107 protein-coding genes, 3 tRNA genes and 1 pseudogene (2 of these 111 cut by a window edge) are annotated in these 114,680 nt (G+C 53.4%); 53 read left to right on the top strand and 58 right to left on the bottom strand.

Annotated elements, in window-relative coordinates:
- Positions 1–553: the end of a histidine--tRNA ligase gene (gene hisS / locus TURPA_RS01590; protein ID WP_014801529.1), read on the top strand. It extends 719 nt beyond the left edge of the window; 553 of the gene's 1,272 nt are visible here — the last part of the coding sequence; the start codon falls outside the window, past its left edge; the stop codon is at positions 551–553.
- A 99-nt stretch (positions 554–652) separates the two neighbouring features.
- Here the strand turns inward: hisS and TURPA_RS22420 are convergent, their stop codons facing one another.
- Entirely contained in the window at positions 653–1,564 is a 912-nt protein-coding gene (locus TURPA_RS22420) for an outer membrane beta-barrel protein (protein ID WP_169314389.1), read from the bottom strand.
- Positions 1,467–1,745, bottom strand: a complete 279-nt coding sequence (locus tag TURPA_RS23265) for a hypothetical protein (RefSeq protein WP_053332091.1) — start codon at positions 1,743–1,745, stop codon at positions 1,467–1,469. The genes TURPA_RS22420 and TURPA_RS23265 overlap by 98 nt, the downstream gene beginning before the upstream one ends.
- Positions 1,746–2,122: 377 nt before the next feature.
- Here TURPA_RS23265 and kdpA point away from each other — a divergent pair.
- From kdpA to TURPA_RS24200, 7 genes and pseudogenes are all read left to right on the top strand, one after another.
- Positions 2,123–3,901 (top strand): annotated as a pseudogene (kdpA, locus tag TURPA_RS01580) (potassium-transporting ATPase subunit KdpA).
- A 23-nt stretch (positions 3,902–3,924) separates the two neighbouring features.
- Positions 3,925–6,111, top strand: a complete 2,187-nt coding sequence (kdpB, locus tag TURPA_RS01575; protein ID WP_425358593.1) for a potassium-transporting ATPase subunit KdpB — start codon at positions 3,925–3,927, stop codon at positions 6,109–6,111.
- A gap of 19 nt (positions 6,112–6,130) precedes the next feature.
- Positions 6,131–6,562, top strand: coding sequence for a potassium-transporting ATPase subunit C (locus TURPA_RS23930; protein ID WP_053332090.1), 432 nt, complete (start codon positions 6,131–6,133; stop codon positions 6,560–6,562).
- Complete coding sequence (locus TURPA_RS24470; protein WP_483756777.1) at positions 6,523–6,705, top strand: potassium-transporting ATPase subunit C; 183 nt, start codon at positions 6,523–6,525, stop codon at positions 6,703–6,705. Before TURPA_RS23930 ends, TURPA_RS24470 begins: the two co-directional genes overlap by 40 nt.
- A gap of 5 nt (positions 6,706–6,710) precedes the next feature.
- A complete protein-coding gene (locus TURPA_RS01565; protein ID WP_014801527.1) occupies positions 6,711–9,392 on the top strand; it encodes a sensor histidine kinase in 2,682 nt (893 codons plus the stop codon).
- Position 9,393: 1 nt separating this feature from the next.
- Positions 9,394–9,903, top strand: coding sequence for a response regulator transcription factor (locus TURPA_RS01560; RefSeq protein WP_342612442.1), 510 nt, complete (start codon positions 9,394–9,396; stop codon positions 9,901–9,903).
- A 4-nt stretch (positions 9,904–9,907) separates the two neighbouring features.
- Entirely contained in the window at positions 9,908–10,090 is a 183-nt protein-coding gene (locus tag TURPA_RS24200) for a winged helix-turn-helix domain-containing protein (protein ID WP_342612441.1), read from the top strand.
- Here TURPA_RS24200 and TURPA_RS01555 read toward each other — a convergent pair.
- The 5 genes from TURPA_RS01555 to bufA2 are packed head-to-tail and all read right to left on the bottom strand — an operon-like array spanning position 10,068 to position 13,686.
- Entirely contained in the window at positions 10,068–11,066 is a 999-nt protein-coding gene (locus TURPA_RS01555; RefSeq protein ID WP_014801526.1) for a hypothetical protein, read from the bottom strand. The two genes, TURPA_RS24200 and TURPA_RS01555, sit on opposite strands and share 23 nt — an antisense overlap.
- Positions 11,063–11,293: a hypothetical protein gene (locus TURPA_RS01550; RefSeq protein ID WP_014801525.1), complete on the bottom strand. Its 231-nt coding sequence runs from the start codon at positions 11,291–11,293 to the stop codon at positions 11,063–11,065. Before TURPA_RS01550 ends, TURPA_RS01555 begins: the two co-directional genes overlap by 4 nt.
- A gap of 2 nt (positions 11,294–11,295) precedes the next feature.
- Positions 11,296–11,853, bottom strand: a complete 558-nt coding sequence (locus TURPA_RS01545; protein ID WP_014801524.1) for a sigma-70 family RNA polymerase sigma factor — start codon at positions 11,851–11,853, stop codon at positions 11,296–11,298.
- Positions 11,832–13,403: an MbnB/TglH/ChrH family RiPP precursor modification enzyme gene (locus TURPA_RS21230; RefSeq protein ID WP_281054991.1), complete on the bottom strand. Its 1,572-nt coding sequence runs from the start codon at positions 13,401–13,403 to the stop codon at positions 11,832–11,834. The genes TURPA_RS01545 and TURPA_RS21230 overlap by 22 nt, the downstream gene beginning before the upstream one ends.
- Before the next feature lie 19 nt (positions 13,404–13,422).
- Positions 13,423–13,686, bottom strand: coding sequence for a BufA2 family periplasmic bufferin-type metallophore (gene bufA2, locus TURPA_RS01535; protein WP_014801522.1), 264 nt, complete (start codon positions 13,684–13,686; stop codon positions 13,423–13,425).
- A gap of 142 nt (positions 13,687–13,828) precedes the next feature.
- Between bufA2 and TURPA_RS01530 the strand changes: the two genes are divergently transcribed.
- The 3 genes from TURPA_RS01530 to TURPA_RS01520 are packed head-to-tail and all read left to right on the top strand — an operon-like array spanning position 13,829 to position 17,454.
- Positions 13,829–15,127: a hypothetical protein gene (locus TURPA_RS01530; protein ID WP_157210356.1), complete on the top strand. Its 1,299-nt coding sequence runs from the start codon at positions 13,829–13,831 to the stop codon at positions 15,125–15,127.
- Between the two features lie 12 nt (positions 15,128–15,139).
- Positions 15,140–16,312, top strand: coding sequence for a hypothetical protein (locus TURPA_RS01525; protein ID WP_014801520.1), 1,173 nt, complete (start codon positions 15,140–15,142; stop codon positions 16,310–16,312).
- Positions 16,309–17,454, top strand: a complete 1,146-nt coding sequence (locus TURPA_RS01520; RefSeq protein ID WP_014801519.1) for a hypothetical protein — start codon at positions 16,309–16,311, stop codon at positions 17,452–17,454. The genes TURPA_RS01525 and TURPA_RS01520 overlap by 4 nt, the downstream gene beginning before the upstream one ends.
- Positions 17,455–17,611: 157 nt before the next feature.
- Here the strand turns inward: TURPA_RS01520 and TURPA_RS01515 are convergent, their stop codons facing one another.
- On the bottom strand, positions 17,612–18,394 hold the full coding sequence (locus TURPA_RS01515; RefSeq protein ID WP_014801518.1) for an MBL fold metallo-hydrolase: 783 nt from the start codon (positions 18,392–18,394) through the stop codon (positions 17,612–17,614).
- Positions 18,395–18,399: 5 nt separating this feature from the next.
- Positions 18,400–20,145: an LIC_10091 family protein gene (locus TURPA_RS01510; protein ID WP_014801517.1), complete on the bottom strand. Its 1,746-nt coding sequence runs from the start codon at positions 20,143–20,145 to the stop codon at positions 18,400–18,402.
- 175 nt (positions 20,146–20,320) lie between these two features.
- Here TURPA_RS01510 and TURPA_RS01505 point away from each other — a divergent pair, with 175 nt between their 5' ends.
- Genes TURPA_RS01505 through TURPA_RS01495 form a run of 3 tightly spaced genes read left to right on the top strand, consistent with a single transcriptional unit; the run spans position 20,321 to position 23,493 of the window.
- Entirely contained in the window at positions 20,321–20,647 is a 327-nt protein-coding gene (locus TURPA_RS01505; RefSeq protein ID WP_014801516.1) for a hypothetical protein, read from the top strand.
- A 1-nt stretch (position 20,648) separates the two neighbouring features.
- Entirely contained in the window at positions 20,649–22,166 is a 1,518-nt protein-coding gene (locus TURPA_RS01500) for a hypothetical protein (RefSeq protein ID WP_014801515.1), read from the top strand.
- 55 nt (positions 22,167–22,221) lie between these two features.
- Positions 22,222–23,493, top strand: coding sequence for an MFS transporter (locus tag TURPA_RS01495; protein ID WP_014801514.1), 1,272 nt, complete (start codon positions 22,222–22,224; stop codon positions 23,491–23,493).
- Here the strand turns inward: TURPA_RS01495 and TURPA_RS01490 are convergent.
- Positions 23,468–24,109 (bottom strand): class I SAM-dependent methyltransferase, encoded by a 642-nt coding sequence (locus TURPA_RS01490; RefSeq protein ID WP_041948227.1) that lies wholly within the window; start codon positions 24,107–24,109, stop codon positions 23,468–23,470. The genes TURPA_RS01495 and TURPA_RS01490 overlap by 26 nt on opposite strands.
- A 54-nt stretch (positions 24,110–24,163) precedes the next feature.
- Positions 24,164–24,799, bottom strand: a complete 636-nt coding sequence (locus TURPA_RS01485) for a HAMP domain-containing protein (protein WP_014801512.1) — start codon at positions 24,797–24,799, stop codon at positions 24,164–24,166.
- 196 nt (positions 24,800–24,995) lie between these two features.
- Here TURPA_RS01485 and TURPA_RS01480 point away from each other — a divergent pair, with 196 nt between their 5' ends.
- A complete protein-coding gene (locus TURPA_RS01480) occupies positions 24,996–25,961 on the top strand; it encodes an IS30 family transposase (protein WP_014801511.1) in 966 nt (321 codons plus the stop codon).
- Here the strand turns inward: TURPA_RS01480 and TURPA_RS01475 are convergent.
- The 26 genes from TURPA_RS01475 to TURPA_RS01350 form a co-directional block, all read right to left on the bottom strand.
- Positions 25,922–26,323 (bottom strand): type II toxin-antitoxin system VapC family toxin, encoded by a 402-nt coding sequence (locus TURPA_RS01475; RefSeq protein ID WP_014801510.1) that lies wholly within the window; start codon positions 26,321–26,323, stop codon positions 25,922–25,924. The genes TURPA_RS01480 and TURPA_RS01475 overlap by 40 nt on opposite strands.
- Positions 26,305–26,571 (bottom strand): hypothetical protein, encoded by a 267-nt coding sequence (locus TURPA_RS01470; RefSeq protein WP_014801509.1) that lies wholly within the window; start codon positions 26,569–26,571, stop codon positions 26,305–26,307. The genes TURPA_RS01475 and TURPA_RS01470 overlap by 19 nt, the downstream gene beginning before the upstream one ends.
- Before the next feature lie 203 nt (positions 26,572–26,774).
- Positions 26,775–26,846: transfer RNA gene (locus TURPA_RS01465), tRNA-Gln, on the bottom strand.
- A 10-nt stretch (positions 26,847–26,856) separates the two neighbouring features.
- The gene (locus TURPA_RS01460; protein WP_157210355.1) at positions 26,857–27,882 is read right to left on the bottom strand and encodes a 4-(cytidine 5'-diphospho)-2-C-methyl-D-erythritol kinase; all 1,026 of its coding nucleotides are present in this window, start codon (positions 27,880–27,882) and stop codon (positions 26,857–26,859) included.
- A gap of 22 nt (positions 27,883–27,904) precedes the next feature.
- On the bottom strand, positions 27,905–28,216 hold the full coding sequence (locus tag TURPA_RS01455) for an AtpZ/AtpI family protein (RefSeq protein WP_014801507.1): 312 nt from the start codon (positions 28,214–28,216) through the stop codon (positions 27,905–27,907).
- 64 nt (positions 28,217–28,280) lie between these two features.
- Positions 28,281–29,042: a hypothetical protein gene (locus TURPA_RS01450; protein ID WP_014801506.1), complete on the bottom strand. Its 762-nt coding sequence runs from the start codon at positions 29,040–29,042 to the stop codon at positions 28,281–28,283.
- Positions 29,043–29,058: 16 nt separating this feature from the next.
- The gene (locus tag TURPA_RS01445; RefSeq protein WP_014801505.1) at positions 29,059–30,363 is read right to left on the bottom strand and encodes a glycosyltransferase; all 1,305 of its coding nucleotides are present in this window, start codon (positions 30,361–30,363) and stop codon (positions 29,059–29,061) included.
- A gap of 103 nt (positions 30,364–30,466) precedes the next feature.
- Positions 30,467–32,503, bottom strand: coding sequence for an asparagine synthase (glutamine-hydrolyzing) (asnB, locus tag TURPA_RS01440; RefSeq protein ID WP_014801504.1), 2,037 nt, complete (start codon positions 32,501–32,503; stop codon positions 30,467–30,469).
- A gap of 30 nt (positions 32,504–32,533) precedes the next feature.
- Positions 32,534–33,163 carry an acyltransferase gene (locus TURPA_RS01435; protein WP_014801503.1) on the bottom strand — a complete coding sequence of 210 codons (630 nt, stop codon included), beginning with the start codon at positions 33,161–33,163 and terminating at the stop codon, positions 32,534–32,536.
- Positions 33,160–34,536, bottom strand: coding sequence for a glycosyltransferase family protein (locus TURPA_RS01430; protein WP_014801502.1), 1,377 nt, complete (start codon positions 34,534–34,536; stop codon positions 33,160–33,162). Before TURPA_RS01430 ends, TURPA_RS01435 begins: the two co-directional genes overlap by 4 nt.
- Positions 34,523–35,848 carry a hypothetical protein gene (locus TURPA_RS01425; RefSeq protein ID WP_157210354.1) on the bottom strand — a complete coding sequence of 442 codons (1,326 nt, stop codon included), beginning with the start codon at positions 35,846–35,848 and terminating at the stop codon, positions 34,523–34,525. Before TURPA_RS01425 ends, TURPA_RS01430 begins: the two co-directional genes overlap by 14 nt.
- 30 nt (positions 35,849–35,878) lie before the next feature.
- Positions 35,879–36,988 carry a hypothetical protein gene (locus tag TURPA_RS01420; protein ID WP_157210353.1) on the bottom strand — a complete coding sequence of 370 codons (1,110 nt, stop codon included), beginning with the start codon at positions 36,986–36,988 and terminating at the stop codon, positions 35,879–35,881.
- A gap of 184 nt (positions 36,989–37,172) precedes the next feature.
- The gene (locus TURPA_RS01415; RefSeq protein ID WP_014801499.1) at positions 37,173–38,225 is read right to left on the bottom strand and encodes an NAD-dependent epimerase/dehydratase family protein; all 1,053 of its coding nucleotides are present in this window, start codon (positions 38,223–38,225) and stop codon (positions 37,173–37,175) included.
- A gap of 6 nt (positions 38,226–38,231) precedes the next feature.
- Positions 38,232–39,188 carry an NAD-dependent epimerase/dehydratase family protein gene (locus TURPA_RS01410; protein WP_014801498.1) on the bottom strand — a complete coding sequence of 319 codons (957 nt, stop codon included), beginning with the start codon at positions 39,186–39,188 and terminating at the stop codon, positions 38,232–38,234.
- A gap of 45 nt (positions 39,189–39,233) precedes the next feature.
- On the bottom strand, positions 39,234–41,159 hold the full coding sequence (asnB, locus tag TURPA_RS01405; protein WP_014801497.1) for an asparagine synthase (glutamine-hydrolyzing): 1,926 nt from the start codon (positions 41,157–41,159) through the stop codon (positions 39,234–39,236).
- A 7-nt stretch (positions 41,160–41,166) separates the two neighbouring features.
- A complete protein-coding gene (locus TURPA_RS01400) occupies positions 41,167–42,468 on the bottom strand; it encodes a hypothetical protein (protein ID WP_014801496.1) in 1,302 nt (433 codons plus the stop codon).
- Between the two features lie 18 nt (positions 42,469–42,486).
- Positions 42,487–43,725 (bottom strand): glycosyltransferase, encoded by a 1,239-nt coding sequence (locus tag TURPA_RS01395; RefSeq protein ID WP_014801495.1) that lies wholly within the window; start codon positions 43,723–43,725, stop codon positions 42,487–42,489.
- 19 nt (positions 43,726–43,744) lie between these two features.
- Positions 43,745–45,049 carry an ABC transporter ATP-binding protein gene (locus TURPA_RS01390; protein ID WP_014801494.1) on the bottom strand — a complete coding sequence of 435 codons (1,305 nt, stop codon included), beginning with the start codon at positions 45,047–45,049 and terminating at the stop codon, positions 43,745–43,747.
- A gap of 7 nt (positions 45,050–45,056) precedes the next feature.
- The gene (locus TURPA_RS01385; protein ID WP_014801493.1) at positions 45,057–45,929 is read right to left on the bottom strand and encodes an ABC transporter permease; all 873 of its coding nucleotides are present in this window, start codon (positions 45,927–45,929) and stop codon (positions 45,057–45,059) included.
- Between the two features lie 35 nt (positions 45,930–45,964).
- Positions 45,965–47,059 (bottom strand): DegT/DnrJ/EryC1/StrS family aminotransferase, encoded by a 1,095-nt coding sequence (locus TURPA_RS01380; protein ID WP_014801492.1) that lies wholly within the window; start codon positions 47,057–47,059, stop codon positions 45,965–45,967.
- A gap of 29 nt (positions 47,060–47,088) precedes the next feature.
- A complete protein-coding gene (locus tag TURPA_RS01375; RefSeq protein WP_014801491.1) occupies positions 47,089–47,673 on the bottom strand; it encodes an acyltransferase in 585 nt (194 codons plus the stop codon).
- Positions 47,674–47,680: 7 nt separating this feature from the next.
- Positions 47,681–48,745, bottom strand: coding sequence for a Gfo/Idh/MocA family protein (locus TURPA_RS01370; protein ID WP_014801490.1), 1,065 nt, complete (start codon positions 48,743–48,745; stop codon positions 47,681–47,683).
- A 109-nt stretch (positions 48,746–48,854) separates the two neighbouring features.
- Entirely contained in the window at positions 48,855–50,159 is a 1,305-nt protein-coding gene (locus TURPA_RS01365) for a nucleotide sugar dehydrogenase (RefSeq protein WP_014801489.1), read from the bottom strand.
- A gap of 85 nt (positions 50,160–50,244) precedes the next feature.
- A complete protein-coding gene (wecB, locus tag TURPA_RS01360) occupies positions 50,245–51,348 on the bottom strand; it encodes a non-hydrolyzing UDP-N-acetylglucosamine 2-epimerase (protein ID WP_014801488.1) in 1,104 nt (367 codons plus the stop codon).
- Positions 51,349–51,370: 22 nt separating this feature from the next.
- Entirely contained in the window at positions 51,371–51,700 is a 330-nt protein-coding gene (locus TURPA_RS01355; RefSeq protein WP_041948822.1) for a MarR family EPS-associated transcriptional regulator, read from the bottom strand.
- A 175-nt stretch (positions 51,701–51,875) separates the two neighbouring features.
- Positions 51,876–52,397 (bottom strand): UpxY family transcription antiterminator, encoded by a 522-nt coding sequence (locus TURPA_RS01350; protein ID WP_157210351.1) that lies wholly within the window; start codon positions 52,395–52,397, stop codon positions 51,876–51,878.
- A 71-nt stretch (positions 52,398–52,468) separates the two neighbouring features.
- Here TURPA_RS01350 and TURPA_RS01345 point away from each other — a divergent pair, with 71 nt between their 5' ends.
- The 6 genes from TURPA_RS01345 (at position 52,469) to TURPA_RS01320 (ending at position 59,538) form a co-directional block, all read left to right on the top strand.
- Positions 52,469–53,545 (top strand): glycosyltransferase family 2 protein, encoded by a 1,077-nt coding sequence (locus TURPA_RS01345; RefSeq protein ID WP_157210350.1) that lies wholly within the window; start codon positions 52,469–52,471, stop codon positions 53,543–53,545.
- A gap of 48 nt (positions 53,546–53,593) precedes the next feature.
- Complete coding sequence (locus tag TURPA_RS01340) at positions 53,594–54,973, top strand: nucleotide sugar dehydrogenase (protein ID WP_014801484.1); 1,380 nt, start codon at positions 53,594–53,596, stop codon at positions 54,971–54,973.
- Positions 54,970–56,304, top strand: coding sequence for a hypothetical protein (locus TURPA_RS01335; protein WP_014801483.1), 1,335 nt, complete (start codon positions 54,970–54,972; stop codon positions 56,302–56,304). Before TURPA_RS01340 ends, TURPA_RS01335 begins: the two co-directional genes overlap by 4 nt.
- Positions 56,301–57,362: an NAD-dependent epimerase/dehydratase family protein gene (locus TURPA_RS01330; RefSeq protein ID WP_014801482.1), complete on the top strand. Its 1,062-nt coding sequence runs from the start codon at positions 56,301–56,303 to the stop codon at positions 57,360–57,362. The genes TURPA_RS01335 and TURPA_RS01330 overlap by 4 nt, the downstream gene beginning before the upstream one ends.
- A complete protein-coding gene (locus tag TURPA_RS01325; RefSeq protein ID WP_014801481.1) occupies positions 57,359–58,144 on the top strand; it encodes a glycosyltransferase family 2 protein in 786 nt (261 codons plus the stop codon). The genes TURPA_RS01330 and TURPA_RS01325 overlap by 4 nt, the downstream gene beginning before the upstream one ends.
- 320 nt (positions 58,145–58,464) lie before the next feature.
- Positions 58,465–59,538, top strand: coding sequence for an NAD-dependent epimerase/dehydratase family protein (locus tag TURPA_RS01320; RefSeq protein WP_014801480.1), 1,074 nt, complete (start codon positions 58,465–58,467; stop codon positions 59,536–59,538).
- Between the two features lie 35 nt (positions 59,539–59,573).
- Here TURPA_RS01320 and TURPA_RS01315 read toward each other — a convergent pair whose 3' ends face one another.
- The 3 genes from TURPA_RS01315 to TURPA_RS01305 all read right to left on the bottom strand — a co-directional run bounded on the left by TURPA_RS01315 (position 59,574) and on the right by TURPA_RS01305 (position 63,711).
- Positions 59,574–61,532 (bottom strand): hypothetical protein, encoded by a 1,959-nt coding sequence (locus tag TURPA_RS01315; RefSeq protein WP_014801479.1) that lies wholly within the window; start codon positions 61,530–61,532, stop codon positions 59,574–59,576.
- A 354-nt stretch (positions 61,533–61,886) separates the two neighbouring features.
- A complete protein-coding gene (locus TURPA_RS01310) occupies positions 61,887–62,429 on the bottom strand; it encodes a hypothetical protein (RefSeq protein WP_014801478.1) in 543 nt (180 codons plus the stop codon).
- A gap of 100 nt (positions 62,430–62,529) precedes the next feature.
- Positions 62,530–63,711 carry an acyl-CoA dehydrogenase family protein gene (locus TURPA_RS01305; RefSeq protein WP_014801477.1) on the bottom strand — a complete coding sequence of 394 codons (1,182 nt, stop codon included), beginning with the start codon at positions 63,709–63,711 and terminating at the stop codon, positions 62,530–62,532.
- Positions 63,712–63,971: 260 nt separating this feature from the next.
- Here TURPA_RS01305 and TURPA_RS01300 point away from each other — a divergent pair, with 260 nt between their 5' ends.
- The 9 genes from TURPA_RS01300 (at position 63,972) to TURPA_RS01265 (ending at position 70,787) form a co-directional block, all read left to right on the top strand.
- Positions 63,972–64,838: a metal-dependent hydrolase gene (locus tag TURPA_RS01300; protein WP_014801476.1), complete on the top strand. Its 867-nt coding sequence runs from the start codon at positions 63,972–63,974 to the stop codon at positions 64,836–64,838.
- A 40-nt stretch (positions 64,839–64,878) separates the two neighbouring features.
- A complete protein-coding gene (locus TURPA_RS01295; RefSeq protein ID WP_014801475.1) occupies positions 64,879–65,982 on the top strand; it encodes a fatty acid desaturase in 1,104 nt (367 codons plus the stop codon).
- Positions 65,979–66,563 carry an SRPBCC family protein gene (locus TURPA_RS01290; protein WP_014801474.1) on the top strand — a complete coding sequence of 195 codons (585 nt, stop codon included), beginning with the start codon at positions 65,979–65,981 and terminating at the stop codon, positions 66,561–66,563. The genes TURPA_RS01295 and TURPA_RS01290 overlap by 4 nt, the downstream gene beginning before the upstream one ends.
- 38 nt (positions 66,564–66,601) lie before the next feature.
- Positions 66,602–66,760: a hypothetical protein gene (locus TURPA_RS23260; protein WP_157210349.1), complete on the top strand. Its 159-nt coding sequence runs from the start codon at positions 66,602–66,604 to the stop codon at positions 66,758–66,760.
- Between the two features lie 47 nt (positions 66,761–66,807).
- Complete coding sequence (locus tag TURPA_RS01285; RefSeq protein WP_014801472.1) at positions 66,808–67,614, top strand: hypothetical protein; 807 nt, start codon at positions 66,808–66,810, stop codon at positions 67,612–67,614.
- 68 nt (positions 67,615–67,682) lie between these two features.
- Positions 67,683–68,138, top strand: coding sequence for a DUF3299 domain-containing protein (locus tag TURPA_RS01280; RefSeq protein ID WP_014801471.1), 456 nt, complete (start codon positions 67,683–67,685; stop codon positions 68,136–68,138).
- The gene (locus tag TURPA_RS01275; RefSeq protein WP_014801470.1) at positions 68,135–68,845 is read left to right on the top strand and encodes an ATP-binding cassette domain-containing protein; all 711 of its coding nucleotides are present in this window, start codon (positions 68,135–68,137) and stop codon (positions 68,843–68,845) included. The genes TURPA_RS01280 and TURPA_RS01275 overlap by 4 nt, the downstream gene beginning before the upstream one ends.
- Complete coding sequence (locus tag TURPA_RS01270; RefSeq protein ID WP_014801469.1) at positions 68,842–70,110, top strand: ABC transporter permease; 1,269 nt, start codon at positions 68,842–68,844, stop codon at positions 70,108–70,110. Before TURPA_RS01275 ends, TURPA_RS01270 begins: the two co-directional genes overlap by 4 nt.
- On the top strand, positions 70,110–70,787 hold the full coding sequence (locus TURPA_RS01265; protein WP_014801468.1) for a TetR/AcrR family transcriptional regulator: 678 nt from the start codon (positions 70,110–70,112) through the stop codon (positions 70,785–70,787). Before TURPA_RS01270 ends, TURPA_RS01265 begins: the two co-directional genes overlap by 1 nt.
- A gap of 48 nt (positions 70,788–70,835) precedes the next feature.
- Here the strand turns inward: TURPA_RS01265 and rplT are convergent, their stop codons facing one another.
- Both rplT and rpmI read right to left on the bottom strand, forming a co-directional pair.
- A complete protein-coding gene (gene rplT / locus TURPA_RS01260) occupies positions 70,836–71,183 on the bottom strand; it encodes a 50S ribosomal protein L20 (protein ID WP_014801467.1) in 348 nt (115 codons plus the stop codon).
- A 10-nt stretch (positions 71,184–71,193) separates the two neighbouring features.
- Positions 71,194–71,391, bottom strand: a complete 198-nt coding sequence (rpmI, locus tag TURPA_RS01255) for a 50S ribosomal protein L35 (RefSeq protein ID WP_014801466.1) — start codon at positions 71,389–71,391, stop codon at positions 71,194–71,196.
- Between the two features lie 161 nt (positions 71,392–71,552).
- On the opposite strand from rpmI, the gene TURPA_RS01250 reads away from it, so the two are divergent.
- The 7 genes from TURPA_RS01250 to TURPA_RS21220 all read left to right on the top strand — a co-directional run bounded on the left by TURPA_RS01250 (position 71,553) and on the right by TURPA_RS21220 (position 80,216).
- The gene (locus TURPA_RS01250) at positions 71,553–72,518 is read left to right on the top strand and encodes an IS30 family transposase (RefSeq protein WP_014801244.1); all 966 of its coding nucleotides are present in this window, start codon (positions 71,553–71,555) and stop codon (positions 72,516–72,518) included.
- 159 nt (positions 72,519–72,677) lie between these two features.
- Positions 72,678–73,310 carry a polyhydroxyalkanoate synthesis regulator DNA-binding domain-containing protein gene (locus TURPA_RS21225; RefSeq protein WP_014801465.1) on the top strand — a complete coding sequence of 211 codons (633 nt, stop codon included), beginning with the start codon at positions 72,678–72,680 and terminating at the stop codon, positions 73,308–73,310.
- Between the two features lie 34 nt (positions 73,311–73,344).
- A complete protein-coding gene (locus tag TURPA_RS01240) occupies positions 73,345–74,082 on the top strand; it encodes an SH3 domain-containing protein (RefSeq protein WP_014801464.1) in 738 nt (245 codons plus the stop codon).
- 82 nt (positions 74,083–74,164) lie between these two features.
- Complete coding sequence (gene trpA / locus TURPA_RS01235; protein WP_014801463.1) at positions 74,165–74,968, top strand: tryptophan synthase subunit alpha; 804 nt, start codon at positions 74,165–74,167, stop codon at positions 74,966–74,968.
- Positions 74,969–75,007: 39 nt separating this feature from the next.
- A complete protein-coding gene (locus TURPA_RS01230; RefSeq protein ID WP_014801462.1) occupies positions 75,008–75,691 on the top strand; it encodes a dienelactone hydrolase family protein in 684 nt (227 codons plus the stop codon).
- A 202-nt stretch (positions 75,692–75,893) separates the two neighbouring features.
- Positions 75,894–77,903, top strand: coding sequence for a protein meaA (locus TURPA_RS01225; protein ID WP_014801461.1), 2,010 nt, complete (start codon positions 75,894–75,896; stop codon positions 77,901–77,903).
- A 9-nt stretch (positions 77,904–77,912) separates the two neighbouring features.
- Positions 77,913–80,216 carry a PP2C family protein-serine/threonine phosphatase gene (locus TURPA_RS21220; protein WP_014801460.1) on the top strand — a complete coding sequence of 768 codons (2,304 nt, stop codon included), beginning with the start codon at positions 77,913–77,915 and terminating at the stop codon, positions 80,214–80,216.
- Here TURPA_RS21220 and TURPA_RS01215 read toward each other — a convergent pair.
- The 3 genes from TURPA_RS01215 to TURPA_RS01205 all read right to left on the bottom strand — a co-directional run bounded on the left by TURPA_RS01215 (position 80,213) and on the right by TURPA_RS01205 (position 82,113).
- Positions 80,213–81,160 (bottom strand): amino acid--tRNA ligase-related protein, encoded by a 948-nt coding sequence (locus TURPA_RS01215; protein ID WP_014801459.1) that lies wholly within the window; start codon positions 81,158–81,160, stop codon positions 80,213–80,215. The two genes, TURPA_RS21220 and TURPA_RS01215, sit on opposite strands and share 4 nt — an antisense overlap.
- Entirely contained in the window at positions 81,157–81,810 is a 654-nt protein-coding gene (locus TURPA_RS21215) for a DsbA family protein (protein ID WP_014801458.1), read from the bottom strand. The genes TURPA_RS01215 and TURPA_RS21215 overlap by 4 nt, the downstream gene beginning before the upstream one ends.
- A gap of 229 nt (positions 81,811–82,039) precedes the next feature.
- Positions 82,040–82,113 (bottom strand) — tRNA-Ile (locus TURPA_RS01205).
- Between the two features lie 173 nt (positions 82,114–82,286).
- Between TURPA_RS01205 and TURPA_RS01200 the strand changes: the two genes are divergently transcribed.
- The gene (locus tag TURPA_RS01200) at positions 82,287–84,410 is read left to right on the top strand and encodes a neutral/alkaline ceramidase (RefSeq protein ID WP_014801457.1); all 2,124 of its coding nucleotides are present in this window, start codon (positions 82,287–82,289) and stop codon (positions 84,408–84,410) included.
- Positions 84,411–84,540: 130 nt separating this feature from the next.
- The gene (locus TURPA_RS01195) at positions 84,541–85,083 is read left to right on the top strand and encodes a DUF2845 domain-containing protein (RefSeq protein ID WP_014801456.1); all 543 of its coding nucleotides are present in this window, start codon (positions 84,541–84,543) and stop codon (positions 85,081–85,083) included.
- A 40-nt stretch (positions 85,084–85,123) separates the two neighbouring features.
- Here the strand turns inward: TURPA_RS01195 and TURPA_RS01190 are convergent, their stop codons facing one another.
- The 3 genes from TURPA_RS01190 to TURPA_RS01180 all read right to left on the bottom strand — a co-directional run bounded on the left by TURPA_RS01190 (position 85,124) and on the right by TURPA_RS01180 (position 88,185).
- Positions 85,124–87,058 (bottom strand): fumarate reductase/succinate dehydrogenase flavoprotein subunit, encoded by a 1,935-nt coding sequence (locus TURPA_RS01190; RefSeq protein WP_014801455.1) that lies wholly within the window; start codon positions 87,056–87,058, stop codon positions 85,124–85,126.
- Positions 87,059–87,160: 102 nt separating this feature from the next.
- Positions 87,161–87,847, bottom strand: a complete 687-nt coding sequence (locus TURPA_RS01185) for a succinate dehydrogenase cytochrome b subunit (protein ID WP_041948812.1) — start codon at positions 87,845–87,847, stop codon at positions 87,161–87,163.
- Between the two features lie 95 nt (positions 87,848–87,942).
- A complete protein-coding gene (locus TURPA_RS01180) occupies positions 87,943–88,185 on the bottom strand; it encodes an HP1242/YdcH family protein (protein WP_014801453.1) in 243 nt (80 codons plus the stop codon).
- Positions 88,186–88,296: 111 nt separating this feature from the next.
- Between TURPA_RS01180 and TURPA_RS01175 the strand changes: the two genes are divergently transcribed.
- The 3 genes from TURPA_RS01175 (at position 88,297) to TURPA_RS01165 (ending at position 90,761) form a co-directional block, all read left to right on the top strand.
- Positions 88,297–89,361, top strand: coding sequence for an esterase/lipase family protein (locus TURPA_RS01175; RefSeq protein WP_014801452.1), 1,065 nt, complete (start codon positions 88,297–88,299; stop codon positions 89,359–89,361).
- A complete protein-coding gene (locus tag TURPA_RS01170) occupies positions 89,358–90,638 on the top strand; it encodes a class I SAM-dependent RNA methyltransferase (protein ID WP_014801451.1) in 1,281 nt (426 codons plus the stop codon). The genes TURPA_RS01175 and TURPA_RS01170 overlap by 4 nt, the downstream gene beginning before the upstream one ends.
- Before the next feature lie 49 nt (positions 90,639–90,687).
- Positions 90,688–90,761: transfer RNA gene (locus TURPA_RS01165), tRNA-Arg, on the top strand.
- A gap of 290 nt (positions 90,762–91,051) precedes the next feature.
- On the opposite strand, the gene TURPA_RS01160 is transcribed toward TURPA_RS01165, so the two are convergent.
- The 3 genes from TURPA_RS01160 to TURPA_RS23835 are packed head-to-tail and all read right to left on the bottom strand — an operon-like array spanning position 91,052 to position 95,200.
- Positions 91,052–91,450 (bottom strand): hypothetical protein, encoded by a 399-nt coding sequence (locus TURPA_RS01160; RefSeq protein ID WP_014801450.1) that lies wholly within the window; start codon positions 91,448–91,450, stop codon positions 91,052–91,054.
- A gap of 37 nt (positions 91,451–91,487) precedes the next feature.
- Positions 91,488–92,924, bottom strand: a complete 1,437-nt coding sequence (locus TURPA_RS01155) for a TolC family protein (protein WP_014801449.1) — start codon at positions 92,922–92,924, stop codon at positions 91,488–91,490.
- 2 nt (positions 92,925–92,926) lie between these two features.
- A complete protein-coding gene (locus tag TURPA_RS23835) occupies positions 92,927–95,200 on the bottom strand; it encodes a biotin/lipoyl-binding protein (RefSeq protein ID WP_014801448.1) in 2,274 nt (757 codons plus the stop codon).
- Positions 95,201–95,874: 674 nt separating this feature from the next.
- Between TURPA_RS23835 and TURPA_RS01145 the strand changes: the two genes are divergently transcribed.
- A complete protein-coding gene (locus TURPA_RS01145; protein WP_014801446.1) occupies positions 95,875–96,723 on the top strand; it encodes a flagellin N-terminal helical domain-containing protein in 849 nt (282 codons plus the stop codon).
- 252 nt (positions 96,724–96,975) lie between these two features.
- A complete protein-coding gene (locus TURPA_RS01140; RefSeq protein ID WP_014801445.1) occupies positions 96,976–97,833 on the top strand; it encodes a hypothetical protein in 858 nt (285 codons plus the stop codon).
- A 14-nt stretch (positions 97,834–97,847) separates the two neighbouring features.
- On the opposite strand, the gene murI is transcribed toward TURPA_RS01140, so the two are convergent.
- The 3 genes from murI to purT are packed head-to-tail and all read right to left on the bottom strand — an operon-like array spanning position 97,848 to position 101,273.
- On the bottom strand, positions 97,848–98,759 hold the full coding sequence (murI, locus tag TURPA_RS01135; protein WP_053332086.1) for a glutamate racemase: 912 nt from the start codon (positions 98,757–98,759) through the stop codon (positions 97,848–97,850).
- Between the two features lie 18 nt (positions 98,760–98,777).
- A complete protein-coding gene (locus TURPA_RS01130) occupies positions 98,778–100,001 on the bottom strand; it encodes an aspartate kinase (protein ID WP_014801443.1) in 1,224 nt (407 codons plus the stop codon).
- A 45-nt stretch (positions 100,002–100,046) separates the two neighbouring features.
- Positions 100,047–101,273, bottom strand: a complete 1,227-nt coding sequence (gene purT, locus TURPA_RS01125) for a formate-dependent phosphoribosylglycinamide formyltransferase (RefSeq protein WP_014801442.1) — start codon at positions 101,271–101,273, stop codon at positions 100,047–100,049.
- Positions 101,274–101,353: 80 nt separating this feature from the next.
- On the opposite strand from purT, the gene TURPA_RS01120 reads away from it, so the two are divergent.
- Genes TURPA_RS01120 through TURPA_RS01105 form a run of 4 tightly spaced genes read left to right on the top strand, consistent with a single transcriptional unit; the run spans position 101,354 to position 107,608 of the window.
- Positions 101,354–102,682 (top strand): hypothetical protein, encoded by a 1,329-nt coding sequence (locus TURPA_RS01120; protein ID WP_014801441.1) that lies wholly within the window; start codon positions 101,354–101,356, stop codon positions 102,680–102,682.
- A 3-nt stretch (positions 102,683–102,685) separates the two neighbouring features.
- On the top strand, positions 102,686–104,224 hold the full coding sequence (locus TURPA_RS01115) for a polyamine aminopropyltransferase (protein ID WP_014801440.1): 1,539 nt from the start codon (positions 102,686–102,688) through the stop codon (positions 104,222–104,224).
- Entirely contained in the window at positions 104,193–105,527 is a 1,335-nt protein-coding gene (locus TURPA_RS01110; RefSeq protein ID WP_014801439.1) for a cryptochrome/photolyase family protein, read from the top strand. The genes TURPA_RS01115 and TURPA_RS01110 overlap by 32 nt, the downstream gene beginning before the upstream one ends.
- 32 nt (positions 105,528–105,559) lie before the next feature.
- Positions 105,560–107,608, top strand: a complete 2,049-nt coding sequence (locus TURPA_RS01105) for an OmpA family protein (protein ID WP_169314388.1) — start codon at positions 105,560–105,562, stop codon at positions 107,606–107,608.
- A gap of 19 nt (positions 107,609–107,627) precedes the next feature.
- Here the strand turns inward: TURPA_RS01105 and TURPA_RS01100 are convergent, their stop codons facing one another.
- Genes TURPA_RS01100 through TURPA_RS01090 form a run of 3 tightly spaced genes read right to left on the bottom strand, consistent with a single transcriptional unit; the run spans position 107,628 to position 109,861 of the window.
- Positions 107,628–108,500 carry a UbiA-like polyprenyltransferase gene (locus TURPA_RS01100; protein WP_014801437.1) on the bottom strand — a complete coding sequence of 291 codons (873 nt, stop codon included), beginning with the start codon at positions 108,498–108,500 and terminating at the stop codon, positions 107,628–107,630.
- Positions 108,500–109,612, bottom strand: coding sequence for a 3,4-dihydroxy-2-butanone-4-phosphate synthase (gene ribB, locus TURPA_RS01095; protein WP_014801436.1), 1,113 nt, complete (start codon positions 109,610–109,612; stop codon positions 108,500–108,502). Before ribB ends, TURPA_RS01100 begins: the two co-directional genes overlap by 1 nt.
- 33 nt (positions 109,613–109,645) lie before the next feature.
- Positions 109,646–109,861: a hypothetical protein gene (locus tag TURPA_RS01090; RefSeq protein ID WP_041948223.1), complete on the bottom strand. Its 216-nt coding sequence runs from the start codon at positions 109,859–109,861 to the stop codon at positions 109,646–109,648.
- 79 nt (positions 109,862–109,940) lie between these two features.
- Here TURPA_RS01090 and TURPA_RS01085 point away from each other — a divergent pair, with 79 nt between their 5' ends.
- Genes TURPA_RS01085 through TURPA_RS01065 form a run of 5 tightly spaced genes read left to right on the top strand, consistent with a single transcriptional unit; the run spans position 109,941 to position 113,918 of the window.
- A complete protein-coding gene (locus TURPA_RS01085) occupies positions 109,941–110,309 on the top strand; it encodes an STAS domain-containing protein (protein WP_014801434.1) in 369 nt (122 codons plus the stop codon).
- Positions 110,306–110,815 (top strand): rRNA maturation RNase YbeY, encoded by a 510-nt coding sequence (ybeY, locus tag TURPA_RS21210; protein ID WP_014801433.1) that lies wholly within the window; start codon positions 110,306–110,308, stop codon positions 110,813–110,815. The genes TURPA_RS01085 and ybeY overlap by 4 nt, the downstream gene beginning before the upstream one ends.
- Positions 110,815–111,639 carry a transporter associated domain-containing protein gene (locus tag TURPA_RS01075; RefSeq protein ID WP_014801432.1) on the top strand — a complete coding sequence of 275 codons (825 nt, stop codon included), beginning with the start codon at positions 110,815–110,817 and terminating at the stop codon, positions 111,637–111,639. Before ybeY ends, TURPA_RS01075 begins: the two co-directional genes overlap by 1 nt.
- Positions 111,636–112,292: a hypothetical protein gene (locus TURPA_RS01070; protein WP_014801431.1), complete on the top strand. Its 657-nt coding sequence runs from the start codon at positions 111,636–111,638 to the stop codon at positions 112,290–112,292. Before TURPA_RS01075 ends, TURPA_RS01070 begins: the two co-directional genes overlap by 4 nt.
- A gap of 21 nt (positions 112,293–112,313) precedes the next feature.
- Entirely contained in the window at positions 112,314–113,918 is a 1,605-nt protein-coding gene (locus TURPA_RS01065) for a hypothetical protein (RefSeq protein ID WP_014801430.1), read from the top strand.
- A 44-nt stretch (positions 113,919–113,962) separates the two neighbouring features.
- On the opposite strand, the gene sthA is transcribed toward TURPA_RS01065, so the two are convergent.
- Positions 113,963–114,680: the 3' portion of a Si-specific NAD(P)(+) transhydrogenase gene (sthA, locus tag TURPA_RS01060; RefSeq protein ID WP_014801429.1), read on the bottom strand. The gene runs 674 nt beyond the window's last position; 718 of the gene's 1,392 nt are visible here — the last part of the coding sequence; its start codon lies off the right edge, out of view — the gene reads right to left on this strand; it ends in the stop codon at positions 113,963–113,965.

Raw genomic sequence — 114,680 nt, 5'->3', positions numbered from 1 at the left:
TGGCGCGTCTTACATCGTTGAACTCATGCAGGCGTTGGAGAATCTTGGTCTCGGCAATTACATTGAATACGACCCTGCGGTTGTGCGCGGCTTTGACTATTATACCGGTATGGTTTTCGAGGTGTTCGATACGCACCCTGAAAACCGCAGGTCGCTTTTCGGTGGCGGTCGCTACAACAATCTTGTCGGCGCATTCGGCAAAGAGACGCTGAACGCGGTCGGCTTCGGAATGGGCGATGTCACGCTTGAAGATTTTCTGCGCACCCACCGATTGCTAAACGACCAGCCGCGCCAGGTAGAACTTTATATCGCGCTGCTCGACGAAAAACTCGCTGCTCACGCGCTTAAACTGGCGTCGCAGCTGAGGCAACGGGGCAAAACCTGCGAAGTTTCGCTCGGCGCAGCAAAACTAGGCAAGCAGATTCAAGAGGCCGAAAAAAAGCAGATTGCGCGGGTGATAATTTTGGGTGAAGATGAAGTCGCGAGCTCGGTATATTCGGTCAAGACCCTCGCGACGGGCGAACAGCAGAAGCTAACGCTCGAGCAAATCTGATAAAGCGCGTAGTCGCTGGCTACGCAAGCGACTTTGCTGCTTTTCGCTTTTGCGGTTTCGGAGGCCTGCTCACCGGCTGCTTTTTCAGAGAACTGCGAGTCAGATTTTCAGATTCATTGCCGCCGTGAAGAGGTGTTCTTGTGCCCGTGCGCCGTCGCTGTGCTGGAAGATGCTGTCTTTACTGAAAAAATTTCGGTACTCTAACCTCAGCAGATAATACTCCACAGGTTGATAGTTCAGGTTCGTGGTGAATCCGGCTACCTGAAAGCCGTTTTGTGTTGCGGTGTTGAGCAGAACCTGGTCTCTATCGAGCAAGTATTCGACGCGCGACGCTGCGTTCATATGATCGGTAATGAGATACCGTGCGTGCAAAGCGCCGGTATACCAGTGGCGATAGCCGTTATTTGCGGCATTCTTCTGCGCGCCGGCATCTGCTGAGAGCGCGAATTGCAGAATTCGAAATGGTGAGTATTGCAGTATCAGATTACTGTAGAACCGGTACTGGGTGGTCGCGTCATCGGGTGCGACATTGCCCGCAAAAGTGTTATGCACAACTTTCAGGTCTTTAAAAATTTCATAGCTGATTTGTGTGCCGAGACTCTTGTCCCGATTAGTCGGGGTAATGACCTGCCAGCCATTGAGAAGATGAAGCTGCAGATTGAGCTTCGCGGTCACTTCGTAAGACAGTCTTGCACCGGTGGAGTAATAGGGGGTATTGTCGGCCATCAGCGCACGGCTATAGTTCATATTGTTGTGCGACAGCCAGCTTTCAACGCCAATGTGACCGAAAAAAATACCGGCGTCAAGCCAGATTTTTCGAATAACCGGTAACCCACATAGGCCTCTTGCAGATTTCGGTGCGAAAGTTGATTCGAGTATTTGCCCGAAGTTGTTTCGAACTGATAATTCGCGTTTACCGAGGTGCCAAACTGCACCGCAACGCGGCCTCGTCCCGTTTGTCTTCGACCGAAGCTTCGAGGTGTGCAAGATTGATGTTGAACTCGCGGTCACGCGCAAGCTGCGTGAGGTATTGCCGGTCGCTCGTCGCAGGCCTGAATGCGCTCGCCGCAAAATACGTGTCAACGTAAAACCCGGCCTTGAGCGCCGGTGCGGCAGAGGGCTGAACAACCGAATCCGTTTGTTTAAGCTCAGTCGTCGCTGCCGGTTGGGCTGCGAGAGCCGCGCATCCCATTATTGCAACCACACAAGGTACTCGAAGTCTATGCAGCATATTGGCCTCCCGTTTGTTGCGGGCACTGACTTCACACAAGCGGCAGGTACTGTCAATAACATCGTGAACCGTGTTTCGGGTACATTTCGCCAGTACCTTAGCAGATTTTATACACGTTGTTGGGTTTTGTTAACGGCTTTTATGCGTGCGAACTGAACCCGTCGCGGCATATTCATAGGCAGAGAACGGAGCCTCACGGCCTGCAACGGCCTGCGGCAGTTCTCAGGGAGTAAATTTGGAAACCGAACTCGTGTTCGCAGCAATTACGGCAGTCGCGTTGCTTCTGTATCTCTCGTTCACCGTCGTGTGGCCCGAAATGTTCTGAGGAATATCTGAATATGAACCCAATAGACATTTTGCAGATATTGGTCTACTTCGCGGTGCTGCTCATATCGGCACCGTTCATTGGCCGGTATATGTCGCGCGTGTTTCAGGGCGACCGTACCTGGCTTACACCCGCATTGGCGCCGTGTGAAAGGTTGATCTGGCAGATTTCGGGTATCCATGCAGAATCTGGCATGAACGCGAAACAGTACTCCTCTGCACTGTTGGTTTTCAACATGGTCGGGTTCTTGGTCGTCTTTGCCCTGCAGCTGTGGCAGTCGCACCTGCCGCTCAACCCGCAGAAACTGCCCGATGTGCCTCTGCTGTTGGCACTTAACACGGCAGTCAGCTTCATGACCAATACGAATTGGCAGGCATATTCTGGTGAAAGCACCCTAAGTTATCTCGTGCAGTTGCTGGGGCTAAACGTGCAGAACTTTGTCTCGGCCGCAACTGGATTTACAGTATTGCTCGCACTTACCAGAGGTCTCGCCGGCAAGGGTTCTGAGTTACTGGGAAATTTTTGGGTCGACCTGACTCGTGCGATACTCTATGTATTGCTGCCGTTTTCTGTTATCTTCGCCGTAGCCCTCACGTCTCAGGGAGTTGTGCAGAGTTTTGGTGCGTACCAAGAGGTGGCGACGGTCGAATACCACCAAAAAGCATTATCTGAAGTCGCCAGGCATACCGCTACCGGCAAGCAGACACCTGTCGACGCGTCGCCTTTGGCGGCAGACGCCAGAACACAGTTGATTCCATTGGGGCCTGCGGCGTCGCAGATTGCGATTAAGCAGCTGGGCACGAATGGCGGCGGTTTCTTTGGCGTTAACAGCGCGCATCCGTTTGAAAACCCTACACCGCTCAGTAATTTTCTGCAGATGCTCGCAATTCTATTGCTTCCGGTGGCCTGCGTTGCGATGTTTGGCGAGATGATTCGCGCGAAAAAGCATGCTTACGCTGTGCTGACAGCCATGTTCGTAATATTTCTGGCCGGGTTTGCAGTGATGCTCTACTTCGAATACAGGGGAAATCCGTCTTTTGCTGGTTTAGCAAACTTCGAAGGCAAAGAACTCCGTTTTGGACTGACTAACAGCGTGCTTTGGGGCGCGGCGACGAGCGCGGCGTCAAATGGTTCGGTTAACGCAATGCACGACAGTTTTCAGGCTCTGCCCGGAATGATAGCAATGATCAATATCATGTTGGGCGAAATCATCTTCGGTGGAGTGGGGGCAGGCCTTTATGGTATGCTGACGCACGTGATCATCACGGTATTTCTTGCAGGGCTGATGGTAGGGCGCACCCCCGAATATCTCGGAAAGAAAATTGAGGCGCGTGAAGTTAAGCTGGCAATGCTCGCGATCGTTGCGCCATCGGCGGTGATTCTCATCGGGTCAGCCATCGCCTGAATCTCGCCGGCGGCGCTCACGAGTCTCAACAACAAAGGCCCGCATGGTTTGTCAGAAATTCTGTACGCTTTCTCTTCGGCGGCCGGCAACAATGGCAGTGCCTTTGCCGGACTCAATGCCAACACCAACTCTTTTAATACTGTGCTGGCGATTGCGATGCTTGTCGGGCGGTTCGCGGTGATTCTGCCGGTTCTGGCTATTGCAGGCAGCATGGCCGTCAAAAAAATTGCGCCGCAGTCTGCGGGCACTTTTCGCACCGACACTTCTGTATTTATCACGCTTCTTGTCGGTGAAATTGTCTTAGTCGGAGGTCTCACGTTCTTTCCGGCGCTTTCGCTCGGGCCGATTATCGAACATCTTCTGGCGCCGGCCGGGCGTCTGGTTTGAGGAGGACTCTCATGGTTGCACGAATTCAAAAAAATAAAAAGGGCATTTTTACGGGCCAGGTAATCCAATCTGCCCTCTGGTCTGCGTTGAGAAAATTTCATCCTGCCGTGCAGATGAAGAACCCTGTCATCTTTATGGTTACCGTTGGTGCGCTGTTCTGTACGGGCCTTTTGCTGCGCGACATGCTTCAGGGCAGAAGCTCGGGCTTCACCGCACAGATTACCCTTTGGCTTTATTTCACGACATTTTTTGCCAACTTCGCCGAGGCGATCGCCGAAGGGCGCGGTAAGGCGCGTGCCGACGCCCTGAGGCAGGCAAAGACGCACACCATGGCGCGTGTTTTGGTAAACGGCGCAGAACAGAAAATTCCGGCAGGTGAACTCACGCGAGGTATGGTTGTCGTCTGTGAGGCGGGCGACCAGGTTCCAGGCGACGGTGAAGTTATCAGTGGTATCGCTTCAGTCGATGAGAGTGCGATTACCGGCGAGTCAGCTCCCGTCATTCGTGAGTCAGGTGGCGACCGATCGGCTGTAACGGGCGGCACCAGAGTGATCAGCGACCGCATTGAGATACGCATCACTGCCGAACCCGGGCACTCGTTTCTCGACAAAATGATATCGCTCATTGAGGGTGCAATAAGGGCGAAAACTCCCAACGAAATTGCTCTGACGATTCTGCTCTCGATTCTTTCGATCGTCTTTTTGCTTGCGGTCGTGGCGATCTTGCCTTACGCGCGCTTTAGCGAGGCTCAAGGCGGCATTGCGGGTGCCAGCGAGGCAACGTCGATACCCTTGCTGATAGCGCTGCTCGTGTGCCTCATACCAACGACGATTGGAGGTCTGCTTTCGGCGATCGGTATCAGTGGCATGGGCAGGCTCATGCGAGCCAATGTGCTTGCGACATCGGGCAGGGCGATTGAGGCTGCCGGTGACATCGACGTTCTGTTGCTCGACAAGACCGGCACGATCACCCTTGGCAATCGCATGGCGTCAGAGTTCATACCGGCCACGGGAGTCGATGTCTGGCGGTTGGCAGATGCGGCACAGCTTGCATCGCTCGCAGACGAAACCCCCGAGGGACGCTCGGTGGTTGTGCTCGCCAAAGAAAAATTTAACTTACGGGGACGCGAACTGCTCGCGCAGCACGGCAACTTTGTACCTTTTAGCGCCGTGACCCGTCTTAGCGGCATCGACATACCGATGACCGAGGCTAACCCTGAGCGCATAATACGCAAAGGGGCAGCCGAAGCCGTGCGCGCCCTTGTGTTGTCGCGCGGCGGAGTATACCCTGTCGAAATCGGGCGTACTGTCGAAGACATCTCGCGTCGGGGAGGCACTCCGCTGGTTGTTGCTGAAAACAAACAGGTTCTGGGTGTCATTCATCTCAAAGATACAGTTAAACGCGGGCTGCAAGAGCGTTTTGCCGATCTGCGTAAGATGGGCATACGCACCATAATGATCACCGGTGACAATGCGCTGACGGCCGCCGCCATTGCTGCTGAGGCCGGCGTCGACGACTTTATTGCCCAGGCGACACCCGAAGCAAAGCTTAGGCGTATTCGTGATGAGCAGGCAAAAGGCCATCTTGTTGCGATGATCGGTGACGGCACCAACGATGCTCCCGCTCTGGCGCAGGCAGACGTGGGTGTAGCGATGAACAGCGGCACGCAAGTGGCGCGTGAGGCCGGTAACATGCTCGATCTCGATAGTAATCCCACTAAGCTCATCGAAATTGTCGAAATCGGCAAACAGCTTTTGATAACTCGCGGTGCGCTGACGACGTTCAGCATTGCGAATGACGTTTCGAAATACTTCGCAATTTTGCCAGCGCTATTCGGTGGACTCTATGCTTCGACGAAGTTTATCCCGAGCGGAGTCGAGGGGCTCAGCACGGGTGCTGCGACTTCGCTCTGGAAGCCAGAAACCGCAGACGGTCTCATCACCAGTACTTCGGCGGCAGGTCCGCTTGCGGCGCTCAACATCATGGGGCTGCAATCGCCAGAAAGCGCAATCTTGAGCGCAGTTATTTTTAATGCGCTGATCATCATCGCGCTTGTGCCGCTTGCGCTCAAAGGCGTGAAATACCGCGCCGAGGGTGCCGATCGCGTGGTGCTCAAGAACCTTCTGGTTTATGGGCTCGGCGGCCTTATTACTCCGTTTCTCGGCATCAAGCTGATCGATATGGCGATCACGGCGATGCATTGGGTTTGAAAGCGCAAAAGGAGGATTAATGAAACCCACAGAATTTTTGATTGCAACAAAATTGCTGCTCGTCATGACACTCGTCTGTGGCGGGCTTTACCCGCTGCTTGTCACCGGCATTGCGCAGCTCGCATTTGCTGAATCGGCCAATGGCAGTCTCGTGCGCAACGACAAAGGCGAACCGATTGGTTCTTCGCTTATCGCTCAGCGCTTTCGCGGTGAAGATTATTTTTGGCCGCGGCCGTCAGCCGGCGATTTCAGCACAGTGCCCTCGGGCGCGTCGAACAAGGGCCCGACCAGTGCCGACTTGAAGGCGTCGGTCGACGCGCAGCGAATCGCGCTGCAAAAGACGGCTTCTTTAGCGGGCGAGGCGCCGCCGGCAGAGCTGCTTTTGGCTTCGGCGAGCGGGCTCGACCGCATATCAGCCCGCGCGCGGCGCGCTTTCAGGTTGAGCGCATAGCTCGGGAGCGAAAATTCGACTTTGCACGAAAGGCATCGCTTTACGCGCTGATTGCAAGCATGACAGAGGGGCCTCAATGGCAGTTTCTGGGTGATGAGCGGATCAATGTTCTATTGCTGAACCTGGCCCTCGATAAACTTTGATCGGCATGTCTTATCAGCGCAAAGGCCATTTTCGACCCGATGCCGATTTGCTTCTTTCGGCAGTCAACAAGACCGAGACCGAACGGCGGGGTAGACTGCGCATTTTCTTTGGCATGGCCGCCGGAGTCGGCAAGACGTGTGCAATGCTGCGTGCGGCACACCGCCTCAAAGATGAGGGGGTTGATGTCGTGCTCGGTTTCGTCGAAACGCACGGCAGAAAAGACACCGCGGTGCTTATGGAAGACCTTGAACTTATACCGCGGGTTTCGCTGCCATACCAGAATGTTTTGCTTGAAGAGTTTGACCTCGAGGGCGCTCTGCGCAGAAAGCCGCACACGATCGTTGTCGACGAATTGCCACACACAAACGCTCCCGGTTCACGGCACCCAAAACGCTATCAGGATATTCTGGAACTGCTCGACGCCGGAATCAATGTGATGACTGCCTTCAACGTGCAGCACCTCGAAAGCGTCGCCGATTCTGTCGAAGCAATTACCAGCGTGCACGTACAAGAACGAGTGCCCGACAGTTTCGTCGACATGGCCTCTGATATTGAACTGGTCGATCTGGTACCCGAAGAGCTGATCAGGCGTCTTGAAGAAGGTAAAATTTATGCGGCCGATAAGGCTGTTCTGGCAGCCAATAACTTTTTTCGCAAGGGAAACCTGACTGCACTGCGAGAGATGGCGTTGCACTTTACGGCGAGCTTTGTCGACAACGAACTGCAGCATTACCGTACGCTGAAAAATATCGGTGAAACCTGGAAAACTGCCGAGCGCATACTCGTAGCTGTCAGCCCCAGCGCGAACGGCGAGAACCTGATTCGCCTCGCCAGGCAGCGCGCGTTCGAGCTTAAAGCAAGGTGGATAGCCGTCTACATTGACTCAGGGGCGAGCCTAAAATCTGAAGCGCAAAAATCTCTGGCTCAAAATATGAGCCTCGCGCGCGAGCTGGGCGCCGAAGTCATTTCGGTACGAGACACTGATGTTGTCACCGGCATTCTGCGGCTGGCAAGGCAGAAAAACATTACACAGGTGATCGTGGGCAAGCCACCCGATACGTTGTGGCAGCGGCTGACAGGCCGCTCGATTCTCGATCGGCTCGTCAGATCGAGCGGAAACCTCGAAATACACGCTGCTGGTGTGGCGGTGCGCAGCAAGTCTGCAGCAGATTTTTTGTCTCTGCAGAATCTGACTTCTTCGCGCAGGCAGTATCTAGCTGCGATAGCCACAACCTGCGCCACCACGCTCATCTGTATGCCGTTTCTCGAGACCATCGGCTATTCAGCGGTTTCGCTCATCTACCTCACCGTCGTCATCGTGCTCGGCCTTTTCGTCGGGCGTGGGCCACTGGTTCTTGCGGCGGCGATCAGTGCCTTGGGCTGGGATTACTTTTTTATTCCCCCCAAATATACCCTGCACGTCGCTCAGCTCGAAGATTATCTGACTCTCATCATCTACTTTGCTGTCGCCCTCGCCATGGGTACGCTGATGGCGCGGCTGCGCCAGCGCGAGCGTGCGCTCATGGCACGTGAAGAGCGGGTCGCTGCGGTCTATAGCTTCTCGCGTCTGCTGAGTCGTTCAACCAGTCTCGACGAAACCTTGCAGAATTGCATCGAATTTATCGCACAGTTCTTCGGCGCCCGCGTTTCGATAAATTTGCGCGAAAAGAGCGGCAAGCTGGCGCTTGAACCAGCCGCCGCCAGTACCCGGCGCATCAGCGCGAAAGAGGCGAGTGTTGCCTTCTGGGTGTTTGAGCACAAGAAACCGGCCGGCCGCTACACCGATACGCTGCCGCTCGCCGCTGCAACGTATTATCCGCTCATTTCGACTGGTGGCATTGTGGGCGTTCTGGGGCTACGCTTGCCGGCAAAGGCTCGGCTGACACCCGATAAAGAAGAGATTTTATTCGCGTTTGTCAACCATGCAGCAATAACGATTGAAAGAGATTTTCTTGCTTCGGAGCGCCGCCGTCTGCGGGTGGCCGAAGAATCGGAAAAACTGCACGAGGCGATTTTGAATTCGATCTCGCATGAACTGAGAACTCCCATTGCTGTAATTTTGGGGGCAGTCTCGGCGATGCAGCTTAAATCGACGGAAAACAATTTCGCTGTGCAGAGCGAATTGCTCAGCGAAGTGGATATTGCAGCGCGAAAGTTAAATGTGCTGGTCAGCAACCTGCTCGACATGAGTCGAATAGAAGCCAACAAGATGCGTCTCAATCGCCAGAGCTACGATCTTCGCAATACCATTACTGAAGCGACTGAACGGCTGCGTTCTGAAATCAGAAACGCGAGCCTGAGTGTTGACTTTCAGGGTGACGATTTTACCTGCGAGTGCGACAATACACTGTTGCAGCAGGCAATCATGAATATTGTCGTGAATTCTGTATTGCATAATGAGAACGGTGTTGCTATTCAACTGACCTGCAGTGCTACTGAACCCGGGAATCTCACGGTTGTCATATCAGATGATGGTGTCGGCCTGCCACCCGAACTCATCGACAGCGTTTTTGATAAATTCGTGCGTTCTGCTCAGGCGAATTCGGGAGGTACAGGCTTGGGGTTACCCATTGCGAAGGCAATCGTTGAGTTGCATGGCGGATCTATCACCGCATCGAACCTGCCGACCGGAGGGGCCTGCTTTAGACTCACTTTGCCCCGATGCATACCCACGGGAGAGAAATAAATTGGCCGCGATACGTGTACTATGCATTGATGACGAAAAACAAATACGCAGGCTGCTGAAGCTCGGGCTCGAGGCAGAGGGTTTTGTCGTCACCGATGCGACAAACATCTCAGAGGGGCTCGACGCGGTCGTCAGGCAGAAGCCCGATCTGGTGCTGCTTGATCTTAACCTTCCCGACGGTTATGGCCTCGATCTATTGAAGCGCATTCGCGAATTTTCAGAGGTGCCTGTCATTGTCTTATCGGTCAAAGATCTCGAGGCAGACAAGATTGCGCTGTTAGAAGCCGGTGCAGATGACTACGTAACCAAGCCCTTCGGCATGGGCGAACTGCTCGCCCGCATGCGGGCAATTTTGAGGCGCAACACAGTAGTGTCAACATTGCCGAAATACAGCGCGTTGGGCCTCGAGATTGATTTTGAGATGCGCGAAGTGACTGTGCATGGCCAAAAAATTCACCTCACCCCCCACCGAGTACAATTTGCTGTGTCTGCTCGCAAAGAACGCCGGTAAAGTTGTGACCACGCAACAGATCATGCGCGAAATCTGGGGGCCAGGCCTTGCAAATGAAACGGACTATCTCAGGGTCTACGTCACGACGCTGAGAAAAAAAATCGAATCGATACCCAATGCGCCCCAGCTCTTGATCAACGAGCCTGCCGTTGGCTATCGGCTGGCTACCGGCCCGGCAGTCGAATAATCTTCGTGTCTTTGCCCAGCTTCTTGCGCGCGTCGAAAATTAAGCGCGCACGCGAAAACGGCTCTTCTTCTTTCTCGGGGCTGGTCTCAAAAGCGGCGACGAGACAAAGCGACTCTGCCTCTGTCCAGAATGGGCGCTGTGCTTCGGCGTAAAAAGACTCCGATTTGCCAAAAAGTCGCGCAGATTCAGAAAATATGAAATCCCCCTTTTCATTCTTAAGATTCAAGAGTTTGTAGTTTCGCTCGACAATTTTGAGGTCGACGAGGCGCAATTCTGAGAAATTTCTCAGCGTACTCGCTGCCAGTATTTCGACCGCGTTTATTCCGTGCAGATCATCAGGATTCAGAAGTGCAACGCAGGTGGCGTCGATCGCCAGATTGGCACGACCCGTGTAAGCGTTCAGACGATCGCTGACTGCCTTGCCGGCCAGAACCCGGTAACGGTGAATTGCATGCACGGGGTTTGCGAGCGCAGCAATGAGCAGGGCAAGAAAAATGAGGCTCATGATACATGCTGCGGATTGCAGCTTTGTTGCGATACCTGCACCTTCGGATAGCCGCAGCTGGCGCAGCAGCGACAGCGCTTGCGCGGCGAGAGCAAGACCGAGTGACCACAGCAGAAAAGCCTCGCCCAGAAAGACTGCTGCGGCAAGTGGCAGCAGCATAAAGACTCTGAATGCCAAAGATCTGCTGCCAGCCAATGCGCCCGTCATGAGCATGAGCGTTACCCACAACCAACGGCTGCCGGTGAATTTAATCGCCGCCAGCAAAGCCGTTACCGCAGGCGCAGCAAAACCAAAGCCTTCAATGAAGTGCGCATCACGAAAGCGGTAAAAAAAAGCGACTTTCAGATCTAAGCGCCCCTGAGCCGCGAGGTCGAAGGTATTTTCCCATGGCGTGCCGAGAAATGCCACATACGCGGCAGCGCAGGCATAGGGCAGGTAGAGCCAGGCTGAGCGAAGCGATGCAGTTGTCATTGCACCGGCTTTTCAAATCTGCTGGCGATTTCTTGCCGCAGCCCGGCTGGCATTTTGGCGTCTGCTTCTTGCCGCCGTAGCTGCCGGCTGATCGCCCCGAGTTGGCGCGTGAATCGGCGGCAATAGATGCAGAGCACCCAATGGATTGCCATGCCGACACGCGCTTTAAAAGAAGGCTTTTCATCGCGGGCAGTTGAGGCATGTCTGGTATATTCTGAGCAGTTCATATTTAATTCTCTGTACCTTGAAAGCCCGCTTCTTCGAGGCAGCGGCGCAGGTGCAGCCTCGCCCGGTAGAGCATCACGTTAAGATTAGTCGCCGTCACACCGATCGTCTTACAGATTTCTGGCGTGGAAAATCCCTCTAGTTCGCGCAGCGTCAGCGCGATGCGCATAGGTCCCGGCAGGTGGCCGATGCAGCGCTTCAGATGCTCTGCGAGCTCGGCGCCCTCGAGTTCTTCAAGCGGGGTTTTGGCCCAAGAACGCGGCGCCCGCTGCTTTTGCCAATGGCCGTGGCTATCAAAACTTTCGCTTTCATCGTTCATCTCAGGTGCCTCGTACGGTATTTCGCGCGAGCGGCGCCTGAAGACATCGATAATTTTGAACTTGAGAATACCGATCAGCCAGGTTCGTTCGGCAGACCGACCTTCAAAGCCGGCGCTGCCCTTGATCGCCGCCAGCAATGTCTCTTGAATGCAGTCGGCAATGTCGTCGTCGTTGTCGAGACGCTGTCTGGCAAACGCATACAATGCGTCACCGTGTTTAGTCAAGAGGTCGTCTGCCTGCATGCGAGCACCCCGGCGACGCCGAGCACCTGAAAGAGCTTCTTCACCTCTTGCGGCGGCAACCAGTTTTCACGCTCTGCGCGCGCGAGCACGGCGCCGAGACGAACGGGCTTCATCAGATGACGTACAAATCGGTGCTGGCCGGCGCTGAGCGGCACGGCTTTGACGGCGAATGCGTCGCGGTAGCAAAGCAGGCGCTGCATGCCCGGCTGCGCGGCCGGCAACAGCACAACGCGACCCGCACGCACCGCGACGTAGCTCGGGCTCGCAGACCAGATTCGCGTGGTCGGCGCCAGAAAAACTTTTTTCTGCAGAAGACCTGATACGCCTTCGCGAAGCATCGCGTGAAAAATCTCAAATTGTATCATGTCGAGTTCTGCCAGCTTTTGCCACTCTCTCTTGCTTTCGTAACGCGTTTTCAACCAGCGTGGCAGATTATTGCCATAGAGCGCCAAATCTTCGTGTGTCGAAATGTTTTCGTCAATGAACTCTTTCTGAATTCTCTTCGCTTTGCGCTCACCCAGGGTTTTAAAAAGTAGAGGAAACTTGTCGGCGAGCGCACTCGTCAGACGAATCTGGTAGGCGTCGCGGTAAACCTTTTGCGCCGCGCGGGGCGAGAGCGTGCCGCAGTGCGTCTCTGCAACCGAAGCGGGGAGCGTATAAAATGTCCGTTGCCATTCGGCAATCGGCTGCGGTTCGGTGGCGATTACATTTCGCTGAGATTTGCTGGGCATCGCCAGAGGCGAATTAAACCGCGACGGCATGCTGACCGGTGTCGCGCTCGCGAGTCGCTGGGTTTCGCGCAGCAGACTTTCAAAGCCAGGTATACGGTCGTCGCGCTCGAGACTAAACCGCTTCTCGCCCAGGTGGTACCTTGCTTCGCGAAACAGGCGCACCACCGGGGCGTGTACCTTTTCTGCATGCGTGTCAAAAAGATGCGTGTGCATGTCGGTGAACCCGGCGAGGTGGTACTGCACGACATAAGCCGGATTAATCTCTCTCACAAACCGGCGCGCGTTAAAGCGAAAATTGGCCGCGTTCACATAAATATTGTTGATGTCGAGCAGCAGCCTGCAGCCACTTTTTTCTGCGAGTGTGTTCAGAAATTCGGGTTCGGGTATCTCGTTGGCCGGGTGCTCACGGTAGGCAGAGATGTTTTCGAGTACGAGCTGCCGTTTCAGATAAGTCTGCGCGTGGTCGATATTGGCGATCACCCGGCGCAGCATCGCCTCAGTTCGCGGCAGCGGTAGCAGTTCATGGTATTGCCGCCGGCGAAAGCGCGAGAAACACAGGTGATCTGAAATCTGAAAGGGTGCGATGCGCAGAGCCAGCTCACGAATGCGCTGCAGGTGCTTTGGGTTCAGACCCTCATAGCTGCCTATCGACAGCGCCACGCCGTGCAATGCAACGGGATAACGGGCGCGTATTTGTTCGAGCACGTAAAGCGGCGCGCCCTGCGTGCTGATGAAGTTTTCGGTAATGGCTTCGAACCAGCCGACGTTGGCCGTCGGCTGGCGAAGCAGATAGTCAAAATGCCGGGTTCTGAGTCCCAGCCCGGTCAGTTCGTTCGTCTCACATCTCCATCGACATCGGCTTAAATTTGCCCTTCTTGGCCTTGCATTGTGCTTCAGTCATCTTTTTCCAGCCCTGGCCTTTGCAAGCGTTCTGGCCACCGCAGCCGTGGTCTTTGTTTCCGCAGTCACCCTGGCCTTTGCAGCCATTGATACCGTGGCATTCGCCTTCGACAGCTTTCGCTTTGCCTTCTTTCGCTCCGACGCCGCCTGCAAGTGCAAGACCCGCCAGCGCCGCGCCCATTAATAAGTTTGTTTTTTTCATGAGTTCTCCCGTGCTGGCCGCTGTGCAGCCGGCACCGAGTGTGCATGCCGTGAACGTGGGTGGTGCGAAAAGAAAAAAGTACAAAAGTGCAGCTTCAATTTGGTGGCCGCTGCATGTGCCTGCAGAAATAATAGCCGAGACAATGAAATTGATTCGTTTGATTGGGATATCCCCCTTACTCGCGCTGCTGCTAATTCTGGCGGGCATTTCGCAGAACTGTACTGCAGGCGGTAAACGTGCGGCAGCGGCTTCTGACCCAAACGCGGGCAGGGTCGCGGTGCCCGATGCTGCCGAACTTGCGAAAATGCCCGGCATTGAGACAGTGCTCGCGCACCCTATTTTGCCACAGCACCGCGAGCTCTATTTTGACTGCATTGAAAACAGCGCTGGCATCACGGGGCTCAGGGCCCAGTTTGCTGAATTTGATCTTTTCCCGAAAGCACCGCACAATGACCGGGAGTTCTACCTCGCAGAAGAGGCGGGCTGGCCGTTTGTTGTCGGCTACCATGGGCGTTCGCGCATGCAGCCAGGCCGAACTGTGCTCGTCGGTCTGCGCGGTGAAGCCTCGGGCTTTCATAAGTCAGCCGCGACCGCTTCGTTCTTGCGCCTTTACCAAGATCTGCCAGCCGCCACGCTCGTGACCGTCGATGAATATCGCTACGTCGACAAGGCGACCGGCGGCAAAAAACCGCTTGCGCCGATCTGCCATCGCGGCAGATATCCCGATCGCTATATCAATACCGAATCGCCCGGATTCGAGAACGACGGTGGCAAACGCCTGCTCTGGCGCCTGACTGCGCACCGAAATCCGGTAATCATCGTTTCTTACAGCAACGCGACCACTCCACGCAACCAACTGCTCGATCGCAGAATAAGAAAAGGGCAGCAGTGGGATTTCAAACACATTAAAGACTATAAGAGCTTTCTCGGCGAATATCTGTTAAACACGAGTTTTCCCGAGGGCGTTTATCCCTTTATCAAGGGCTTTATCGACATGGAAGGCAATTACGAAGTGAATAAACCCTTCTGGGATATGCTTGCATACATCAAGCTCGAGGTAGAGCGCGACCCCGAAAAATTTTTTTATAGCGCGGCGCGCATTGACAAATACGATGCGTACGCAGGTCACCTGGCGATGATCGCGGCGCTCGACCTTACCGGCGTCGAAGATGCCGATGGCGTAATTCGCTTCACGAATGACCGGCAGAATGTGGTGCTCGATCTCGTCACAAACCCTTACGAACCTTTCTACCGCGGTACGTCAGGTGATATTCGCAAACTCACCCGCATGCAGGTTTATACGGGCAAACAAATCAAGCGGCCGCGCGCGACACACTTTAAAATGGGTGACTGGACAGTCGAGCGTGTGCTCACTACGACGAATTTTCTCGAATCGCTCAAACAGGCGCCTCTTGAAATCAGTCTGGCACGCATTCAATAGCCGAGGTTTATCATGAGTGTCTCTCACGCGATAAAGACTCTGGTCTGGTTTTTAGCCACGTTCGCCGTTCACGCAGCGCCGCAGCTGACGAAGTTAAAATTTTCACAGCATATCAGCTCGCGCTATAGACCGATCGGTGATGCACATGTGGGTAAAATTTACGACTGCATCGATGAATCGCAGTCGGCAGCACCTGTTAAACTCAAGATCAGAAACAAATCATTCGACTACTTCGAACCTGCCGATAGTTTTTCACACTACCTCGGCGAATTTCAGGGGTGGCCGCTCATGGTCTCCTTTGGGGCAGATGCCGATGAAGCAACTAAGCGCACACTCGTTATACCCTTTCGCGGCGATACGTTCGGGTACCACAAATCTTTTCTGACCCCTGCCATCGTTGACTATGCAGCCAAAGACCCACAGAAGCTGCTCGTCTTTCCCGGTGAATTCATCTATGTGAAAAAACCACCCGCTGAGCGCGAAGAAGGCGTGATATTGCCCGTTATGTCTCTTTGCCATAACCGCTCTTATTGGTTTGGCAGAGTGGGGCCCGAGTGGCCCCTCATCGAAGAGAACGCCTGGCCGCTCTTTGCTGATTTGTTTCCGTTCGATGTCGACTATGAGTTTATCGCCTACAGCAATGGTACTGTAAGCCGCAATGCATTTCTGCGGCGCGAGGCGACGCACGAGATCGAATCTTACAAAACGGCGGATTTGAGCCCCAAAGAATATCTCGATTACTATGTCAAATATCACTCCCCGCCCCCGGCAGGGGCCAAGCGCATCAAGAGTCTGATCGACATTGAAGGCAATTTTCGTATCAGCGACGATCTGTTTGACCTGATCGCATTTATTCGCGACGAGATCATGCCCGAGAAGAGCCGCTCGTACTATTCCATTGTTCGGGTCGACAAACCCGATGCATTTCCCGTAAACGCCATCATGATTCGCGCACTCGAGCTCGAAGCGAGAGAGACAGCCGAAGGGGTATTGCGCTATTCGAACGCGCAGGGCAATGTGGTCATGGAGGTGCTCGGCCGCAACGGGCGTGAGCCCTATGGCAGCGGCGGCAATAATCTGTTAAAAACTACAAAAGTTGAACGCTACAATGGTTTGGTGAAGCGCAAGACCATTTCGCATTTTGGCATCATTGATTTTGCGCTGAAGCCGGGAGAAAGCCGTTGAAACATCTGGCGTTGCTGTTCTTCTTGGTTGTATTTCTTATACGCTGCAGCACAACCGCGAAACTGCAGGTTACACCTGAACACAGAAATTTCATCGCCCCCGTGAGCGATAGCAGCTACCGTAACACCAGCATCAAAAAGCTCTTTCACCGGCTTGAGGAAAAGGGCGATGTCATCTGCGAAATGATGTTCCAGATGCGGCCTTACGACGAGGCTGTCGCGCAAGAATTTTCGAAGACCCTCGACTTTCGCAAAGACCCTGAAGAGAAGTGGTATAACAACGTGTTACCGACGATGCTCGCGGGCTGTTTCAATTTTTTCAAAATGAACGACCGGGGCGTGCACAAAAGTTTCGCGCTCATCGAAGAGCTGTACCCAGAGGCGAAAGACTGTTACACGGTTGGCTTTACGCAGTTTTATATGATGTTTCAGCACATGCGGTGTAAGCGGTTTGCAGCAATTGATATCGATTGGCGAATTCTGAAGGCACATTACGATTTTCAAGAGCTCGTGCGGGCAAACGAACGGCAGGCCGATGCGATGGCACTGCTGCAACGCTTAGAACTGGGCTGGGTGGCGCATTTTGACATGCGCCCACCCAAGCGGGAACAGGTGAAAAACGAAGTCTCGCTCTGCATGGAGACTGAAAAGGTGCATTGCCGCAGCGCATTCGATCACTATGTGAGCCAGCAGCAATTGCCGAAAACCGAATTGGTTCTGGGGTTTATACACGACGCGAACCTGGCGCCGCGCGCAGGCGATGTCAGCGTCGTCTTCGCGAGTAACGCCCTCGACTGGGAATACACCAGCCGTGAGCAGTTCAATAAACTGCTCGAATCGGCGCGCGATAGTCTCGGCAAGCGTGAAAAGATCGCCATTGTTTACCAGGCGGGAGATTCTGAAGATATCGCGGTCTATGAACTCGCCACGAACGCAGAGGGGGTCTTTACGGCTACGGTGCGCTGCCGCGACAACCTGCGCTGGTCAGATCGGTACAAGAAGTACCTGCGCGGTAAGCCCATTTATACCTGGTTCGATGAGATCTACCAGCGTGACCAGTTGAAGCAGGCGCCTCGGTGCCATGCGGGTGGCACCAAAAGGTATAAGACAGATTTTTCGGCTGCGCCGAAAAAGACACCTTAACAGGCTCCGGAAAAACTCCCGCAAACGCGAAAAGCCTCGTCATTTGCGTCCGCAAATGACTGCTAAAGCGCGCCGTCGCTTGCAAGCAAGCGACTTTGCTGCTTTTCGCCTTTGCGGTTCCGGATGCCTGCTAACAGGTTCCTTTTTCAGGAACCTTTTAATCAAATAAAAAGATTTCAGGCGAAATCCACCTGCCGCCCGTCTTGTGGGGCTCGTGGCCTGTTAAAAGTCTTGTGTCAGGTCTAATTGACTGAATAAAGGCCCGGTTCTTATTTCTATCGAATGCCGCCGCCGCCGGCAGTCCAATGCCCTGATGACAGGCCTCGGCGAAATAGCATTCATCGCCGGTGAAGATTGTCGGCACGGGTTGCGCCCCGAGCCGCACGACGAGCGAGCCGCGCGTATGGCCCGCGATATGGATAGCCTCGAGCGCTGGGCCAATCTGCATGCCGTCTTGAATTTGTCGCAGCCGATTTTGGTCGCCGAGCGTCGCGAATACCTTTGTCAGCTGCGAAGATTCGGGTTTGGCCGCCTCGCTTGCGTGAACATAGACGTTGGCAGACGTGAAAAGCCCCACGTCGAGTGCGTGGTCGAAATGCGTGTGCGTCAAAATGACGGTCTGAATCTGCTGCGGCATAATCTGAAGCTGGCCAAGAATTTCACTCACAGGCTTGAAGCCACGCAGCGCAAACTTCTTCACCAGCGCCGGGTCGCTGAAGCCGCAGTCGATGAGCGTAAGACCGCCATCCGGTGACCTGACCAGGTATGCAAGCCAATGCATATAGACCTTGCCGTTCGTTTGCCGTGAATTGACAAGACGCGCGGGGTAGTCGCTTTCAGCATATTTGAGAGCGTAGACCTGGGGCTTCTCGCCGGGTTTTGTACCCGCGAGCTGGCAGCCGGCGAAGAGCAAACTGATCGCCAGCGCCGTGCGTTTCATCGGCGTCAGCGGTCTTGTTCGAGAATGCCCTTCGGTATCGCGCTGGGAATCTCAATCGTACTGAAATCAGCGCGTGTTTTTGAGACTACCCGGTGCATCTTGAAATAATCCATGTAATCGTAGTGGGGCAGCAGCAGCCGCTTCTGGTAGTTGTATGCCCCGTGCACAACGTAGTGCCAAAAGCCTTTGAAGCCCTTGCGATAGGTCGGGTGCCACGGGTATTCGTGCACCGAGCGAAAGGTAATCGAGGCTTCGTCGAAAGGCAGCGAAAGTATGTTCTTCTTGTAGTTTGAATCGTTGTAGGTATAGTTCCAGAATTCTTCTGCGTTGCTCGGGTAATACACACGAATCGGCACGCCGAGCGCGCGCGCAGATTTGCCGATCGAACGCATCGACTTGTCTTTCAGCATGTCGCCGGGTACAATCGTGATACGGTCTTGCGTGTAGAGCAGCCGAATATACCGGTAGTTGTCGGCAAAGCGTAACCATCCGAACTCCCCCTGTTTTTTGTCTGGCGCTGCGCTGGCCTTGTAGTGCTTCGACAGGCTCGCAAAGTTATTGCGGTAGACCTGCTGGATAAAATCGAGATCGTCGCGGTCTTTGTAATATTTCTCCAGAATTTCCAACGCTGATTTATTGTTCTTCTTTTCGAATTTCTGCAAAAATTCTGGCACAGTCGGTGATTCGAGCACCATTGCGCGAATAATGCGGTGCAGCGCATTGATGTTCACATCAAAGTCAAACAGCCACACGAAGCGGCTGCGCGCTGCGGCGATGTACGAATAGTTTGCATCGGCGGCGACGCCTGCATACCCACCCCCGAGGTTACGAATGTACGGCGCGAACTGGTAGTTTTGCGATTCGTTAGGAGTGAAATACGTCACGGGGTCTTTGCAGTGCGCGGGAGACGTAAACTTTTCTTTGCAGATCGGCTTGTTGAGCGTGTCGGTCGCCTCGAGGTTGTGCAGTAGCGCTCGCTCAGACGCGCTGAGCGGCGCCGGGTCGGCGAGCGGCGCCGGGGGCGACTTCAACATCCACGGAGGCGCAGCGGTTGACGGAGCAAAGTCTGATGCGCAGCGAAACGCGAGCTTGTCTTTGGTCGTGTGCGCCAGCGGCGTCACTTCAGCCGATTGCGGCGCAACAGTCTGCTTAAGCTTCAGACTCGCATTGCACGGGAAAACCCCGCTGCAGATGCCCATTGGGTTGGCCGGTTCACAGAGGTTGCGGTCTTTTTGTGTGCAGCTCGCACCCGGTGAAAGCGCCCAGTCGTTCGACCATTCTCGGTAGTCGGTGCGCGCGAATGCGGGGTCGGTCAACCCCGCTTTGAGTTCTGCGACCGTGGGCATGCGGCGACCCGCCCAGGCGCAGTACCGCATCGCAGCCTCGAAGTTTAGCCCCAGCGCGGGGGCGCTATCTGCCGCGAGGGCCTTGGGTAATTTCGCCGAATACGCATTCTTTTCGCAGTGCAGATCAGCGACGCACTTTTGGTAGTCGGCATTGGTGACGACGTTCTGGTCAATCGAAACCTTGCCCGAAACGGCGCCCGCAGGCAAATGGCGGGTGACCGCATCTGAAGACAGGCAAATGCCCTGTGAACCGGCACAATTGTCGGTGTCGTTAGCGGTATAGCGAAAGGTGGATTCGACAAGTTCTGCCGGCAGGCTCGCCTTTTTCTGCGAGGTGCTGCAATGTACCAGAAACAGTATCGGCAGCGCCATCTGCGCGGCATTCGCCAAACGAATAAAATGCATTCGTGCAGGCAGGGTAACGAACACACTCCGTCAAGGAACGTGCGATTGAGTAGCCCTTACAGCAACTCGCTGAATCGAGTTGCTGTAAGGGAAGCCGCGCAAAAACAGTAAACAGGGCAATCCGCATTTTTCTGTTTTGGCTTGACGTTTTGTGCGGCGCGCAATCAGGGTCGCTATGGTCGCTGAATTCGATCACGCGCAAGGTCAGCAGACCACGGTCGCCGTCGGGTATACACCCGCTCTTGCAGGCGAGCTCACGCCCGATACCCCGCCCGATTACGTCTTCGACCTGATACAGATTTCTATTCTCGCCGCCGCGGGCGACGTGAAGCAGCTGATAGGCGCCGTTGAGACCGCCCGGGCGCGCGGGGCTGAGAATCGCGAGATTCTGCGGGCGATGTTTCGCAGCGACGACGCATTCGGCGTGGGTGTCGAAAGCGAAGAGTTTAGGCTTATCGCCGAGTCTCTGCAAGCGGGCATCATTCCTGTTCCTTCTTTTTAAGATGCGTCGCCAGTGGCCGGTTTTGCTGCTGGCGTTGTCGCCGCTCTGCCGCGAGCCGTCGCTGCAGCTGTCGACCGATCACATTCGGCAAGGCAAACCTGTCGAGCTTGCCCATGACCAGGTACTGACGGGAATTTTTCCCAAAGGCGAGTCACGCATTGTGGTGCGCCTGACGCTTGGCGAACCACAGATGCTGCGTGCAGAACTTGCGGCCGCTGAAGGCAGCGACACCCGCATCGCCGTTTTTCAAAACAGCGACAGGCCGCTCGTGGTGGTCGACGACCGACCCGAAGGCGTCGGCGAAGAGGTGTCGCCGATCTTGCTGACGGCCGGTGAGGCCCGCATCGAAATTTCTGCGACGACGAGCACACCCGGTATGCTCAAGTTCTTTTACCGTCGCTTTCGGGCACCCGCAGATGTCGAACGCGAACCGAACCAGACACCGGCCACAGCGACGCCAATGCCGGGTCTGCATGCTTCGGGTTTTTACGGGCCAGACAAAAATTTGGCCGATGGTGAATCCAGTCCCGAACGAGATTGTTATGTGCACACGCCGCCAACCAGCGCGGGGTTTTTAGACGTAAGGCTCACCGCAGTCGATGGTATTCAGCCATCGTTATTCGTCTATGGCGGCAAACCTGCCGCGCCGCTGGCAGTCAGAACCGGCGTTTACGGCAAAGTGCTGCAAATAGCGGGCGTCAAAATTTCACAGCAAGAGAAAATCTACCTGTGCGTTACAGGCACCCGCCAGAGCGAAACCGTTAGCCGTGACTATTACGACCTGATTCTCGAATTTTCTGCACACCAGAACCGCAATGAGATAGAACCCAATGATTCAGCCAAAGCAGCTACCGAAATAACCCAGGGTGTGATCACCGGCGCCTTAAGCAGCCGCAATGATATCGACTATTTCGCCTATCTGAACCAGCGTGAATATTCCGTTTTGGTTCGCATTTCGCTCGAAAGCGCAGCAGCGGCACAACTGCGTCTTGCGTTGCAGCAGCGCAACGGCCTGACGAGAAACTACGAATACTCGGCGCCGAATTCAGAAGTCATCGAGAATGCCCGGCTCGAAGCGGGCGAAAGTCTCATCTTCTCGGTGCAGCCGCGGCGCGCAGCGAAAAAAACTTTGAAAGCTGCCGCCTATGAAATCAAGGTCAGCGAATCTCAGTTCAGCGATGAAAACGAAGCTGAGCCGAATGGCCAGGTTGAAACGGCCGATACCCTCATCGACGCGACGTATAAATGGGGATTTATCAATCCCCCGCAAGATGTCGACTATTACAGGCTGCAGCTGACAGAGAAGGTGCGCCGGCAACTTCGCCTCGAAAGCAAGCTCGGGTGTAAACTCAGCCTCGAGCACCTGCGCGCGGGTAAGATTGTGAAAGTTACCCGCGGTAAGGCGCCGCTGGTTTACGAGGCCGATTTTGCCTCAGATGACCTATTGAGAATTACCTGCGTCGACCTTTTCACACAGCCGGCAGAGCGCGCCTACCGCATTGCGCTGAGTGAGCCTTAGCGCGAGCTACCGGATTTTCTGGTTTGCGCGCGCTGCGGCAAAATAAGCCTGCGCAGTGAAGACCTCAACCACTGTTATTCTGGCACTGCCGATGCTGCTCGGGGGCTTTGTGCAGTTCGTCGTCTCACAGTTCTACCAGAAATTTGCAACCGATACCCTGCTGCTCGACAGCGCGATCATCGGCGCCATTTTTTTTGCGAGCAGGGCCACCGACGCGGTGCTCGACCCGGTTTGCGGTTATTGGTCTGACCGCCTGCGCAGACGCCGCGTTTTTATAGGTCTCGGTCTCTTCGCGCTGGCGGGCGGCCTGATTTTGGCGTTCTTGCCTGCTCTCGAAGTCTTTGCCGGCGCGACCACGGCGAAATATGCAATGGCAGCCGTCGGCATTTTTACCCTGTACCTGGGCGTCACGCTCGTTTATATTCCCCATTATGCCTGGCTTGCGGCGCTGCAGCGCGTACTGCCTAAATTGCCATTTTTTGCCTCGCGCGTCGTTACCGAAAATTTCGGTACTATTCTCGGGGGCGTTGCGCTGGGGCTGCTCGTGCCGCTGCAAGAAAAATCAGCGCCGATGCTCGTTTATGCCGTAGTGGCGATGCTGTTGCCGCTTGTGCTGGTCGGGTCTATACCTGTCATGTTATACAATGACCCGGTAACCCCGGTCGATGCGGCAGGGCATTCATTCAGCCGAGCACTCGCGAAGCTCGCCGAAAACCGACGCTTTGCGCTGGTGGCGGCGATGAGCTTCTTCAATCAATTCGCAGCGACGACGCTGCTGGCAGTCTCGCTTTACTACACCGACTATGTGCTCGGCAACAAAGAGCTGGGTGTAACCCTCGCTGTTGTGTTCTTGCTCAGCGCAACGCTTTTTGTGCCGCTGTGGTCATTGCTCGCGCGGCGCACGAGCCGTCTCAAACTTTGGATGCTGGCCCTCGCAGCGATTGTGTGCATTTTTCCCACGGTGCTGCTGACGCAGGCGGGTCACACCTGGTATCTGACTGTGTTCGCGGTACTGGTCGGTGGCTTTGCCGGTGCGGTGATTCTTTTCGTGCCGCAAGAGGTGGCGTTCACAACCGGCGGCAAAGATACAGAAGAAGGGCTTTATTTTGCAGCGTTCACCTTCGTGAACAAATCGGCCATGGCATGCGCGCCGCTTGTGATCGGTGTGGCACTCAGCCTTGCGGGTTACAACCCTGCACAGAGGGTGGCTTCTGTCGGGCAGACAATTACTCTTCTTTTTGTCGGCGTGCCCGCGCTGGCGTTTCTTATCTCAGCGATTTTGCTGAAAGCCTACACCAAGGCTACGCGCGCCGCAGCACCCAGGTGACAATCGGCTCGACGCCCGTGCCAACTGGCAGGCCATAGTTTGCTACCGTCTGTTCGGCCTTTAGGCCCACTGCCTTAGCCGCGTGCCTGATTTCGGGTTCAGTAAAAATACGCTGGTTGTGCTCTTCGCTGCCCCGACCGCTGACAGTCACAAGCGTTTGCAGAATACCTTTCACCCGGTCATATTGGTGAGAGAATTCAACTTCACCTGTGGCTGACCGCATCGATCGCAAGTGCAGAGTTTCTGCGCGCCCCGGCGTGCAGCAGTCGAAGACATAGACCGCGCCCGGTTTCAGTACGCGACCGATTTCAGATAAGTGGTGCGCAAGCGCGGCATTCTCTGGCAAATAGTTGATCGAAGCATTGGTCGCGAGCGCCAGGTCGAATATGCCGTCTGCGAGTGGCAAAAAGAGCGCGTTGGCTGCTGCACGCGCACCAGTCGCGTGTTCAAGCATCTTGGGTTCGATATCCAGCGCAAGATTCACGTGCCCATAGGCCATTGCTATCGGAGCCATCGGAGCATGGCCGGCAAAGAGTTCCAGAATATGATGTTTACCGGGTCGCCCGATCGAGTTCAGAGCGAACCTAAACCACGCGGCGTAGTCGATGTCGGCCATCACGGCCGCATATAATTCGGGCCAGAGCGTGTAGGGTCTTATAGCCGTGCCGGTCTATTGCAGTTTAAAATCCGCAATGGCTTCTTTAACCCCGCGGGCGAGGTCGTCGAGCTTCAAAAGCTGCTCTTTCTTTTCAGGCGGGGCTTCGAGCAGCATGGATTCGAGTGTATCGTGCATGAAGCGCGACATCTGGTCGATGCGGCGAATGCGCGACTGCAGTGAATCGAGCATATGGTTCAGCTGGTCGGCGGTCGCCCTCAGCTCGTCTTTTTCACGCAAGCGAATACGCTGTGTCAGGTCGCCGTGCAGCGCGTCTTCGAAAGTGCGCTGAATACGCATCACCGGCCCCGCGATGCGGTGAGAGAACAAGACAAACAGTATGCTGAGAGAGAGTGCCATCACCAGAGCGAGAGCGCAGAGAGCGAGCACGCCGTAGAGCTTTACCTTCTGAAAGACAAGACCCGAGGTGGCGTCGTTCCCGAGCGTGGTCGATAGTTTCTGAATCAGCTCGGCGGTATTCTCGAACTGGTACTCGCGCGCGATGCTGTTCACGGCGTACATGAAACCGAACGCCAGCACCAGCACAAAGATCATCAGAGGCACAACGGCCGTGACGATAAACTTGCCCTGAAATTTCAGATCGATGACATACTTACGTTTAAGGGGCGATGGACGCTTGGCTTCGGTCATATCGCAGCACTGAGCGTGCGCTTGCCGATGTCAACAGAGTTATAGATTGTTGTCCATCAAGTCGTCACCTGCGATGTGCGTAGAGCTGCAAGCGCTCAAGGCAGATTCCAAAACGAAGTGCGAAAGGGATAAAGTAATGTAAGGCCGCTCCCGGGTTTCGAGGTTGATTTGCGAAAAACGACCACGGAGCCCCCGGATGCGACCCTACGTTCAACTATCAAATGATGAAAGACTGCGTATAGAAGAAAGCCTTGCTGAGGGCCTCAAGGCCAGCCAAATCGCCAGAAATCTTAAGCGACACCCGAGCACTATTTTTCGAGAGATTCGGCGTAATTCAATGCCACGACATTACAGCGCGCGGTGCGCCAGAGACGAGGCGCGAAAGCGCCAGACTAATACCAACGCCGCGAAGGTTACACCAGAGCTTTGGTCAGAGATCGGAGCATCGCTCAAGTCGACGCTGTCACCAGAACAGATCGCAGGCCGCATGCGCCTAGAACGTTTCGACGGTGTCTGCATGCAGACGATTTACAATCATGTGCGCAAGAAATCCGGCACATCGAATTTTTATCGCCTGTGCCTGCGCCGCAAAGGCAAACCATACAAGCGCAAAGTGAGGATTGAGGCTGAAAACAAAGGGTTTTTTCGCATTCACGACCTGCCAGCCGAAGCTTTGACGCGACGCAAACCCGGCTACTGGGAGGGCGATTTGGTCGAGGGTAAAATGGGCACCGGGCAGATTGCAACTTTCGTCGAAAGGCATTCGCGTTACTTGCTCGCGGCGAAACTGGAGCGCAAATTGGTGACACAGTTTAACGCTGCAGCGCGCGACCTATTCGCCGACATCGATAACGAACGGCTGCGGGGTATCATTTACGATCGGGGCACCGAGATGAGTGGCTACCGCGACCTGCAGCAAGTGCTGAACTGCGGCATCTACTTTTGTGACCCCGGCTCGCCATGGCAGAGAGGTACGAACGAAAACACGAACGGCCTGCTGCGCGAGTCTTTTCCCAAAGGCACAGATTTTCGGCGCATCGACCAGGAACAGGTTGACGCAGCGCTTAAATTACTAAATAACCGACCACGCAAGCGGCTGAATTACCGAACCCCGGCCGAGGTCTACTTTCGCAGCCCTATCGCACTTCGTTTTGGAATGTAAGCAATGGCTTCAAAATGGCGTAAATTAAGCGTTGCAACCGGCAGGTCGTGTTCGAGAGCCGTCGCTGCGATCCAAATATCTTCGTGATCAAGTGTCTTGCCCCGCTCTCTGAGTGCAGAGTAGATTTCAGCAGCCCGGTCTGCGATGGCGGGTGTCAAATCGATCATCTGGCATGCTTCAAAAAATCGCAACCTTTGCTCTCGGTGTTTCGCAGATTTTACGCCGCACAGCAGCTCGTAGCGTACTATAGAAGGGATACAAATATTTCCTTCTTCGAAGGACTCTGCAATGAAACTGACTTCTGGCGCGCCTCGAAAGAATTCGATCAGTATTGATGTGTCGGCTACGAATTTGTGTGCCATTGTTTTCGACGTTCGCGCAAATTGCTGAGTTCGTCTACAGCTTCTGCTGAGCTCAGGGACCCAAAAAGTTCACCCGCAATTTGCCTGCGTTTTCGCCGCTCGTTCAAATGACGTGCCCGATCTTTTCGCTTCAGGTAGCTTTCAACTGCCTCTGCGACTATGCCCGAAAAACCCTTCTGGTGATTTTCGGCCGCCTCAATATTCAGCTTTCGCCAGATATCATCGGGAATCTGGATCGTCGTCTTCATAGGGCCATATTACCATCTATATGGCTATAAGGCCAGAAAAAAGCCCACAAAAAAACCGCCGAAGGCGGTTTTCAGGTCATATGGTTTGCCCCGTCGCATGCCGTGCGTCGCAGGCCTCGGCGCTTGGCTATGCCAAACGCCTGCTAAAGCGCTTCGCTGCCTGCGTCGCACTAGGAAGGCATGCTTTGGAGGCAAACCTATTGCTGGGCCGGAAGGGGTCGAACCTTCGCATGGCGGAATCAAAATCCGCTGCCTTACCACTTGGCTACGGCCCAATAGCTTTTTCTACGGCGGGCGTAAGCCCGCCGTAGAAAAAGTAAATACACGCCAGTCGCGGCCGAGGCGTGCGCGAAGCACACCCGAATACGCTGCCAGCATCGTTTGCGAAACCGGTGTTTCTGTGGCGGCAAATAGCGCTGCCCCTGAACCTGACATTCCGACTACAAAACCCGAACCGAAGAACTGGTTCACCGTTCGGGCAATCGCCACCTTTGCCTGCGCCAGCAACCGGCTTTCATTCGGGAAAACCGCTGCCGCAGCCCGGTCAAAATCGTTTTGCACGAATTTCACACCAAAGACGACCTCGTCCGAATAGGGAATTTCGCTGAGGCGTAAAGCCAATTTAGATGCGGCAGATTCGCCGCCTGTCGCCTCGGCGGTGGGCAATGGCAGGCTTCGCACGTGCGCGAACATGCGTTCTGTCGAAAAGCCGAATGGCGGTACGCAGAGAAATCCCCCTATGTTATTGATTTCGAGTGCCGCAAGTTCGTGGCCAATGCCGTTGAGCATCGCTGCCCGAGCCTCAAGGCCGTAGCGCCAAAAATAGGGTACGTCGGCCCCGAGCTGTGTGGTTTCTTTGAGAAATAAGTCGGATTGCAAAGCCTCATTAATCTGCGCGCTTTTGTCGGGCGCCGCGGCTTTTGCCACGAGGCATAGCGCCTGAATCAGCGCAGCCGCATCTGACGAAGCGCCGCCCAGCCCTGAAGGCGAGGGAATACGTTTATCGACCGTGACCGCAACGCGCGGCAATTCTAAATCCGCATGGTCGCGCAGCCTCTCTCGCACCAGAGCTATGGTTTTCCATAGCAAGGGGTTCTTGAGCGCCCCCAGAGACAGCAGCCGGCGTTTGGGCGTAGGTTCGCCAATCGGCCAGATATGTTGAACGCGGTCGGCCGCTGAGAGCCTCACTTCGATGCGGTCGAACAGCGACACGGGCACAAACAACGATTCGAGGCGGTGGTAGCCGTTGGCAAACCGGCCGGTGATGCGAAGGCCGAGATTAATCTTCGCCGGGGCAAAAACAGTATGCATCAGGTGCTGCTGCGCCATGCATCTATTCGTCGTCAGCTTCGCCGAGTTTCTTCGCGACAAAAATCAGCCGGTAGAGCGCAATGCTGAAACCGACGCAGATGCCCACGAGTACGAGCCAAGGTTTGGTGCCGAACCTTGCGTCGAGCCATTGCCCACCCCAGACAAAACCAAAAAAGATTGCGGCAAATTCGGCGCCGAGCCAGGTGTAGCGCATCGCATTCGAGCGATTTTGCGACTCGTCGGTCGACTCGGTTTGTTTCTTATTCGAAGAGCGTAACTTTTTTTCGCGCTCTTTGAGCTCGGCAATTTCGCGGCGAAAGCGCTCTTCGTCCATTAGAACAGTATAGATGCTCGGATCAAGCGGACAAGGCGAAAGAGGCTGAGCGGTATGGTGTCTGCTATTTTTTTAGCCAGCTATACGCGCAGTTCAAAATCCGGCTGTTGTCAGGAAAGATCTTATGGATAACAGCACCTGCGTGACCGTATTTTCTGCGAATATCCGCGTAGCTATGACGGTAGGCGAGGTGACGAATGCTGGTATTGGAATTTAGCAACGTTGTGAACAAGCGTTCGATGATGAAGGCGATGAAAGAGAAGTCATTACCGTGGTCTGCAATCGAGTGCAACTTTTGTTTTTCCGCTTCGCCCAACCCGCTCCTGAGTATATTCACCAAGGGTTGAACGAAATCCATATAGGTATCCCAGAATCTGCGGTTGCCTACCCAGTAATTGCAGTAGAGTGCTGTCGAGCTGTCATGGATCTCTTTCGCCAGTTGGTTGGGGTAGCCCGCTGCCCTGAAAATGCCCTGTGCCAGCTCAAGAATTCCTGGATGATAAAATTCACCCTGCAGCCAAAGGTTGCAGAAGAATTTCACCTGCAAAGGAAAAGGATTGATGAAATAAACGTCATAGCCAGGATTTGCCTCAATGAAATTCAAAAACTTATCGCCCGACAGGCGGGTTTTGGCGCCAAACTTCCAGGAAACGTAACCTACGTGCGCGTCGGGCAGGATCTTGCCCGATGCATATTCCTTTTCAAAAATGTAATATTCGGCAAACTCGCGATTGGGGTTTTCAGTATTGTCAAAGGGGACAAATGCCTTTTCCAGCGTGGGCAGTTGAGCCGGGTCATAGTAAATTTGCGAAATTCTGATATCCATGCGCAGACTACTGTTTTCAGGGCTTGCTTAGTCTCTCATAGATTAAGCGGTGCGATCGTGCTATACTAGCTGCCTCAAAATGATTCAGGGCATACTTGCGGGAGCGCTGCGAATATGCAGACCATTGCTTCACCAGGCCGCCTAACTGCCGATGCAATGATTTCACGTCGCCTATATTATAGGCTATTCCCAATCTATGGTCTCTAACTATTGCAGCAGCAGCTTTGGCTGTATGGTTGACCAAAATCGGCAGGCCGGCTGCCAGGTATTCGCCCGTTTTTGAACCGAGTACAATTTCCTGCAAGTGCCGCGGGCCGCGGTTAGCAGAATCGTGGTAGCTGAATACTCCAAAGTCTGCCTGTGAAAGGGCCGCAGCGGTTTCCCTGGCGTTGTAGGTCCGCATAAACCGGCAATTAGCCATGAGCTCATTTCTTCTGTCAGGAAAATGCGTCAGCACTTCTCGATCAATACTCTCTCTGCTTGCCGGAGAGATAACCAGCAGGCTGGCTTTCCTGAACTTGCGGCGCACTTGCCCAAATAAGGCAAACAATGACGCAGTACTATGCCAGCTACTGCCACCCAGATCTCCGCAATACGCGAGTACCGGCGCGGCAATCTTAAGTCTCCTCATTCGCGCATTGGCGATCTTTACTGAAGGTGTGAATACGTCCGAATCAACACTGGTGAAAATCGTCTGAACTTTGTCGACAGGTAGTGAGAAATGTTCGCGTACGTATTCAGAAAACGGCTCGCTGACGGTGATGATACTGGCTGAGCAGGCATACGTGGTGCGCTCCGCCCTTTTCCATTGCCGGTGCCACCAGCTGCCCTCTCTGAGGAAACCCAGCTGCAGCAGTTCATCGACGTAGAGTCCGCGTGTATCGAACACGAGCGGGACCTTCAAACGAAGCAATTTTTTCGCGGCCGCCGCCACAATGGCGCCAGTATATGCCCTGGCATGGATGAGATGGATTTCTTGACGCCTGCAGATATTGGTGATCTGTTTCAGCCAGAAGAAGAATGCTGCGATGAATAGCGGGTGCAGCACTATTGCCATGTAGCGTGCCCGCACTGGCAGCCAATAGTAGACAACTTTTACGTGGATTCCTGCTTTTTCCAAGCGATCAATCTTTTCGTGCAGGATTTGCGCCTGCGCGCGATGCCGTTTCTTCCAGAAGACTGGCATAGCGCAGAGAAAAGAGTATGAAACCTGGGGAAAAACGCGGCGCGTCGTAATCAGCTGGTTAATGACCTGGTTTTCCAAAATGCCGCTGGTGAGCAGGTCCTCTCCCCAGGTCAGGTAGAGCACATTTTTTTTCATGGACACCTATATTTTTCAGGAAGACTGGATGCAGTGGAACATGTTTCGAAAAATTTACCGAGCGAGCGCGTATTAGAAATCAAGAGAATGTTACCGCATTGGTCTAAATCTGGGCGCTAAATATTCGTAGCCAATCACTGAATGACAAGATGCGCCAAATGAGAAAAGAAAAACTTGCCCTACCAGAGATTTGTTGTTCCAGTAATTCTTGAATCGACGGGTCAATCAGCCCATCGCTGGTTTCGACTGCCACCTTCAGACGCTTTCTAAACTCGTAGGGGGCGTCTTGCCGAACCCAGATTTCTTCAGGCGTGGCGAAGCCGAGTTTTGAATTGCGGGAATAAATCTTCTCGGGCAATACATTCTTGAGCCCTTCGCGGAGGACAAACTTGGTCCGACCATTATAGATCTTATAGTCATCGGGTAATGAATATACATGTTCGACAAGTCTGTAGTCGAGAAAGGGTACGCGCGACTCGACAGAATGTGCCATCGAGTCGCGGTCTTCGTAATGCAGCAGCATCTGCAGATTCGAACCCGTGAGCTGCGAAAGGCTCAGGTCGCGAATCGACCTGCTCGTGGTTATACCCAGCTGCCGGGGCAGATCGTATGCATCAAAACCCAGTCTTTCCATATGAAGCCAGTCTGGCGCCAGTTTTACGCCGCGTAGATGCTTCTTCAGGTACGAGCGGACAGGCATGGGCAGTAACGTATTGGCGGCAAACCAGGATAGCCGCCCCATATTGACCCCATGAATCTGGTGAAGGGCCTTCGCTTCTTGCGCGAGTTTCAGCCAGCGAAAGCTACGCACGAGGCTTGCGAGCCACGGCATAAAGTACGAGGCGTAACCCCCCAGCTGTTCATCGGCCCCTTGCCCATCGAGCATCACTTTGACGCGGTGCTTGTGCGCCAGCGCAAAAACGTTCCACTGTGCGAAAATACTCGTCGAACCGTACGGTTGATCCTGGTGCCAAAGAATTTTGTCAGAGATTCGAAATAGATCCTTCAGTTGTGGATAAATATAGTGCCCTTTGACCCCGGTATGCTTTACGACGACTTCAATGAATTCGCGTTCGTCAAATGCCTTTTCTTTGGCGCAGGCCGAGAATGTTTTCTGCAGGGCATGTGCCCCTTGTTCTTTCAGCAATTCATTCATGACACAGACTATTGCCGAAGAATCCATGCCACCAGAAAGGCATGAACCTACCGGCACATCGGCTCTTAGTCGCAAACGTACCGAATCTTTTAGCAGTTCGTGAAACTGTGCGGCTGCATCATTAAAGCTACCTCGGAATTTCTTCTCTGCAGGGAAAATATACCATTTAGAGGTGTCAATTCTGGGGTTGTTGCCGAGTAAAGCCTCCCGCTTTCCGTAGAAAAAGCTGCCTGGGCTAAACTGAAACACGTTCTCAAAAAAAGTTTCGTCAGTATGTTCATGAATGCCATAGACCAGAAAATCATAGCCGCGCCGCCTGTTCAGTTTGCTCTGCCAGCCCTCGAGCACCGTAAACTGTTTGATCTCGCTCGCGAATGCGAGGGCATCGCCAGAGCTGTAGTAGTAGAGTGGCTTTACGCCAAAACGGTCACGCGCCGCGAAAACATGATCGTTGCGCAGGTCATAGATCACAAAGGCGAACATACCATTGAATTTTGAGAGACAGGCGATTCCCCATTCATCGTATGCTTGAAGTATGACTTCAGTGTCACTGTGCGAGACGAATCGGCGGCCGCGCGCTTCTAGCTCGTTGCGCAGTTCAATGTGGTTATAGACTTCGCCGTTGTAGACAATTGCCAGGCGGTTATCAAATGTCATCGGCTGGTGACCCGCCGGGGAGGTGTCGACGATCGATAAGCGGCGGTGCCCCAACGCAGCGATTATCTGGCCTTCGCCTTTCTTCGCCGTCGAAAGGCTATTTGCGGTTAGCCGTGCATCAGGCAAGTAGGGATATTTTTTCTTCTGGCTCGCTGAGCGGCACGCGGCCGGAGTATCTTTGCCCGCGAAAAAAGAAATCTTACCGGTTGCTGAGACAGTCGCATAACCTTCGTCGTCAGGTCCGCGGTGGCGGATGACGTCTGTCATGGCGATGAACTCATCGCTCCGGAAATTGTTCTTGGAGAAGATCGCGGATATGCCACACATGTGTATTTCGTTGTCTCTTAAATAATTGTCCTATTCTTCCGCGCGGTTTTGGAGTTCCCTCAGCCTGATTTGCGCAATTCTCAGCAGTCGGGGATCAAGGTTTTGGCTGCAACAAGGCTGTAGATATGACTCCGGGCCGGTCGAAAGGTCGAGCATAGATTGGCCACAGGCGCAAATCTTGCTGATAGGCTTTGCTGGAAAGCCTGTGACCAGCGTAAACTCTTCAATTGACTTGGTGATAACAGCGCCTGCCCCTGCCATAGCGAACATTCCGATCGTCACTCCGCAGCGCACAATCGCCCCGGCCCCAAGCGAGGCCCCGGTATCGAGGATCGTCGGTGTGATTTCCCAATTGCGATTGCCTGCCCTTGGGCGTTGATCATTTGTGAATATCACGTGGGGGCCAACAAAACACCAATCGGCAATACTTACACCCTTGTAGATACTAACACCATTCTGTATGCGAGTATTTTCGCCTATAGTAGTGTCGACATCAACGTAGACATCCCTTGCAATGGATACACCTGGTTTAAGGTGTGCGCCTTTGCGAACGTGACAGAAATGCCAGACCTTTACGGCCGCGTCGAGTTTGGCACCATCCTCAACAATAGCAGTTGGATGGACAAAAGGAGGATCTTCAATTATTCCTTGGTTGGTCATTTCTTCTTGCTCCTGCGCACAGGCAGTAGGGATTTGTTGCCAAGGGTCTCCCGCACGATGCGTATCAATTCTTTTGCATTGGCCTCGGCATTGAGAGCCCGTGCCGTCTTCTCGGCATTGAGTCTGAATTTTTCGATATCTGCCGTGGTTAAGGCGTTAAGGCAGCTGGCCATATCCCGTGCCTCAAAAGAATCACTGACGACGCCCAGTTGATACTGCCGGACAATTTTTGCCATCTCAGTGATGGGGCCAATCGCCAGGGCGTTGCGCGCCTGGATTGCCTCAAAGAACTTGTTCGGCAGTGAAAAGCGATTGTTGAAGTTTACCGGCGGCGTCATGATTATCTGAATATCATACTTACTGATCGTAGGTACGATTTCTTTCAGGGGTACGGGCTTGACGAAGCGAATTTGCTCGAATCCTGCGTTACGGTTCACTTCTGCGGCCAGGGCCTTTAGTTGGTTCACGTAGTGAGTGTCATTGAATACCAACATCAAATCCAGCGTATAGCGGTCCTTGTCCTGCAATGCACCCATAGTCGCGATCATACCTTCAATATTTCGCGATCTGTCGGCAAGGCCGTGATGGATGATCTTTACGGGTCTTGCTGTTCTACGGCGCCGTATGGCATAATACGGCGATGCATTTGTAATGAGATCAATGGAAACGGAGGGGTACAACCTCTTGTATTCAGCCAGTATGCCATCGCAAACCGTGATCATCTTGTAGACCTTGGGGATGTAGGTGTTGCAGATATGCTGGATCATCGCCTTGTTGACCAGGCGCCACGTAAGGCTTTCTTCTGCCTCACCCAGTGAAAATTCATGGGCGTCATAGATGATCTTGCCAGCAAGCCCGAATTCCACCGCACTGGGGAGGCAATCGATTTCATTGACAAGAATAACGTCCACCGGTGTCTGTTGCAGAATCTCTTTCAGGCGCAACGGCAGCTTGTTGGAGAAATAAAATTTCCTGAACCGTTCCGGACTTCTTATCAGAAACCTGACTTTGGCAGCCATAAAGATACGGTAAACCGTGCGCAGAACCGCGAAAAGTGTTCGCAGCAGAATATTCCGGGAGTTCTTGAGGGCGACTATCCGCTGGCGCATCCCTCGCGGGCTCGCAGCCGTGCCGGAGTTGAAGATGTTGTCTGAGTTGTAAGTCTGGTGTTGGCTGTCTATGACGATGTGCTGGATTCTGGAGCTGAAATCCTTGTGCCGGGCACTGAGATTTGTCACCGTAACAAGGTCAAATGTATCCTGCAGCGCAATAACCTGTCGATAGACACGTGGATCTTTGTAAAGATCTGAACTGGCCAGGATCATCACCCTGGGACGTCGGTCTCGCTTTTTCTGGAGGTTACCTTGTTTCATGTATATCGCTGTATATGCCAGCAGCCTTCAACCGGGCAATATAATCCTTTTTATCATTCATGAACAGCGCGGCGAGCGAGTATTTGTGCGCGATAGACCCAATTATGGAATATAGTTTCTGCTCTCGAATCACGCAGCCATTAATATAACTGTACTGCTCAGGGTTATAGTACCATTCGGGGGGTGTAGCCTTATTAATTATTTTGGTGAATTTTTGCGCAACATGTACATCTGTGGCTTTCCTGGCTACAAAACGCTGCATTGCTTCTCCGCGTTTGGCTATAGCGCCTGCGGAGAGACGCAAGATCCGCTTTAACTCAGTTTCGAGATTTTCGGGGTCTATATACCAGGCAGGAGGTATTTCCTCCGCCGGAATTCCCGCGAAAACGAAGCGTTTGTCGTAAATACCAATGACAGCTGGTTTTCCCAGCCATCCTGCCTCGGTGGGAAAAACCGGGAGTACGATATCGCTGTACAGCTGGTCGATGACGATGTCACAATCGCTTATGGCAGCCATCACTTCCTGATTCGTCTTGTTACGGATCTCTGTGAATTCTAGCCTGATGCCCGGTATTCTGATGCGTTGAATTACCTCCCGAATGCGGTCGCTCCCCTTGAGTTCCGGCGCGGATGGGGCATGAAGTATCGTGATGGTGCGCCTGCCCTTTGCTTTCTTTTGCTTCGCGGGAGGAGTGCTTCTGTGCGCGTTTGCGGTGTTAACCGGGCACAAAATAAAGGACCGGTCCACGACAGGGCGCGTGAAATACGCAGATATCGCGCGATCACAGACTACAGTTGCTCCCGTGGCCTCCAGTGTCTGAATATCCCGTTTCTTTGCGCGGTTGAGGGCGACAATTTCCTCGACAGGCAGATTCTGGTATGTTCCATCCATAAATGGGGGACGCGCATCTGACCCTTGCATCAGGAAAATGACCCTCTTGCCGATGCGAACGAGAAACCGGGCCCCGAAGTACCGCAATCTTTCCAGCGATGGAGTAATGGGAGTGAAAAACGTAGAGCCAAAGCCGAAAATGAATACTTCATAGCGCATAGAAGCATACAAGAAGAATAGCAGCTGCACAAGCAGCCGGGCGATGGTTATGGGGACACCCACGAACCCGCTGTCATACCGTTTGCGCAGTTCCAGCAGCTGGATTATGGTGCGTGAAAGAAGCGGCCTTTTCCGATTTGCGTAACCAAATGGATGTGCGCGAAATTCATAGAAGTTGCAGGTGTGGCCCAGTTGTCTGAAACCTCTCTCCAGGGCGCCGTGGTAGCCAGCGATTTCTATGAAGCCTATGAGTATACGCACGGGTCTGTACAAGAAATTGTCGCCCAGCAATTAAACGCTGCTCGGAAGCAAAGATGTAAGTTTTCTCAGTAGTTGCCCTAATCTTGCTTTTGCCCGCACGTATACTGGTATCAGAAAATACTGGATCTTAGCCACGCCAACCCGCATACTATTCTGGATGGTTGTGCGTGCAGGCGCGTTTTGGTTATTGTTCACGCTCCTGATATCAGCGATAATTCGCTGTGCGTGATGCTTGTAGTAAAGCTGAGGTTCGTTCAAAATCGCAGTCTTACAATCTGTGATCATTTTAAGAACGCGGTCCTTTTGACACATGAAGTCATGGACTTCTTGGAAGTTTGAGGCATCTGCTTTGAGCGGAATATAATGGATCCAGGGTTTTAGAACTCCGGAATAATCTCCTTCAACCAGAATTTGGCAGCTTTCCAAAATGGCCGCTTCAATATTTCGCGGCGACAGCGCCGTAAAACTATACTTGCCAATTTGGTCCTGTAGAAAGAGGGCTTCAATTTCAGGATATTGCGCCTCGGGGCGAACGGAGATGTATGCGCGTATCTGCCGCTGCAAATCGCCGGTTGAATCCAATATGCTACTGCCGCTGTTCGCGCCCAGAGTGAATTTGCAGTTCTCAATAAATTCATACCATTCATTATTGTGGAAAGTGCCGTGATCACCGACGACAATGTCTGCATTAAGATTAAATCGCCTAGCATGATCCTGCACCAGTTGCCCTATTCGCCATTTGTTTTCGCCAATCCAACCGAAATAAGGAGGTAATTTCTTTGCTCTATAGCCGATATCGATTTCTCTAGAATCAAACGGCTTGGGCTTTCGTTTCAGAAGAGCATCGCTGATGTAGCCTGTGAAAGCGGGAAAGATTTTGCCTTTTTGGGAATATTGTGGATACAGCACTCTCGCATGATCTGGCAAAACAGAATATACGATATTCACTTGCCAATCACAAAGCCATCGATCCAACAGAGCGCTGCAATCATATTCATCCTGCGGTAGTGCTATCTTCACAGCATTTCGTTTTGCCAAAAAGCGGTAATCTCGGAGAAATTTCTCGAAAACGCTTGGCTCACCCCAACGCAATCCTAAAACCGTAACATCAAGCACTATTGCATCAAATTGTATCTTCATTAGAATATTTGGTTTGTGCAACAATACGTTGTGAAACAAATATCTGTTTTCAGGTGCTTTTTTCCTCAGCGCAAAAATATGCTGTCGGAGGAACGCGGGCACATTCTTTCCAACTCCCAAATGGTAAAGGACGAGGACTCTTAGCGGACGGAAGCTCACTATTCAAACACCGATTCAGGCGTGGCTATTTGAGTAGATGCGACATGAAGTACGCGTGCTGGGCAATTGAGGATTCTATTCTTGAACGGTTTTGCACCGTCCAGTCGATGGTTTTCTGTATGCCTTCACGTATTTCTGTCTGGGCAGAAAAACCAAGCAACCTGTCGGCCTTTTCAGTGGACGCAAACCGCCTCCCTGATCGGTCCCAGTCTCTTGGCGGGAGCAGCGTTACAGGTGTCGGATTGTCAGTGAGTTCGTTGATTAGGTTCGCCAAATCTCGGATTTTGGTTTCGCGACCAGATCCTAGGTTGTAGACTTCACCGGCACTGCCGTAGACCGCGCAGCGAAACAAACCTTCGGCCATGTCTTCAACGAAAATAAAGTCGCGGCTTGTTTCCCCCCCATTATCAAGCGTCAGGGGCATTTTCTGGAGAGCGCGCCAGACGAATGTGGGTATCACGTTTCGCCATACAGTGTGGAGGGTACCACGCCATCTACCGGCACCTAGAATTTCTCGTGGTCCGTAAACATTCTGAAACCGTGCTTTGACGAATGGAAGTTTGTATCGAAGGTAGTAGTAGTTTCCATAGAATTCGCCGATTATTTTTGAGATCGAGTATGGACTGTCGTGAAAAAGGGATATTGGCGCGTTTTCTTCCGTGGGTTTTGCATCGTCGTAGGTCTTTTCCGCGACTGCGCAGCCCGCAGCCGCATAGACCACTTTCTGGAGATTGGGAAAATCCTTGAGATGGTCAAAGAGTTTGAGCGATGTCAGCGTGTTGTTGTGGTGGTCGGCGATCGGGTCGGCGATTGACGATTGGTTGCCGTGGTAGCAAGCGAGGTGGAAAACGTATTCTATATCGTGCGGAATCTTGGCCAAGATTCTGTCATCCGCAATGGAGCCAAAAACAAACTGCACGTTCTCGTTATCTGGGACATTGTCGATATGGGATGACAACAGGTTATCGACGATTATCACCGACCGGGGCTCTTCGCGCAATAGCCTGAGGCATAGGTTCGAGCCAACGAAACCGGCGCCTCCGACGATCAATATCTTCTTGTCCTTGAGGTCTGCCATTGTATATCAGTGCTTTTTATCTTCCACTTTCAAATGTGTGAACGTTTGGGTGATTCCATGTGTCTTGTACCAGTCAATAGCTTTTTGGATGCCCGTTTCTAGTGATGTCTTTGGCGTCCAGTCAAAGTCCTTATTTGTTTTACTCGGGTCGATTAGAATCGTGAAGACATCATCTTCACCGCGGGCACGCAATTCAACGGGTGTCTCTGGACTCATGCCTAATGCCTTCAGAGTCGCGTCAAAGAGTTCCTTTACTGAATAGTCTTTGCCGGTGGAGATGTGGTAGTAGCCGCGGGTGCCCGCACCGTCCACTGCCTTGATTACGCAATCTACGAGATCGTCAACGAAGATGAAATCGCGACGCGTATCCATGACAAAGCAGCCCTTGTTGCTCGTGAGCCGGTGATAGAACGTCGGCAGCGGGCCGCTGAGATTGCGCGGGCCATATGAATTCGCGAGGCGGAAGGAAATGAAGTCAAGTCCACTAAGCTCGATATATTGTTCGCCGCCAGTCTTGCTGATAGCATAACTACTGCCGCCTGGTGACTTGCCTGAAAATAGCGGATGATTAAGCGTAATTGGTTGCTCAATAGGATGCAGACCATAGCACAGAGAAGTTTGAAAATAAATAACCCGCTTCACACCCGTGCGCTTCGCAGCCTTCACAACATTAACAGTGCCAAGCTCGTTAGTCAGCACATCCTCTTCCCAATTTTCCGGGTCCTTATATGCAGCTGCTGCATGAACCACTATGTCTGGTTTGAAATCGTCGAACAGCCTATCAACCAGGACCTTGTCGGCAATGGTGCCTTCGGTAATTTGTAGCCCAACCTGTGCGGTAAGGTTATCGCGGCGGCCCGTGGCATAGTTGTCAATCACCAGGACCTGGTCCTTGCGCGCGAGTAATCTTTCAGCGATGTGAGACCCGATATGTCCCGAACCACCTGTAATTAGTACTTTCATAGTTAGCTCCTTCCCTTGCTTTTTGACATTCTCTAATTATGAGACCTATGATAAACCAGAAACCAGCTTGCGGTATTCGGGTGCCTTGTCGATAAACTCCTGGTGCCAGACTTCCAAGGACAGCAGGCCCCAGAGTTTGCGACTGAATTGCGATTCATTCTGCAGGTTTTGCAGTATCAGGTCGCTGTTGAACAAAGAACGCTGGCGGGCCTTTTGTTCACTAAATATATCTTTCACGTACGAATTGAGCTCGTTGGCAAACCACCGGTTAATAGGTACCGGAAAACCCATTTTATTCTTACGATTCTTGATGGATGGCGGCAGGTACTCGTCAACCGCCATGCTATAGATGCGCTTTAGCGTTCCGTCCTTGAACTTGATGTCCGCTGGAATCGTTGCTGCCAGTTCAACCAGCTTGTGATCCAACAATGGCACACGCGATTCGAGGCCATGGGCCATGCTCATTCTGTCTTCAACCTGTAGCAGGGCAGGTAAAAGCGTCTTGAAGTCGAAATGGGTCATGCTGTCAAAATACGCCTCTTTCTGGACATTGGAACTTAAGAATACTCTCTGAAAGCTCTCAAATGGTGAATATTCCCCTAGTTCTGACCATTGGATCTCGTCTTTGAGAGTCGGTGCCCGATTGATAAGATGGTAGTAGCGTTTATCCAGTGAGTCAAACATGCCTTGGCTGAAAAATTCTTTCAGCATGGGCTTGTAGTTTCGCAGATTGACCAGGTTTGGTATGATTGATTCATAGGTGACGACGAAATTGCCCTGGCTGAGGGTGCCGTCAATTGCCCCTTTAATACATTGCTCGAAGTAACCTATCAGGTAGCGGACATAACCTCCAAAAATTTCGTCTCCGCCTTGGCCACCGAGCACGACCTTCCGGTGTTTCGCTGCGAGTGCGGAAACCATATACTGCGGAAAAGAGCCAGGACCGGCGACGGGGGAGTCGAGATGATAAATGATGTTTCTGAAATTGTCAGAAAAATCCATATAGTCGATATCGATCTCATGCAATTCGATCCCGAATTGGTTGCAGGCATCGCGCGCGTACTGCGATTCGTCGAACTCTGCGCCATAGCCGGCAAACTTGCCGGTAAACCCCTTGAAATCTGGCGAAACTCCGCCGAGGCCTACAGCAATGGCTGCGATTGAGGTTGAGTCCACACCACCGCTGACATATGCGCCCACGGGCACATCGCTACGGCAATGCAGCTTAATGGACTCATGCAATAGTTCCTTTGTGCGTTCAGCAAAGTAGTGAGCCGTATGGTCAAAGTCAATATGGTAGTATACTTCCCAGTACTTGTGGATCAATAACTGCCCGTTTCTGACTGTCAATGAATGGGCGGGCTGTAAGATCTGTACGTCTTTGAAAAGGGTTTTTGAGTCGAGACAAAACTGAAAGGTGAGGTAATCCTTGAGGCCGTGCGCATCTGCCTCAAGCGATGGTAAAAAGGGCAGTAGTGCCTTTGCCTCTGAGGCAAAGTACATTTTACCTTCGACGATCGTATAGTAGAAAGGCTTAATTCCGAAGCGATCCCGCGCGCAAAAAAGTTCCTGCCTGTTGTGATCCCAAATGGCAAAGGCGAACATTCCGCGCAGTCGGTCAAGGCAACCGGCACCCCACTTTTCATACGCGCGCAGCAACACTTCAGTGTCTGAATGTGTGCGAAACTTGTCGGCACCGAGTTCTTGGCGCAGTTCGGGAAAATTATAAATTTCGCCGTTGAAGGTGATAGAGAAGCCGTTCTCGGTATGCATGGGCTGCTGGCCTGTTTCGAGATCGATAATGCTCAACCGCGTGTGGGCGAGACCGACATTCTCACGTGGATTAACCCAGATACCCTGTCCGTCAGGGCCACGGTGGCGGAGCAGGTCATTTATCACAGAAAGACGCCGCTCCAGCGCAGGGATACGGATTGATGGATCGATGCTAACGATGCCGGCTATGCTGCACATATTGTCGCTATTTTTTGATCATGCCAAGTAATCTACACTTCAACATAGTATTTTTCAGGAGGCGTACCAGCAGAACCAGCTTCGGCAGTTTTTCTTTAATACGAAGCTTGAGCCAATGCCCTTGATTCCTGCCTGCCAATCGTGTCGCTGGCAATCTTAAGACTCTCTGCTTCAGCGATGAGTGTATCTGCAGCGTTTTTTCAATGAATTGCACGAAATACGCGTAGGTCAGCTGTGGATTATTCAGGATTTCATGCGCACATTTTTCGTTTATGTCTTTAATCATTTTTGCGTCTCTGACGAGCGAAACTTGAGTTAATACATCTGAATAATCTTTCTTGATGGGGATATAGTGCCGCCATGGCCTTAATAATTCATTATATCGGCCTTCAACCAAAAATTGAGTCGTGTTGGTCATCATAGCTTCAAAATGTCGGGGCGAAATGGTGAGCAGGTTAAGTGAATTGTCTAAACCAGGAAAGCAGGCTGCTTCAACCTCTGTGAAGGTGGCATTTGGTGCACAACCCAGATAACTTTGAACTCGCGCCCTAATGCTGCCATCATGATCAAGCATGCTAACCCCGCTTTCACAGCCAAGGGTGCCTTTGCATTGTAAGAGAAACTCAAACCAAGCCTTGCCCAAAAAGGTAGCCTCTGGTGCAAATGAAATATCGACTTTTAAGCCTAGCTGCGCGCTTATGGCTAAGACATGTTCGCCCACACCAGTTTTATGCAAACCGTGCAGTCCAAAATTGAAATCCGCACGATATGCTCTATATCCGAAATCAAGAGGGCGATTGTTGCTTTGGCGTGCCTTGTTTTGCCAATGCGCCGTTGAATGTTCATCTATATATCCGGTCAAGACCGTGGCGATGGCGATGGATCGTTTAGTTAGTAACTCACCATAAATACGAGGCCAGTCATTCGGGTCGGGCGCAACGGTAAAAATATGTGAGATATGAAGTTCTGAAATTAATCGATTAATTCGCGTATTATTTATGAACTCGTCTTGTGGCAAAATGGCTTTTGGGCAATTAAACAATTTCAGAGTTTCGAGCTTGTTCAGGCAATTTACGAGTATCGAATCATCCGTAGACCAGCGAATGGCGCTCAAGAGAGTTGTATGAAAGATAACGTATTGAATATGAAGCTTCTGCACTAATTTTGTTGGGAAAGGGAAGTAGAGATTTATGTATACGGGCTGCACTAAGGCAAATTGTCGAAAACAATGCAGGTGTTTTTCGATCGTGTCTCGCAGCGGCTTGCCATCCGCCTGGTAGTACAAAATTAAAGATACGTTAGTTGCCATGATTGAGAATGCTTGGGTTTAGCCTTTTTGTTTTACTGCGGATTTTTTTATCGCATTCTCAAGTAATGCTTTGATTTTGGGGGTTTCAAGCCTCCAGTTAAAGTGGCGGGCAGCTTTTTGTGCATTTTTCTTTAGTCTTTGGCATTCCACGACGGATTGCGAGAGATGTCGAATCAGCTTTGCAAGATTGTCTGAATCAAGGGGATCAATTTCGATGCCGTTCATATATTCGCTACATATTCGGCCTATTTCGACAAGTTTAGGATCGTAAAGCACGGGCAAGCCTGCGGCAACGCACTGAAAAAAGCCATTAGGCAAGGCCTGGCGTAGATTTTCGTGGACTACGTAATATGGCATAAAGCCCAAATTAGCATCAGCTATGAAGTCAGTCACCATTTCTGGCGCAAGCGGGGGCAAGAAATGGATGCGTGAAGTAGCCCCTCTTGCCTGAATAGTTCTGGCATGCTCTTGGTAGCCGTCTCCAATAAACGCCAAATGAAGATTCGACCTATCAATGGCCATCATGGCTTCCATAATCGGCCAAACGGCTCTGCCTTCTACTGGTCGGCAGATGCTAACTATAAGAAAATCATGCTTCTTTAGCCGTAGCAATTTGCGAATCGTCACGCGATTGCGCTTAGGCAAGTATTGTGTATTAGGAATAACGACCGGGGTGCGTTGAAAAGTCTTTGTGTAAAGTTCGCCGACACCATCGCTAACTGTTACGAAACCCGCTGAGTACTTTATTAACAGGCGCTCTAGGATATGCAATGGTTGCCACCATTTCTGTTGATGTAAAGCGATATAGAAATCATGCGCATCATACACATAAGGTATATTGGCAGTCATTCGGCGCCAGAGGATTATGATGCCGAATTCGAGCGAATGGAGATAGTATAAATCGGCTGGCGGCAGGGTTCGCCGGATAGTACGTGCATTGCGGAACAAATCGACTAAAGTACGAAACCAAACCACAACACCGATAACCCTCAGCATTTGCTTCACCCCCAGCCAAGTCAGTATCCGTTTCGCAGTTCTCCAAGTGAACTCTAAAAGGGTTGATTTTCGGGTATTGTTTGCAAGAGCTTTCGTGGCAGCGGGCAGTGTGGGCAATTCGGAAATTGGATAGGCGCGAACGTTTTGGGTATCCCAGACAAGAGATTGGTAACCAAGCTCATGAATCGATCGTGCGATTTTCAGCGTCCGGCTATCCTTGTATAGCGGTAATGGTGTTATGCTGATAACTGTTTTTGGCATATGCGTGTGCTTGACGCCACTACGGTCGGCCCTCGGTGAAGCTCTTTTGGCGTTGCAGGTCCCATTGTAGCGTTGGGCGAATAACGCCACCATAATTGCCATTGTAATCTCTTCGCCGTCGCCCATCATCGTATGTTGTGAAACGCAGGTCAATGGGGACACGAAACGCAAAATTTTGCCAAAAAGAATTGAATACATTTATCCTGATTCGATATTCGGTACTGTTCAAGATGCCGGCCGGTATCGTTACCAATATAGAGTACCGACCGGGTTCCAAGAAAGCATCCTCATAATCCTCATAATTCTGACTCAGGGTTGAAAATATCTCTTGCTCGTCATTTGTCAGGAGCAATAATGCAATAAGCGGGCGGGTCTTATTCCTAAGAATGTCCAGCTCCAATCGGACAACCAAGTCACTATTTATCGAGAAGGTATCCGCTATTTGGAATGATCCTGATACGTGCATTTTTCGAATCCGTATGCATCCGTCACCCGGAGCTTTGTCTTCATCCCACTGTACTGAAGATGACGGGCCGGCAGATGTGTCGTTATACTGGAAATATTCACTCAATGCCTCTGGTAGAGTGCCAAATTTCTGGGTGCGACCGGCATGGATATGCAGACCTACAGTGCACATTTGCTTGAGAGCACCAATATTATGACTAACAAACAACACTGTCCGGCCTTTCCGCCCCACTTCCTGCATTTTTCCCAGGCATTTCTTTTGGAATTGTACATCCCCTACAGCCAGTACCTCATCTACTATTAGTATCTCTGACTCAAGATGAGCCGCAACAGCAAAGGCCAGACGCACATACATTCCACTGGAATAGCGCTTGACCGGTGTGTCAATGAACTGCTCAACTTCCGCAAAATCGACGATTTCGTCAAACTTACGGTCGATTTCACGCCGGGTCATGCCGAGTATTGCGCCATTCAGGTATACATTTTCACGGCCGGTCAGTTCGGGGTGAAAACCTGTGCCGACTTCGAGCAGACTCGCAATGCGTCCCCGAACTTTGAGCGAACCTGTGGTTGGTGCAGTAATACGTGACAAGATCTTGAGCAGGGTTGATTTTCCAGCGCCATTCCGGCCGATAATCCCGACGATGTCACCCTGCCGTACTTCAAAAGAAACGTCTTTTAACGCCCAGAAGAGCTCATCTTTGGTGTGGTGAACTTTTTCACCGATGCGGCGGTTGGGATCCTCTTTGCTTCTCAGACGTGCCCAAAAACTCTGCAGGTCTTTGTGTAACGAGCCAGTTGAGATGTTGCCCAGACGGTAAGATTTGGAAAGATTTTCGACTTTGATGACTGTGCTCATGGAGAATCTAAATTGTATCAATAAAGCTCTTTTCTGTTCTGCTGAACAAGAAAAGTCCAAGCAATAGGATCACCATCGTTGTCGAAAGACTGACCAGCAAATTATTGCCCAGCGCGGGTTGAAGATTCGTGCCATCAGCGCCGCCAAAAAGCACGAAACGGAAATTCGTCACCACTTGAGCCACTGGGTTCAGATGCACAAATATTCGATATTTTTCCGGCACCTGCGAAATCGGGTAGATGATAGGTGTTGCGTACATCCAAAGTTGCACTCCGAAGCCGACCAGGTAGTTGAGGTCGCGGTACTTAGTTGTCAGCGACGAAATGAAAATACCGGTCCCCAGCCCCAGTAGCGCTATTTGCAGCACGAGCAGTGGCAAGACCACCAAGAGCCAAGGAGATGGCCGAATCAACTGGCCACTAAACCAAAAATAGACATAAATCCCCGAAAGCAGCATTAGCTGAATCGCGAGCTTAATCAGCTTAGACAGCACGACCGAGATGGGTATCGAAAGACGCGGAAAATACACTTTGCCGAAAATTCCCTGGTTATCGAGAAACGTGCTCGAGGTTGAGGTAAGACACTCAGAGAAATAGTTCCATAGCACCAGTCCAGCCAGGTAGAATAGCAGTGGTGGCACTCCGTCGGTGGGTATCGACGCCAGACGGCTAAAAACCACGGTGAAGATGAGAGTGGTGAATAATGGCTGTATTAGGTACCATAGTGGCCCCAAAATCGTCTGCTTATAAAAGGCAACAAAATCACGCCGGACAAAGAGGTAGATTAGGTCGCGGTATTTCCACAACTCACGCCAGTTTATGCTGAACCACGACCTTTCGGCGCGAATTACGGTATCCCACTGCTCGTTGGTTTCAGACATCGGTGCCTATCTGTGAAATTCGTGGCTCAATCTTCTTAGCTAACAGCGGCAGCGACCGCAGTCACAATCGTGTCCTGATCTTTTTCGCTCAAGTATGGATGCATTGGCAGGCTAATGACCTGTTCCGCAATGCGCTCTGCAATAGGAAAGCTACCCTTGGGTTGGTTCAGATAACCGAAGACTGGTTGCAAGTTGAGCGGAATAGGGTAGTGAACAGCGGTAGGGACTCCCTTATCCTGCAGTTTTTTCGCAACTGATTCGCGATCGTTCACGAGGACTGTGTACTGTGCGTAGACACTCGTGTTGTGAGCCTCGATGAATGGGGTCTTAATACCCTTGGCGGCCAGGAGTTCTGAGTAGCGCTTGCCGATTTTGGCCCGCAGCTCAACCTCTTCTGGAAATATCGCCAGCTTGGGTAACATGATGGCGGCTTGCAGTGTGTCCATTCTGCCGTTGAGTCCTATGATCGGGTGGTGGTAGCGACGGTCCTGGCCGTGCAGGCGAATGTAGCCCATTACCTTCGCGAGTTCGTCGTCGTTGGTGAAAACAGCGCCGCCATCGCCATAGCAACCGAGTGGTTTAGAGGGAAAGAAGCTGGTGCTGCCAATAGTGCTGAGATTACAGGATTTTTTCCCTTTGTAAGTCGCGCCGAAGCTTTGCGCGGCGTCTTCAATGACCGGCAGATTGTGCTTCGCTGCAATTGCATTGATCGCATCAAAATCAGCGCACTGGCCATAGAGACTCACCGGCATGATTGCCTTGGTCTTCTTGGTTATCGCGGCCTCAATCTTGCTCGGGTCCATATTGTAGGTTTTTTCGTCGATATCGACGAACACTGGTTTTGCTCCGATCAATGCAATCATCTCGCCTGTTGCGATGAAGGTAAAGGGCGTCGTAATCACCTCGTCACCTGCCTTAACCCCGAGCGCCATAAGGGCAATAAGCAGTGCGTCCGTACCGTTTGCCACTGTCAGGCAGTGCTTTGACCCCGTGTACTGGGCCAGTTGTGTCTCCAGCTCTTTAATTTCTGGCCCCATGATATACTGGCCATGGGCGAGTACTTTGGCTATGTTCGCATCAATTTCCTTTTTGATGCGCGCCTGTTGTGATTTGAGATCAATAAATTCCATTTTCATACTCCCTTTCTTTTGCTCAAAGGCTATTTCGAATTCTCACCGACAAGCTCGACAACACCATCCGCAAGACGGTAGTGCTTCTGTGAGCCAGGGCAAACCGCCTCACCGTTGCCCACGAGTGGCAGTTCAAGTTTCTCACCAAACTGGCTCATCCAGCCGATCTGCTTTGCCGGTACACCGGCCATCAGTGCGTACGGCTTTACATCGCGGTTAACGACTGCCCCAGCTCCGATGAAGGCATACTCGCCAATAGTCACCCCACAGACAATCGTTGCATTTGCGCCAATCGTGGCTCCGCGCTTCACCAGCGTATTACGATACTCATCTTTTCGCACGACCGCCGAACGCGGGTTATAGACATTGGTGAAGACCATGCTCGGCCCACAGAAGACATCGTCTTCAAGAGTCACGTTGTCGTATACTGAGACATTGTTCTGCACTTTCACATTGTTGCCGATGACAACCTTGTTGCCGACGAAGACATTCTGTCCAAACGAGCATCCTTTACCTATTCTTGCACCTGCACAAATGTGTACCCAGTGCCAGACACGCGTGCCTTCACCGATTTGCGCTCCTTCGTCGACTATTGCTGTGGGATGTACTGTCATGTTCCCTCTAGTACTGCAGTGGCAGAGCCACCCGCTTGCCATCACGCGCTGACAAATAGGTCGCGATCAGGATTTCGAGGGATTTTAAGCCCGAGCGCCCGTCGGTCTCAGGTTCTGCCTCGCCGCGCAGCACCTTGATGACGTTGTCGTAATACAGTGGATGGCCAAAGCCGTAGACTGAAGTGGTCTCGTAGCTGGCCTTCTTGACTTCTTCGTCTTCAGGGCGTTTCTCTGAGAATTCCCAGTGTTGTATTTCGTTCACAGCAACGCCGCCCACGCGCACGGTGCCTTTTTCGCCGAGTATTGTAATTGAACCTTCGAGGTTTTTTGGGAAGGTGAGCATTGTAACGTTCATCGAGCCGAGCGCACCGGAACGCCAGCGTATGTTGACAACTGCTGTGTCTTCTGCCTCAATATCGCGAGCTAGTGTTGCCGTGTAGGCGTGCAGGCTTTCCACAGGTCCAATCAGCCAATCGATCAGGTCGACATAGTGACTTGCCTGGTTCATCATGGCTCCACCATCGAATTCCCATGTGCCGCGCCAGTCGCCAGCGTCATAATAATCCTGCGGCCTGGTCCAGAACACATTCAGGTTCACCATGTAGATGCGGCCAAATCGTTTCTCTTCCACTGCTTTTTTGAGAAGCTGCAGAGTGGCATTACGGCGATTTTGTTTTACGACAAACAGGTAGACACCTGCTGCATCGCATGCCTTGACCATGTCGAGGCCATCTTGCCAGCGCGTAGCCATGGGCTTTTCCGAAAGCACATGAATGCCTGCCTTGGCAATCTCGATTGCTTGCGCCGGATGCACGCCGCTCGGTGTAGCCACAGTTACGACGTCGAGGTCTTTTTCCTCGGCCAGCATTTCGGTGAGGCTTCGGTAACCGCGGGCCCCGGTTTCTTTTTCTGCCTTGGCGAGGGCAACGGGATCGATATCGCAGACGGCGACAAGTTCAGCATGGTCTTTGTGCACATTGAGCGAATCTATATGATTCTTACTGATGCGACCGCAGCCAACCAGCGCAAAGCGTATTTTGCGCCCGACGATTTTTTCTGACTTTTTGCTCATTTTTCCTCTTTAACCCTTTCTTAGCCACTGATGACACGGATTATCAGGTATGTGTGAGTTTAGCATAAAATCTGTGAACATCCGTGCAATCTGTGGCTAGCCTTTTTTCTCACGCCTTGACGACATGCGCGTGATTACCCAGAAACTTGCCCCGGGAGTCCACAATCAGCTTAGAATTCTTGAGTACCAGGTCATAATCGAACTTATCATGGTCTGTTGTAAGAACCACTACATCGTAAGATTTCAGGTTCTCGGCAGTTAGCGGCACACTCTTGAGATCAAAATGGTGCGCTCTCATTCGGGGAAACACAGGTACATGGGGGTCAGTATATTCAACGATCGCGCCCTTGTGTGTCAGCAACTCCATGATTTCCGTCGATGGACTTTCGCGCATGTCATCAACGTTCTTCTTGTACGCGATACCCAAGACAAGAATCCTGCTACCCTTGATTGATTTGTTAAGTCTGTTGAGCGCATCAGCAACTTTGTCGACCACATAGTGCGGCATGCTGTTATTGATCTCTCCTGCAAGTTCAATAAAGCGGGTATGCAGGCCAAACTCCCTTGCCTTCCAGGTAAGGTAGAATGGATCAATAGGAATGCAATGCCCGCCAAGCCCAGGACCGGGATAATAAGGAACAAATCCGAAGGGTTTTGTCGCTGCAGCGCGAATTACCTCGTGAATGTCGATGCCCATACGATCAGCGACAACTTTCATCTCGTTGGCCAGTCCAATATTGACTGCGCGATGGATATTCTCTAGTAGTTTGGTCATCTCGGCCGTACGGGTCGAAGATACCGGAACGACTTTGTCAATAACCCCTGAGTATAAGGCCACGCCAATTTCCTGACAAGCTGGGGTTGTTCCGCCACAAACCTTGGGTATGGAACGTGTATTAAAGTTCTTGTTGCCAGGGTCTTCGCGCTCAGGCGAATAGACGAGAAAATAGTCTGAGCCAACCTTGAAACCTCTTTTTTCTATGCGAGGCAGGAGCTCTTCGTCAGAAGTTCCCGGATAAGTCGTACTTTCAAGCGACATGACCTGTCCTGCGCGAATATGTGGCACCAGGCTGTCGACAGTATTGATCACATAGCTGAGATCGGGTTCTCTATACTTGTTTAATGGGGTAGGTACGCAAAGAATCAGCGCATCTACTTTGCCCGCTTCGGCGAAATCGGCCGTTGCCCGAAAGCCCGATTGCACAGCCTTTGCAATAGCTTCGGCCGGTATATGCTCGATATAGCTTTTGCCTGCATTCAGCTTGTCGATTTTTTCCTGGTCAATGTCAAAACCCACGACCTTGATGTCTTCTTCCATGAAGCGCAGCATCAGTGGCAGGCCGACATAGCCCATGCCCACAATGCCCACGATCGCTTCTTTCTTCTTGATTCTTTCCAGTAACGCTTCTTTCATGTTTTCCCCTAATTGGCTGCAGTAGATTTAGTAGGCACGATTGTACGTATCTTCTTGCCCTCTGGTTTATCCGTGAATATCCGTGTCATCCGTGGCCCAAATTCTCCTGCAAAAAAAGCCTGAGCTTGTCAGTGATAAATTTGCCCGCCGATCCGGTTCCGTAGAGGTTTCCACTGAACACAGGCCGCTGACTCGTAAAAGCATGGTGTGCGGCTAGAATTGCATCGCTGTTCGCTCCGACTAGCCGGTTATAACCAGCATCAACCAGCTCAACCCATTCCGTTTCATCTCTGAGGGTAATGCAGGGTTTCTGAAAGAAATAGGCCTCTTTTTGAACTCCGCCGGAGTCCGTGGCAATCATATGGCAGTTTTTCTCGAGACACACCATCTGCAAATAACCAATTGGATTAATGATTCTCAGGTCCTGGGGCCTCGGGTTGCTCCAGCTGCGCTGTTCCAGAAGCTTCCGCGTGCGCGGGTGCAGCGGAAGAATGACGGGTATTCTCTTTGATATTTCCGCGAGCGCATCGAGAATAGTCGCCAATCGCTCTGGTGAGTCAGTGTTTTCTGCTCTGTGGATGGTGGCGAGCACGTATCCCTGCGGTTCAACTCCGATTGTCTTCAGGTAATCAGACGTGATTCGCTCGCCGTAGAAAAGGGCTGCGTCGAGCATGACGTCACCGCTCAATGCAATTTTCGCATCGCTGAAGCCCTCTCGAAGCAGATTTTTTCGTGCCGTCTCGGTCGGGGCAAAAAGGAGATCTGACACATGGTCAGTGCATATGCGGTTGATTTCTTCAGGCATCTGCTTGTTGAAAGACCGCAATCCCGCTTCGACATGGGCAACCGGGATGTGGAGTTTAGCTGCAACCAGCGCACCTGCCAGCGTCGAATTGGTATCTCCATAGACCAGAACGCATTCAGGCTTTTCGGTCAGGCAAACTTCTTCAATGGCCTGCATCATTCGACCTGTCTGCGCACCATGATTTCCAGAGCCGATTTCCAGGTTATGCGCAGGTTTCGGGATGTCCATTTCGGAAAAAAAGACATCTGACATATCCGGGTCGTAGTGCTGCCCGGTGTGTACAATAACCTCATTGGCCCAGCTTGCGCCCCGGAGCGCACGCGATACCACAGCGGCCTTGATAAATTGGGGACGCGCACCGACTACTGTTAGGATCTTTTTCATGACTCTCAAGCCTGGATTGAACTCAAGCTATCTCCTCCGTGGCCACTTCTTTCTTCAGTTCTTTCACCGCCGCTTTCAGCTGGTCATACTCTTCCATCTTGCGCTTGAGGTAGCGAATCGTGACGCTCGCTTTCTGCTCAATGCCGCTGGGGGTGAGCAGGTACGCGTATGACAGCTTATTCTTATTATTCTTAAAATTCTGCGCCTTGACCCAGCCTTTTTCTATGAGTGCCTTGAGGCAGTAGTTGGCCTTACCGAGGCTAATACCCAAAATTTTCGACAGCTCGCGCTGGTTGATCTGCGGGTGCTCCGAGATCGTCTTGAAGAGTTTATGCTGCAGTTCGTCCGAAATCATATTTTTGCTTCATTGCTCAGCAATGTAGTAAAAACGAAAACCTAGCTTCGCCGGGTCAGTCACAGCTGACAAATTGACAAATCGGAGGTGAACACCGATGTGTTCAACAATTGAACACATGGGGGATTTCAGACGTTCTGGCAACAATTTTTAGGCCGCCGTCGGCGGAACATCACGATTTACAAATCTGCCCGACGGCAACCTCAACCTGCACCGATTTGTTGAGCGCGGGAAACGCCACCACGACCAGCGTTTTGCCCTGAATGCGTTCGATGACCGCTTCTTTGCCGGCAAACGGGCCGTCTTTGATGCGCACGGTTTCGCCTGCGGCCAAAGCCGAAGTATCGCGAATCACGAGCGATTCGGCGTAATTGTCGACTGCGAGACGCAGCAGCTCCAGAGCCCCCGCCTCGATAACAGTGGGAGCTCCCTCGGTGCTGACAAAATACACGGCCTGCGGCAGTTTCAACACCCGTAATGCATCGTGTTCGAATTCGATATGCACAAACAGGTACGAAGCGAACACAGGCTCTTCGACCCACTTGTAGCGGTCAGACCATTTCTTGCGGGTGCGCAAGAGCGGCAGGTAGTGTTCGATGCCGAGTTTTTGCAGTCCCTCAGCAAGCTTCTTCTCTGAGCGGGGGCGGGTGTAGACGGCATACCAGGCGAGTGTTGCCATAACTGCGGGTGCCACGAAGCTTTTCAACTGACAGGCTGACAAGTTTTGCTTAATTCGCCGCACCGCAGGATTATCGCATGACTGAAGTGAGTAAACGAAAGAGCCCCAGCGCCGGCCAGCAATGCCGCATCGCGGCGGTTGCGATGGTAAAGAATGAAGAAGACATTATCGAGTTGTTCATTCGGCACACGCTCTCGTTTTGCGATCGCCTCTACATTTGTAACCACAACTCAGCTGATCGTACCGTAGAAATCATCCATGCACTCGCGGGCGAAGGGTTTGACATACGCCTGACGCACAGCACAGCCGCGGGTTATCCACAGGAGCAAATCACGCATGGCCTGATCACGCACGCAATCGCCGAGGGGGCCGAGTGGATACTCCCCCTCGATGCCGACGAGTTTCCCGTCAGCGAAACGGGTTCGCTACGCGACGCCATACTGTCGCTTGACCCGGCGGTCGAATGGCGGTACGCCTGGCGCAATTATTTTTTCAGCAGTGAAGCGAAGCTGAAAGATAAGAACTTCTTTAAACGCTTCGATATCTATGGCGACAGCATGTTCGGCAAGTGCCTCTTTCACAGTAAGCTGTATTCTTCGCACTACTGCCGCATCACCAAAGGAAATCACTTTCTCAAATATGCCGGCAGGCGCAGTATTCCGCAGGTAAATCTGGTACCCGGTGTGAAGCTCGCGCATTTTCCGGCGCCGACCTTTGGTAAGCTGGTCTGGAAAAACATCAACTTCGGCATCATCGCCAGCAACCGTGGTTTTGACGAGATCGCCCAATCGGGCTGGATGCACCTCGATGTGAAAAATATATCAGAGCTTTATGCTTCGGGCAGCAAGTTTTCGAAGGGTAGCCCGCGCATTGCGCCGATCACGACAAAATATACGACCCGGCGCTTTGCCTCTGACGAGCGCTATGTGATCGCGCAATTGGCGGGTTCATACCGCGAATACCATGAGCGTGCCACGCGTGCGGGATTCAACCGCTTTCGCGGGTTAGACAAGTACCGGGAGCTTTTGAGGTATGGCTTTGTTGCGACGCTCAGTACTATCTGGAACGTACTCACCCGCGCCGGTCGCAAACATAAATCGGCGCATGGTCAACAGCTCACCTCGGGCATGGGTGGTTTCTATATCAATTTCACCGATATCTGAAGATTGAATAGAGATTTACCGGTTATCCCAAATTTGAACTGAAATCCCATGCCCACCCCCCGCAAGATCGTCTGCCTCGGTGCAGGTTACGTCGGCGGCCCAACCATGGCCGTGATGGCGTCGCACAACCCCGACATCCAGTTCTTCGTGACCGACCAGAACGAAGCGCGCATTGCGGCGTGGAATACTGACAAACTCCCTGTGTTTGAACCCGGTCTCGACGAGGTGGTCAGGCAGATTCGCGGCAAGAACCTGCACTTCAAAGTTATCACTCCGCAACTGCTGGCAGAGGCCGATATCGTATTCGTCTGCGTGGGAACTCCCACCAAGGAATACGGCGAAGGCAAGGGCATGGCCGCAGACCTGCAGTTTACCGAGCTCGCGGTGCGCGACATTGAGAAGCACTGTAAGAGTGGCACGATCATCGTCGAAAAGAGCACCGTGCCGGTGAAGACTGCCGAAGCGATTCTGAACATCGTCAACACGCAGGATAACAACAAGCGCTTTGAAGTACTCTCGAACCCTGAATTTCTCGCCGAAGGCACAGCTATCAAAGATCTGCAGAACCCCGACCGCGTGCTGATCGGCCACGCCGAAACCGAGGGGGGCAGGGCAGCGGCCGAAACAGTGAAGGCGCTCTACACCGCCTGGGTTAAACCCGAGCGTGTACTGCTCACCAATGTGTGGTCGAGCGAGCTCTCGAAACTGGTGGCGAATGCCTTTCTCGCACAGCGCGTTTCCTCAATTAACAGCATTTCTGCACTCTGTGAGAAAACCAATGCCTCGGTGAAACAGATCAGCCGTGCGATCGGCACCGATGCGCGTATCGGCTCGCGCTTTATCGAGGCGAGCGTCGGCTTTGGTGGGTCGTGCTTCAAGAAAGATATTCTAAACCTGGTTTACATCTGCCGGCAGAACGGCCTCGCTGAAGTGGCCAACTACTGGCAGGCGGTCATCGACATGAACGACTACCAGATGCGGCGCTTCGTCTCGCAGGTCATTGAAACGCAGTTCAACAGCGTCTCGGGCAAAAAAATTGCGATTCTCGGGTTCGCCTTCAAACCCGACACCAACGACACGCGTGAGTCACCCGCAATCTACGTCTGCAAGCGCCTGATCGAAGAAAAGGCGAAGCTGTTCATCCACGACCCGCAGGCGCTCGACCACGCGAAACAGGATCTCAAAGGTATCGATAGTACCGTCACCTACACCGAGAGCATCGACGAAGCGGTTGAGGGAGCTCATGCGATTGTCATACTGACGCAGTGGAAGCAGTACAGCGAGCTCGACTACACGGCCATTTACGCCAAAATGAAAAAACCAGCGTTCGTGTTCGATGGACGTTCGATTGTCGACGCGCAGGCTCTTTACAAGATCGGCTATAACGTTATGCAGATCGGCATTGCGCCGTTAAATCATTTTGCATGATCTTGCGAAAGTTTGTAGAGTCACTCAGTCCGCTAAAGGCAGGGGTATTTGCCTTCGCGTTTATTTCTCTGGTGCATGCCGCATACGCCTTTTTTCTGGCGGTCGATGTCCCCATGTGGGACCAATGGGATTCTGAAGCAGAGTGGTATAAAAGACTGGTTGCAGGCAATATTGATATCCAAAGCCTGATCGCTCCGCACAATGAGCACAGAATCGCGTTCACCCGGCTTTTCAACGGGGCGCTGTTCACCCTCGCCGGTGGTTGGAGTCCGGTTCTGGGCGTATACGCTCAGATTCCTTTGATCGGTCTCGCAGTGGCGCTACTCTGTGCCTGGCTGGTGAAATTTGCAGAAGATCGCAGGTTTGTCGCCATCGCTCTCACCTTACTCGCTTTCTCTTTACCGTTTTCCTGGGGCAACATATTGAACGGTTTTCAAAACCAGTTCTATTTCATGCTGCTCTTTGCCCTGATCGCCATGTACCTGGCCGCGACGGCAGAAAATACGACTGCCTTAATTCTGGCTGTATTCTTGTCCCTTGTATCGCCCTTTACGGTTGCAGGTGGTATAGGCACGATTATGGTGCTTTGGGGACTGTTTCTTCTGCGACTGTTTGAACCCAGCAAGCACCGCATTCGCTATGCTCTCTTCCTGTTAATTCTTTCTGTTGGTTTAGTTCTTCATGTACGACTACTCGTGCATGTGCCAGGTCACGATAGCCTGCATGCACAGAATCTCAAAGAGTTCATAGTCTCTTTTCTGAAGATACTGGGCTGGCCAGACATACCGATTGGTCTTCTAGCCTGGAGTGCAATTGTCCTGGCTGTATTCAGCTGGCTGCGCAGCGCGGGTGGCTTTCTGAAAGGCCTGACCTTACTATCCGGGCCAAAACGCTTCGCGTTAGGATTACTCGCCTGGTATGTCTTTCAGGCAGCGGCGACTGCCTATTCCCGCACACATTCCGATCTCATGAGTACCCGTTACCAGCAGAATTTTGCCCTTGTCATACCCATAGCATTCATCACGATGGGAGTTTTTGGGTACCATCTTGAGCGCAAGAAATTGGTTCGATGGGCATACGCAATTCTGGTGGTCGGCCTCTTAATACGGTCGAACAAAGAGCTGCCGTACCTGCAACGGACTCTTGAGAATTCGCATTTTGCTCGTAAGGCTATTCTTGAAGCAATGCAGAAAAGTGACTTTGCCATGCTCAAAGCGCAGGACAGCGATGGCAAAGTGGGGTATTTTCATGCGGAGCGTATCTGGGAGCAGATAAATTCTCCGGAATTACGCGGTCGCCACCTTTGGTTAGGGAGTTCAGTAAATAAATGAAAACAGCAATCATTACCGGCTCGGCCGGCCTTATCGGCGCAGAAGCCTGCAGGTTTTTTTCCGAAAAAGGTTACCGTATCATCGGCGTCGACAACGACATGCGCAAAGAGTTTTTCGGGGCCGAAGCCTCTACCGACTGGCAGCGCCAAGAGCTCGAAACGCAGCTGAAAAACTATAAGCACTATGCGCTCGATATCCGCGATATCGCCGGCATCGAAAAACTGTTTTCTGATTATTCATCTGATATAGAAATTGTGATACACACTGCAGCGCAACCTTCGCATGACTGGGCGGCGAAAGACCCTCACAAAGACTTTACCGTCAACGCGAACGGTACTCTGACCTTGCTCGAAGCTACCCGCAAGTTCGCTCCCAAGGCGGTATTCATCTTCACCTCAACCAACAAAGTTTACGGCGACACTCCGAATTACCTGCCGCTGGTCGAGCTCGACAAGCGCTGGGAAATCTCGAAAGAACATACGTTCTTTGAACACGGTATCGATGAGACCATGAGCATCGACAATACCAAACATTCGCTGTTTGGTGCGTCGAAGGTCGCCGCCGACGTGCTGGTGCAGGAGTACGGTAAGTACTTCAATATGAATACCGGCGTGTTTCGTGGCGGCTGCCTCACCGGGCCGGGGCATTCGGGCACGCAGCTGCACGGCTTCCTGGCATACCTGATGAAATGTGCTGTGACGAAACAGCCATACACCATCTTCGGTTACAAGGGCAAGCAGGTGCGCGACAACATCCACAGCTTTGACCTGGTGAATATGTTCTGGCATTTTTCGCAAAAACCCCGGAAGGGCGAAGTCTATAACGCCGGAGGCAGCCGGCACAGCAACTGCTCGATGCAAGAAGCAATTGAAATCTGTGAGCGCATCTCAGGCAACAAGATGCTGATCAAATACGACGAGAATAACCGTATCGGCGATCATATCTGGTATGTCAGCGATGTGCGCAAATTCCAGACGCACTTTCCCGACTGGAAGTACCGCTACACTCTGGATGAGATGATGCAGCAGATTCACGACGCCTTGGTGAAACGGGTATGAAAAAGCCGTCAAAAGCCGCCAAGAAACCGGTTCTTTCGGTGGTGATTCCCGCTTACAACGAAGAGCAGAATATTGCGCCCACGCTGACAGAAATTACCGCGAAGCTGCGTGCGGCGCAAATTCCCTACGAAATCGTTGTCGTGAATGACAACAGCAAAGATAAAACTCCTGAAATTGTAAGGGCGCTGCAAAAAAAAGACCGCGGCATCAAACTGGTGAACCGCAACCCGCCGGGTGGGTTTGGCCGCGCGATCCGCAGCGGCCTGGAGAACTTCACCGGTGACATCGTCACGATCGTAATGGCCGATCTCTCCGATGATCCTGACGATATTGTGCGGTACTATGATCTGATAGCCAACCACGGCTTTGACGCGGCGTTTGGTTCCCGGTTTGTCAAGGGCGGCAAAGTGGTTGAATACCCTAAGACCAAGCTCTACGTCAACCGTATCGTCAACAAGATGCTGCAGCTCATGTTCTGGACGCGGCACAATGACCTGACCAATGCCTTTAAAGCCTACCGCGCCGATGTCGTGCGTTCGTGCATGCCGCTCAAAGGCGCGCATTTTAATGTCACCATCGAGCTTTCGCTCTCGGTACTGATACGCCGTTACAAGATCGCCGCCTGCCCGATTCGCTGGTATGGACGCAAATGGGGACAATCGAACCTGAAACTGCGCGCGATGGGCAGACGCTATCTGGCGACTCTTATCAAGATCTGGTTCGAGCGCCTGCTGATTCTCGATGACATCATGGCTGAGAAATCAGAGGTTAAACCTGAATAAAACTTGTCGCATCCGGTGGCTTTAGTATCTTTTGCCCATGAGTGCCAGCTTTTTAATCTCGGTCACGATCATGTTCATTTGTGGTCTGTACCTTGTGGCCTTGGGGATTGGAAAATTAGTCGGGCAGCAAGTTGTAAGACACTTGCAGCAGAAGTGAACCACAAACTGCTCATTTTTCTCGGAGTCTCCATAATGGGGACTTCATTTGCCCTTCTGGCGACATACCCGGAATACCGGGGTATGACCGACGCAGTGGCTAATTTTGGCGCTATGGTAAGTCTGCTGCTCGCTCTCTACGCATTCTGGCGAGAGAGATAATCATGGCATTTAAATACTCCAACGTTCTCATCACCGGTGGCGCAGGCTTTGCCGGCTCGCACCTCGCTTTACTGCTCAAAGAGCGCTATCCACAACTCAAAATTACTGCGCTCGATAACCTGAAGCGGCGCGGCTCAGAGCTCAACCTGCCGCGCCTGAAGGCCGCGGGTATCGAATTTTTGCACGGCGATATCCGCAGCCGTGACGATCTGCTCGCCGTGCGCGAGGTTGATCTCATTCTCGAATGCTCGGCAGAACCTTCGGTGCTTGCGGGTCTCGACGGCTCTCCTGATTACCTCATACAGACTAACCTGATGGGCACGATCAACTGCCTCGAGCTCGCGCGCGTGCGCCGCGCTGATTTTCTCTTCTTGTCCACTAGCCGGGTGTATCCGATTGAGACCATCAACAGCCTTGCCTTTACCGAGGCGGCGACTCGTTTCGAGTTGGCTGACGCGCAAAAAGTGCCCGGCGCCTCGGCACGCGGCTTCACTGAAGAGTTCCCGCTTGCGGGTGTGCGCTCGCTCTATGGTGCCACCAAGCTCGCCTCAGAACTCCTGATCGAAGAGTACCGGTCTGCCTTTGGTCTGAAAACCATCATCAACCGCTGCGGGGTTCTGACCGGTCCCTGGCAGATGGGCAAGGTTGACCAGGGTGTGATTGTCCACTGGATCGCCTCGCATGTCTTTGGAAAATCCCTCAAATATTTTGGCTATGGCGGTACCGGTAAACAGGTGCGGGACATATTGCATGTGCGTGACCTCTTTAACCTGGTCGATCGCCAGCTGCAGCAGTTCGAGCAACTGAATGGTTCGCTCTTTAATGTCGGCGGGGGCCGTGAGATCAGCGTTTCGTTGGCGGAGCTCACCACGTTATGTCAACAGGCAACAGGGCAAAAGATAACCGTTGGGCCGGTGCTTGAAGACCGGGTCGCCGATATCCGCATTTATCTGACCGACAACAGCAAGGTCACCGCAGCGACCGGGTGGAAGCCAGAAATCAGTCCAGCACAAATCGTCAACGAAATCGCTCGCTGGATTATTGACAATAAGGCCATCCTTTCGGGAATTTTGTAACGGCCTCTTAATACCTGCTCAGACTCGATCGTAGCTTAGTTAATGTTTAGCCTGAAAAGTCTGTAGCGTACTTCGGTATTGAAGCCGAAGCCATTAAGTCTGTCGATCCATGCTCCTGCAGCCTTGAGCTTTTGGCCTTTTTCGGTCTTTGAAACCTGATGATGAATGGATAGCGAACTTACCGTGCGATCTGCCGCGTTCCTGTAACGCATTAAATCAGCAAAATCGGTTGTGGAATGAATCGCCGGGCTCACCAATACGGGTTTGCGCCATAGGTCACGTATGATTCGAAAAGTTTTTTTGCTTCCTCTCAGATCTTCAGAAGTTATGAAGAGCATAGGTGCCTGGAATAGAGTTTTCATGACGCGGCCTACAAGAGATAGGTCGACATTTGCCGTGATCAGGTATAGACTCTTATCCTGCGGCAATGAGATTGTCTCCCCAGGGTGTATGCTACCAGAGCGGATCTCTGTTAGCTGAGATTGTAGAGGAATGTTGCGTTTTCTCAATAGCAAATAATCTTCGGTTGAATCGGCCAATTCGTAGTGAGAAAGTAGATACAAGTAAAGCTGCGGTTCATCGCCCATAGGAAAGCGAGAATCAATAATATCCAGCTTGAAAATTATGTACCTGGGTGCACCATTATGCAGATATTTTTCCAGATTCTTGGTGCCAAGGTACTCGGTATAGGCCGAATATGACTGAAAAATGGGCCGGGGATCATAGTTTAATCTTTCCAAATAGACGAGAGAACTTTCCCAGGTTATGACATCGACCGTCTCGTTGCCGATGTTATCGCGCATCCTCTTGGGTAATGTATTGGTAATAGGAGCTAGATTGGGTTTGGCCAGGCGCGAGGCTATTGCGTGAAATGGCGCAAGTGGGTTCGCGTACGGCCAAAGTAGCGCTAACGAAGTGATGGCTGAGAGCACAATCAGAACTTTGGATTTTTTGTCAAAAGTCTCGATTGAGAAGAGGTATAGCAAGAATAAGAGTGTAGTGACGGATGCTGGAAATGCCAGAACATGCAAATCAGCACGCGTAAAAGATTGTTTGAAAAGTATAAAAAGAGCGACGGCAATTATTCCCAGTGAAAATAGTCGAGCGGCAGAACCGATAAATTTGCGAATATTCGCAGCTACGATCAGGCCAACAATTAGCAACAGGCCTGCGGCAAAAATGAAAGTCTTTAGCACGATAGGTTCTGGTTGAAATTTGTTCATTGCCTCGTTATAACCAGCGATTATGTCAATAGATGACCGCAGGTATGCAAGCAAGTCTGTATTCAAGAATCTCGCGAAAACGATTGGAAGAATTAAGGCGCATGCATAGACAGCAATATTCTTAGAGCTCCATGTGCCTTCGGGTTTGGGCTTAACCAGCAAATAACCGAAGAGAATTGCGAGGGAAATGATGCCATAATTGACTTTTATGAAGAGCAGAGTGGTGCCCGTTAGAACAATAGATAGAGAAATTATAAGCGATGGTTTTCTGATGCCCAAGAGAACTAGCAGGAGAAAAGACAAGAACAAAGCTGTTTCGAATTGGTAAACCGAACAGCGCAGTATGTACAGCGCTAGAAGCCAGGCTGCGACCATTCTCCAGCCAAAACTGCGCAATAACTGCAATGAGCCCACTGCGGATGTCAGCAGGAGAAGCAAGTCACCCATCCAGAACCATGGTTGCGGTATACCATGTGCGAAGCGCGTCGATAGAAACGCCAATGGACCGAAAGTGAAGATAATATCCCTGCCAAAAATCCAGTCATGTTGGACTGCATAGTTCATCGTCAGGACCCAGGAGTTGTCTAAGCCGGCCGAGATGCTTTCAGATGGTCCAGGTGGCAAGACAATGAGAGCTGTTACCAAGGCGACGCAGGCATGTTGCAGCCAATTTACTGAGGCAAGTATTCTCATTCGGTCAATCATCCGCGTCAGATTAAATTTTTCTATCCTTGGCGAAACATAAAAAATCGTTTTTTTATTGCCGCCCATAACGTCTAACTATATTATGTCACATAGATTGGTGAGAAAAACTTCAGGTTTTTCGAATCGGCGTCGACAAATAACGAAGGCTGGGCCGAGAGGTCTGGCCGGGGGTTTTCAGACGGGTGTCTCTGCGGAGACTATGAAAACAACAACAGTAACCACCCGTTTGATTGCAAATGCAATTGCAGGCAGCTCGCAGAGGGGCGCCCGCGAATACCAACGAAAGCCGGCCTTCTATCTCGTGCCAGCACGGGCTGAGAAGGCTACGCCTCCTCGGGGGCAAAGCTTTCGCGACATTCTCGAAAGAGAATTAGGCACTTCGGGTGGGCTCAGTGCGAGTTCAGCCGATGCCGAAACGACTCAAGTCTTGTCAGGGTACTGGGCGTAGCTTCGGCTACCCAGTACCCCTGATACGACCCATAACCCTGTAATCAGCAAGAACGCATAAAATGCCCAGGTGAACGCCGCTTCACCGGTTGCGGCAATCCGTTGGGGATTGATCAGGTTCCAGAGAGCAAAGACCGTGACGATGATGAGGCCGCTGAAGCGAAACACATGCGCCTTTTGCAGTACTTTTGGTTGGTGCGGCAAAAGATACCACACGAGCGCTATCGCGGCGACTATACATCCCAATAAAATAATGGCGAAGTCGTCGCTGTAGATGCCATGCCGGCGTTCGTCGTCGCCAAAGCGAATCTTGTACGCACGCCACGGCACGAAGGTAAAAAATGCAAGCAAGACTGTGAGCAGGGCGAATGCCTGTTCTGAATACGGCATCTGGCGAAAACGCGCCCAACGGTCTTTAAAAAAATCGGCCGCGATGCGGCCGATGGTTGCGGCTACCTGTGCGTAAAGCACAAGATAACCCGCGATCGAGGCGATGAATTTCTTGAAGAAATTCATCTAGCCCCGATCCCGAGGCGGGGTTTTTGCATTTAAAGGGATTGCGGCATTTCTGCGAAATGCTTTACCCCCTTTAAGAATCCCCGACTTCATATCAGTCTTATTTCATGGTCGCGGAATCTTTGATCACGTACGAACCGATTTCGTTTTTCTGAATCTGGCTCGTGCCTTCGTAGATTGTCAGAATCTTCGCGTCACGGTACATTTTTTCGATCGGATAGTCTTTCGTGAAGCCGTAGCCGCCGTGCAGCTGCAGCGCGTCATTGCAGATTGAAACCGCTGCTTCAGACGACATCAGTTTCGCCATCGCTGAGTAGCGAGCCGATTCAGGGTGATTGTTCAGCGAATATTTTGCCGCGCGGTAGGCCAGAAGGCGTGCCGCTTCGATCTTCGTTGTCATGTCGGCGAGCATGTGCTGCACTGCCTGAAAGTTGATGATCTTCTTGCCGAACTGCTCGCGCTGGCGTGCATATTTCACTGCTTCTTTATAGGCACCCTGTGAGAGGCCTGTGCCCATGGTCGCGATAAACGGACGCGAAGAAATCAGCGTCTTAATCGCGTGAATAAAACCGACGTTTGGCTTCAGACCCACGAGGTTTTCTTCTGGCACTTCCATGTCTTCCATGATGACCTGGCGCGTGTGCGAGCAGCGAATACCCATTTTCTGCTCGAGCTTGCCGAATGAGAGACCCTTGGTGTCTTTTTCAACAATAAAGCATGAGATACCGCGTGGGCCCTTTGCCTTGTCGGTGATCGCAAACACGGTGTAGATGTCTGCCTGGCCTGCGTTGGTGATCCACTGCTTGGTGCCGTTCAGAACATAGCGATCGCCTTTTTTTACGGCATGTGTTTTGAGCGCTGGTACGTCTGAGCCCGCGCCGGGTTCTGTAAGGGCAAATGCAGCGATCTTTTCACCCTTTGCAAGCGGAGTCAGGTATTTGATCTTCTGCTCTTCGGTGCCGCCGTGTTCAATCGGCAGAGCGCCGAGTTTTACCGCGCCTGCGCTCGTCGCAACACCGAGGCAATATTCGCTCATGACTTCGATCGCGAGAACAGTCAGAAAGGGTGAAAGGCCGAGGCCACCGTATTTCTCTTCGAACATGATGCCGAAAAGGCCGGCTTCGCCAAATTTCTTGAATATTTCATGGGGAAACTTCTCGTGTTCGTCCATTTCGGCGCGGCGCGGAACAATCTCGTTGCGGCACAGGTCGTGCGCCATCTCGAGCATCTCTTGCATTTCGTCGGTGATGGTAAAATCTAACAGCCCTTCATATTGTGACATTTATTTCTCCTTGGGGGTACGCGTAGCAATGCAGAGCGCCTGAGGCACTCCGCATCGCTTTGCTAGCTTAAAGACAGAGCAAATTTTCTGAACAGTCGGACAAGACGATTCCCTATCTTGGGCGCAGTGGCCCAACATCGTAAAGCACCAAAAATAGTTGACGACTTGTTCAACTTTGATGGTGCTTACAAAGTTGACGGATTGTTCAAGAATGTGTGGGTTGGCGCAGATGCCGCATTCACCATTCTCACGGAGGAAACATGTTAAACGAAAAGCAGATGCGCACCACGCCGACCAAAAGGTCTGAGCAGATACCGGTACGCAAACCGCAGTGGACCTTTAGTGAGTTAGTCGGGCAAAAGCCCCGGTCTGATTTCGGGCGCATGATGTTCGGCGCGATGAGCCTGGTTTTTCCCGAGGGCGAACGCTTCTTTATTCGCAGTGTGAAGCATTTTGCTTCGCAGATTCATGACGAAGGCCTCACGCAAGATGTCAAAAACTTCATCGGTCAAGAGGCGCAGCATGGCAAGCTGCATGAGACGTTCAATAAGGCCGTGCTCGGCCATGAGTACGATATCGAGTCGTTTCTCAAATGGTATAAATCCACAATGTTTGATTTTGTCGAAACACAGGCGACGAAGATTCTGGGGCCGAAACTCGCGCTTTCGATCACCGCAGCAGCTGAACATTTTACCGCGACCTGGGCCGCACACGGCTTAAGTTCTGGTTATCTCGAAGAGCACATTACCAACCAGACTCTGCTCGATTTCATGCAGTGGCATGCCGTCGAAGAAATTGAGCACAAGCACGTTGCCTTCGATGTTCTGCAAGAGGTCGACGATTCGTATCCGCTGCGCGTCGCCGGTATGCTGTTCTGTGCAACACTCTTGCCCTTTGTGATCACCGTAGCCTTCTTGTCGCTGATCAGGCAAGCCAAGAATCTGGATATCTTCGCTTTCTTTCGCGATGCAATGTCTGAAGGCAAGAACGGCGGCATCATGTCGTCATTCTTGCCGGCCATTGTTGAATACATGAAGCCAGGTTTTCACCCTTCAGATCACGACGACTACGCGATGGCGAGAGCTGTCGCCGAGAGAATCGAACAAAGAATGGAGAAGGTCGCATAACGGCGTAAGCGGCCATATGCGACCAGAAAAGGAGTTGAGTATGCCAACGAAAATACCACCATTGAGTTTGACCGCGGCCGACAGAGTCAATCGCATCAGCCGCTCGATTCGCATGGCCGACCGCTATCTGCGCAGGCACTTCACTTTTTTGAACCACCAGAACCTGATCGGCTTTTCGATCTGGCTCGGATCAATCGCCGGCATGATCGGCATGGCGGCGCTGTATTATTTCGATATGGCACCCGCCTGGTCAGTGATTCTTGTGAATGCGATACTGGCGTCGTTCTTGCATGAGCTTGAACACGACCTCATTCATTCTCTGTATTTCAAAGAGACGTGGATTGAAAAGCTCATGATGTGGGGCGTGTGGGCGTTTCGGCTCAACACCCCGAGCCCTTTTTACCGCAAGAAGATTCATCTGTTGCACCACAAAGAATCTGGCCAGTTTTCTGACATCGAAGAGCAGATGATCGGCAACGGCATGAAATGGGGCATCAAACGCATTATCACCATGCTCGACCAGGGCCTGGCGTTTCTGATCAACGCGCGCCGCGTGGGTAAGACTGCGCCCCGGCTCGACATGAAAGAGATGGCACGGGCGGCGTTTCCGTTTACGTATCTCTATCAGGGCACGTCGCTCGTGTTTCTGTTCGGCAACGCATATCTGCTTGCGATGCCGCACGTCGACCCGGCATTCGTCGCCAATGCAGACTTCGTTCAGCTCATGGCGCTCGTCAATTTCATGGCCGTTGTGATCGGCTTGCCCAACTTTATTCGGCAGGGCGCGTTGCAGATCGTGTCGTCGAGCATGCACTATTTTGGCGACGTGAACCCCGACGCAAGCGTCGGCCTGCTCGAGCAGTGTCAGGTGATGACGACACGCTCATGGTATATGTTGCCGTTTCAGCTGTTCTGCTTCAACTTCGGCAGCACGCACGGCATTCACCACTTCATCGTCAACCAGCCATTCTACCTGCGCCAGATTGCCGCTGGCTATTCGCACGCCGCGATGAAGAAATACGGCGTGCGCTTCGACGACCACGGCAGCTTCGCACGGGCAAACAGGTATGGTTCGACTGCGCTCACCACAGGTCACTCTTCTCTTCGCTCCCCCTCTCCTTTAGGAGAGGGGGTTGGGGGGTGAGGTTGCAAACCGTAGGTCGCCGGGTTGAGGTCAACGCACCGCTTCAAGCGGTGTTGAGCCTCACGCTCGATGCAGAGCGTTACCCCGAATTTGCGCCGTCGATAAAATCCACGGAACTTTTGTGGCATGATGTCGAAAGCCGCAAATACCTGATACGTTATGAATCCTCAATACCGGTGATTAACACGACCGCAGTGTCAGAGCAAGAAGTGCACTACGATATCGCCAACACGGTTTTTCACTTTCGGGAAACGAAGGGCAACTTTGGCCGGTTCGAAGGCTACCGCCGGCTGGCGAGCCTTGGGGCAGGGCGCTCGGCAATCGAGTCAGAAGTGCGGTATTCGTTCGCTGGTAACCGCCTGATGGCGGCGATGGTCAATAAGGCGACGCAGGGCATCGTGCAGTCAAATCTGGAGCATATTCAAGAGGGTATAAAGAGGATTGCCGAAGCAGGCAGGGCTGACCCGCTGCACACAGTGCTGGCCCGTCTGAGTGTCACGCCGCAGATGCTTTTTGCGCAGGGTGTGACGCCGGCGTTTCTTGAAGAGCACGGCATTCAAGGGCTCGAATTGGCCACTTAAATTGGCCGGTTTGGCCGGCGGGCATGTATACTCAACGTATGAGAGTTGAAGAAAGCCAAAGTTCGTCGACCTCGCAGGCCATTTATCAGGCCCAACAGGCCGCGCAGCAAGAGGCCTTGAACAAGGTAGAACCTGTGCAAAAAGACCAGCCCGCGCAGGCAACGGGCACTGCTGCTACCATCGACACCTACGCATAATTCGGTTATTTTGAGCGCCTGGGGCGCAAAACAACCGAAAATAAGATATGGCCGTAGACCAGGCAACCAAGAAGTTATATAACGAACGCATCGGGCAGCAGAAGCTGCAGATTGCAGAATACGAGAAAGAACTCGCCGCCTACAAGAAGGCGATGACGACCAACAAAAAGCTGAAGCCCTTTTTTCATCTGGGGAATATCAGCCAGCTGTTGCAGATCGTTAACCTGCAGATGGAGATGAACGAAATCTCTGAGCAGATGATGCAGGTAAAGAACAACTCATTCTTAGATAACGCGCGCAAGAACCTTTACAAGATCTTTGCAGACCTCGACGCGGTGGTCAAGGGCGATGTCGATGAATCGATCGATTTTAACCGCGATGAGCTCGACAAAATTGCCCCTTTCAACCCGAAGCAACGGCTGAACCTTTACCGCCACATTCGCCGCGCGATCGATAAGCTGATTCAGGCCTATGGCCAGAACACCAAATGGTTGTGGTCGTTTCCCGAACTCTATTCGAAGAGTGCGGTGCTAGGCAAGAACTTGATCGATTTTCGCGAGGTACAGTCGAAGCGCGACCCGCGTGAAGAGTTTTTCTATGATCGCAAAGAACTCGTGCAGCTCGTGAAAGATGACCTGCTCGACGCCTCGAACCGCTACCGTGACAAATACGAGATTTCGACCAAGGCGACCGGCGACCTCATTATGGCGATTAAGCTGCTCGACGGTCTGCGACGCGTGGCGACGGTCGTCAAAGACGACGCGATGGCCGCGAAGGCCAAGACGGGAATCGAATCTTACAAGGCGCGCATCGAAAGCGAAAAAGACGAAAAGAAACCAGTCGCCAAGAAATAGCCCACAGTGCCGCTGCAAAGCGGTGAAAACGCTTGACGCAAGGGTTGTTTGTTTGGTCAGACTCCCCCGTGCTGCTTGTTCGCCCGCGCTACCTGTTATACATCCTCATTTTTTTTCTGCCTGCCACGCTGACGGGTAATGCCCCCGACGAAAACACCGAAATCAGCTGGAAAACCCTGCGAGGCTATAACCTCAAGACGGGCAAAATGTCAGAAATGCTGACGAAGCTCAACGGCAAACCGATACGTATACCGGGTTTTATGGTGCCGCTCGATGATATGGATTATGAATCGGTCGGGCGTTTTTTGCTCGTGCCCGACCCGCAGGCCTGCATTCACGTGCCGCCACCGCCGGCGAACCAAATGATCTATGTGGTGATGAAAGGCAAAAAGAAAGCGCCCGTCACATGGGGAGTGCCCGTCGTGCTGTCGGGTGAGCTCAAGGTAAAATCGATACGCTCACAGTTCGGCGTTGTTTCGTTTCAGGTTGCGGGTGAAATGGTGAAGCCATACACGGGAAAATGAAAGCAGCTGCAGCCGTCTCTGCGATACAAATCGAGAATCTGCGCTTTGCGTACGCGCAAAAGCCGGTGCTCGAGATTGCCCGCCTCAAGATTGCGCGGGGCAGCCATACGCTGATTTCGGGCGACAGCGGTTGCGGCAAGAGCACTCTGATGAATCTCATCGGGGGGGTGCTGACAGGCTACTCAGGTAAAATAGAAGTCTCGGGCACCGAGCTCGCTAATCTGACAGCGGCGGCGCGCGACCGATTTCGCGCGGCGCACCTCGGTGTTATCTTTCAGCAGTTTAACCTGATACCGTACCTGAGTGTCACCGAAAATATTGAACTCGCGCCCAAACTTGCGAAAAAGCCCGTCGAGCCCGCGCGTATTCAGGCCATGATGCAGCATCTGCAAATCGCCGAACTCGCTGCAATGCCGGCTGCGAAACTCAGCCACGGCCAGCAGCAGCGGGTTGCGGCGGCGAGGGCGCTTGCTGCGGGTGCCGAGATTGTGCTCGCCGATGAGCCAACTTCGGCACTCGACGACCACAACGCGCGGCTGTTTCTTGATCTGCTTTTCAAAGAGGCAGAGGTGAACAAAACGACGATAGTGGTTGTCTCGCACGACCTTCGGTACCGCAAGCGCTTCGATCAGTTTATTGACCTGGCGGGCCTCAACCGTGCGATCGAAAGTGGGCATGGCAAAAAAACGGCAGGGCGAAAATCATGATAGCCCTTGTCTTCAAATCACTCAGAAGCCGCCTGGCGATTGCGTCTCTGACGGCCCTCAGTGTTGCGCTCAGCGTCTTTTTGTTTGCGTCGGTCGAAAAGCTGCGTGAAGGCGCGCGCGCGGGGTTTTCGCAAACCGTGAGCGGCACGCACATCGTGGCAGGTGCCAGGTCAGGCCAGATTCCGCTGTTGCTCTTCTCGTTGTTTCATATTGGCTCGCCGACGAGTAATGTTTCTTATTCAAGCTATTTGAAGTACAAGAAGAATGCATCTGTGGCCTGGGCACTGCCGCTGTCGATCGGCGACAGCCATAAGGGTTTTCGGGTCGTGGGCACATCTGCCGACTTCATGAAACATTTTCGCTACCGCAACCAGCAACAACTGCGCCTGGCCGAAGGTACTTTCAGCCTCGCGCGTCTCAAGGCAGTTCTGGGCAGCACCGCCGCGCGTGAACTCGGCTACAAGACCGGCGCCAAACTCGTGCTGACGCATGGCATAAGCGATGTGCAGGGCATTCATGACCATGACGCGAGCCCTTTTGTCGTCGAGGGCGTTCTCGAAGCCACGGGAACTCCCATCGATAAGGGCATCTATGTTTCTCTGGCGAGCATTGAACAGATGCATGAGGCAGAAGAACATGGCGAAGAGGGTGGCGCTGAAAGCGCCGCGCACAGAGATGAAGATACTGCGAAACCTGCCAGGGCCATCAAAATCGATAAGATCACCAGTTTTCTCATCGGTGTAAAGCAGCCGATAGACATTCTGCCCCTCATGAGGCAAATCAACGAAGACGAAGCCGAACCTCTGACCGCGATTTTGCCCGGCGTGGTGCTCAGCGAAATCTGGAACATCATGGGTTATGCCGAAAACATTCTCAAGCTAGTTTCGCTGATGGTGATGCTGACCGCGCTCTGCGGACTTTTTATCGCACTCTATGCATCGCTCGCCGAACGTTACCGTGAAATGGCGATACTGCGGGCTCTGGGGGCATCGCCGCGCCGCATCGCCTCGCTGCTCGTCGCCGAGAGCCTCATTCTCACCGTTTCAGGTATTGTGGCAGGGTATGCGCTGATCGCGGTCGTGTCGCTCGTGTTCAAGAATCTGCTGCTGCGCGCTTTTTCGGTCGGTGTCGGTGTATTTCCGCTGACGCAGGGCGAATTTTGGTTTGTGGGCGTATTACTTTTCGTAGGGCTCGTGGTGGCACTCGTGCCCGCGCTGCTCTTGTACCGGCGCGCGCTGGGCGAAGGGCTGCAGGTCAGGCAATAATGGGCCGGCAACCCCTCGATAAAGAGCGCGAGCTCGACCCGAAAGTTCGCAGCGAATACCTCGCGCAGCTGATGCCCCACTTTATCGAGCATGGCATGAGCGTGCACAGCATGGATTCGATAGTGCAGCATCTGCAGATCAGCAAGGCGACCTTTTACCGTCACTTTCGCTCGCGTGACGAACTCTTCGAAATTTTCATCGATCATCTTGTGGATAAAATTCTTTCATCCCGGTTTTTTTTGCATAATAAAGCTTTGCCCTACGAAGAGCGTTATTTGCTGACGTTCGCGGCGATTCTGCACGAAATCGGTGGCATTGGCTTTCTGTTACTCGCAGACCTGCGCACCAACTTACCCCACCTGTGGGAGAAAATTCGTGCGACCTATGCGGTCTACGAAGAAGAGCTGCACGCCTTTTTTCAAGAGGGAATCGACAGCGGATACGTGCACAAGGTAAACCCCTCGATTCTCGCGCATATGATTATTCTGTTTTTTCGCGAGCTGATGCGCCCTGAATACCTGCAGAGCCTTAACATGACGCTCGCCGAAGCCTTTATGGCGACGTTTCGCATTCAGGTACGCAGCATTGTCAGCAAACCCGATTTTTCGTTCGAAGCGATGGAAGAGCGCATGCGAACGATGTTTCCCGAACTCGAAAGCCTGTTTAAGAGGCTGTAAATAAAAAAGGGCCCGAAGGCCCTTCTTATTTGCAGCTTTTGGAAAAAATCAGGCCGCTTTGGCCATTCTGACCACTTCTTTGAAAGCAGCCGGGTCGAGCACTGCCATTTCGCTGAGGCTCTTGCGGTTGAGGCCGATTTTCGCCTTCACCACACCGGCAATAAAGCGGCTGTAGCTCATGCCCTCTTCGCGGCAGGCAGCGTTAATTCGCGCGATCCAGAGAACGCGAAAGTGGCGTTTCCTCTGTTTGCGGTCACGAAACGCCCACATGTCGGCCTTGAGCGCGGCGTCTTTCGCCGTTCTGTAGAGACGGCGACGACCAGCGCGAAAGCCTTTCGTGCGTTTGAGTATTTTTTTTCTGCGGTTCTTGTGTATTGTTCCGTTTGTAGCGCGCATTTCGGTTCCCTTACTTTATGCCGAGCAGGCGCTGCACACGCCCCTCGTCAGCTTCGTGCACGTAGCCTGCCTTCGCGAGGTCGTTTTTACGCTTCGCAGTCTTTTTGGTCAGAATGTGGTTCTTGCCCGCTTTGGTACGTTTAATTTTACCTGTCGCTGTAACGCGAAAGCGCTTTTTGGCAGCCTTGTTCGTCTTTTTGCCGTGCATTTGTCCAGAATCGTAAAATCAGACAGAGCGTCAAACCGAATGAGAAAACACTGAGCTGATGATAGTGTAGATTCCAAAACGAAGTGCGATAGGATAAAGTAGTGTAAGGCCGCGCCGGGGTTTCGAGGTTGATTTGCGAAATACGACCACGGAGACCCCGGATGCGACCTTACGTTCAACTATCCAATGAAGAAAGACTGTGTATAGAAGAAAGCCTCAGGCAGGGCCGCCATGCCGGACGTATTGCCAGAGACCTGAAGCGCCACCCGAGCACCATTTATCGTGAAATCCGCCGCAATTCAATGCCGCGGCATTACAGCGCCCGCTGCGCAAAAGATGCAGCGCGCAGGCGCCAGACGAATACCAACGCCGCAAAGGTGACCCCGGAACTCTGGTCACAGATCGGCGCATCGCTCAAATCGACGCTGTCACCGGAGCAGATCGCGGGGCGTATGCGGCTTGAACGCTTCGGCGGGGTTTGCATGCAGACGATCTATAATCATATCCGTAAGAAATCCGCCACATCGAATTTCTATCGCCTTTGCCTGCGCCGCAAGGGAAAACCATACAAGCGCACAGTGCGGATTGAGGCTGAAAACAAAGGGTTTTTACGCATTCACGACCTGCCAGCCGAGGCTTTGACGCGGCGAAAACCTGGCTATTGGGAGGGTGATTTGGTGGAGGGAAAAATCGGCACAGGACAAATCGCAACCTTTGTCGAAAGACATTCGCGCTACACCAAGGCGGCAAAAATCGAGCGCAAACTCGTTGAGCAGTTCAACGCGGCTGCACGCGACCTGTTCGCAGACGTCGATAATTCTCTGTTACGGGGTGTGATTTATGATCGCGGCACAGAAATGAGCGGATACCGGGACCTGCAACAGGTGCTGAATTGCGGAGTGTATTTCTGCGACCCAGGATCGCCCTGGCAGCGGGGAACGAACGAAAACACCAACGGCCTGCTGCGCGAGCCATTTCCGAAGGGAACGGACTTTCGGGAAATCGACCAGGAACAGGTTGACGCGGCGCTCGAATTACTGAATAATCGGCCACGCAAGCGACTGAATTTTCGGACGCCAGCCGAGGTCTACTTTCGGAGGTCGATTGCACTTCGTTTTGGAATGTAAGTAGCTGCCGGCAGCCAGCTATCATCAGCTCGGTGGAATGCCAATTTAATTGACGCACCGTCTCATTTTTCGTGCATCGCACAAGTCGTAGGGGGATTTACCCGTGCGCCGCGATAGAAAGTCGCAGATTGATGTGCGACGCACCAAGGAAATAACATAATGAAGATAATCAAACGCTATGCAAACCGGCGCCTATACGACCCCGAAACGTCGCGCACCATCACTCTCGACGAAGTAGCGCAGTACGTGCGTGACGGTGTCGACATTAAAGTCATCGATAATACCAACGGCGAAGACATCACGCGTAAGGTGCTCGGCCAGACTTTCTTGAAACTCAATGAATCAGACCATATCGGCAACCCCGTTCTGCAAAACCAGATGCTGAAATTGCTCATTCGCGAAAGCAAAGGGGGAGTTCTCGAAGTACTCAAAAAATTGGTACTGGCGGGTGTCGGCATGACACAGAGTACGCCTGATGAGCGCAAGACGCTGCTTGAAATGCTCATTAACCCATCAGAGGCGCATGAACAAGAGCAGCGCGCATTCTTAAAGGGCCTAGCCGACAAAGGCCAGCAAGAGGCCGACCGTGTGCTGCAGAGCATCTCTGGCCTCGTCTCGAATATCTCACAGTCGATTCAAGACAACATGGTGACTGTGCTCGACCCCAACGAGCGGGCGCGCAAGCTCGACAAGTTGCTCGGGCAGATTGAGACCATTCAGAAATCGATCAGCAAGTTCAGCAAGAACGGTTCGCCCGAAGAATCTTCTAAGTCGAACGCCAAAGCGGGCTGAGAAGCGAAGCCGCTTTCAGCTGGCGTAAAGGCGCATGCCGGTTATCTCTCCCCCACATCGACAAGGGCTGCTCGCACAGCTCAGAAATCTGATCATGGTGGTGTTGCTCGGCGCGGGGGCAATCTGGTTCGTGTGTTACCGTTTCGGCGAGACAACCGCTGAAAAGGCTGACAGGCTCTTTGCTGAAGGGCGATTTGCCGAGCTGCGAAATTTTTCGCAGAAGCGTCTGGCAGCAGGCGAGGCTAGCCCCATGCTCGTTGGCCATTATGCGGTCGCCGAATTTACCACAAACCCGAAAAGCAATCTGCAGTCGCTCTTGAGCAATATCGCTGCCGCCGATGAGCGCGTTATTTTTCGCCGCGAAGCGCTGGTGCGCATTGGGCAAATACCCTCGAACAATGCGCGCGCCGGCGAAGTTTTGCAGCAGGCGCTGCTGCTCGAGAACCCGCTGACACAGGAAACAAAGCAGGTGGTGCAGCAGCTTTTCAGAACATCGCATTCGCTCGCGGGGGCAGATATCGATTTTACCCGACTCGCAGAACTTTTTCCCGAATCGGTACGCAGGGTCAAGGCCCGCGAGCTGCAATTTCGCGCCTCGCCGGGTACCGAAGGCGCCGTGTTGCGGCGCCTGAAAGACGGCGAGACGCTGCTGCTTCGTCTCGTCGGTGAAGCGACGACGGTGTCAGGCAAAAAAGGGCGCTGGGTACATGCGATTGACAGCGGCATGGAATCGGGCTGGGTGTTTGACGCGTATCTTGAGAAATCCTCATGACTGAAATTGTGCCCTGCACAACGATGGCTGGCGTGTAAGATTTTTTGCTTGCCGCCGCTTGCCTCTGGCGCATGAATACGCAATGCATCCGTTCACGCGTGCTTTAAACGAGCGCAAGAAGCAGAAAGGATATCTCTTTATCCCCTATATAGCCTATGGTGATCCCGATGCAAAGATCACTGCAGAAATAATCACCAAGATGATCGAGGGTGGCGCGGCGACGGTTGAGATTGGCCTGCCGTTCACCGACCCCGTTGCCGATGGCCCGGCGCTCGAGCGCGCATTCAAGCGCTCGCTCAAAAACGAATTCAGGGTGGCCGACGTATTGGCCATGCTGCAGAAACTACACAAGAAGTTTCCCGGCTTTCCCTTTACGATCATGAGTTATGCGAATATTTTCTACCAGGCGGGCTTCAAAAATCTGCTTGAAAAACTTTATGAATGCAATGTCCAGGGGATTATCATACCCGATATTCCGCACGATGAGAAAAAATATATCATCGAGCGCGAAGGTCTCGGTGACATTCTGACCCGCATCGCGTGGATCGATTTCGTAACGCCGACGACTCCCGCTAAAAAAATTCAAGAGATTGCGCGGGATGCTCAGGGGTTCATTTATCTTGTCTCTTATAAAGGTGTTACGGGTCAGAAGAATTTCACGCTGAAGCCGCTGAAACCTGTGATCAAGGCGATTCGCCGCGCAACGCGCGTGCCGCTCGTTGTCGGCTTCGGTATTAAAGACAAAGTACATGCCAGCGAAGCGGCTAGGCTCACCGATGGTTTCATCATGGGCACCGTGTTTCACGAAATGATCGAGCACAATATCGAGCGCGCGCCTGCGATACCGCATGAAATCGGCTGGGCTCTGCCCGGCATGTTACCTTAGCAATCGACGCCGTATCGGCTGCTCTCGTTTGGTTTACCCATGCACACAGGCGAACAGATTGCACTCAGCAATCGCACCATCACAGCACATATATTTCGGGCAGCAGTTAAAGAAGCGCCGGCCGTCATATTCTTGCCCGACCTGACTGGGGTCGGCGAAACGCAGCTCGAAACGGCCGCGCTGCTCTCAGGTGAAGGTTTTACCGTGGTCGTGCCCGACCTTTTTAGCGAACAGGGTGCCGCACGGTATTGCCTGCGCATGTTTTTCGATGCGGCGTTTCTCACGAACCAGCCGGGTAACCAGGGTGTTACCGAAGTTTTTGAACTGATTGAACACGTGAAGCGCATGCCCGGTATCGATGCCGGCCGTATCGGTCTAATTGGTCAGTGCCTCACTGGCGGTTTTGCGCTGCATGCAGCGCTGCGTGATGACATCAAGGCACCCGTCGTTTTTCACCACAGTTTTGGTCTCACCGGCAGCGGTATACCCGAGCTCAGCGGCCGCGCGATCTGTAAACCCGTGCAGGGTCATTTCGTGCAGATCGACCCCATGTGCCCGAAATCGCGGGTTGAGCAGCTGCGCGACCAACTCGGCACATACCTTGAGGTCAACTATTACGATTGGCTGCCGCACGGTATACCCCACTTCTTTCGCCGCACCGACGAGGGCCGGCGGGCCTACATCAACATGGTGCGGTTTCTGAAAATGCAATTAGCTATCTGACGCCCTGGTTGTCCAGAGGCTCAAAAATCTGCGGCCTCGGCGTTTGCGAGCAAACGCCTGCCAATAGGTCGGTGACCTCTTGGTCGACGACTAAAGCGCTGCGCTGCCGCAGCTTTTTGCTCGAAAAACCTTGAATCGGCGTGCGGCCGCTCGACAACCTGTATTTGACGCCGCGTTTCGACCTCCATAAGCTCCGTAGCTAATGGCACAAGAAGCGCACAAAATCTACAACAAAGAGGGCGTGGCCACGCGCGAAGAACCGTGGATCTTTCGCACCTACGGTGGGCACTCGAACGCGCGGGCAACCAACGAACTTTACCGCACCGGCCTCGCGCGGGGGCAGACCGGCCTTTCGATTGCGTTTGACCTTGCTACCCAATGCGGCTACGATTCGGACCATCCGATGGCCCGGCCTGAAGTCGGTAAGGTGGGTGTGCCGATCAATTCACTGCTCGACTTTCGCATGATGTTCGACCAGATACCGCTCGAGAAGATGAATACTTCGATGACGATCAACGGCACTGCGATGTGGCTTCTGTCGCTCTACATTGCCCTTGCCGAAGAGCGCGGCATCGACCCGTCGCTTCTACAGGGTACGACGCAGAACGACATCATCAAAGAATATCTCGCGCGCGGCACCTATATCTTTCCCCCCGAATCGTCGATTCGCCTGATCGTCGACATGTATGAGTATTGCGTGCGGCACATACCGAAATGGAACCCGTCGAACATCTGCTCTTACCACCTGCAAGAAGCGGGAGCTACCCCGGTACAAGAGCTGTCTTTTGCTCTGGTGACAGCCATTGCCATTCTCGACGCGATTAAGGAGCGCAACTGCTTCTCAGAAGCCGAGTTTGAGCAGGCAGTCGGTCGCATTTCATTCTTTGTAAACTCGGGTATGCGCTTCATCGAAGAGATGTGCAAGATGCGCGCATTCGGTGAAATGTGGGACGACATCACCAAAAACCGTTATGGCGTGAAGACCGAGAAATACCGCCGGTTTCGTTATGGTGTGCAGGTGAATTCTCTCGGTCTCACCGAAGAGCAACCTGAAAACAATGCCTGGCGCATTCTGATCGAAGCGCTCGGCGTCACCATATCGCAGAAGGCGCGCTGCCGCGCATTGCAGCTGCCTGCCTGGAATGAGGCGCTGTCATTGCCGCGCCCCTGGGACCAGCAGTGGTCGCTCAGAATGCAGCAGGTAATGGCGTATGAAACCGACCTGCTCGAATACCCTGATATCTTCGACGGTTCGCCCGTGATACAGTCAAAAGTACTCTCGCTCATGACTGAAGCGAAGGCAGAAATTGAAAAGGTGCTCGCACAGGGTGGTGCCGTTGAAGCGATCAAGTCGGGCTATATGAAATCTCAGCTCGTCAAGAGCCAGGCCGAACGCATGAGCCGCATCATGACAGGCGACCTGAAGATCGTCGGCCGAAACATTTACAGCGAGGGTCTGCCGTCTCCGCTGCTCGGTGGGGCCGACTCGGGAATCTTCAAAGTCGACCATTCTGCCGCCGACGAAACTCTCGCGACGCTGAAGCAGGCCCGTGAAACGCGTGACAACGCGGTTGCTGAAAAGGCGCTGCAAAAGCTTGAAGCCGACGCGAAGGCAAATGTGAATCTGATGCCTGCGTCGATCGCCTGTGCAAAGGCTCTGGTCACCACTGGTGAGTGGGCAAACACGCTGCGCAAGGTGTTCGGCGAGTACCGGCCATTGACCGGCGTCGAAGGGCAAAAACTCACCTTGAGTGAAGACCGCGTCGTCGCGGTGCGAAAAAATATCGAAGTATTCAAAGAAAAACACGGCCACCGTCCGCGGTTCGTGCTCGGTAAACCAGGCCTCGACGGGCATTCAAACGGCGCTGAAATGGTCGCTGTTGCGGCCCGCCACGTCGGTTTCGACGTCATCTATTCAGGCATTCGCCTCACGCCAGAAGAGATTGCGCGAGCCGCCGTCGAAGAGAATGCAGACCTGATCGCCATGTCGATTCTCTCGGGATCGCATGTCGAGCTCGTCGACCAGCTGATGAAAACCCTGGTGAAGTACAAAGCCGAAAAAGAAATTCCGCTCGTGGTTGGTGGCATAATTCCAGAGTCTGATTTTGGCACCTTAAAGTCGCTCGGCGTTCAGCACATCTTTACTCCAAAAGATTATGATCTGATCGCGATTATGGAAAAGAACCTTGAAATCGCGGAGGCGTTCGCCTAAACGCCGTCGATGGCCCCGTCGCCGGTCGTAGGTGTAGCCGAGCGCTTTGTTTACCGCGCGGCGTTCAGTTTTTTCATTAAGCTCGTACGGCATTTTTCGCTCGGGGCCGTTTTGTGGCTCGTGACGTTGCCGGTTTTTCCCGTGCTGAATTATTACGCGTTCTTGTTTCTCGCAGGCACTGAACCGCGAGACGCGATGCAGGCATATTCGGCAGAGTGGTCGGCGTTCTGGCTCGGCTTCTGGGTAACTCTGCCGCTCTACGGCGTTTTTTCGGGTGCGCTTTGCCGTATCGGAATTCCCTCGGCTATCGGTTCGCTGCGCCGCGCAGAACCTGTGCTGGCAAAGTCGATTGCAGAATCTGAGCCAGAGCGGTTGCGCGATCTGTTGCGCCTTCTTGCCAAAGTGCCGTTGGGGCTTGCACAAGTCGCTTCGTTGATTTACATTGCGCAGGCGCTCTTCATCTATTTCGAAAGCTACCGCATTCGTGGGGATATAGTCAGAATCGGACTATTGGCGCTGATCGATGCAGTGGTTGTCATGATGCTGGCGGGGCTCGTCTATTCGCTGGCTGAATTCGGCTGCAGTTACCTAAGAGTTCAGGTCAAGCGCCAGCTCTCTGCGCTCGATGAAGCCTCGAACGATCTGATCTCGGGCCGATCGGGAATTCTGCGCTTCTTGTATCTTGGTTTTGTCGCCGCGACTTCGATTGTTGCGCTGGTTGCCTTTCTTTTTGCCAAGAATAACAACGCACTCTCTGAGGCGATTCAGTTTGCGGCTCTCACCTTCGTGATTTGCGGCACGCTGGCCTTCATCTATTTCTATACCTGGACATATTCTCTGAAGCAACTCAGTGAGGCGACGTACGCCGTTGCGATGGGTGGGCGCGGCCACCTGCCGATGATGTCGAATGACCGCGAACTGGTCGAAGTGGCAGTCAATTTCGATGCGGCAACCTATGAGATTAATACAATCCGCAATTACCTGACCGAACTCGTCGACGAAAAGACCAGAACGCTCTCAGAAGCCTACAACGAGCTCAAAGCGCTGAAGTCGAGACAAGATGGTGACTATTATCTCACCTCGAACCTGATCGAATCTTTGACCGAACTTCGACCTGAAAGCGAAACGGTCGTGCTCGATTCGCTGCTGAAGCAGTTCAAAACATTCGAATTCATGGGCAATACGAAAGAGATCGGCGGCGACATGAATGCGGGCTATGCGTTGCGCCTGCAGGGTGAAAAATACACGCTCGTGATCAATGCCGATGCCATGGGCAAGTCGCTGCAGGGCGCCGGCGGTGTGCTGGTGCTCGGCTCGGCGATTCGTTCGCTGATCGAGCGCACTCACATTACCGAAGGTCTGCGCAATCTTTCGCCCGAGCGCTGGCTCAAGAACTCTTTTCTCGAACTGCACCACCTTTTTTCGAGCTTTAACGGCAGCATGATGGCCTCGATGATCTGTCTGCTGGTGCACGATAAGTCGGGCTATACCGTCATGATCAATGCAGAGCACCCGAAGGGCATAATTCTGCGGCGAGGCGAAGCGGAATTTATTTCAAACCATGAAGGTCTGCGCAAGCTCGGCAATAATGCCGTTAAGGGCAGGCTCTGGGTTGACACCTTCGTTCTGCACCCCGGCGACGTTGTCATTCTGGGCTCTGACGGGCGGGACGATCTCGTCGTCGCCTACGACGCCGAGAGCCAGCCTGTTATGAACGAAGACGAGCGGCGCATTCTTGAAATCGTCGAAGCAGCAGAGGGTGATCTGCCACGCATCTACATGGGTATTCGCAACACGGGTGAAATTGTCGACGATATTTCGCTGCTGCGGCTTGAATATACTTCGCGCGCGCAAAAACCCGACGCCCAAACACTGCAGAGACTCTGGCGAGAGCATGGCGCGGCCGAAGAACCAGTGGCAAGACTCGACGCGTTGCGCAAAATTCTTCAGGTCGACGCCGACAACATGGCGGCGTGGCGGTCGCTGCTACGCGTGCATCTGCGTAACGAAAATCTCGTCGATGCGGCTTTCATCGCCGAATGTATGGTGCGCATCAGGCCCGAACGCGACTTTCTCATGTATAGCGCGGCCTTGCTCTATTTCAGATTGGGCAATTCTGAGAAGGCGCTGAATTTTGCCGATCGGCTTACGCTCAGAAACTGGCATGTCGAACGCTATTTGGTGCTTCTGGGTAAAATTCATGAGTCGAGACAAGACGAACCAGGTATGCGCGAGGCTGGGTTACTCTTAAATGAGCTCGAACCGGGTCATGAATATGCAAAAAAACTGCTGAGCAATTTCAATCTGGGTTAACTCTCTGAAAAGCTTCTGGCGCTGAGCTGCGGAAAAAAAGCTATCAATAACCTTTCGAGGCCGACGGCGATGCCGCTGACGCCCTTCATGCAGCTCAAGGTTTCAAGCAGTCTTTCGTCGAGAGGGTGCTCTGCAACACCACGCAATCTGCGGATCTCATTGTTTGCTGCCCACCTTTCCCTGATTGTGCCGGCGTCGTATTCTTCACAGTATGCATTTGCCAGTTCAAGTCCGGCATAAAATATTTCTGTGCGTTCAGCTATGCCATGCGTGACACGCGCCATCGCCGCAAGGCATTCAGGGTACCCTGAGACGCAAACCAGCCCGGCTTGATTCTTGATGACTGGCAAGAGCCAGGCATCGAACAACAGGTTAAAGCACGCGATTTCGGCATCCAGCGGGTTCACGTGGTGGGGCAGCGCACCAAAATGCTCTTTATAGACCTGTGTGTAGCGAAATTTATCTGCGGGCAGCGGGCGCTGCAAAATCTTCTCAAATTCAGCCGTTATCTGAAATTCGGTAACGCCTGCATGAAATTCAGAAATCCTCATAGTCGCTGCAAGGTGGTTAATGAGGCGCAATGCCTGTGAAATTATTTCAGCGAGCGTGTAGTCGCGGCGGTACCATTCAAGCATGGTGAACTCGCTGCTGTGGTTTTTGCCTGGCCTGTCGTCGCGAAAAACCGGCGCGATTTCATAGATGCCCTGCGCCGCCGGTGAGGCGCCCAGTTCTGCACTGAAGAGTTTTTTCAGCGCGAATTCAGGCGAAGTTGCGAGGTAGCCGAGGTGATTGCCGTCTGCACCGGTAATTGCAAAGCCGTCGATATAGGGTTCCATTGCGGCAGAAGACACGAGACGATTCGTTCGCACCTCAAGCAGATGTTCAGCGGCGAAAAAACCGCGCGCAGCGCGTATGGCCTCGCTGCGCAAAACAGCGGGATTCATAGCGGCGGGGGTTCTTTATGCAACACCGTTAACGCATGCGAGAGATTTTCATAAGACTGAAAACCTTGGCAAAGCGGAAAGTATTGCCCTTCGCGGCCATAAACGATTGTGGGAAAAGACTCCGCTCCCATTTCACGCGCACGCGCGAATTGCGCTTCGGCGCCCGCGAGCGCAGTGCGGTTCTTAAGATCGGCGATCGCTGAGGCGGGTACCCCAAAAGCAGCGAACAGGTCGCCATAACTTTCAGGGTCTGACAGCACCTTGCCCTCTTCGAAATTCAGACGCAGAATCGCGTGCGCGAGTTTCATCGTGTCGGTTTGGGGCTTTGTCTCGACCACGAGCGCAAACGCCATTGCGGGCATCGTCGAGTCTTGTATTGTTTCGCGCTGCCGAATGAGTTTGCGGTGTGCCTCTGAAAAAATCGCGCCGGTCATCTGTTCAACGCGCGGCATCGCGCGTTCGATATAATCGGCGAAATCGCCGAGCGGGCCGATGCGCGGGCCCAGTACAAGCCCGCCCGAAAGCGCAGAAAAATCGAACCGGTCTGAAAAATCTTCTGCCAGCCGCGCCACGACATTGGCGATGCCCCAGCACCACCCGCAATAACCGTCAAAGACATAAATTATTTCGGCTTTGGCACCTGCGGGCATAGGGCAGTTGTTCAAGACGCAGACAGGGCGAAAACAAAGGGGGTGCGCATGGTGGGCTCGAAAGCTCTGGCTGCTACCGGCATCCATGCCTCACGCAGCCTTCGGCCCTCCATGGCCTTTGGTCCGCGACTCGGATGGCATCCTTGCCAGTCGCTGACCTCAGCCCTCCGTGGCCTTTGGCTGCTACCGGCGTCCATGCCTCGCGCAGCCTTCGGCCCTCCCTGGCCTTTGGGCACACCAGGACTTGAACCTGGGACCAACGGATTATGAGTCCGCCGCTCTAACCAACTGAGCTATGTGCCCTTGCGGCACATAGCATCCTCTAACCAACTGTGAGCGAAAGCGTTTTTCCCAAAACGCTGTAGCTCTCCGTCTTCGGTGCTATGTGCCCTTTGGCACTGGGCCTTGCCGCCAAGTGCTTTGGTAATTTTCATTTTTAGAAAAAGACACACCGTCAAGCGGGTATTAAATATCCTATGTCAGAGAGAATAGCCGCAGGCGAAGGTCGCTATGAGGTTGGCTGCGGAATTTATGACGTGACTGGCCCGGCGGCAGAGGTCGGTATGATGGGTTTTGCCGAAGTGGCGCAGACAACGCAGGGCATTTATATGCGCCTGTGGTCGCGTGCGTTTATCATAGGCGACGGGCAGCGCCGCATTGTCTATGTCTGCGCCGATCTTTGCATGATCTACCAGGCGGTGAAGCAGGCAGTTGCTGAAAAGGTCAGCAAAGATGCCGTGCTCAAAGACCACTACAACGACAAAAATATTCTGATCAGCGCAACGCACACGCACAGCGGGCCCGGCGGATATTCTCACCACTTTCTCTATAATCTGACGACAAAAGGTTTTATTCCGCAGAATTTCGACGCGATCGTCGAGGGCATTTACCAGTCGATCAGGCGCGCACATGCAAATCTTGAACCCGCACAAATCTACATGGCACGCGGGCGGCTCGATGGTTATGGCTTCAACCGCGCGACGAGACCCTATGCGATGAACCCCGCAGAAGAGCGCGAGCGTTATGGCTCTGATCTCGATAACGAGATGACGCTGCTCAAATTTGTTGCGTTAGAAGTAAAGGGCGAAACAGAGGGCATGGATGCCCGAGGTTCGCGCGGCACACGAGGTGCCTCGGGGCGCGATCCAGTGGGCATGGATGCCCGAGGTTCGCGCGGCACACGAGGTGCCTCGGGGCGCGAACTCGGCATGATCAACTGGCTCGGCGTGCACCCAACTTCAGTCGGGCCTGCCAATCGCCTCATCGGCGGCGACCACAAGGGTCTCGCTGAATATTGGTTTGAAAAAAGCAAAAATGCGGATTTCAAAAGCGACAAGCCTTTTGTCGCCGCGTTTGCGTTGGCACCCGCCGGCGATGTTTCCCCCAATCTATGGGGCGTCGCCGATGGTATTCACGACTACGAACACATGGAGATCATTGCGCGCAAGCAATATGAAAAAGCGGTTGAACTTTATGAGACAGCAACCGAGGTAATTCAGGGGCCGGTCGACGCGCGCCACCGGTACGTTGACTTTTCGCGGCTGCACATCGACGCGCTGAACGTCGATACGGTACCCGCTGCGATGGGGGCGAGCTTTCTCGCCGGTTCAACCGAAGACAACGAGTCGCAGGTGAAGGTGTTTCACGAGGGGGTCACCGTTGATTCACTGCAGGGCAATGAACGCATTATTTCGTCGGCTATCGATTCTGCATTCGGTGCTGTGTGGCCAAAAACCCTTTCAGAAGATTTTATCAAGGGGCATGCGCCCAAGAAAATTCTGGTGCCGACAGGCCTTGCAACCTTTGACGGCAACCCCTGGACACCGCAGATTCTGCCGGTGCAGGTCGTGCGCCTGGGGCAACTTGCGATCGCGGCGCAGCCCACAGAAATCACGACCATGGCCGGCCGGCGCATTGTACAGACGCTGCAAGACGTTATGGCGAAAGCCGGTATTACGCATGCCGTGGTCGCCTCTCACTCGAACGCCTATTCGTCGTACGTGACGACCCGCGAAGAATACGCGGGACAAGAGTACGAAGGTGCGTCGACGCACTTCGGGCCCTATACACTCGAAGGCTTTCAGCAAGAATTCGCCCGGTTGGGCGCGGCAATCGCCGAAGGCAGCGGTGTGCCGCAAGGCGTTTACCCAAAAGATTATCGTCTGACACAGTTGACGCTGCAGCCAGGTGTTGTCTACGATGCCCCTTCAAAGGGCCGAAAATTCGGTGACGTGCTTGTAGACGCTGCGCCCGAATACCAGATCGGCAGCGAGGTTGTTGTCGAATTTCAATCCGCACACCCGCGCAATGACCTGATGACGATGCAAGATTTCGCGCTGGTTCAGCGCAAGACCGACGGAGGCGATTGGGTAGACGTCTGCGGCGACCGCGACCCGCAGCTGACCTTCACCTGGCAGCGCCTCAGGGGGGCCGAATCGAAAGCAATACTGCGTTGGAAAACGCAGTCCATGACAGCCAAGGGCGCGCGCGGCGCCGAGCCGGGCGAATACCGTTTGGTGCACCGTGGTGTCGCCAAAGCCTTCTGGTTCGGCCGAAAGACCCGCTTCGAGGGCGTCAGCCGCGTCTTTAGGCTGGTTTGAAAGACCATACCTATCGCCACCTTTGCGACCGTTTAGCAGGCTCCGGATGCCTGCGAACAGGATGCTTTTTCAGTAACCTGTTAGAAAAAATGGATTGCCCGGGCATGAACCGGGGTCTGCACGGTACCCTATGAAGACCCGTATGCTATTTCTTGCCGCGACCGTGCTTGCAACGCTAAGCGCCAACAACGACGAACAGATTCGCTGCGACGGTAAACTTCTCGGAGCGGGCCGATCGCGTCTTGAGGTGCTGCGCTATTGCGGCGAACCGCAGGACAAAGTCGCCTTTCTCGACGAACGGGTGATACACAGGCGCTTTTCGAATGTGCTTGTGGGGTCATTCAGAGAGACCCGGCAGACCGGCACGTACGTCGATACGTCACGCAGTGCCGTCAGCACAGAAACCAACCCGCGCGATAAGGAGCCGGTGCTAGCAGGGCAGCAGCCGCAGCAGGTACCCGCGCACCAACACGACGAGCGCCGTATTGTGACAGACACGACCGTGGTCAGCCAGAGTTCTTATACGCTGCTGTCTTCGTATTGGGAATGCCAGAAACAATCGGTATTTGTCGACGAATACACGTATAACTTCGGCAGCGGCAAGTTTATGACGTTTGTGCGGTTCGAAAATGGCCGGGTGAAAAGCATAAAATTCGGCGAATACGGATTTTAAGCGCATTGCAGCGTGACCTGAAGGTCACGCTGCCTGTGCTTTACTTGTAGCTGCGCTGGCTCGGGTGAACCACGTCGAACTTGAGCTCTTCTTTGTGCAGCTCTTGCGGCGTGTTGTCGCCTTTGTATTCCCACGCAGCAACGTACGAGTAGTTTGTGTCGTCGCGTTTTGCTTCGCCGTCTTCGGTCTGGTATTCTTCACGAAAGTGACCGCCGCACGATTCGTTTCGGTTTAATGCATCGCGTGCCATCAGTTCACCGAGTTCGATGAAGTCTTTCACACGACCCGCTTTTTCGAGCGAGTCGTTGAGCGAGTCACCGCTGCCGGGCACGTTCACATCTTTCTTGAAGTCTTCTTTAACCTGCTGAATTTCGCCGATCGCTTTTTTCAGCCCGGCTTCGGTACGTGCCATGCCGACGTATTCCCACATGATGTGGCCAAGGCGTTTGTGCAGTTCATCGACTGTCTTTTTGCCTTTGGTCGCAAGCATTGAGGATGTCTGGGTCTTCACATTATCTTCGGCTTCGTCAAATTCTTTGCCGACAGTCGATGGGCGGTCAAAACCGACGCCTGCGAGATAATCGCCGATCGTTGCCGGCAGAACAAAATAACCGTCGGCGAGGCCCTGCATCAGCGCCGATGCGCCAAGACGGTTCGCGCCGTGGTCTGAGAAGTTCGCTTCGCCACCGACGTAAAGCCCCGGAATCGTCGACATCAGGTTGTAGTCAACCCAGAGCCCGCCCATCGTGTAGTGAACGGCAGGGTAAATTTTCATCGGCATCTTGTAAGGGTTTTCGCCCGAGATCTTTTCGTACATTTCGAAGAGGTTGCCATAACGTTCAGCGATGGTGTGCTCGCCGAGGCGATCGATCGACGCCTTGAAATCAAGAAAGACCGAGAGCCCCGTAGCGTTGACGCCGAAGCCGGCGTCGCAGCGTTCTTTGGCAGCGCGTGAGGCAACGTCGCGGGGCACCAGGTTACCGAATGCAGGGTAGCGGCGTTCGAGAAAGTAGTCGCGGTCTGCTTCGGCGATGTCGTTTGCAGTAATTTCGCCGCGCTGTACGCGTTCAGCCGTTGCCTTGTCTTTCGGTACCCAGACGCGGCCGTCGTTTCTGAGCGATTCGCTCATCAGCGTTAGTTTTGACTGGTAGTCACCGCTCGTGGGAATACACGTCGGGTGAATCTGAGTGTAGCACGGGTTTGCGAAGAATGCACCGCGCTTGTGCGCGCGCCACGAGGCGGTCACGTTCGACAGCATTGCGTTCGTTGAAAGAAAGTAGACGTTGCCATAACCGCCGGTCGCGAGTACAACTGCGTGTGCAGCAAAGCGCTTAATCTCGCCGGTCAGCAGATTGCGCGTGATGATACCTTTTGCGTGGCCGTTAACGACAACCACGTCGAGCATTTCATGACGGTTGTACATCTTGACTGTGCCTTCATGAATCTGGCGGTTGAGCGCGCTGTAGGCGCCGAGCAGTAGTTGCTGGCCGGTCTGGCCTTTGGCGTAAAAGGTTCGTGAAACCTGAGCTCCGCCGAATGAGCGGTTATCGAGCATGCCGCCGTATTCGCGTGCGAAGGGTACGCCCTGCGCCACGGCCTGGTCGATGATGTTGACCGAAAGTTCTGCGAGGCGGTAAACATTGCCCTCGCGTGCACGGTAGTCACCACCCTTCACAGTATCGTAAAAAAGCCGGTAAACAGAATCGCCGTCGTTGTGATAGTTCTTGGCGGCGTTGATCCCCCCCTGTGCCGCAATCGAGTGCGCGCGGCGCGGGCTGTCATGAAACGAGAAAGCGTGCACATTGTAGCCCAGTTCGCCCATTGAAGCTGCGGCTGCAGCCCCCGCGAGGCCGGTGCCGACGACGATTACGTCGAGCTTTCGCTTGTTGGCCGGGTTGACGAGTTTGAGTTTTGATTTATAGTCGCGCCACTTGGTTTCGAGAGGGCCCTGAGGTATTTTCGCGTCGAGTTTCATTGAATAGACGCAACTCATCGTCTCGTTAGGGAGTAAACTAGGAATCACTCACAAAGGCAGACAATTTTTCGCGGTCTGCAAGACCGCGAATGTGTTGGGAACTCAGAACAGGTTCAGATAACGCAGTTGAAAAAAGACGGGTATCGAGGCAAAACCGACCGGAATCGCGATAGAATAGAGCAGGCCGATTTTCTTGATCAGCGGTGTGTACTTGCGGTGGTTGAGACCGAGCGACTGGAACGCGCTCGAAAAACCGTGGTTCAGGTGAAAGCCCATCAGCAGCATCGCCGCAACATAGAACCAGGCGTAGAAGCCACCCCACTGCGTTTCGAATGCCGATTTTACAGTGTGATAAAACGCGAGGTTGTCGGGTTCGTAGATGCGGTGCTTGAGTGTGAAAGAATTGATATGGATAATCAGATAGATCAGAATGATGGAGCCGGTTACGCCCATATAGGTTGAGAACAGGGCAGAGCGGCCGCCTTTGCCGCCTTTGTAGCCGACAGGGCGGGCCGACCTGTTGCGCAAGGTCAAGAGCAGTGCATCGATAATGTGAACGGCAAACCCCAGAACCAGCGTGACTTCGAGCACACGGATAATCGGTGACGTGCTCATGAACACTGAATAGGCATCAAAGGCCGCCCCGCCGTCGTTCTTAAAGAGCAAGAAGTTGCCCGCCAGGTGCACGGGAAGAAAGCTCACGAGAAAGAGACCCGACAGGGCCATAAGGTATTTTTTGCCCAGCGAGGTGGCGAGTAAAAACGGAGATGCTGCGGTTGCCTGTGACATACGCCAGCGCGGGTGATTCAAATGCTGCGAAAACAAAAAAAGCCCGACGCGGTAAGACGCCTTACCGGGGCCGGGCATACCTGAGACAGGTCGGCTTACTTGTTTGCCGACAGTATGTGAAAAAGCTGGTCCTTCAGGCCCAGACGCTTCTTCTTCTGCTCTTCCATGAACGCATCAGACTCGGGGCTGCCGTTGCGCTCAAGCGTTTCAATCTTGTGCGTCAGTTCAGCATATTCTTCGCTGAGTTTATGAAAATGCGCATCAGATGTCTTGAGGCGAATAATCAGGTCGCGGTGTTCGGGAAATTCGTGGTGAATGTCGTGGTGTGCTTCTGCCATATATGCATGGCGGGGTATTTAGACATGCCGTAAGCCATTTTTCTGCCAGACGGCAGTGCAAGAGCGGGCAATTCAGTTGGCCGCGTATCGGGCACAGGGGTTGAGGACTTAATGCTCAAACGCAGCGCCGAACAGAATCTCCGGTATCCGGTTTTGCTTGTGCATGGCCTGTTCTCGAGCAGCCGCACCTGGCATAAAACTGTCACGGCCTTCGTCGAAGATTATGACCTGCGCTATGGCGGCACGGTCTCGGCCCAGCCTTCGGCCAAAATACCTCCGCCGACTGCCGGTGATTTTTATACCTGGAACTTCTCGAGTAACCACCATCTGACCTACCGGCAGCAGGCCGAAGAACTCGCAGCCGGCATCGAGGCGATCTGCGCGCTCAACGCGGCAGACAAGGTTGTCCTCATCGGTCACAGCATGGGTGGGCTTGCTGCACGCGCCCTGGTGCAGCTTTACAGCGCCGACCGGGTCTATGCGCTCATCACCATCGGCACTCCGCATTACGGCAGCCCGCTTGCCTTGCTCAGAGAATCGACGCAGCGCGAAGCGCGCAATCTTTTCACCAAACTCACCCAGGTTCTCGCGCGTGCCGACGCACCCGGTGAGGCGAACCCGGGTTTTTTTCGCCGGCTTGCGCGCCGGCTCTTTCGCGTCACGACCGAAGCGCAGCAAGAGCTCGACGGCTTCTTTTCGAGTGAGGCATTCATCGAACTTGCCCCCGGCAGCATCGCGCTCGAAGAACTCAACCGTGCTCCATTGCCGACCGCTATCAGGTATGTGTTCATCACCGGCAGTCTCACTGACTTTGCGGCGTTTCCCGACCCGGTGTGGATTGCCCGCTACAGAAAACTCAACAGCATGTGGAAAAGACTCGCCGCAAACACAGTTCAGAAAATTTCGAACCGTTATTTATTCGGCCCTTACGAAGAGTTTCGCAGCTATCTCGCCCGGTATCTGCCCGATGCGACCGAATACACTTTGGCGCATTTAACTGATTTCGATGGCGCGGTGCCGGTGCTCAGCCAGATCATCGGGCACTTTAGAGATCCACCTTTGTTAAAGGCTGTCTTGCCGGTTTATGCCAGCCACACCAGGTTAACCAAGCGGCCGGCCAAAATTTTTCAGGCACTCGCGGTTTGTGGCGCGGTCGGCGCGTCTCAGAGAACATGACGGCGCCGCCTGAAATCCTCGACGTGCAGATTTCAGGCCTGCATGCAAATGGTTTTGGTGTTGCACACGTACCGGGACTAGGGCATCTCTATGTGCCGTTTGCTTTTCCCGGTCAGCAGGTCACCGTAACTCACATAAAAGAAGTTCGAAGTGGCCAATGGCAGGGCGAGCTTGTCGATAAGCCCTTTCATCACTGCAGTCTTGCCGGGCGCTGCGGCGGTTGCCTGTGGCCGGCAGTTGAATACGCAGCCCAGCTCAGAGAAAAAGAGCAGCTTTTCAGGCGCGGCATCGCCCGCATGCCCGCCATCGCGAACCTGCCGATCAACATTCACGCAGCGCCGCAGGCGACCGGCTACCGCAGCCGCCTGCACCTGCATGCGAACTTCTTTCAGCAAAAATTCGAGTTTGGTTTTTACGCGAAAGGCACACGCACGCCCTTGCCCGTAACCCAATGCGCGGTCGCAAGCCCTGCGTTGCAGCAGACCGTGACTGGCCTCACAGCGCTGCGTTCACAGAATTTCGAGGTCGTGCAAGACTTCGGTTTCGGCATCGAGCTCATCGATCTTGTCGAAGAGGGCAAGGTGCTCATGACGCTCTATTCAACGCCTGAACGCAGAGACCTGCTTCGCACCGTGCAGCCCGTGCTCGCGGCGGCTGACCGAAATGCAATCGTTGCGCTGGCGCATGTCGACGACGCGACGCTCTTTCGCTGGCAACGCATCGGCGACGTGCAGATGTACACACGCGCAGGCTGCTTTCAACAAGTCAACCGCGCGCAGAGCGACACCATTCGCGAAATTCTGAGGATTTATCTCACCGAGACAAACTCTCGCACTCTGCTCGACCTTTACTCTGGCAGCGGCAACTATTCGCTTCCCTTCGCGCGACTCGTCGCTTTGATACGAGGCTTTGATGAAAATCAGGTTGGTATCGGGGTGGCGCAGCACAATCTGCAACAAAACAACATTACCAATGCTCAATACACATGCGCCGACACTGCCTCTGCGCTGCGGCAGATGCTCAATGAGCCCGATTCACCTTCTCCCGATCTCGTCATTCTCGACCCTGCACGTTTTGGCATCGGCCCTGAAGTTCCGGCTCTACTGCAGCGGCTTCATCCGCGCGCCGTCGCGCTCGTTTCAAACCGAATGCAGGCATTCACGACCGACGCCCGCCGGCTTCTCGCGGCCCAATTCAGACCCACGAAGCTGCATTTGGTCGATTGTTTTCCGTTCACCCCGCACTGGAATGTGGTGAGTTTCTGGCGCAATACATGATTTAGATTGACGGAGTGTCGCCGACGCCTTTTCGGACTACTTACCTAACGCGCCCGTAGCTCAGCTGGATAGAGTGTCAGACTACGAATCTGAAGGTCAATGGTTCGACTCCATTCGGGCGCACAATTTTCCAAGGCTTTTCCCAGGCGCCCTAGCACCGAAGACGGAGACCTCCGCAGTTCGCGGACGAACTGCCTCGGTCACAGCTGGATAGATTGTCAGACTACGAATCTGAAGGTCAATAGTTCTTGCAGGTCAACGAAGCGCCGACGCGCAAGATTCTGCTCTTAACGAGATTGAAAAATCCGAGGCAGGCCTCTTGGCCGCTTTAGCAGCACTTTGCGAAGAGCAAAGTGCGAGGCCTCGGATTTTTCAGGCGGCGCCGTTGACCGACTCCATTCGGGCGCACATTTTTATTCTGTTTTGCAGGCGGTGAAGACCGCATCGTACGCAGACCACTTGTTGGTTTCGTAGTTCTTACCGTACATCGAAACCACAAGGCCTTGCTTGCCGAGCTTCCAGACAATTGTGTCTGATTTGGGGGGCGTGGGGTAGGGTGTCTTGCCCTTGAATTCAATGACCAGAACCGTGCCCGTTTTTGAACCTGTAAATGCCGAAGTTCTTGGCGCGTCTTCTTCGTAGTTCTCGCGGATAAATCTCCCTTTGGAGATTATGTTGTTGCTGACTTCGAAGCGTATTGTCTGCTTTTCTTTTAATCCTTCATTGGCAAAACACAGAGTCTCGCTTTTTTTGGCAGAAATACCGCAGACGGCAAGAACAGCCAGCGTCGCAGAGATCAGAGTTTTTCTCATGCGCACGATCTTCTGTACATGAGCGGGCGCCGCAAGTCTAATTCGTGGTCGTTGCCGGCTTCTTGGGCGCCGTCAGAAATTTCACCAGTACCGCGTCATATTCGGCGCGCGCTATCCAGTAATCGACTTCGGCGCCCACGAGGCGCAACGCGACTTCGGCCGCGGCCTGTTCGCGCAGGTTCACAATGAGCAGCGTCGAGTCACCGAGGTCGAAGCGTGATTTTTCAGCGCGGGCCAGTTTATCAGCGACCTGAATTTCTTCTTTGATAATCTCGAGGCGCTTCAGCGCATTTTCGAGCGCAATCAATGCGTCGTTCGCTTCAAGGTGAATCTTGTCGCGCTGGTAGCCGAGCTTTTGCTGCAAAATTTCTATCTTTGTTTGCGTGCCACCGATCTTTCCGTCTTGTTTTCTCGTCTGCAGGGGAACATTAAAAACGACGCCGAATTCAGCTTCCCATGGGTCGCGCCGCAGAGTGCCTTGCTGAATGTCGCGCGAGCCGGCAATGATCAGGTCGATCTGCGGGCCTCTTTGGTTCTCGTGAAAAGCCAGCGCGTTGCGTTCGAGTTCTATTTCGTTCTCAATCCGCCTGATTTCGGGGCGATTCTTGAGCGCACGCTGCTTGTCTGCGTCGAAAGTGCTGTTGTCGATTGCCACCTCAGGCGGAAACCCCGCGGGCAATTGACCGTCGCGCGGTGAGATCATGGTACCGTCGCTTTTTCGGTAATAGAGCGAAAGGTAGAGCGCCGATTTTTGCAGCAAGCGCTCGGCAGCTGCAATCTGCTCTCTGCGCGCCAGAATTGCGCGTTCGTTCTCTTGCAACTCAATCGCCGGTATATCGCCGAGTGCCACACGCCGTTTGATCTGGTCTTGCCTCAGTTCGGCAATTTTCAGCAGATCGCCGACGATGCGCCGCCTTTTGCCTGCAGACACCCAGTTCCAATAACTTGCGGCGGCGTCGCGGTACACGCTGAGCTTCTGCTCATCGAGTACATTTTGCGCAATCGTCTTATTGATCTCACTCTGTTTGAGCTCAAGCCTGTCGCTGTCGGTTGCGCGATCGCGCCATATCGGTATACGTCCGCCGAAACGAATTTCACCACCGGGGTTTGTGCGCCGCGGCGTATAATAATCGGGAAAATCACCCTGACTGAGCCGATAACCAGCAAAGAAAGATGTACCCCAGATCGGTGTCGGCTTCACAATATTCATTTCGCCGCGATTTGTATTGTAATATCCGGTTGTGTTGTTGACCGAACCCCTGAGCGCAAGGTCAAAGGCGCCCTGCGCGGAGAGAATATCAAATTCTGCTTTTCTGATTTCCCGTGTGGCGAGCAGAATAACCGGAAAAGTGTCTTCGAGATTCGTGAAAACATCGCTGAGGCCGACAGATGCAAGGTTTTCGTCGACAGCACCCCGCTGCAGGGGCAATGCAAGCTGGGTCGCGATGAGAAATGCGGCAGCGGCTTTTCGCATTACTATTTTTTACCCCGCATGTCTTCTGGAATCTCTGGCGGAAAGTCATTGAACTTTCGCCAGAGTTCGTAACCGACAGATACCCGGTTCAAGAACACCCACCCCCGCGCTCTGATGCCCTGCCGCAGTATCGAAGTTTCAGGCCAGGCCTCGCCGGGTTTTTCATCGGGCACCAGCAGCACGCGAAACTTGCCATGGCCATCGTCGGCATTGTCGACAAATTTCACCTTGGCGGGAAAAGTGCCATAGGCGCCTTCGGGCCAGCCAGAGATCTGCAGAGCCGGCCAACCCTGAAACATGATTCGCGCTTCACGACCATCGCGTACAAGCGGCACATCGTTGCCGTCGATCCACAGTTCAACGGCGCGTCGCCCTGATTCGGGAATCAATATACACAGGCCTTTGCCCTCTTTAACAAATTCAGCCTCATGCGAGACCAAGAGGCGGGTGATAATGCCGTCTTTAGGCGCCAACACCTCTTGCGTCTTCTGGCGTGACAGCCGCATTTCAATGCGCGGCAGATCTTCGTTGCTGCGGGCGAGCTCAGAGCGTGCGCTTTGCATCGTCGCCCGCGCGTCGTTGATAGCCGCGTCTGCGTCGCTCGCGATGCGCTTTGCATCACGCCTCATCGCTTTTTTTTCTTCTTCGGCAGATTTGAGCCCTGCGACCGCACGCTGCTCTTCAGTTCGCGTTCTTTTCAGCTCTAACTCGGCAAGCTCAACATTACGCTGAGAGGTAAGGCCTTGTTCCATGAGCGATTTTTGGCGCTCGTAATTCAACTTTGCCGTCTCGAGGGCGGCCTCGCTTGCGGCCACAGTCTGCTGCGCCTGCCTCACGCGTTCGCTCGCCATCGCCACACGATTCTCAGCTGCGCTCATCGCTTCGCTGCGCGCCAGTTGCAGCGAGGTCACACGCGATTCGATTGAATCGACCCTGCTGCGGGCCGCGCGCATGCGATCGGTGAGGGCAAATCGCTCTTGCTCAAGCCTCTCGGTAATCTGCGGATCGAGGTCAGAGATCGTCACGAGCAGATCACCCTTTTTTACCAACGAGCCTTCGTGCACGTGCCAATGCACGATTCGACCGGCGACGGGTGCTTCAATGGTCTGCTGCCTGTCAGTCGGCGAAAATGCCACGACCCTGCCCTCACCGTACGACGTCTGCTGCCAGGGCAGAAACAGCACGAAAAGCATCAGACCGATCGCCGAGAAGAAATACCAGCGCAGGTTCATGAGCTGCCAGCGCGGGTGCAGGTATGCCTCATACCTTTCGTTCTGAGCGGCAATCGTCTGCTCTGTCGGTGCGGGCGAAAGCGAATTGAGTTGCCGCAGCTTCAGCAATGCATCGCTGATGCTGAAAAAGTTCTCAAAATATTTGCCGAACTTTGAGAGAATATCGAGCATGCGCGAGACGATGATTTCTGCCGCAACCAGCTGCCCCAGGCTCATTTCTTTCTTCAGTACCAGATAGCCACCGAGAATCAGAACGATACCGTTGCCGAGCACATATATCGCCACCATGCCCACGTGCTGCCGAAAGACGATGGTAAATATGCTCGCTCGTTTCTGCAGGTAGTCGCGGCTCAGCTCTTCGAATTGGTTGCTGTCCAATTTTCGATTGTTGCCCGCTTTTTTGGTCGCGCTCTCTTGCAGCCATTGCAAAATGCGGTATTTGCTGTCCGACTCGGCATAACTTGGTGCAAACCCTCTTTTAAACAGAAAGTAACCGACTACATAGCCGGCGGTGAGCACCAGAAAAATATTGAAATAAATGAAGTAGGGGTGATAGAGGGCGATCACGAACATGCCGATGACGACCGCGATGAGCGATGTGACGCCGTCGGTGAGCAGTGAAACGATATCCTTTTGCAGGGCGAAGAGCTCCACAAAGTAGTTCATTTTGTCGCGTTCGCCGGGCGTCGTGGCCGCCAACGCCGACTGGCTGGCAGCCATCACCGTGCGGGTAAACAGACGACGCTGCAGAATTTCGATAAACCACACCTGCAGAATGCGTATACTGGCGCCGGCGAGCAAAAAGCTGATGAGAATAATCGTGAGAATGACGACGGGCTGCAGCAGACCACCAAACGACACCGCGTTAATGAGATTACCCACTGCGATCGGTACGATAAGGCCGAGCAGGCCCTGGATAATGCCAAAGCCGATAATGCGAAAAAATTCGCGACGCTCAAGTATATAAAGCTTCTTCAGCTCTTCGAGTAGTGCAGATCCGCTAAAGCCCATCTTTGATCTGGCAATATACAAAATAACAGACATGGCTGCACCAAAAAGCCGGGCAAACTACGCCAAATTTGTTTCGACATTAAACATTCTGGTCGGGAACCGGCCGGGTTTAGGTGGGGTCAGGCGTTCGGTTCGCAACTAAGACCGCATCCGTGCGGGTTGCGAACCCATGCGCGTCGTGCGCCGTCGGTTCGCGACAAAGTCCGCATCCTTGCGGGTTGCGAACCCATGCACGTTGTGCGAGTTCGGTTCGCGACAAAGACCGCATCCGTGCGGGTTGCGAACCCATGCGCATCGTGCGCGGTCGGTTCGCAACAAATACCGCATTTATGCGGGTCGCGAGCCCTTGCGCCTCCTGCGCGTCTGCAGCTAAGATGGCATCCTGCCAGCCGCAGACCCGGCGACTTCGTGTGCCTGCGGCGCAGCTTCGCTGAGCGCGCCGTCGGATCGCGACAAAGATGGCCTCGTTCCAGTCGCGATCCTCTGCACCTCGTGTGCGTTCGGCACAACTCACAAAATGCATTAGCATTTTTTCTGAAAAATGAAAAAAAGTGCATCGCTTTTTTGAAATCTTTCATCAAGTAAAAATATAATCCGTCGACATATATGGTAAGACTGGGCGGTCGCCTGCGGGTGACGGCGAGACATGAGGTTTCGCGCTTCGAATCTTCGAAGACCGGGCAATATACGTTTCACGGAGGAAACAGATGATTATCAACCACAACATGTCTGCGATCAATACGCACCGCGTATTGAAGTTCCAGAACTGGAATCTGGATAAAGATATGGAGAAATTGTCGAGTGGCATGCGGATTAACCGCGGCGGCGACGATGCTTCAGGTCTCGCGGTATCAGAAAAAATGCGTACACAGGTTCATGGCCTGCGTCGTGCTGAGCAGAATACTGAAGACGGTATGAGCTTTATCCAAACCACAGAAGGTTACCTGCAAGAAACTGCAGAGCTCGTTCAGCGTATCCGTGTTCTCGCGGTACAGGCTGCCAACGGTATCTACACTGACGAAGACCGCCAGCAGATTCAGGTTGAGATTTCAGAACTGATCGATGAAGTCGATCGTATCGCTTCACAGGCTGAATTCAACAAGATGAAACTGCTCACAGGTTCATTTGCACGCCTCAACCCAACTGCTTCAATGTGGTTCCATATGGGCGCAAACATGCACCAGCGCGAGCGCGTGTTCATCGAAACAATGACATCTGCAGCGTTGAAGCTGAGAAACCCCACTGTGTTGACGTTCATCTCGATCTCAACACCGGGCAAGGCGAACTCTGTAATCGGTCTTTCTGATGAAGCACTGCGCATCATCAGCAAGCAGCGTGCTGACCTTGGCGCGTATTACAACCGCCTCGAACACGCAGCGAAAGGGCTCATGAACGCTTATGAAAACATTCAGGCGTCAGAAAGCCGCATTCGCGATACAGACATGGCAGAAACTATGTCGAGCTACACACGCTACCAGATTCTCACACAAGCTGGTACGGCGATGCTCGCACAGGCGAACCAGCGTCCGCAAAGCGTACTGCAACTTCTCCGTTAACCGGAGCGTACTCAGCCCCTTGGCTGAGTACCTTCTTCATGCGGCTTGAGGCCGCATGAAGAAGCTCAATCTGCCCACGGGGGCGGATTGAGTTTTTTGATTCACGCTGCGCAGCAGCGTGAATCAAAAAGTACATCGCCGTACCACTCTGCAGCCTAAGGGATCTGCAAAACAGATCCTTTAGGCTTTTTTTTGCCCGTCTTGCTGAGCAAATTGTCTACTGCGGGCGGCTTTTGCAGACGTTAATAGAATATGCGAATTCTCATCAGCCAGTCTGAATCAGAAACCGGCGAAGAGCTGAACTATGAACTTGGCGAGTCGCTGCCGTTTACGCAGATTCTTGACAAACTGCAGGCATGGGCTGAATCCCAAGGGCTCTTCATTATCGACTACCGTGTCGCGGCAAAACCCGAGGCGGCTGAAAAGACCGAACTCACATCAGACGAAATTGACGTTATCAATCTGCAGCTTGGCGACCAGCTGCAGCTCGTCGAGTCAAACCTGCGCGAGCTGATCGACTATACAGACCGTGCGGGTTTGCATTTGGCGCGGACAATTCAAGAAGGCAAGTCGCTCAGCGAAAATGAGGAGCGTGATCTGAAAAATGGCGGCGCGTTTATCGCAGAGTCTTTCGACGCGCTCAGCCGCTATCTCGTTGCCGAGAACCCCGAAAACATCGCGGGGGCGTTGAACGCTCTCAATACGAATCCTGACCTGGTTGAAAAAATCAACGCGCTGGCGCTGCTGCAGAACCAGTTGCGGCTCTGGCTGCGCTATGCGGAGTTTTCCCGTGTGTCTCCCGCTGAGGCCGCAGGCAAGGTGGCGCTCTTTCGCGAGAAGTTACCGTCACTGCAGCAAGACGTCGAACAGATCGCCGCGCGCTTCACGCAGGGCAAAGAGCAAGATGCTCTCGTAATGCTCGAAACCATCTCATCGACGCTGATTGATGCCGTGGTGCTGATGCGCAAGGCCAACGACGCCAAGATGCAGATCGGCGAAAAACTGGTGGCGCTTATGGGGCAGCTGACGGCCGCAATCGACGCGCGCGATCTTGTGACGGCGGCCGATATAGTCGACTTTGATCTGCGCGATCTGCTGAAAGAGATGTAAGCGGCCTAAAGCCCTCACATCTCTTCGCTGACCTGGGCCACCTCGAAACGATCAACTTTGCCCGCGAAAAACAGCTCTTTCAGGTTGCGCATGCTCTCTGTCATATCAGATACGTAGAGTTCAACCGAAGGCCTCTCGCTTTTCGCCAGCAGATCAGCGTCGCGCAAAAGCTTCTGCAACGTCGTGGCAGTTTCAGCTGCGCTGTCGATCAACGTAAACTGCGGATACAGCCTCCGGATACTTTCGGCGATCAACGGGTAGTGCGTGCAGCCGAGCAGTAGGTATTCGACTCCGCTTTTGGCGAGCGGTTCAAGGTAGTCTTGCAGAATGAGATCCGCCGCTTTGCTGCTCGCATAACCCTCTTCGATGAGTGGCACGAGCAGAGGGCAGGGCTGCGCGACGAGCTTTTGTTTGCCACCGTTTCGGCCGAGCGAAGACTCATAAGACGCGCTCGCAATCGTGCCTTTGGTCGCAATGAGACCTGCTATGGCGCTTTGTGGCGCGCGCACGATGAGGCTGCGCACGGCTGGGTCGATCACCCCCAAAACCGGAATCTCGGTCAGTTCGCGAATCGCTTCGAGTGCATAAGATGACGCGGTGTTGCAGGCGACAACGATCGCTTTGACGTTTTGTTTGAGCAGAAATTTCGTAATCTCACGCGAGTACCTGATGATCGTCGTGCTCGACTTGTTGCCGTAAGGCACGCGCGCGGTATCGCCAAAATAGACGAGGTTTTCATGCGGTAGCACGCGGTGAATTTCGCTGAGTACGGTGAGCCCACCGAGACCCGAATCAAAAACTCCGATGGGCATGGAGGCCCGAGGCTCGGTCTGCACACGATGTGCCTCTTCGAGTGAGCCGATGGGCATGGAGGCCCCGGGTTCGCGCTGCACACGAGGTGCCTCTTCGCGCGAACCGATGGGCATGGAGGCCACCATCAAGACTCATGTAGCCTTATCGAGGCCGAATACCGTGTGTATCAGGCGCAGCGCTTCTTTGCCGCGGTCTTGCGAGATGACGCATGAAATTTTAATTTCGCTGGTTGAGATCATCTCGATGTTGATGTTCTGCTCGGCAAGCGCCTTAAACATGCTGGCGGCCACCCCGCTGTGCGATTTCATGCCGACGCCCACCGCTGAAAGAATAGCGATGTTTTCATCGGTCGAAATTGTGCCTGCTCCCCATTTTTGAATCAGCGGCTCAAGGCCTTCTTTGGCATCGCGCACTGAGCTTACCGGTAATGTGAACGAAATCGTGTTGAGCTTGTCTTTTCCCGTGGATTGAACGATGACATCGATATTGATGCGCTTCTCAGACAGCACTTCAAATATTTCAGCGGCAATGCCCGGCTTATCGGGAATATCGCCGATCGTCATGCGTGCATCGTCTGATTTGAGTGTAACACCGGTGACTTTGAGTTTTTCCATAATTAGATTCTCGCTTACGACTTTTGTTCCTTCATTATAATTGAAGCTCGATTTCACGTGAATGACGACATCGTATTTCTTTGCAAATTCAACCGAACGGCTATGCAAGACGCCTGCGCCGAGCGACGCGAGTTCGAGCATCTCGTCGTAGCTGATCTGGTCGAGCTTGTGCGCCGCTTCGACCTTGTTCGGGTCAGTCGTGTAAACACCGTCGACGTCGGTATAAATTTCGCATTCTCTTGCTTTGAGCGCTGCCGCGAGCGCCACTGCGGTTGTATCAGAGCCGCCGCGCCCGAGGGTCGTGATATTCTGGTTCTGGTCGACACCCTGAAAACCCGCAACGATGCAGACATGCCCCTGTTCGAGGTGCGAGTTCAGGCGCTGCGTATCGATGCTTTCAATGCGCGCATTCGAGAAATTGCCGTCGGTGACGATATTTACCTGACCGCCGGTAAAACTGCGCGCGGGCACGCCGATTTCATGCAGGGCCATCGCCAAAAGCGCGATCGAAACCTGTTCGCCGGTTGAGAGCAGCATATCCATCTCGCGTTTGGGCGGGTTGGTCGAAATTTTGGCCGCCAGGTCGACAAGTTCGTCGGTCGTGTGGCCCATCGCCGAAACGACGACCACCAATTGGTAACCCTTTTCGTGGTAGCTTTTGATGCGGTTTGCAACGCGCTTGATGCGCTCAGGGTCGCCGACCGAGGTGCCACCGAATTTCTGTACGAGTATTTTGCTCATGTTCGCCGAAGATTTTGCGTCAAATCTGAATCTAAAGACAGGGCGTCACGCGCCATAGAGCACAGACACCTTTTCTCTCGCAGCCTTTGCCCGCGCTCGCGCCTCATCAGTGCTTGACCCGGTCGCGAGCACAACCCCGAGGCGGCGCTCGCCGTCGATTTCGGGTTTCGAGAACAGGCGAATATTCACCTGCGGGTCGGCGAGCGCTTCTTCAATGCCTGTATAGCTTAAGTTCTGCGAGTGGCCCTCGCCGAGAATGACATACGATGCCGAAGGCGCCGCAAGCTTGATTTCGGGCAGCGGCATGCCGAGTAGCGCCCGCGCGTGCAGCGCAAATTCAGAATAGTTCTGCGAAATCATCGTCACCATGCCCGTATCGTGAGGGCGGGGTGAAACTTCACTGAACCAGACCGTGTCGCCCTTGACGAAGAGCTCCACGCCGAAGAGGCCATAACCACCCAAGGCGTTCGTCACCGCTGAGGCGATACGCTGCGACTCTTTGAGCGCTGCCGCGCTCATGCCGTGCGGTTGCCACGATTCGTGGTAGTCGCCTCTTACCTGGCGGTGGCCGATCGGTTCGCAGTAGGTCGTACCATTAGAATGTCTCACTGTTAAAAGAGTAATTTCATAATCAAAATCGATGAAGCCTTCGGCGATCATTCGACCCGATTTGCCGCGGCCGCCCTCGAGAGCATATTGATAAGCCGGCTCAAGATCTGCCGCTGATTTCACGAGGCTTTGCCCCTTGCCCGACGAACTCATGATCGGTTTCAGAACGAGCGGAAATCCTAATTTTGCTGCGGCATCTTTGAGTTCGGCGAGAGACTCAATAAAAAAGTAGGGCGAAGTTTTGAGCTGCAGCTCTTCGGCGGCCAGCTGGCGAATGCCTTCGCGGTTCATCGTCAGCTGCGCGGCGCGGGCAGTGGGCACAACCCTGACGCCGGCCGCCTCAAACTCGCTGAGCACTTCTGTTGCAATTGCCTCAATTTCAGGCACGATAAAATGAGGATCTACCTCTTTAATGACCGCGCGCAGCGCCTCTGCGTCGAGCATCGATACCGTGAACGCGCGGTGTGCAACCTGCTGCGCCGGCGCGCGATCGTAACGGTCGACGGCAATCACCTCGCAGCCAAGGCGCATGAGCTCAACCACAACCTCGCGGCCGAGCTCGCCCGAGCCCAAAAGCATCACGCGCGTTGCGTCGGGTTTTGCAGGGGTGCCAATGCGAATAGACATGATCATGACGCCGATGGTTTTAGAGTCACCCTGCATACTATTAGCGTGCCGCCGATAGGCGGCACGCTAATGTGACATAATTCTTGACACCCGCCAATTTCAGGCAGGCATAGCCTATGGAAATCGGCCTCGCGGTCTTGCTCTTCGTTTGTATGACAGCGCTGCTCTACGTGATCTTGTCGCTCAAAATCACGCGGCAGGTCGATCTGCAGATCAAAGAATTCTACAAAACGCGCATTCATAACGACATGAAAGAGTTTTATCGCGACATGGAAGGGTATACCGTCATGTTCGATTCACGCATCGAGCGGCTGCAGAACCTGCTGCGCCGCGGTGACGAGTTGGCGCGCTCTGCTGAAGGCGAGCGCGTGGCGCAACCGGCGCCGGTCGCGCCGCTGGTTGAAGAACCCGCGCCGATTGTGAAAGCAGCCAGACCCCGAAGCCCGGTGCAGGCTAAGGCGAAAAAGCTTTCCCCGGCGGAGCAGCGCAAAGCCGCGAAGGCTGCCGCCGCTCTCGCTGCCGAAGAGAAGAAACGGGCGCTGAAAAAATCGCGTGCAGCCGCCAGGGTCGAGCCTGTACCGGCAAAGTCGCAGCAGCTGAAAGCGGCTGCAGAACCTGCTGCGCCGCGGCCCGAGCCTCTGCCGGCGGCGAAACCCATGGTGGCGCCTGCTGCATACTTTGATGAACGCGCCGAGACAGCAGACGATTCAGCGATCGCTGAAGAGCTGATGCGCGATCTCTATGAACGCGATGAATTCAGCGTTGGCAGAACGAAACAACCGGAGCAGCAGCAAAAAGTTGTCATACCAGCGAAAATAAAAATTGCCGAAAGCACAGACGAGAGTGCAGAGAACCCGGCGATGATGAACTTCTTGTCGTCGATCGGTAAGGCGATCAAGCCGATGGTATTCGGTGAAAAGCCAGCCGCCGCAAAACCTGCTGCCGCGGCGGCAGCGAAAAGCGAGCCGACAATCGCGCGCAGCATGCCGGCGCCCCCCGAAGAACCGCAGTCAGATTTTGCCGCGGTGCTGCGCCGCGCCGAGCAGATCAAAGCGGAAAAAAAGGCGGAGCGAGAACGTGCTGAAATTTCTGCGCGCGCAGAATTTTACGCCACAGGCGATAATTTTCAGCCGCGCGCTGAAGTTGCAGCGTCAAGGCCTGCGCGGGTTGCAGAATCTTCAGTACCCGAGACACCACGCTTTATGGCAGCCTCTGCCGATCGCACCTTTCAGGTACAGGCGGCACCGCGCAATACGCTCGCCGTCAAAGAGCTCGACGCCCATACGAAAGGTTTTCTGATCGATTCCCTCGTGCAAGATAGCGGTTACCGCAAACAGGCGTTGAAGGCGCTGACCGAAAACAATGTTTCACTCGAAGAGATTGCACGCCTGAGCAAGATTGACATCGGTGAGCTTGAGCTCATGCGCCAGTTGGGTCGCTTCTAAGCGATGCGCTCGGCAAAAATTCAAAGTTCGTTGCTGCTGTTCTCGGCGTTTCTGATCGCTGCGTGCGGGCTGGTTTACGAACTTATCGCCGGCACGGTTTCGAGTTACCTGCTCGGCGACAGCGTGACGCAGTTTTCGCGCACGATCGGTGTTTACCTCTTCGCGATGGGGGTAGGCTCTTACCTGAGCCGCTTCATTCTGCGCAATGCCATCGAAAAATTCATCGATCTCGAAATTGCGCTCGCGCTTGTCGGTGGTTTTGCTGCGCCGCTGCTTTTTATTGTGTTCTCATTCACTGCGCACTATGCGTTCGTTCTTTATGCGCTGCTGATTGTTATCGGTACGCTGGTGGGTCTTGAAATACCGCTGCTCTTGCGCATTCTCAAAGACCGCATGAATTTTCGTGACCTCGTAGCGCGCGTGCTCTCGCTCGACTACATCGGGGGGCTTGTCGCCGCAGTAAGTTTTCCGATCTTGCTGCTCAGGCCTGAGGTGGGGTTAATTCGCGCCTCGATACTCGCGGGTATTCTGAACGTGCTCGTGGCGTTTGTGGCACTCTATGTCTTTCAGGCACAGGTGCGTCTGCGCCTGCTGCTCGTGAAGGCGTGCGCGGTGTTGCTCGTGCTGGTCGTCGCTCTCGTCTATTCGAAGCCGATTCAGGGCTTTCTCGACCAAGAGCTGCATAACGACCCGGTCGTGTACAGTGAACAGTCACACTACCAGAAGATCGTGATCACTTCATGGCATGAATATTTTTCGCTTTTTCTGAACAATAACCTGCAGTTTAACAGCTTCGATGAATACCGTTACCACGAGGCGCTCGTGCACGTGCCGGTACAGATGGTGCTCGACCGTCGGGGGCCAAAGGCTCCACTCAGAGTGCTGATTATGGGCGGGGGCGACGGCCTCGCGATTCGCGAATTTCTGCGCTACCCAAATGTGGTGGGTGTCGATCTCGTCGACATCGACCCCGCGATGACCAAACTCGCTCGCGAACACCCCTGGCTTAGAGATTTGAATCGGGATGCACTCGCCGACAAACGGGTGAATGTTTTTCATGAAGATGCCTTCATCTATATCGAAAAACCGAAAAGTCAGTACGACGTGGTCATTCTTGATTTTCCCGACCCTGGCAACTTCGCGATCGGAAAACTCTATTCAGACATGTTTTTTCACCGCCTGAAGCGTGTACTTGCGCCCGGGGCCGTAGCCGTGACGCAGTCGACCTCGCCCTTTGTGGCGCGCACAGCGTTCTGGTGCATTCACAATACTGTGGAGTCGCAGGGGTATAAAACCCTGCCATACCATGCATACGTGCCGAGTTTCGGTGAATGGGGTTTTGTCGCATTCTCCCGCGAGCCGCTGGCGATGCCGCAGAAGCTGCTGCTTGAAAATGAGATGCGCTTTCTGACCAGAGAAGTGCTGCAGTCGATGGCTTTTTTTCCGGCTGATATGGCGCGGGTAGCGACAGAAGTGCAGACGCTCATGACGCAGAATCTGGTGCACTACTATGAAAGGGAATGGCACCGTGCAACGCGATGAAAATTCTCTCGCGATCCACTGGTTCAGGCGCGACCTGAGGCTCGACGACAATACCGCGCTAAACGCCGCTCTGGCAACCGGGCTGCCGGTCATGTGTGTTTTTATATTCGACCCCAATATTCTGCGTCACCTAAAAATCAAGAACGACTCGCGTATCACCTTCATTTTCGACACCTTGCAGAAACTCGACGCCGATCTGCGCGCGCGTGGCTCAATGCTGCGCATTTTTTTCGATGCCCCGCTCAGTGTCTATGAACGGCTTTTTCAGAGCTTTAATGTGCGCGGCATCTGGTGCAACGAAGATTATGAGCCCTACGCGCGCGAACGCGACGCGGCCGTTGCCGGGCTCTGCAAGGCAAAGGGCGCAGAATTTCATGCGCACAAAGATCATGTCGTTTTCGCTCCTCATGAAGTTCTAAAAGATGACGGCAAGCCCTACAATGTCTTCACACCTTATTCGCGCCGGTGGCTCGCGAGATTCGCCGATGAGCCACCGGTTTATCATGAACTTGCCTCAAAGGGTAAATTTCTACCCGCAACCGCAGATCACCAGAATCCGGGTCTGCGCGCGATCGGCTTTGAAAGATCGGCGATTGCCGTGCCGCCGCCGCTTTTCGACGCCGCGCTGATTGAACACTACAGCGACACGCGCGACATACCGTCGGTTGCCGGCACATCACGCCTCGGGGTGCACCTGCGTTTCGGCACTGTTTCGATACGCGCTCTCGCCGCGCTCGCCGCCCGGCTCAGCCAGAAGTTTCTCGCCGAGCTGATCTGGCGCGAGTTCTACCAGATGATTATCTGGTATTACCCGCACACCACCAAGCGGCCGTTTCGGGCCATCTATGAGCAGCTCAAATTTCCCGGCAGCGAGGCCGACTTTAAAGCCTGGACGCGCGGCGAAACGGGTTATCCGCTCGTAGACGCCGGCATGCGCGAGCTCGTTGCGACAGGGTTCATGCACAACCGCGTGCGCATGCTCGTGGCGTCGTTTCTGACCAAACACCTGCTCTGCGACTGGCGCTGGGGTGAACATTTTTTCGCGCAGCACCTGCTCGATTTTGAACTTGCCTCGAATGTCGGCGGCTGGCAGTGGAGTGCGGGCATCGGCGTCGATGCGGCGCCATACTTTCGTATATTCAACCCGAGCGAGCAGCAGAAGAAATTCGACCCGAAGAATATCTACATCGATCGCTGGCTCAAGAATGATAACTTTTTTGGCACCGAAGCGCGCGCACCTATCGTCGATCACAGGTTCGCACGTGAGCGCTGCCTTAAGTTTTTCTCCACAGTACATCCCTGAAAAAGTTTTCGGACGAAAGGGAACAAATGTTCATGTTTAAGAAGATTACCACAACCACCGTTGTAGCTATTGCTACAGCGGGCTCGCTCATTGCCATTGCCGCCAACTATCCGATTACGCCGAATGAGGCTGCCGACCTGCATAACCTCGGGGCAGGCGTCAACACGCATGAAAGCGAATACACTCCTTATATCACACCCGATGAAAAATTTCTCTTTTTTCAGTCGAACCGCGACCCCGCAGCCGGCCCTGAGGGCGACTTTGACCTCTGGTATTCGATGAACAAGAATGCAGAGAAGGGAGTCGACCCGCTTTTTGAAGTTTCGGGCAATGTGGGCCTGCCGGTCAACTCTGAGAACCTCGACGGCCACCCGTCGTTGCGGCGTTTGCCATCGGGGGAGTTCGAAATGTACTTCTGTTCGTTCGCTTCGCCGACGCGGCCCGGCCCGGCGCTCACGAATATTTACCACACCGTCTGGAAAGCCGGCAAATGGTCAGTGCCCGAAGCCGTGACGGCAGTGAACTCTGAATTTCACGACCGCATGCCTTCTATTTCACAAGACGGGCGCTATCTGTTTTTCTCATCGGACCGTCTCGGCGGCAAGGGTGGCGACGACATTTGGTTCGTCGAGCGCGATGAAAAAACCGGCAAATGGGGGCCGGCATTCAATGCCGGCAGCGTGAATACGGCTGCGTCAGAGGTGACACCGTCCATTCACTCCGATGGAACTACACTCTACTTCTCGTCTGACCGCAGCGGCGGCGTTGGCGGTTACGACATTTATTTTACCCAATCGGTTTCGAAACTCGCAAACCCCGATGCCGAGCATATCGCCGAAAAGGGCTGGGCGAAGCCGCTCAATCTCGGTAAACCCTTTAACTCAGAATTCGACGACGAATACCCGACAGTTATCGCGAGCGGCGAAAGGGTCTATTTCACTTCGAACCGCTCCGAGGGCCTCGGCGCATTTGATATCTACCGTGCACGCGTCCCGCTGTTTGCGCGGCCGACGATTCGCCTGAGCCTCAGGGGAAAAACCCTCATCGCAGGTACAAACCGCGCGGTGAATGCGCAGATCAGCCTTGCCTCAGGTGAAATCAGCCAGCAGACGAATACATCCGACGAAAAAGGGAACAGCTTTAATTTTCAGTTGATTAACCAGAAAGAATATCGCCTGCAGGCAAGCGCAGCCGGATTTCGCAGAATCGACGAAGTCATCGACACACGCAAGGTTTATGAAAAGCCAGAAATCGACAAAGACCTGTTATTTGTGCGCGATATTAAAGTACCCAAAGTGGTGAACCTGCGCATAACTTTCGAGAATGCGCAGGGCAAAGTGATTTCGCCTAAGGCGAAACAAAAACTGCTGCCGAAGGCAACGAAATTTATAAAGTTCACTGCCGGCAAAAAGCAGCCACTCATTCGCCTCGATGACTTTGAAGGTAGCGAAGAAAAGGCGCTGTCGGCTCTCGAAGGTTTTGTGCTCGAGGTAGAGGCAGAAAAAAAGGGATTTGAACCGTTAAAAGAAAAGCGCAGCATTAGCGTGATGCTCGACCAGTACAAAGACAGCGTGCCTGAAACTCTTGAGGTGCGGTTCGTGATGGCGCCGAAAGGCAACAAGGTCGAAAAACCAGCGCCGGTTGCTGCAGAAAAAACAGATGAAGCAGAGCCACAAGAAGCCAAAGCGCAGAGACAGAAAACGCGGCTCGGCGGCGGTACATTCACGTTTCTGGGCAGAATCTATTTCGCCTCTGGTGTGCATGACGCCGCTGTCGGTGATGCGAAAACCGCAGCGAGACGCGCTGCCGCAGAATTCAAGAAGGCGGGCCGGGGCCGCATCTTTGTCTACGGGCACGGTGACAGCCAGGGCGACACCGCGGCCAATAAGCAGCTGTCAAAAAAGCGTGCGGCGTTCGTCAAGAAGCTGCTTGTGGCAGCAGGCGTGCCTGCGAAAAGCATTACCACGCAGGGTGCGGGCGAATCGCAGCGTATTCATAAGAACGACGACACCGAACAAAAGCGGCAAAAGAACCGGCGCGCTGAAATCTATATTTCAGTACCGCGCGAAAAATCTGAGTAAAGCAGCGAAGCTGCTTTACTCAGATTAAACCGATTGCAATCGTGGCTGCGTAGGTGAGGCTGAAGATACTGTTGACGTTGAAGAACGCCACCGGTATCTTTTCAAAGCGTATGTTCTTGACCGACCCCACCAGATAGTGTTCGTAAACGAGCAAGAAGACCAAGGCGCCGTAAAGCACCCAGGCCCAGATCGAGAGTGCGAGCATTGCGATCAGTACCGCGCAGAAGCTGAGCGAAACCAGATGCAATGCCCGGCTGATGATAACTGCGCGTGCCGCACCGAACCTGGCCGGTATCGAAAAAAGTCTTTCTTTCCCGTCGAATTCGATATCCTGCAGTGCGTAGAGAATGTCGAAACCCGCGATGTAGAAGCAGAGCGTCAGCGCCATGAACCATGATTCGGGCGTCACTGTCTGCAAGAGCGCAATCGAAACGGCGATCGGTGCCATGCTGATCGCGACGCCGAGCCATAGGTGGCACAGCCAGGTGAACCTTTTGGCATAGCTGTACGTCGCAACGATGGTTGCAGCGGGCAGGGCGAGAAATGCGGCAATCGGCGCGAGCAGCCATGCCGAACACAGCAATGCGGCGAGCGACACGACGCCAAAGGTGCCCACAGCTGCGGCGCTGAGTTTACCCGCTGGTATTTCGCGGTTCGCGGTGCGCGGGTTGCGCGCGTCGATTTCCCGGTCGATGAGCCTGTTCGCCGCCATCGCAAAACTGCGCATCGCCGTAAAGGCAATCACAATGAGGATAGAGTTCTGCCATGTAATCGTCACCCTGTCGGCATACCTCACGGCAATCACCGCGAGTTGTGCAACCGCAAAGGGCAGGGCAAACAGAGTATGTGAAAAACGAATCATGCGCAGAAAATGCGCTATCTGGCCCAGCATTAGTGCGCGACTGTCCCGACGACTTCGAGACCGAAAGCATCGAGCCCGACAATGCGGCGCGGGTTATTTGTCAGCAGACGTATCTTTTTGACGCCGAGGTGACCTAAAATCTGCGCGCCGATGCCGTATTGCCTCAGGTTCGAATCGCCGCTGCCGGCATCGCCCGTGAAAATCTGCGACGACTTCTGGCCAAGAAAGATAAAGACGCCTTTTTTTGCTTTGAGCAGCGACTGCATCGCGCTGTCGATGTCCATATAGTTTTTGCGGGTCGGGCTTTGAAAGACGTCGGCAAGTACATCTTCGCGGTGCACCCGAACCAGAACGGGTGAGCTGCCACTGACCTTGCCCAGTGTCAGCGCCACGTGCACATTGTCATCTGTTGCCGAATTGAAGTAATAGGCGGTGAATTCGCCCCAGCGTGTTTTCAGTTTTCCCTGATTCACGAGCGATACCGTCTGTTCGCTGCGGCGGCGGTATTCGATCAGAGCTTCGATCGTGAGAATCGGCAGTTTGTGCTCGCGCGCGAATTTCATCAGGTCGGGCATGCGCGCCATGGTGCCGTCGCTGTTCATGATCTCGCAGATGACGCCGACGGGTTGTTTGCCTGTGAGACGGCAGAGGTCGACAGCAGCTTCGGTGTGGCCGGCGCGAACCAGCACGCCGCCGTCGCGTGCCACGAGCGGAAATATATGCCCGGGACGCATGAAGTCGCGTGAGCGTGAAGCGGGGTCGGCAAGTTTCTTGATGGTGAAATAGCGGTCGTGAGCCGAGATACCCGTCGAAGTTTTTTCTTTCGCGTCGACGCTTACGGTGAAGGCTGTACGGCGCACATCTTCGTTGCGCTTGACCATCGGCTGAAGGTTCAGGTCTTTTGCGCGCCCGGCTGTGACAGGCACGCATATAAGCCCGCGGCCAAATTTGGCCATAAAGTTCACGGCCTCGGGGGTGGTGTCTTCGGCCGAAAGCACGAGGTCACCCTCGTTTTCGCGGTCTTCTGAATCTGTAACGACGAGCATTTTGCCCGCGCGAAAGTGCGCGAGCGCGGTTTCAACGTCGGTTATACCCGACTTAGTCTTTCTGAGAAGCGGCAGTGACTTCAGTCTTTTCAGCATGGGCCCTGCGCCGTGTGAGTGCGAAAGGTCGGCTTATTTATTGCGGTTTTCTTCTGTTTGTTTTTCGACGATATTCAGGTGCAGCGTCGGTGTGATGAGAATACCCATAGCCAGAATCGGCAGCAGCGCCAGAATTGTCGCCATCCACAACATCGGTGAGAAAGTCACGGTCAGGCCAATAAACGTCACCGCGCCGCCGAGAATGAGCAACTTGTCGATCAGGGGTTGCTTTTTTGCAGATGATTCCATATCGGCTGAAACCATCTTCGCGTTAGCCCGTCAATTCAGAAAGAGCTTGCTTGCGTGACGGGCAGGGCAAAATAAGACAGTGAGCCTTAAGAATTTATTGCAGCTCAGAACCGAGACTGAAAAAGTCGGTAGCCGGCCGGTCAATTTTATGACGTTCAGCGGCAAAATCACGTCAGATAATATTTTCGATCTCAACTCAAAGGTGAAGGCGATTTTCGAAAATGGCGTCTACGACTGCATTCTCGATATTTCGGCGCTCGAATACATCAACAGCACAGGCATAGCGCTGCTTCTGACGATAGCCCGCACGGTCGAACAGAATCGCGGCAAAATGTACCTTACCAAGCCGACGGCTTTCGTTCAAGAACTCTTCGACATGACCGACCTCAGCGGAAGGTTCTCGATCGTGGGCAGTCTCGACGACGCGCGGAGTCAGTTCAAAAGTTGATAGGTCTCGAACTTGCCGCCGGGGCAAGGCCCCCACGTCTCAATGCCGAAATCACAAAATTCGAAGCAGGTCTCGTCGCAGTTGAAAAGGCGCTTCGCTCGGTGAAACCCAAGGCAGGTTCGGCGCCGGCGCGCGGCCAGAAAAAGAATATGCTTGTGCAGCTGGTGAGCGACCCGGCGATTGCGAGGCTCAACCAGGCCTACCGCGGCAAGACTGGCCCGACCGATGTGCTCTCATTCTGCTACGCCGAAAAAGGTGTGAAAACTTTTGAACATGAACCCTACGGTGAAGTTTATATTTCTTATGCCACCGCTGCCCGCCAGGCGCGTGAAATGCGCCACAGCCTTGCCGATGAGCTGACGGTGTTGCTCGTGCATGGCGTGCTACACGTTATGGGTTACGACCACGAACGTTCAGAACGCGCGCGGCGCGAAATGCAGAAGCTTGAGTCGGCTGCGCTTAACCGACTCTTGCCCCAAAAGGCCGAGGGCCTCATAACCCGCTGATGGCACGCCGCAGAAAATTCACGAACACGCTGCGCAAGGTCTTCGGCCGCAAGAAGTCTCTGCGCGAAAAACTGATACAATTCTTTAAGGCCAACAAGATTTCAGCGCGCAACGAACAGATGCAGATGATTCTCGAGATCATGGAGCTTCACGAGACGCGCGCGGCGGATGTCAAAACTGCTGAAGTCAATCTCACGAGTGTTGCCATTGGCGCTTCTCTCAAAGAAATTGAAACCGTGTTTCGCAAAACCGGCCATTCACGTATACCTGTATTTGAGAACCGTGAGGGTCTCAGGCACTATCATGGCGTGCTGTTCGTGAAAGATCTGATTGCGCTCACACCCGCGCAGCGTAAAAAATTCGACCTCGCGAGCCACCTGAGAAAGCCACTCGTGGTGCCCGAATCGCAGAGTGTACTCTCGCTGATGCGCGAAATGCGCCTTAACCGACACCACCTTGCGCTCACGGTCAACGAACACGGCGACGTGACGGGTATGATCACGCTTGAAGATATTCTCGAAGAAATTGTCGGCGAAATTCAAGATGAATATGACAGCGTCAGCAAGCAGGTGATGCAGATCGAACCCAAAGTCTACCGGGTTGATGCACGCATGTCGCTTTCAGATCTGAACGACGAACTTGCTCTCAACCTGCCCGAAGAAAAATTTCATTCGGTGGCAGGTTTCGTATTGCATTCGCTCACCGGCGAACTCAAAGAGAAGGCGAGCTTTACCTACGGTAATGCCCGTTTTACTCTGCTGAAATTCAAGCATCGGCAGGTGAAGAGTGTGGTTATTGATCTTTCAGGGCGTGCCACCGCGTGAGTGTCTCAGGCACTAAAGCACGCGCCATTATAGTAAAGAAGAAAGTCGCCCCCGGTGAATCGCTCTACCTCGATTGCCTGCTCGATTCGGGCGATCTGCGCTCGTTCAAAATTCCGGGTATTTTGAAGTCGGCGACACGGTCTTCGTTTCATTATGAGCCCGGTGCAGTGCACGAGATCATTTTTACTGCGAAAGGCAACGAGCGCGTGATACCGCGTTCGATCGAGCTGCAGTTTTCGCCCTACGAAGACACGCAAGATTATCAACGCATGCATGCGGTCGCCGAAATTGTGCGGCTCGCCGACTATCTGAAGAGTGGCCCCGAGTGTGCCGAATTTTTTACGATTCTCTCTGACAGCCTCGCGGCGTTGCCCTATTCGGGGGCGTCAGCCTCGGTCTGCCTCGACCTCTGCTATTGGAACCTCATGGTCGCGCTCGGCCTCGCGGCGCACCCCGGCGATGAAGAACTCGAAAACACAGTTGCGTTTGATCTCGAATCGGGCCCGCTGACGGCACAGGAATATGCGGAGCGCCCCCGTGCGGCATTTCTGTTGCCCGGCGAATGGCTGCGCGGACTTTATGGCACCCCTGCCGACTCGAAAGTATCAGCAGCGGGCCGTGAGACGATCAGAAAGTTTTTATCGACTATCTGAATACGTTCGAAACGTGCGGTTATGATTCGCCATGTTACTTTGTCTTTGTTGTTGAGCGCAACTGCCTTTGCGGCGAAAAACACAAACACAACTAGAATCAACCGGCAGCCTTTGCCTGCCAACAATCTCGGGGCGATTTCCATCGGTGCAGAGGTTGCGATACGCCTCCGCGATTCTTCAGTAATTGAACAAGCACGCGTTAAGTCCATCGATGCAGAGTTCTTGCATATTACCGTTCGTGAAGAGTACTACACACTTGCATACGGAACGCAATATGAGGAAAAAGTGGAAGCGGTGCGGCGGGCCCGAATCTATCGCATTCTTTCAAAAAATAAATGGTACTCAGACCTTCCGATGTCTGAGGATGATCACGCGGGTTTCAGAGATTACGACGATTTTGCTAGGGCCAAAGGTGACAATGTAGAGACTGCCGATGGCGAAAAATACGTTGGTTTTGTCACCGCCGAATCAGATACTGAAATCATCATTTCAATGAGCGACGGCCTCAAACCCATTTACAGAAATGCGATTCGCGCCTGTCGAATCAGGGGAAAGACCTGCGATATACCGGGGTATCTTGTACCCGATTATGCTGGGCCTGCCATCGTCGCCTCGGCCAAAGGCACCAAAAATTTCACAGAAGCACTCGAAGCAGCGGTGCCGGGCGATGCGAAAGGAAAATCCTTCGGGGTAGCTGCCTTCCAGAATGCGAGCGGTAACAAAACGGCCGACGCGATGGCGGCATCTCTAAAATCGAAAGCGGTGGCGCACCTGACGGCGCTGGGTTACCGCGTCACCGACCGGGATGCCTTAACTTCGGTGCTGAAAGAAAAGCAACTCTCGCAGCAGGGCGTACTTGCGGGCAGCGACAAGACGCTCGACCAAACTGTTCAAAATGACTATATCGTCTCGGGCAATCTCGAGAGCGGCGGTTCGGGCAACTACCAGGTCGTGATTAATGTTGTTTCGACCCGGTCGCTCGCGGTCGTTTCGAGCAAGATTGCGCAGGTCGAGGCAACTGAAGGCGCCAGCAACCCCGATGCGTATCGCCACAATGGCTTTCATGCGAAATTTATGCTCGGGCCAGGGTTTGCCTCTTATGGCGTGAGCAATGTCGGTTCATTTGATTCCCTTGCGCTATCGGGTACCTCGTTCATGGTGCAGCTCAACACGGGGTTCGCAATTGAAGAGAATCTGATTCTGGGCATTAACCTAGGCTCTTCATTTACCAGCGAACCCAACATATCGGCGAGCCCCGATATTCTTACAGAAAAAAGGCTTTCGGGCCGCACGCTCGGCCTTTCAACCTGGGGCCCTTCGCTGACCTACTATACGCGCACCAACTACTTCATGACCGCGATGGTGGGGGCAGCGACTGCGATCTATGAAGATACCAGGCAGGCTGTCTCAGTCAAAAACGGTTTCGCCAGCGGGCTTGCATTTGGCCGTGAATGGTGGCAGAGCGAAAACTTCGCGATGGGCATCAGCCTCAACCTGATGTATTCTTCGATTGCGCTCACCGATCTCGAACTCTTGCTGAAGACTACCGGTGGCGATGTTAAAGATTCGGATTTCAGAATGTCACAGTTCGGCGTGTACCTTGCGTTCAGCGTCGCGTACAAATAGCCCGTGCGCCGCTTTGATTTAGAAGCGCCTCAGGCGCTTCTAAATCAAAGTCGATTAATCCCATTCAGAGCCGCGACCCTATACGCTTCGGCCATAGTCGGGTAATTGAACGTCGTCTCGACAAACCACGTCACGCGGTTGTTCGGCGCCGGCTGCGACATGATTGCCTGGCCGATGTGGATAATCTCAGCAGCCTGATCGCCAAAGCAGTGTATGCCGAGAATCTCGAGCGTCTCGCGGTGAAACAAAATCTTGAGTAAACCTGCGGTCTGCCCGGTAATCTGCGCGCGGGCGATATTACGAAAGTGGGCCTGGCCGACTTCATACGGCACCTTTTCTGCGGTTAGTTCGCGCTCTGTTTTGCCAAGCGAGCTGATCTCGGGTGCGGTATATATCCCCGTCGGAATTCTTTGTACCAGGTTCGCAAACGACGTGCCACGTGTGATGTGCAGCGCGACGAAACGACCCTGGTTGAAAGCGGCACTCGCGAGCGCCGGCGGGCCAGAGACATCGCCAACTGCGTAGATGTGCGGCAGCGCGGTCTGAAAGTTTTCATTCTTCTTGATCTGACCGCGGTGGTCGATTTCGATGCCGCTCTCGAAACCGAAGAGCCCCGCACTATTGCCGCTGCGCCCGTTCGCCCAGAGCAGCGCTTCTGATTTGATAATCTTGCCAGACTTGAGGTGCAGTTGTACCTCGTTGCCATCGCGTTCGACCTTCTCATATTCTTCACCGTGCTTGATGACAATGCCCTGTTCGCGT

Origin of the sequence: Turneriella parva DSM 21527, assembly GCF_000266885.1 — a bacterium.
Lineage (GTDB): Bacteria > Spirochaetota > Leptospiria > Turneriellales > Turneriellaceae > Turneriella > Turneriella parva.
This window is presented reverse-complemented; position numbering and strand designations above follow the sequence as displayed.

Excerpts from the sequence above, each read along its gene's own strand:
- TURPA_RS23265 (WP_053332091.1), bottom strand. The coding sequence starts at position 1,745 with ATGGGATGCGCGGCTCTCGCAGCCCAACCGGCAGCGACGACTGAGCTT.
- TURPA_RS23930 (WP_053332090.1), top strand. The coding sequence starts at position 6,131 with ATGAAACCCACAGAATTTTTGATTGCAACAAAATTGCTGCTCGTCATG.
- TURPA_RS01565 (WP_014801527.1), top strand. The coding sequence starts at position 6,711 with ATGTCTTATCAGCGCAAAGGCCATTTTCGACCCGATGCCGATTTGCTT.
- TURPA_RS01555 (WP_014801526.1), bottom strand. The coding sequence starts at position 11,066 with ATGACAACTGCATCGCTTCGCTCAGCCTGGCTCTACCTGCCCTATGCC.
- TURPA_RS01550 (WP_014801525.1), bottom strand. The coding sequence starts at position 11,293 with ATGAACTGCTCAGAATATACCAGACATGCCTCAACTGCCCGCGATGAA.
- TURPA_RS01545 (WP_014801524.1), bottom strand. The coding sequence starts at position 11,853 with ATGCAGGCAGACGACCTCTTGACTAAACACGGTGACGCATTGTATGCG.
- bufA2 (WP_014801522.1), bottom strand. The coding sequence starts at position 13,686 with ATGAAAAAAACAAACTTATTAATGGGCGCGGCGCTGGCGGGTCTTGCA.
- TURPA_RS01530 (WP_157210356.1), top strand. The coding sequence starts at position 13,829 with ATGAAATTGATTCGTTTGATTGGGATATCCCCCTTACTCGCGCTGCTG.
- TURPA_RS01525 (WP_014801520.1), top strand. The coding sequence starts at position 15,140 with ATGAGTGTCTCTCACGCGATAAAGACTCTGGTCTGGTTTTTAGCCACG.
- TURPA_RS01515 (WP_014801518.1), bottom strand. The coding sequence starts at position 18,394 with ATGAAACGCACGGCGCTGGCGATCAGTTTGCTCTTCGCCGGCTGCCAG.
- TURPA_RS01510 (WP_014801517.1), bottom strand. The coding sequence starts at position 20,145 with ATGCATTTTATTCGTTTGGCGAATGCCGCGCAGATGGCGCTGCCGATA.
- TURPA_RS01505 (WP_014801516.1), top strand. The coding sequence starts at position 20,321 with ATGGTCGCTGAATTCGATCACGCGCAAGGTCAGCAGACCACGGTCGCC.
- TURPA_RS01500 (WP_014801515.1), top strand. The coding sequence starts at position 20,649 with ATGCGTCGCCAGTGGCCGGTTTTGCTGCTGGCGTTGTCGCCGCTCTGC.
- TURPA_RS01490 (WP_041948227.1), bottom strand. The coding sequence starts at position 24,109 with ATGGCCGACATCGACTACGCCGCGTGGTTTAGGTTCGCTCTGAACTCG.
- TURPA_RS01485 (WP_014801512.1), bottom strand. The coding sequence starts at position 24,799 with ATGACCGAAGCCAAGCGTCCATCGCCCCTTAAACGTAAGTATGTCATC.
- TURPA_RS01480 (WP_014801511.1), top strand. The coding sequence starts at position 24,996 with ATGCGACCCTACGTTCAACTATCAAATGATGAAAGACTGCGTATAGAA.
- TURPA_RS01475 (WP_014801510.1), bottom strand. The coding sequence starts at position 26,323 with ATGGCACACAAATTCGTAGCCGACACATCAATACTGATCGAATTCTTT.
- TURPA_RS01470 (WP_014801509.1), bottom strand. The coding sequence starts at position 26,571 with ATGAAGACGACGATCCAGATTCCCGATGATATCTGGCGAAAGCTGAAT.
- TURPA_RS01460 (WP_157210355.1), bottom strand. The coding sequence starts at position 27,882 with ATGCATACTGTTTTTGCCCCGGCGAAGATTAATCTCGGCCTTCGCATC.
- TURPA_RS01455 (WP_014801507.1), bottom strand. The coding sequence starts at position 28,216 with ATGGACGAAGAGCGCTTTCGCCGCGAAATTGCCGAGCTCAAAGAGCGC.
- TURPA_RS01450 (WP_014801506.1), bottom strand. The coding sequence starts at position 29,042 with ATGGATATCAGAATTTCGCAAATTTACTATGACCCGGCTCAACTGCCC.
- TURPA_RS01445 (WP_014801505.1), bottom strand. The coding sequence starts at position 30,363 with ATGAAAAAAAATGTGCTCTACCTGACCTGGGGAGAGGACCTGCTCACC.
- asnB (WP_014801504.1), bottom strand. The coding sequence starts at position 32,503 with ATGTGTGGCATATCCGCGATCTTCTCCAAGAACAATTTCCGGAGCGAT.
- TURPA_RS01435 (WP_014801503.1), bottom strand. The coding sequence starts at position 33,163 with ATGACCAACCAAGGAATAATTGAAGATCCTCCTTTTGTCCATCCAACT.
- TURPA_RS01430 (WP_014801502.1), bottom strand. The coding sequence starts at position 34,536 with ATGAAACAAGGTAACCTCCAGAAAAAGCGAGACCGACGTCCCAGGGTG.
- TURPA_RS01420 (WP_157210353.1), bottom strand. The coding sequence starts at position 36,988 with ATGAAGATACAATTTGATGCAATAGTGCTTGATGTTACGGTTTTAGGA.
- TURPA_RS01415 (WP_014801499.1), bottom strand. The coding sequence starts at position 38,225 with ATGGCAGACCTCAAGGACAAGAAGATATTGATCGTCGGAGGCGCCGGT.
- TURPA_RS01410 (WP_014801498.1), bottom strand. The coding sequence starts at position 39,188 with ATGAAAGTACTAATTACAGGTGGTTCGGGACATATCGGGTCTCACATC.
- asnB (WP_014801497.1), bottom strand. The coding sequence starts at position 41,159 with ATGTGCAGCATAGCCGGCATCGTTAGCATCGATCCATCAATCCGTATC.
- TURPA_RS01400 (WP_014801496.1), bottom strand. The coding sequence starts at position 42,468 with ATGGCAACTAACGTATCTTTAATTTTGTACTACCAGGCGGATGGCAAG.
- TURPA_RS01395 (WP_014801495.1), bottom strand. The coding sequence starts at position 43,725 with ATGCCAAAAACAGTTATCAGCATAACACCATTACCGCTATACAAGGAT.
- TURPA_RS01390 (WP_014801494.1), bottom strand. The coding sequence starts at position 45,049 with ATGAGCACAGTCATCAAAGTCGAAAATCTTTCCAAATCTTACCGTCTG.
- TURPA_RS01385 (WP_014801493.1), bottom strand. The coding sequence starts at position 45,929 with ATGTCTGAAACCAACGAGCAGTGGGATACCGTAATTCGCGCCGAAAGG.
- TURPA_RS01380 (WP_014801492.1), bottom strand. The coding sequence starts at position 47,059 with ATGGAATTTATTGATCTCAAATCACAACAGGCGCGCATCAAAAAGGAA.
- TURPA_RS01375 (WP_014801491.1), bottom strand. The coding sequence starts at position 47,673 with ATGACAGTACATCCCACAGCAATAGTCGACGAAGGAGCGCAAATCGGT.
- TURPA_RS01370 (WP_014801490.1), bottom strand. The coding sequence starts at position 48,745 with ATGAGCAAAAAGTCAGAAAAAATCGTCGGGCGCAAAATACGCTTTGCG.
- TURPA_RS01365 (WP_014801489.1), bottom strand. The coding sequence starts at position 50,159 with ATGAAAGAAGCGTTACTGGAAAGAATCAAGAAGAAAGAAGCGATCGTG.
- wecB (WP_014801488.1), bottom strand. The coding sequence starts at position 51,348 with ATGAAAAAGATCCTAACAGTAGTCGGTGCGCGTCCCCAATTTATCAAG.
- TURPA_RS01340 (WP_014801484.1), top strand. The coding sequence starts at position 53,594 with ATGCCCACCCCCCGCAAGATCGTCTGCCTCGGTGCAGGTTACGTCGGC.
- TURPA_RS01335 (WP_014801483.1), top strand. The coding sequence starts at position 54,970 with ATGATCTTGCGAAAGTTTGTAGAGTCACTCAGTCCGCTAAAGGCAGGG.
- TURPA_RS01330 (WP_014801482.1), top strand. The coding sequence starts at position 56,301 with ATGAAAACAGCAATCATTACCGGCTCGGCCGGCCTTATCGGCGCAGAA.
- TURPA_RS01325 (WP_014801481.1), top strand. The coding sequence starts at position 57,359 with ATGAAAAAGCCGTCAAAAGCCGCCAAGAAACCGGTTCTTTCGGTGGTG.
- TURPA_RS01320 (WP_014801480.1), top strand. The coding sequence starts at position 58,465 with ATGGCATTTAAATACTCCAACGTTCTCATCACCGGTGGCGCAGGCTTT.
- TURPA_RS01315 (WP_014801479.1), bottom strand. The coding sequence starts at position 61,532 with ATGGGCGGCAATAAAAAAACGATTTTTTATGTTTCGCCAAGGATAGAA.
- TURPA_RS01310 (WP_014801478.1), bottom strand. The coding sequence starts at position 62,429 with ATGAATTTCTTCAAGAAATTCATCGCCTCGATCGCGGGTTATCTTGTG.
- TURPA_RS01305 (WP_014801477.1), bottom strand. The coding sequence starts at position 63,711 with ATGTCACAATATGAAGGGCTGTTAGATTTTACCATCACCGACGAAATG.
- TURPA_RS01300 (WP_014801476.1), top strand. The coding sequence starts at position 63,972 with ATGTTAAACGAAAAGCAGATGCGCACCACGCCGACCAAAAGGTCTGAG.
- TURPA_RS01295 (WP_014801475.1), top strand. The coding sequence starts at position 64,879 with ATGCCAACGAAAATACCACCATTGAGTTTGACCGCGGCCGACAGAGTC.
- TURPA_RS23260 (WP_157210349.1), top strand. The coding sequence starts at position 66,602 with ATGAGAGTTGAAGAAAGCCAAAGTTCGTCGACCTCGCAGGCCATTTAT.
- TURPA_RS01285 (WP_014801472.1), top strand. The coding sequence starts at position 66,808 with ATGGCCGTAGACCAGGCAACCAAGAAGTTATATAACGAACGCATCGGG.
- TURPA_RS01275 (WP_014801470.1), top strand. The coding sequence starts at position 68,135 with ATGAAAGCAGCTGCAGCCGTCTCTGCGATACAAATCGAGAATCTGCGC.
- TURPA_RS01270 (WP_014801469.1), top strand. The coding sequence starts at position 68,842 with ATGATAGCCCTTGTCTTCAAATCACTCAGAAGCCGCCTGGCGATTGCG.
- TURPA_RS01265 (WP_014801468.1), top strand. The coding sequence starts at position 70,110 with ATGGGCCGGCAACCCCTCGATAAAGAGCGCGAGCTCGACCCGAAAGTT.
- rplT (WP_014801467.1), bottom strand. The coding sequence starts at position 71,183 with ATGCGCGCTACAAACGGAACAATACACAAGAACCGCAGAAAAAAAATA.
- rpmI (WP_014801466.1), bottom strand. The coding sequence starts at position 71,391 with ATGCACGGCAAAAAGACGAACAAGGCTGCCAAAAAGCGCTTTCGCGTT.
- TURPA_RS01250 (WP_014801244.1), top strand. The coding sequence starts at position 71,553 with ATGCGACCTTACGTTCAACTATCCAATGAAGAAAGACTGTGTATAGAA.
- TURPA_RS21225 (WP_014801465.1), top strand. The coding sequence starts at position 72,678 with ATGAAGATAATCAAACGCTATGCAAACCGGCGCCTATACGACCCCGAA.
- TURPA_RS01240 (WP_014801464.1), top strand. The coding sequence starts at position 73,345 with ATGCCGGTTATCTCTCCCCCACATCGACAAGGGCTGCTCGCACAGCTC.
- trpA (WP_014801463.1), top strand. The coding sequence starts at position 74,165 with ATGCATCCGTTCACGCGTGCTTTAAACGAGCGCAAGAAGCAGAAAGGA.
- TURPA_RS01230 (WP_014801462.1), top strand. The coding sequence starts at position 75,008 with ATGCACACAGGCGAACAGATTGCACTCAGCAATCGCACCATCACAGCA.
- TURPA_RS01225 (WP_014801461.1), top strand. The coding sequence starts at position 75,894 with ATGGCACAAGAAGCGCACAAAATCTACAACAAAGAGGGCGTGGCCACG.
- TURPA_RS21220 (WP_014801460.1), top strand. The coding sequence starts at position 77,913 with ATGGCCCCGTCGCCGGTCGTAGGTGTAGCCGAGCGCTTTGTTTACCGC.
- TURPA_RS01215 (WP_014801459.1), bottom strand. The coding sequence starts at position 81,160 with ATGAATCCCGCTGTTTTGCGCAGCGAGGCCATACGCGCTGCGCGCGGT.
- TURPA_RS21215 (WP_014801458.1), bottom strand. The coding sequence starts at position 81,810 with ATGCCCGCAGGTGCCAAAGCCGAAATAATTTATGTCTTTGACGGTTAT.
- TURPA_RS01200 (WP_014801457.1), top strand. The coding sequence starts at position 82,287 with ATGTCAGAGAGAATAGCCGCAGGCGAAGGTCGCTATGAGGTTGGCTGC.
- TURPA_RS01195 (WP_014801456.1), top strand. The coding sequence starts at position 84,541 with ATGAAGACCCGTATGCTATTTCTTGCCGCGACCGTGCTTGCAACGCTA.
- TURPA_RS01190 (WP_014801455.1), bottom strand. The coding sequence starts at position 87,058 with ATGAAACTCGACGCGAAAATACCTCAGGGCCCTCTCGAAACCAAGTGG.
- TURPA_RS01185 (WP_041948812.1), bottom strand. The coding sequence starts at position 87,847 with ATGTCACAGGCAACCGCAGCATCTCCGTTTTTACTCGCCACCTCGCTG.
- TURPA_RS01180 (WP_014801453.1), bottom strand. The coding sequence starts at position 88,185 with ATGGCAGAAGCACACCACGACATTCACCACGAATTTCCCGAACACCGC.
- TURPA_RS01175 (WP_014801452.1), top strand. The coding sequence starts at position 88,297 with ATGCTCAAACGCAGCGCCGAACAGAATCTCCGGTATCCGGTTTTGCTT.
- TURPA_RS01170 (WP_014801451.1), top strand. The coding sequence starts at position 89,358 with ATGACGGCGCCGCCTGAAATCCTCGACGTGCAGATTTCAGGCCTGCAT.
- TURPA_RS01160 (WP_014801450.1), bottom strand. The coding sequence starts at position 91,450 with ATGAGAAAAACTCTGATCTCTGCGACGCTGGCTGTTCTTGCCGTCTGC.
- TURPA_RS01155 (WP_014801449.1), bottom strand. The coding sequence starts at position 92,924 with ATGCGAAAAGCCGCTGCCGCATTTCTCATCGCGACCCAGCTTGCATTG.
- TURPA_RS23835 (WP_014801448.1), bottom strand. The coding sequence starts at position 95,200 with ATGTCTGTTATTTTGTATATTGCCAGATCAAAGATGGGCTTTAGCGGA.
- TURPA_RS01145 (WP_014801446.1), top strand. The coding sequence starts at position 95,875 with ATGATTATCAACCACAACATGTCTGCGATCAATACGCACCGCGTATTG.
- TURPA_RS01140 (WP_014801445.1), top strand. The coding sequence starts at position 96,976 with ATGCGAATTCTCATCAGCCAGTCTGAATCAGAAACCGGCGAAGAGCTG.
- murI (WP_053332086.1), bottom strand. The coding sequence starts at position 98,759 with ATGCCCATCGGTTCGCGCGAAGAGGCACCTCGTGTGCAGCGCGAACCC.
- TURPA_RS01130 (WP_014801443.1), bottom strand. The coding sequence starts at position 100,001 with ATGAGCAAAATACTCGTACAGAAATTCGGTGGCACCTCGGTCGGCGAC.
- purT (WP_014801442.1), bottom strand. The coding sequence starts at position 101,273 with ATGCAGGGTGACTCTAAAACCATCGGCGTCATGATCATGTCTATTCGC.
- TURPA_RS01120 (WP_014801441.1), top strand. The coding sequence starts at position 101,354 with ATGGAAATCGGCCTCGCGGTCTTGCTCTTCGTTTGTATGACAGCGCTG.
- TURPA_RS01115 (WP_014801440.1), top strand. The coding sequence starts at position 102,686 with ATGCGCTCGGCAAAAATTCAAAGTTCGTTGCTGCTGTTCTCGGCGTTT.
- TURPA_RS01110 (WP_014801439.1), top strand. The coding sequence starts at position 104,193 with ATGAAAGGGAATGGCACCGTGCAACGCGATGAAAATTCTCTCGCGATC.
- TURPA_RS01105 (WP_169314388.1), top strand. The coding sequence starts at position 105,560 with ATGTTTAAGAAGATTACCACAACCACCGTTGTAGCTATTGCTACAGCG.
- TURPA_RS01100 (WP_014801437.1), bottom strand. The coding sequence starts at position 108,500 with ATGCTGGGCCAGATAGCGCATTTTCTGCGCATGATTCGTTTTTCACAT.
- ribB (WP_014801436.1), bottom strand. The coding sequence starts at position 109,612 with ATGCTGAAAAGACTGAAGTCACTGCCGCTTCTCAGAAAGACTAAGTCG.
- TURPA_RS01090 (WP_041948223.1), bottom strand. The coding sequence starts at position 109,861 with ATGGAATCATCTGCAAAAAAGCAACCCCTGATCGACAAGTTGCTCATT.
- TURPA_RS01075 (WP_014801432.1), top strand. The coding sequence starts at position 110,815 with ATGGCACGCCGCAGAAAATTCACGAACACGCTGCGCAAGGTCTTCGGC.
- TURPA_RS01065 (WP_014801430.1), top strand. The coding sequence starts at position 112,314 with ATGATTCGCCATGTTACTTTGTCTTTGTTGTTGAGCGCAACTGCCTTT.